Annotated in this window: 110 protein-coding genes and 1 tRNA gene (2 of these 111 cut by a window edge); 48 read left to right on the top strand and 63 right to left on the bottom strand. The window is 68.3% G+C overall.

Annotated features, from left to right (window positions below; all coding sequences use genetic code 11):
* The 3 genes in view from AC57B8_RS35645 to AC57B8_RS35635 are tightly spaced (at most 4 nt apart) and all read right to left on the bottom strand, a layout consistent with a single transcriptional unit that may run on beyond the window.
* On the bottom strand, positions 1–95 hold the 5' portion of the coding sequence (locus AC57B8_RS35645) for an ABC transporter permease subunit (RefSeq protein WP_493194646.1). The gene continues 838 nt to the left of window position 1, outside the view; 95 of the gene's 933 nt are visible here — the first part of the coding sequence; its start codon is at positions 93–95; the stop codon falls past the left edge of the window.
* Complete coding sequence (locus AC57B8_RS35640) at positions 92–970, bottom strand: branched-chain amino acid ABC transporter permease (protein ID WP_496482215.1); 879 nt, start codon at positions 968–970, stop codon at positions 92–94. The genes AC57B8_RS35645 and AC57B8_RS35640 overlap by 4 nt, the downstream gene beginning before the upstream one ends.
* 4 nt (positions 971–974) lie before the next feature.
* Positions 975–2,165 carry an amino acid ABC transporter substrate-binding protein gene (locus AC57B8_RS35635; protein ID WP_496482214.1) on the bottom strand — a complete coding sequence of 397 codons (1,191 nt, stop codon included), beginning with the start codon at positions 2,163–2,165 and terminating at the stop codon, positions 975–977.
* Positions 2,166–2,377: 212 nt separating this feature from the next.
* Between AC57B8_RS35635 and AC57B8_RS35630 the strand changes: the two genes are divergently transcribed.
* The gene (locus AC57B8_RS35630; RefSeq protein WP_139700034.1) at positions 2,378–3,337 is read left to right on the top strand and encodes an AraC-like ligand-binding domain-containing protein; all 960 of its coding nucleotides are present in this window, start codon (positions 2,378–2,380) and stop codon (positions 3,335–3,337) included.
* Here the strand turns inward: AC57B8_RS35630 and AC57B8_RS35625 are convergent.
* The gene (locus AC57B8_RS35625) at positions 3,309–4,238 is read right to left on the bottom strand and encodes a class I SAM-dependent methyltransferase (RefSeq protein ID WP_496482213.1); all 930 of its coding nucleotides are present in this window, start codon (positions 4,236–4,238) and stop codon (positions 3,309–3,311) included. The two genes, AC57B8_RS35630 and AC57B8_RS35625, sit on opposite strands and share 29 nt — an antisense overlap.
* Before the next feature lie 90 nt (positions 4,239–4,328).
* Between AC57B8_RS35625 and AC57B8_RS35620 the strand changes: the two genes are divergently transcribed.
* From AC57B8_RS35620 to AC57B8_RS35600, 5 genes are all read left to right on the top strand, one after another.
* Positions 4,329–5,315, top strand: a complete 987-nt coding sequence (locus tag AC57B8_RS35620; RefSeq protein ID WP_496482212.1) for a LysR family transcriptional regulator — start codon at positions 4,329–4,331, stop codon at positions 5,313–5,315.
* Positions 5,316–5,522: 207 nt separating this feature from the next.
* Positions 5,523–6,248: a hypothetical protein gene (locus AC57B8_RS35615; protein WP_496482211.1), complete on the top strand. Its 726-nt coding sequence runs from the start codon at positions 5,523–5,525 to the stop codon at positions 6,246–6,248.
* A gap of 49 nt (positions 6,249–6,297) precedes the next feature.
* Entirely contained in the window at positions 6,298–6,774 is a 477-nt protein-coding gene (locus AC57B8_RS35610; RefSeq protein ID WP_062478668.1) for a hypothetical protein, read from the top strand.
* Positions 6,775–6,867: 93 nt separating this feature from the next.
* Complete coding sequence (locus AC57B8_RS35605; protein WP_369631617.1) at positions 6,868–7,476, top strand: flavin reductase family protein; 609 nt, start codon at positions 6,868–6,870, stop codon at positions 7,474–7,476.
* A gap of 5 nt (positions 7,477–7,481) precedes the next feature.
* Complete coding sequence (locus tag AC57B8_RS35600; protein WP_496482210.1) at positions 7,482–7,901, top strand: hypothetical protein; 420 nt, start codon at positions 7,482–7,484, stop codon at positions 7,899–7,901.
* On the opposite strand, the gene AC57B8_RS35595 is transcribed toward AC57B8_RS35600, so the two are convergent.
* The 15 genes from AC57B8_RS35595 to AC57B8_RS35525 form a co-directional block, all read right to left on the bottom strand.
* Positions 7,882–8,442: a methyltransferase family protein gene (locus AC57B8_RS35595; protein WP_095949416.1), complete on the bottom strand. Its 561-nt coding sequence runs from the start codon at positions 8,440–8,442 to the stop codon at positions 7,882–7,884. The genes AC57B8_RS35600 and AC57B8_RS35595 overlap by 20 nt on opposite strands.
* A 29-nt stretch (positions 8,443–8,471) precedes the next feature.
* Positions 8,472–9,230: an SDR family NAD(P)-dependent oxidoreductase gene (locus AC57B8_RS35590; protein WP_496482209.1), complete on the bottom strand. Its 759-nt coding sequence runs from the start codon at positions 9,228–9,230 to the stop codon at positions 8,472–8,474.
* Positions 9,231–9,241: 11 nt separating this feature from the next.
* A complete protein-coding gene (gene paaZ / locus AC57B8_RS35585; protein WP_496482208.1) occupies positions 9,242–11,290 on the bottom strand; it encodes a phenylacetic acid degradation bifunctional protein PaaZ in 2,049 nt (682 codons plus the stop codon).
* Between the two features lie 58 nt (positions 11,291–11,348).
* On the bottom strand, positions 11,349–12,080 hold the full coding sequence (locus AC57B8_RS35580) for an ABC transporter ATP-binding protein (RefSeq protein ID WP_062478652.1): 732 nt from the start codon (positions 12,078–12,080) through the stop codon (positions 11,349–11,351).
* Positions 12,077–13,978: a branched-chain amino acid ABC transporter ATP-binding protein/permease gene (locus tag AC57B8_RS35575; RefSeq protein WP_496482207.1), complete on the bottom strand. Its 1,902-nt coding sequence runs from the start codon at positions 13,976–13,978 to the stop codon at positions 12,077–12,079. Before AC57B8_RS35575 ends, AC57B8_RS35580 begins: the two co-directional genes overlap by 4 nt.
* The gene (locus AC57B8_RS35570) at positions 13,975–15,003 is read right to left on the bottom strand and encodes a branched-chain amino acid ABC transporter permease (protein ID WP_062478648.1); all 1,029 of its coding nucleotides are present in this window, start codon (positions 15,001–15,003) and stop codon (positions 13,975–13,977) included. Before AC57B8_RS35570 ends, AC57B8_RS35575 begins: the two co-directional genes overlap by 4 nt.
* A gap of 139 nt (positions 15,004–15,142) precedes the next feature.
* Positions 15,143–16,288, bottom strand: coding sequence for an ABC transporter substrate-binding protein (locus AC57B8_RS35565; protein WP_070063655.1), 1,146 nt, complete (start codon positions 16,286–16,288; stop codon positions 15,143–15,145).
* Between the two features lie 53 nt (positions 16,289–16,341).
* The gene (gene paaE, locus AC57B8_RS35560; RefSeq protein ID WP_062478643.1) at positions 16,342–17,427 is read right to left on the bottom strand and encodes a 1,2-phenylacetyl-CoA epoxidase subunit PaaE; all 1,086 of its coding nucleotides are present in this window, start codon (positions 17,425–17,427) and stop codon (positions 16,342–16,344) included.
* A 12-nt stretch (positions 17,428–17,439) separates the two neighbouring features.
* Complete coding sequence (gene paaD, locus AC57B8_RS35555) at positions 17,440–17,970, bottom strand: 1,2-phenylacetyl-CoA epoxidase subunit PaaD (protein WP_496482206.1); 531 nt, start codon at positions 17,968–17,970, stop codon at positions 17,440–17,442.
* Positions 17,964–18,743, bottom strand: a complete 780-nt coding sequence (gene paaC, locus AC57B8_RS35550; protein ID WP_095949436.1) for a 1,2-phenylacetyl-CoA epoxidase subunit PaaC — start codon at positions 18,741–18,743, stop codon at positions 17,964–17,966. The genes paaD and paaC overlap by 7 nt, the downstream gene beginning before the upstream one ends.
* Positions 18,744–18,760: 17 nt before the next feature.
* Positions 18,761–19,057, bottom strand: coding sequence for a 1,2-phenylacetyl-CoA epoxidase subunit PaaB (paaB, locus tag AC57B8_RS35545; RefSeq protein WP_062478634.1), 297 nt, complete (start codon positions 19,055–19,057; stop codon positions 18,761–18,763).
* Positions 19,054–20,064, bottom strand: coding sequence for a 1,2-phenylacetyl-CoA epoxidase subunit PaaA (paaA, locus tag AC57B8_RS35540; protein ID WP_153280350.1), 1,011 nt, complete (start codon positions 20,062–20,064; stop codon positions 19,054–19,056). Before paaA ends, paaB begins: the two co-directional genes overlap by 4 nt.
* Positions 20,065–20,105: 41 nt before the next feature.
* Positions 20,106–21,416, bottom strand: a complete 1,311-nt coding sequence (gene paaK, locus AC57B8_RS35535) for a phenylacetate--CoA ligase PaaK (protein WP_307696314.1) — start codon at positions 21,414–21,416, stop codon at positions 20,106–20,108.
* A gap of 14 nt (positions 21,417–21,430) precedes the next feature.
* Positions 21,431–21,880 carry a hydroxyphenylacetyl-CoA thioesterase PaaI gene (gene paaI / locus AC57B8_RS35530; protein ID WP_495265681.1) on the bottom strand — a complete coding sequence of 150 codons (450 nt, stop codon included), beginning with the start codon at positions 21,878–21,880 and terminating at the stop codon, positions 21,431–21,433.
* Between the two features lies 1 nt (position 21,881).
* Positions 21,882–22,685, bottom strand: coding sequence for an enoyl-CoA hydratase-related protein (locus AC57B8_RS35525; protein ID WP_496482205.1), 804 nt, complete (start codon positions 22,683–22,685; stop codon positions 21,882–21,884).
* Positions 22,686–22,866: 181 nt separating this feature from the next.
* Between AC57B8_RS35525 and AC57B8_RS35520 the strand changes: the two genes are divergently transcribed.
* On the top strand, positions 22,867–23,469 hold the full coding sequence (locus AC57B8_RS35520) for a phenylacetic acid degradation protein PaaY (RefSeq protein WP_159278218.1): 603 nt from the start codon (positions 22,867–22,869) through the stop codon (positions 23,467–23,469).
* Positions 23,470–23,540: 71 nt separating this feature from the next.
* On the top strand, positions 23,541–24,182 hold the full coding sequence (locus AC57B8_RS35515) for a TetR/AcrR family transcriptional regulator (protein ID WP_095949406.1): 642 nt from the start codon (positions 23,541–23,543) through the stop codon (positions 24,180–24,182).
* On the opposite strand, the gene AC57B8_RS35510 is transcribed toward AC57B8_RS35515, so the two are convergent.
* Genes AC57B8_RS35510 through AC57B8_RS35495 form a run of 4 tightly spaced genes read right to left on the bottom strand, consistent with a single transcriptional unit; the run spans position 24,166 to position 28,220 of the window.
* Complete coding sequence (locus tag AC57B8_RS35510; RefSeq protein ID WP_062478619.1) at positions 24,166–25,203, bottom strand: VWA domain-containing protein; 1,038 nt, start codon at positions 25,201–25,203, stop codon at positions 24,166–24,168. The two genes, AC57B8_RS35515 and AC57B8_RS35510, sit on opposite strands and share 17 nt — an antisense overlap.
* Positions 25,200–26,195 (bottom strand): DUF58 domain-containing protein, encoded by a 996-nt coding sequence (locus AC57B8_RS35505; RefSeq protein ID WP_496482204.1) that lies wholly within the window; start codon positions 26,193–26,195, stop codon positions 25,200–25,202. The genes AC57B8_RS35510 and AC57B8_RS35505 overlap by 4 nt, the downstream gene beginning before the upstream one ends.
* A complete protein-coding gene (locus AC57B8_RS35500) occupies positions 26,176–27,201 on the bottom strand; it encodes an AAA family ATPase (RefSeq protein ID WP_095949404.1) in 1,026 nt (341 codons plus the stop codon). The genes AC57B8_RS35505 and AC57B8_RS35500 overlap by 20 nt, the downstream gene beginning before the upstream one ends.
* A 20-nt stretch (positions 27,202–27,221) precedes the next feature.
* Complete coding sequence (locus tag AC57B8_RS35495) at positions 27,222–28,220, bottom strand: S1C family serine protease (protein ID WP_496482203.1); 999 nt, start codon at positions 28,218–28,220, stop codon at positions 27,222–27,224.
* 89 nt (positions 28,221–28,309) lie between these two features.
* Between AC57B8_RS35495 and AC57B8_RS35490 the strand changes: the two genes are divergently transcribed.
* The 7 genes from AC57B8_RS35490 (at position 28,310) to AC57B8_RS35460 (ending at position 35,183) form a co-directional block, all read left to right on the top strand.
* Positions 28,310–29,170, top strand: coding sequence for a TatD family hydrolase (locus AC57B8_RS35490; RefSeq protein ID WP_496482202.1), 861 nt, complete (start codon positions 28,310–28,312; stop codon positions 29,168–29,170).
* Positions 29,171–29,300: 130 nt separating this feature from the next.
* Positions 29,301–29,786 carry a hypothetical protein gene (locus AC57B8_RS35485; protein WP_062479399.1) on the top strand — a complete coding sequence of 162 codons (486 nt, stop codon included), beginning with the start codon at positions 29,301–29,303 and terminating at the stop codon, positions 29,784–29,786.
* 105 nt (positions 29,787–29,891) lie between these two features.
* Complete coding sequence (locus tag AC57B8_RS35480) at positions 29,892–30,434, top strand: DNA-deoxyinosine glycosylase (RefSeq protein ID WP_496482201.1); 543 nt, start codon at positions 29,892–29,894, stop codon at positions 30,432–30,434.
* Positions 30,434–31,216: a class I SAM-dependent methyltransferase gene (locus AC57B8_RS35475; protein WP_095743886.1), complete on the top strand. Its 783-nt coding sequence runs from the start codon at positions 30,434–30,436 to the stop codon at positions 31,214–31,216. The genes AC57B8_RS35480 and AC57B8_RS35475 overlap by 1 nt, the downstream gene beginning before the upstream one ends.
* A gap of 18 nt (positions 31,217–31,234) precedes the next feature.
* The gene (gene tfpB / locus AC57B8_RS35470; RefSeq protein WP_496482200.1) at positions 31,235–33,025 is read left to right on the top strand and encodes a type IV pilus assembly ATPase TfpB; all 1,791 of its coding nucleotides are present in this window, start codon (positions 31,235–31,237) and stop codon (positions 33,023–33,025) included.
* Positions 33,026–33,160: 135 nt separating this feature from the next.
* A complete protein-coding gene (locus AC57B8_RS35465; protein ID WP_095743888.1) occupies positions 33,161–33,649 on the top strand; it encodes a tripartite tricarboxylate transporter TctB family protein in 489 nt (162 codons plus the stop codon).
* 22 nt (positions 33,650–33,671) lie between these two features.
* Positions 33,672–35,183 carry a tripartite tricarboxylate transporter permease gene (locus AC57B8_RS35460; RefSeq protein ID WP_095743889.1) on the top strand — a complete coding sequence of 504 codons (1,512 nt, stop codon included), beginning with the start codon at positions 33,672–33,674 and terminating at the stop codon, positions 35,181–35,183.
* Positions 35,184–35,255: 72 nt separating this feature from the next.
* On the opposite strand, the gene AC57B8_RS35455 is transcribed toward AC57B8_RS35460, so the two are convergent.
* Entirely contained in the window at positions 35,256–36,602 is a 1,347-nt protein-coding gene (locus AC57B8_RS35455) for an amidohydrolase (RefSeq protein WP_496482199.1), read from the bottom strand.
* Positions 36,603–36,634: 32 nt separating this feature from the next.
* A complete protein-coding gene (locus AC57B8_RS35450) occupies positions 36,635–37,912 on the bottom strand; it encodes a porin (protein ID WP_496482269.1) in 1,278 nt (425 codons plus the stop codon).
* 351 nt (positions 37,913–38,263) lie between these two features.
* Here AC57B8_RS35450 and AC57B8_RS35445 point away from each other — a divergent pair, with 351 nt between their 5' ends.
* The 4 genes from AC57B8_RS35445 to AC57B8_RS35430 are packed head-to-tail and all read left to right on the top strand — an operon-like array spanning position 38,264 to position 42,674.
* Entirely contained in the window at positions 38,264–39,235 is a 972-nt protein-coding gene (locus AC57B8_RS35445) for a tripartite tricarboxylate transporter substrate binding protein (protein WP_070063639.1), read from the top strand.
* Positions 39,236–39,250: 15 nt separating this feature from the next.
* Positions 39,251–40,864 (top strand): gamma-glutamyltransferase family protein, encoded by a 1,614-nt coding sequence (locus tag AC57B8_RS35440; RefSeq protein ID WP_159274989.1) that lies wholly within the window; start codon positions 39,251–39,253, stop codon positions 40,862–40,864.
* A gap of 21 nt (positions 40,865–40,885) precedes the next feature.
* Complete coding sequence (locus AC57B8_RS35435; RefSeq protein ID WP_496482198.1) at positions 40,886–41,839, top strand: DMT family transporter; 954 nt, start codon at positions 40,886–40,888, stop codon at positions 41,837–41,839.
* A gap of 43 nt (positions 41,840–41,882) precedes the next feature.
* The gene (locus AC57B8_RS35430) at positions 41,883–42,674 is read left to right on the top strand and encodes an SDR family oxidoreductase (RefSeq protein WP_062479426.1); all 792 of its coding nucleotides are present in this window, start codon (positions 41,883–41,885) and stop codon (positions 42,672–42,674) included.
* Between the two features lie 19 nt (positions 42,675–42,693).
* On the opposite strand, the gene AC57B8_RS35425 is transcribed toward AC57B8_RS35430, so the two are convergent.
* On the bottom strand, positions 42,694–43,605 hold the full coding sequence (locus tag AC57B8_RS35425; protein ID WP_496482197.1) for a DMT family transporter: 912 nt from the start codon (positions 43,603–43,605) through the stop codon (positions 42,694–42,696).
* Between the two features lie 109 nt (positions 43,606–43,714).
* On the opposite strand from AC57B8_RS35425, the gene AC57B8_RS35420 reads away from it, so the two are divergent.
* A complete protein-coding gene (locus AC57B8_RS35420) occupies positions 43,715–44,701 on the top strand; it encodes a quinone oxidoreductase family protein (protein WP_496482196.1) in 987 nt (328 codons plus the stop codon).
* A gap of 110 nt (positions 44,702–44,811) precedes the next feature.
* Complete coding sequence (locus tag AC57B8_RS35415) at positions 44,812–45,234, top strand: response regulator (RefSeq protein ID WP_496482195.1); 423 nt, start codon at positions 44,812–44,814, stop codon at positions 45,232–45,234.
* On the opposite strand, the gene AC57B8_RS35410 is transcribed toward AC57B8_RS35415, so the two are convergent.
* The gene (locus AC57B8_RS35410) at positions 45,194–46,120 is read right to left on the bottom strand and encodes a LysR substrate-binding domain-containing protein (protein ID WP_495274952.1); all 927 of its coding nucleotides are present in this window, start codon (positions 46,118–46,120) and stop codon (positions 45,194–45,196) included. The two genes, AC57B8_RS35415 and AC57B8_RS35410, sit on opposite strands and share 41 nt — an antisense overlap.
* Positions 46,121–46,190: 70 nt before the next feature.
* Here AC57B8_RS35410 and AC57B8_RS35405 point away from each other — a divergent pair, with 70 nt between their 5' ends.
* The 3 genes from AC57B8_RS35405 (at position 46,191) to AC57B8_RS35395 (ending at position 49,405) form a co-directional block, all read left to right on the top strand.
* Positions 46,191–47,198, top strand: a complete 1,008-nt coding sequence (locus AC57B8_RS35405; protein ID WP_496482194.1) for a bile acid:sodium symporter family protein — start codon at positions 46,191–46,193, stop codon at positions 47,196–47,198.
* Between the two features lie 158 nt (positions 47,199–47,356).
* Entirely contained in the window at positions 47,357–48,517 is a 1,161-nt protein-coding gene (locus tag AC57B8_RS35400) for a porin (protein WP_496482193.1), read from the top strand.
* A gap of 279 nt (positions 48,518–48,796) precedes the next feature.
* The gene (locus tag AC57B8_RS35395; RefSeq protein WP_496482192.1) at positions 48,797–49,405 is read left to right on the top strand and encodes an ATP-binding protein; all 609 of its coding nucleotides are present in this window, start codon (positions 48,797–48,799) and stop codon (positions 49,403–49,405) included.
* On the opposite strand, the gene AC57B8_RS35390 is transcribed toward AC57B8_RS35395, so the two are convergent.
* Entirely contained in the window at positions 49,394–50,350 is a 957-nt protein-coding gene (locus AC57B8_RS35390; RefSeq protein ID WP_307637084.1) for a LysR family transcriptional regulator, read from the bottom strand. The genes AC57B8_RS35395 and AC57B8_RS35390 overlap by 12 nt on opposite strands.
* Positions 50,351–50,499: 149 nt before the next feature.
* Here AC57B8_RS35390 and AC57B8_RS35385 point away from each other — a divergent pair, with 149 nt between their 5' ends.
* Entirely contained in the window at positions 50,500–51,378 is an 879-nt protein-coding gene (locus tag AC57B8_RS35385) for a pirin family protein (RefSeq protein ID WP_496482191.1), read from the top strand.
* Positions 51,379–51,414: 36 nt separating this feature from the next.
* On the opposite strand, the gene ureG is transcribed toward AC57B8_RS35385, so the two are convergent.
* The 3 genes from ureG to ureE all read right to left on the bottom strand — a co-directional run bounded on the left by ureG (position 51,415) and on the right by ureE (position 53,486).
* Positions 51,415–52,065 (bottom strand): urease accessory protein UreG, encoded by a 651-nt coding sequence (ureG, locus tag AC57B8_RS35380; RefSeq protein WP_095949388.1) that lies wholly within the window; start codon positions 52,063–52,065, stop codon positions 51,415–51,417.
* A 21-nt stretch (positions 52,066–52,086) separates the two neighbouring features.
* A complete protein-coding gene (locus tag AC57B8_RS35375) occupies positions 52,087–52,758 on the bottom strand; it encodes an urease accessory protein UreF (protein WP_496482190.1) in 672 nt (223 codons plus the stop codon).
* A gap of 140 nt (positions 52,759–52,898) precedes the next feature.
* A complete protein-coding gene (gene ureE, locus AC57B8_RS35370) occupies positions 52,899–53,486 on the bottom strand; it encodes an urease accessory protein UreE (protein WP_369631650.1) in 588 nt (195 codons plus the stop codon).
* 71 nt (positions 53,487–53,557) lie between these two features.
* On the opposite strand from ureE, the gene AC57B8_RS35365 reads away from it, so the two are divergent.
* The 4 genes from AC57B8_RS35365 (at position 53,558) to AC57B8_RS35350 (ending at position 56,811) form a co-directional block, all read left to right on the top strand.
* Positions 53,558–53,785, top strand: a complete 228-nt coding sequence (locus AC57B8_RS35365) for an AbrB/MazE/SpoVT family DNA-binding domain-containing protein (protein ID WP_095743901.1) — start codon at positions 53,558–53,560, stop codon at positions 53,783–53,785.
* Positions 53,782–54,186, top strand: coding sequence for a type II toxin-antitoxin system death-on-curing family toxin (locus AC57B8_RS35360; protein WP_495268759.1), 405 nt, complete (start codon positions 53,782–53,784; stop codon positions 54,184–54,186). The genes AC57B8_RS35365 and AC57B8_RS35360 overlap by 4 nt, the downstream gene beginning before the upstream one ends.
* A 133-nt stretch (positions 54,187–54,319) precedes the next feature.
* Positions 54,320–55,258: an AraC-like ligand-binding domain-containing protein gene (locus tag AC57B8_RS35355; RefSeq protein WP_493194604.1), complete on the top strand. Its 939-nt coding sequence runs from the start codon at positions 54,320–54,322 to the stop codon at positions 55,256–55,258.
* Between the two features lie 152 nt (positions 55,259–55,410).
* On the top strand, positions 55,411–56,811 hold the full coding sequence (locus AC57B8_RS35350; protein ID WP_492685749.1) for an amidase family protein: 1,401 nt from the start codon (positions 55,411–55,413) through the stop codon (positions 56,809–56,811).
* 30 nt (positions 56,812–56,841) lie between these two features.
* On the opposite strand, the gene ureC is transcribed toward AC57B8_RS35350, so the two are convergent.
* From ureC to AC57B8_RS35330, 4 genes are read right to left on the bottom strand one after another with little or no spacing between them, the layout of a single operon-like run.
* The gene (ureC, locus tag AC57B8_RS35345) at positions 56,842–58,560 is read right to left on the bottom strand and encodes an urease subunit alpha (RefSeq protein WP_062482937.1); all 1,719 of its coding nucleotides are present in this window, start codon (positions 58,558–58,560) and stop codon (positions 56,842–56,844) included.
* A 3-nt stretch (positions 58,561–58,563) separates the two neighbouring features.
* Positions 58,564–58,869 (bottom strand): urease subunit beta, encoded by a 306-nt coding sequence (locus tag AC57B8_RS35340; RefSeq protein ID WP_496482189.1) that lies wholly within the window; start codon positions 58,867–58,869, stop codon positions 58,564–58,566.
* Between the two features lie 7 nt (positions 58,870–58,876).
* Positions 58,877–59,476, bottom strand: coding sequence for a HupE/UreJ family protein (locus AC57B8_RS35335; protein ID WP_496482188.1), 600 nt, complete (start codon positions 59,474–59,476; stop codon positions 58,877–58,879).
* A 29-nt stretch (positions 59,477–59,505) separates the two neighbouring features.
* Entirely contained in the window at positions 59,506–59,808 is a 303-nt protein-coding gene (locus tag AC57B8_RS35330; RefSeq protein ID WP_062474548.1) for an urease subunit gamma, read from the bottom strand.
* Positions 59,809–59,910: 102 nt separating this feature from the next.
* On the opposite strand from AC57B8_RS35330, the gene AC57B8_RS35325 reads away from it, so the two are divergent.
* The 4 genes from AC57B8_RS35325 (at position 59,911) to AC57B8_RS35310 (ending at position 66,684) form a co-directional block, all read left to right on the top strand.
* Positions 59,911–63,537: a hybrid sensor histidine kinase/response regulator gene (locus tag AC57B8_RS35325; protein WP_496482268.1), complete on the top strand. Its 3,627-nt coding sequence runs from the start codon at positions 59,911–59,913 to the stop codon at positions 63,535–63,537.
* Positions 63,538–63,557: 20 nt separating this feature from the next.
* Positions 63,558–64,565, top strand: a complete 1,008-nt coding sequence (locus AC57B8_RS35320; protein ID WP_496482267.1) for a response regulator — start codon at positions 63,558–63,560, stop codon at positions 64,563–64,565.
* An 84-nt stretch (positions 64,566–64,649) separates the two neighbouring features.
* Positions 64,650–65,342, top strand: a complete 693-nt coding sequence (locus AC57B8_RS35315; protein ID WP_496482187.1) for a PA4824 family protein — start codon at positions 64,650–64,652, stop codon at positions 65,340–65,342.
* A gap of 109 nt (positions 65,343–65,451) precedes the next feature.
* The gene (locus AC57B8_RS35310; RefSeq protein ID WP_369644503.1) at positions 65,452–66,684 is read left to right on the top strand and encodes a pyridoxal-phosphate dependent enzyme; all 1,233 of its coding nucleotides are present in this window, start codon (positions 65,452–65,454) and stop codon (positions 66,682–66,684) included.
* 27 nt (positions 66,685–66,711) lie between these two features.
* Here the strand turns inward: AC57B8_RS35310 and AC57B8_RS35305 are convergent, their stop codons facing one another.
* Entirely contained in the window at positions 66,712–67,020 is a 309-nt protein-coding gene (locus AC57B8_RS35305) for a DciA family protein (RefSeq protein WP_062474543.1), read from the bottom strand.
* A 204-nt stretch (positions 67,021–67,224) separates the two neighbouring features.
* On the opposite strand from AC57B8_RS35305, the gene secA reads away from it, so the two are divergent.
* Genes secA through AC57B8_RS35280 form a run of 5 tightly spaced genes read left to right on the top strand, consistent with a single transcriptional unit; the run spans position 67,225 to position 74,600 of the window.
* Positions 67,225–70,011, top strand: coding sequence for a preprotein translocase subunit SecA (gene secA, locus AC57B8_RS35300; protein WP_496482186.1), 2,787 nt, complete (start codon positions 67,225–67,227; stop codon positions 70,009–70,011).
* Between the two features lie 30 nt (positions 70,012–70,041).
* Positions 70,042–71,271, top strand: a complete 1,230-nt coding sequence (gene argJ, locus AC57B8_RS35295) for a bifunctional glutamate N-acetyltransferase/amino-acid acetyltransferase ArgJ (protein WP_062474539.1) — start codon at positions 70,042–70,044, stop codon at positions 71,269–71,271.
* A complete protein-coding gene (locus AC57B8_RS35290) occupies positions 71,268–72,143 on the top strand; it encodes an ATP-binding protein (protein WP_496482185.1) in 876 nt (291 codons plus the stop codon). Before argJ ends, AC57B8_RS35290 begins: the two co-directional genes overlap by 4 nt.
* Complete coding sequence (locus tag AC57B8_RS35285) at positions 72,140–72,598, top strand: NUDIX domain-containing protein (protein ID WP_496482184.1); 459 nt, start codon at positions 72,140–72,142, stop codon at positions 72,596–72,598. Before AC57B8_RS35290 ends, AC57B8_RS35285 begins: the two co-directional genes overlap by 4 nt.
* 37 nt (positions 72,599–72,635) lie before the next feature.
* Positions 72,636–74,600, top strand: a complete 1,965-nt coding sequence (locus tag AC57B8_RS35280; protein ID WP_496482183.1) for an acyltransferase family protein — start codon at positions 72,636–72,638, stop codon at positions 74,598–74,600.
* A gap of 43 nt (positions 74,601–74,643) precedes the next feature.
* Here the strand turns inward: AC57B8_RS35280 and AC57B8_RS35275 are convergent, their stop codons facing one another.
* The 10 genes from AC57B8_RS35275 to AC57B8_RS35230 all read right to left on the bottom strand — a co-directional run bounded on the left by AC57B8_RS35275 (position 74,644) and on the right by AC57B8_RS35230 (position 84,073).
* On the bottom strand, positions 74,644–74,853 hold the full coding sequence (locus tag AC57B8_RS35275) for a DNA gyrase inhibitor YacG (protein ID WP_369631662.1): 210 nt from the start codon (positions 74,851–74,853) through the stop codon (positions 74,644–74,646).
* A gap of 8 nt (positions 74,854–74,861) precedes the next feature.
* The gene (gene zapD, locus AC57B8_RS35270) at positions 74,862–75,617 is read right to left on the bottom strand and encodes a cell division protein ZapD (RefSeq protein WP_496482182.1); all 756 of its coding nucleotides are present in this window, start codon (positions 75,615–75,617) and stop codon (positions 74,862–74,864) included.
* 36 nt (positions 75,618–75,653) lie between these two features.
* Complete coding sequence (locus AC57B8_RS35265) at positions 75,654–76,685, bottom strand: alginate O-acetyltransferase AlgX-related protein (RefSeq protein WP_062474527.1); 1,032 nt, start codon at positions 76,683–76,685, stop codon at positions 75,654–75,656.
* A 6-nt stretch (positions 76,686–76,691) separates the two neighbouring features.
* Positions 76,692–78,185 carry an MBOAT family O-acyltransferase gene (locus AC57B8_RS35260; RefSeq protein ID WP_496482181.1) on the bottom strand — a complete coding sequence of 498 codons (1,494 nt, stop codon included), beginning with the start codon at positions 78,183–78,185 and terminating at the stop codon, positions 76,692–76,694.
* A 76-nt stretch (positions 78,186–78,261) separates the two neighbouring features.
* Positions 78,262–78,870, bottom strand: a complete 609-nt coding sequence (gene coaE, locus AC57B8_RS35255; RefSeq protein ID WP_496482180.1) for a dephospho-CoA kinase — start codon at positions 78,868–78,870, stop codon at positions 78,262–78,264.
* Between the two features lie 13 nt (positions 78,871–78,883).
* Positions 78,884–79,849, bottom strand: a complete 966-nt coding sequence (locus AC57B8_RS35250) for a prepilin peptidase (protein WP_496482179.1) — start codon at positions 79,847–79,849, stop codon at positions 78,884–78,886.
* On the bottom strand, positions 79,849–81,078 hold the full coding sequence (locus tag AC57B8_RS35245) for a type II secretion system F family protein (RefSeq protein WP_496482178.1): 1,230 nt from the start codon (positions 81,076–81,078) through the stop codon (positions 79,849–79,851). The genes AC57B8_RS35250 and AC57B8_RS35245 overlap by 1 nt, the downstream gene beginning before the upstream one ends.
* 24 nt (positions 81,079–81,102) lie before the next feature.
* Positions 81,103–82,836 (bottom strand): type IV-A pilus assembly ATPase PilB, encoded by a 1,734-nt coding sequence (gene pilB, locus AC57B8_RS35240; RefSeq protein ID WP_062474518.1) that lies wholly within the window; start codon positions 82,834–82,836, stop codon positions 81,103–81,105.
* Between the two features lie 115 nt (positions 82,837–82,951).
* Positions 82,952–83,028: transfer RNA gene (locus AC57B8_RS35235), tRNA-Pro, on the bottom strand.
* Between the two features lie 52 nt (positions 83,029–83,080).
* On the bottom strand, positions 83,081–84,073 hold the full coding sequence (locus AC57B8_RS35230; RefSeq protein ID WP_070063612.1) for a polyprenyl synthetase family protein: 993 nt from the start codon (positions 84,071–84,073) through the stop codon (positions 83,081–83,083).
* 182 nt (positions 84,074–84,255) lie between these two features.
* Between AC57B8_RS35230 and rplU the strand changes: the two genes are divergently transcribed.
* The 4 genes from rplU (at position 84,256) to proB (ending at position 87,209) form a co-directional block, all read left to right on the top strand.
* Positions 84,256–84,567: a 50S ribosomal protein L21 gene (gene rplU, locus AC57B8_RS35225; protein WP_062474515.1), complete on the top strand. Its 312-nt coding sequence runs from the start codon at positions 84,256–84,258 to the stop codon at positions 84,565–84,567.
* Positions 84,568–84,579: 12 nt separating this feature from the next.
* Positions 84,580–84,840, top strand: a complete 261-nt coding sequence (gene rpmA, locus AC57B8_RS35220; RefSeq protein WP_013543198.1) for a 50S ribosomal protein L27 — start codon at positions 84,580–84,582, stop codon at positions 84,838–84,840.
* A 72-nt stretch (positions 84,841–84,912) separates the two neighbouring features.
* Positions 84,913–85,989, top strand: a complete 1,077-nt coding sequence (gene cgtA / locus AC57B8_RS35215) for an Obg family GTPase CgtA (RefSeq protein WP_062474512.1) — start codon at positions 84,913–84,915, stop codon at positions 85,987–85,989.
* An 80-nt stretch (positions 85,990–86,069) separates the two neighbouring features.
* A complete protein-coding gene (proB, locus tag AC57B8_RS35210; protein WP_062474510.1) occupies positions 86,070–87,209 on the top strand; it encodes a glutamate 5-kinase in 1,140 nt (379 codons plus the stop codon).
* A gap of 34 nt (positions 87,210–87,243) precedes the next feature.
* On the opposite strand, the gene AC57B8_RS35205 is transcribed toward proB, so the two are convergent.
* Both AC57B8_RS35205 and AC57B8_RS35200 read right to left on the bottom strand, forming a co-directional pair.
* Positions 87,244–87,837, bottom strand: a complete 594-nt coding sequence (locus AC57B8_RS35205; RefSeq protein ID WP_083259381.1) for a CNP1-like family protein — start codon at positions 87,835–87,837, stop codon at positions 87,244–87,246.
* Complete coding sequence (locus AC57B8_RS35200; protein ID WP_062474507.1) at positions 87,785–88,453, bottom strand: RNA pyrophosphohydrolase; 669 nt, start codon at positions 88,451–88,453, stop codon at positions 87,785–87,787. Before AC57B8_RS35200 ends, AC57B8_RS35205 begins: the two co-directional genes overlap by 53 nt.
* Before the next feature lie 135 nt (positions 88,454–88,588).
* Here AC57B8_RS35200 and AC57B8_RS35195 point away from each other — a divergent pair, with 135 nt between their 5' ends.
* Entirely contained in the window at positions 88,589–90,334 is a 1,746-nt protein-coding gene (locus AC57B8_RS35195; protein ID WP_496482177.1) for a proline--tRNA ligase, read from the top strand.
* Complete coding sequence (locus AC57B8_RS35190; RefSeq protein ID WP_095949369.1) at positions 90,331–90,987, top strand: lytic transglycosylase domain-containing protein; 657 nt, start codon at positions 90,331–90,333, stop codon at positions 90,985–90,987. Before AC57B8_RS35195 ends, AC57B8_RS35190 begins: the two co-directional genes overlap by 4 nt.
* 16 nt (positions 90,988–91,003) lie before the next feature.
* On the opposite strand, the gene paeA is transcribed toward AC57B8_RS35190, so the two are convergent.
* The 5 genes from paeA to hemA all read right to left on the bottom strand — a co-directional run bounded on the left by paeA (position 91,004) and on the right by hemA (position 96,095).
* Positions 91,004–92,323: a polyamine export protein PaeA gene (paeA, locus tag AC57B8_RS35185; protein ID WP_062474502.1), complete on the bottom strand. Its 1,320-nt coding sequence runs from the start codon at positions 92,321–92,323 to the stop codon at positions 91,004–91,006.
* Between the two features lie 92 nt (positions 92,324–92,415).
* Positions 92,416–92,745 (bottom strand): Grx4 family monothiol glutaredoxin, encoded by a 330-nt coding sequence (gene grxD, locus AC57B8_RS35180; RefSeq protein WP_062474501.1) that lies wholly within the window; start codon positions 92,743–92,745, stop codon positions 92,416–92,418.
* A 32-nt stretch (positions 92,746–92,777) separates the two neighbouring features.
* The gene (gene prmC / locus AC57B8_RS35175) at positions 92,778–93,626 is read right to left on the bottom strand and encodes a peptide chain release factor N(5)-glutamine methyltransferase (protein ID WP_496482176.1); all 849 of its coding nucleotides are present in this window, start codon (positions 93,624–93,626) and stop codon (positions 92,778–92,780) included.
* The gene (gene prfA, locus AC57B8_RS35170) at positions 93,626–94,714 is read right to left on the bottom strand and encodes a peptide chain release factor 1 (RefSeq protein ID WP_496482175.1); all 1,089 of its coding nucleotides are present in this window, start codon (positions 94,712–94,714) and stop codon (positions 93,626–93,628) included. The genes prmC and prfA overlap by 1 nt, the downstream gene beginning before the upstream one ends.
* A 106-nt stretch (positions 94,715–94,820) precedes the next feature.
* Positions 94,821–96,095, bottom strand: a complete 1,275-nt coding sequence (hemA, locus tag AC57B8_RS35165; RefSeq protein WP_495265178.1) for a glutamyl-tRNA reductase — start codon at positions 96,093–96,095, stop codon at positions 94,821–94,823.
* A 111-nt stretch (positions 96,096–96,206) separates the two neighbouring features.
* On the opposite strand from hemA, the gene AC57B8_RS35160 reads away from it, so the two are divergent.
* Positions 96,207–96,485 (top strand): hypothetical protein, encoded by a 279-nt coding sequence (locus tag AC57B8_RS35160; protein ID WP_496482174.1) that lies wholly within the window; start codon positions 96,207–96,209, stop codon positions 96,483–96,485.
* A 7-nt stretch (positions 96,486–96,492) separates the two neighbouring features.
* On the opposite strand, the gene AC57B8_RS35155 is transcribed toward AC57B8_RS35160, so the two are convergent.
* The 4 genes from AC57B8_RS35155 to AC57B8_RS35140 form a co-directional block, all read right to left on the bottom strand.
* A complete protein-coding gene (locus AC57B8_RS35155) occupies positions 96,493–97,008 on the bottom strand; it encodes a GNAT family N-acetyltransferase (protein WP_496482173.1) in 516 nt (171 codons plus the stop codon).
* The gene (locus AC57B8_RS35150) at positions 97,008–97,802 is read right to left on the bottom strand and encodes an ABC transporter ATP-binding protein (RefSeq protein ID WP_159274960.1); all 795 of its coding nucleotides are present in this window, start codon (positions 97,800–97,802) and stop codon (positions 97,008–97,010) included. The genes AC57B8_RS35155 and AC57B8_RS35150 overlap by 1 nt, the downstream gene beginning before the upstream one ends.
* Entirely contained in the window at positions 97,802–98,698 is an 897-nt protein-coding gene (locus AC57B8_RS35145; RefSeq protein ID WP_062474491.1) for an ABC transporter permease, read from the bottom strand. The genes AC57B8_RS35150 and AC57B8_RS35145 overlap by 1 nt, the downstream gene beginning before the upstream one ends.
* 80 nt (positions 98,699–98,778) lie before the next feature.
* Positions 98,779–99,756, bottom strand: a complete 978-nt coding sequence (locus AC57B8_RS35140; RefSeq protein WP_496482172.1) for an ABC transporter substrate-binding protein — start codon at positions 99,754–99,756, stop codon at positions 98,779–98,781.
* Between the two features lie 225 nt (positions 99,757–99,981).
* Between AC57B8_RS35140 and AC57B8_RS35135 the strand changes: the two genes are divergently transcribed.
* A complete protein-coding gene (locus tag AC57B8_RS35135; protein ID WP_056578260.1) occupies positions 99,982–100,452 on the top strand; it encodes an Lrp/AsnC family transcriptional regulator in 471 nt (156 codons plus the stop codon).
* Positions 100,453–100,465: 13 nt separating this feature from the next.
* Here AC57B8_RS35135 and AC57B8_RS35130 read toward each other — a convergent pair whose 3' ends face one another.
* From AC57B8_RS35130 to ugpB, 6 genes are all read right to left on the bottom strand, one after another.
* Positions 100,466–102,970 (bottom strand): DUF3772 domain-containing protein, encoded by a 2,505-nt coding sequence (locus AC57B8_RS35130; protein ID WP_496482171.1) that lies wholly within the window; start codon positions 102,968–102,970, stop codon positions 100,466–100,468.
* Between the two features lie 51 nt (positions 102,971–103,021).
* Entirely contained in the window at positions 103,022–103,768 is a 747-nt protein-coding gene (ugpQ, locus tag AC57B8_RS35125; RefSeq protein ID WP_159274957.1) for a glycerophosphodiester phosphodiesterase, read from the bottom strand.
* Positions 103,769–103,771: 3 nt separating this feature from the next.
* Complete coding sequence (locus AC57B8_RS35120) at positions 103,772–104,779, bottom strand: sn-glycerol-3-phosphate import ATP-binding protein UgpC (RefSeq protein ID WP_496482170.1); 1,008 nt, start codon at positions 104,777–104,779, stop codon at positions 103,772–103,774.
* Positions 104,780–104,782: 3 nt separating this feature from the next.
* Positions 104,783–105,634 (bottom strand): sn-glycerol-3-phosphate ABC transporter permease UgpE, encoded by an 852-nt coding sequence (gene ugpE / locus AC57B8_RS35115; protein WP_062474482.1) that lies wholly within the window; start codon positions 105,632–105,634, stop codon positions 104,783–104,785.
* 39 nt (positions 105,635–105,673) lie between these two features.
* The gene (gene ugpA, locus AC57B8_RS35110) at positions 105,674–106,555 is read right to left on the bottom strand and encodes a sn-glycerol-3-phosphate ABC transporter permease UgpA (protein WP_062474481.1); all 882 of its coding nucleotides are present in this window, start codon (positions 106,553–106,555) and stop codon (positions 105,674–105,676) included.
* Positions 106,556–106,653: 98 nt separating this feature from the next.
* Entirely contained in the window at positions 106,654–107,964 is a 1,311-nt protein-coding gene (ugpB, locus tag AC57B8_RS35105) for a sn-glycerol-3-phosphate ABC transporter substrate-binding protein UgpB (protein ID WP_369644485.1), read from the bottom strand.
* Between the two features lie 227 nt (positions 107,965–108,191).
* Here ugpB and serA point away from each other — a divergent pair, with 227 nt between their 5' ends.
* Together serA and AC57B8_RS35095 are read left to right on the top strand one after the other, a co-directional pair.
* Positions 108,192–109,424 (top strand): phosphoglycerate dehydrogenase, encoded by a 1,233-nt coding sequence (serA, locus tag AC57B8_RS35100; RefSeq protein WP_070063599.1) that lies wholly within the window; start codon positions 108,192–108,194, stop codon positions 109,422–109,424.
* Between the two features lie 129 nt (positions 109,425–109,553).
* On the top strand, positions 109,554–109,612 hold the start of the coding sequence (locus AC57B8_RS35095; RefSeq protein WP_496482169.1) for a DUF3683 domain-containing protein. 3,820 nt of this gene lie beyond the right edge of the window; only the first 59 of its 3,879 coding nucleotides appear in the window; the start codon lies at positions 109,554–109,556; the stop codon falls past the right edge of the window.

Below are 109,612 nucleotides of genomic sequence, written 5' to 3'. Positions count from 1 at the left end.
GCGATGAACTCGCTCGCGACCCACGGCACGGCGGCCGCCAGCGCGAGGCCGATGCAAAGCACCCACCACGGTTTGTTTTGAAAGAGGGAATTCATCTTCTGGAGAACAGTCCGTTGGGCCGCCAGATCAGCACGCCGATGAACACGGCGTACGACAGCAGCATCTTGAGCGAGGGGCTCGTGTAGTGCATGCCCAGCGCTTCGACCACGCCCAGCAGCAGGCCGCCGACGAGGCTGCCCGCGATGCTGCCGAAGCCGCCGAGGGTGATGACGATCAGCGCCGTCACGGTGTAGGGCTCGCCCATCGAGGGCGAGATCTCGTAGGTCATCGACAGCAGCGCGCCGGCCACGCCCGACAGGCCCAGGCCGATGCCGAACATCAGCGGGTGCAGCCGCCTGGTGTTGATGCCCACGAGCTGCGCGCCGGTGGGCGACTGCATCAGCGCGCGCACCGCCTTGCCCAGCAGCGTGAGCTTGAGCAGCGCGATGAGCACGAGGCTCAGCGCCAGTGCCACGCCGAACAGCACGAGCTTGTTGGCGGTGAAGCGCATCTCGCCCAGCTGCACCGGCTCGGCCAGGTAGTCGTAGCCGCGCAGGTCGCCGCCCCACACGAGCAAGGCGGTGTTCTGCACGAAGAACATCAGGCCGAAGCCGACCATGAGGCTGCGCGCCTCGAACACGTCGACGTTCGGCGCGCGCGCCGCCACCTGGCGAAAGCACAGCCAGTGCACCGCCATGCCCAGCGCCATCAGCAGCACGAAGGCCACCGGCATGAACAGGAGCGGCGAGACGCCCAGCGCCGTGTGTGCCCACCAGGTGAGAAAGGCACCGAGCATCAGGAACTCGCCGTGCGAGATGTTCATGATGCGCATCAGCCCGTACTGCAGGTTCAGCCCGATGGCGACCAGTGCATAGATGCCGCCCGTGATCAATCCGCCGGCCAGGAGCTCGGCCCATCCAGAGAATGACACGCTGTTATTTCCAGGCCGGCTTCGGCATCAGTTGGGCGGTGGCGCGGTCCTTGGGCCACACCACTTCGAAGTCGCCGCCCTGCCATTGCGACACGGTGCCGGGGATCGACGCGTTCTCGCTGCCCTCGAAGCGGATCGGCCCGAGGATGGTCTTGAACTCGTTCTTCGCGATCTGCTCGCGCAGCGCCTTGCGATCGAGGCCCGCTTTCTCCACCGCCTGCTGCAGGATCTGCAGGCCGGCCCACGCGTGGCCGCTGGCCCAGCGGTCGGGCTCCTTGCCGAACTTCTTCGTGTGCGCATCGAAGTAGGCCTTGGCCTCGGGGCTGGTCTTGCCGTTCCACGAACCCATGCCGATCACGCCCTCGGTGTTGGCGGCCATCACGTTCTTGTAGAGCTGGAAGGCCGTGCCCACCGAGGCGTAGAAGTACTTCGGGTTGAAGCCCACCTCGCGCGCCTGCCGGCTCGCGAGGATGGTGTCCGGCGGGTAGGTGATGCCGATGAAGGCATCGGGGTTCAGGTCCTTCATGGTGCGCAGCACGGGCGCGAGGTCTTTCACGCCCAGCGGGTAGCTCTTGCGGTCGAGCACCTGGATCTGCGTCTTCTTCAGCGCGTTGTTCAGCGCCGCGAAATTTTCCAGGCCGAACAGGTCGTCCATGTAGACGATGGTGATGGTCTTCACGTTCTGCGCCACGAGCATGTCGACCAGCGCGCCCATCATCTTGTCGGGCTGCTGCAGCAGCGAGAAGAAGAAGGGCAGGCGCATGTCGATGAGCTTGCGCGACAGCGCAGTGGGCGCCAGCAGCGGATAGCCGAAGCGGTTGGCCAGCGGCGCGACCGCGAAGTTGGCGCCCGACCCCCAGGGCGGCAGCACGAGGTCGACCTTGTCGCTGCCCATGAGCTTTTCAAACGTGCGCACGCAGGTCTCGGTCTCGCTGCGGTCGTCGTAGCCGATGAGCTCGATGGGGCGCTTGGCGCCCTTCACCGACAGGCCGCCCGCGGCGTTGACCTGCTCGGCCCACAGCAGGTAGTTGGGTTCCTGGCTCACCTGCGCGCCCGCGGCCCAGGGGCCGGTGCGGGCGATGGCGTAGCCGATGCGAACGGGCGCGCTTTGCGCGAACAGCTGCGGCGCGACGGCGGCCGCGCCCAGCGCGGTGGCCGTGCCCTGGATCCAGTGGCGGCGGGTGGGGTGAAGCATGGAGGTCTCCTTCCGGGCGTCGGTATGCGCCCGCTGACCGGGATCGTAGAAACGCACGCCCTTTGCCGCTGTGCCTGCCGCGCACAAAGCACTTGACGCAGCGTGCAGGCGCCTAGTGGTTAACCCGCAAAGGCGAGGGCTTTGCGGGCACTCCACAATGCGCGGCATCCCGCTGCCGTGTTGCAATCTTTCGTCTTCACTGCTTTCGCCCCATGACCGCGTCCCTGCTCCTGTCCACCGACGCCATCCCGCCGAAGGAACGCGGGCCGCTGTGGTGCGAGTGGGTGTGGCGCCACTTCGGCGGCCTCGGCTCCGACCTGTACGGTGACAGCGATTTCGACGGCCACCTGGCGTCCTCGCACGCGGGCGACGTGATCCTCACGCGGCTCGAGGCCAACCGGCATCGTGTCTTGCGAACCCCGCAGATGGCGCGCCTGAGCGATGCGCCCTACCTGAAGATCGTCGCGCCCTGGCAGGGCTCGGCCGAGGTCACGCAGCGCGGGCGCGCGGCGGCCGTGCGCGCGGGCGGCTGGACGCTGTACGACACCACGCTCGACTACACCGTGGCCAACCCCGAGCGCAGCGACCACCTCATCGTGATGCTGCCGAAAGACCAGATCGCCTCGCCCGCGCTGCCGCTGGGCGACCTCGTGGCGCGGCGCATCGGCGGCGACAGCGGCATCTCGCGCGTGGCGCTGGAGACCATGCGCAACACCTACCTGGAGCTGCCCCACATGAGCGAGGCCGCCGCGCGCGGCGCGGGCGAGCTGCTGATCCAGCTGGTGCGCCTGTCGCTCATGGAGCTCGCGGGCCGCAGCACCGCCCAGACCCAGCGCGAGGCGCTGAAAGACCGCATCCACCGCCACGTGGCGCAGAACCTGCGCGACCCGGCGCTGTCGATCGACGGCATGGCGCTGGCCCTGCGTTGCAGCAAGCGCCTGCTGCACCAGGCCTTCGCGGGCGACGACGACACGCTCACCGGCTACATCCAGCACCAGCGGCTGGCGGCCAGCATCCGCGACCTGATCGACCCCGCGAACGCCGCGCGCTCCATCACCGACATCGCGCTGGGCGCGGGCTTCGGCAACCTCTCGCACTTCAGCCGCGTGTTCCGCGCGCACACGGGCGGCAGCCCGAGCGAGTTCAGGCGGCAGGCGACGCTGCCGCGCTGACGACGCGCGCGTGCGCGATGTGCGCCGCGCCGGCCGGCTGCAGGCCGTTGCGCCCGGCCGGGTCGTAGCGCGCCAGTGCTGCGTGGCCGTCGATGTCTTCGAGCAGATCGAGCCCGGTGCCGCGCAGCAGCGCCGCCAGCGTCTTCGGATCGAAGCCCGACAGAAACTCTTCGCCGACCGAGGCCACGTCGCTGCGCAGCTTCTGGAAGGCCTCGGTGCCGGAGGGGCCTGCGTGCAACGTGGCCTCGTCGATGTAGGTGAAGACCAGTTTGCTGCCGGGCGCCGCGCAGGTGGCGATGTCGCGCAGCGCGGCAAGGTTGGCCTCGCGCGTCAGGTACACCGTCACGCCGAGCCACGAGAAGAAGGTCGGCTGCGCGGCGTTGAAGGGCGAACGCGCGAGCGCCGCGCCGAGGCGTTCGGCCGACAGGTCCGCTTCGACGAAATGCACCGATGCGGACGGTGCCACGCCGCAGGCCGCGAGGCGCTGGCGCTTCAGCGGCTGCGTGGCCGGGTGATCGACCTCGTAGATGGCCAGGCCCTGCGCCCAGTCGGGGATGCGGCACACGAAGCTGTCGAAGCCGGCGCCGATCAGCACGTACTGGGCGACGCCGCGCGCGACCGCGTCCTTCAACGCGTCTTCCGTGTAGCGCGAACGCAGGATCACGTCGGGGTAGGCGGCGTTGGCGCGCATCGCGTCGTCGAGTGCCGTCTCTGGCGTGCCCGTCGCGGACGCATCCCGCCGTGCGAGCGCGCGTTCCAGGAACGCGGCGCGCACGGTGTCCGGCACGAGGCGCTCGCCCCAGGTGTCGTCCAGCAGCGGCTCAGGTGCGCTGTGTGAATGGATGGACCGCATGAGTGCGGTGGCGAGGGCGGTGCGGCTGGCTTGCGAAGAAGGATTCAAGGGCGGGGCTCCAGTGGTGCGAGGGCGCGAAGTTTCAATCCGCGTGACGTGTCTGTACAGTGCATTGTTTAAAGCAATGACCTGCACGAAATGAATTCCATGGACCTGAACCTGCTGGCCGCACTCGACGCGCTGCTGAGCACCGGCAGCGTGAGCGCGGCGGCCGAGCGCATGCACCTGAGCGCGCCGGCCATGAGCCACACGCTCGCGCGCATCCGCGAGGCGCTGGGCGATCCGATCCTCGTGCGGGCCGGCCGCAAGCTGGTGCCGACGCCGCGCGCGGTGGCGCTGCGCGATCCGGTGCACCGCCTGATCGCCGACGCGCGCCTGCTGATGCAGCCCGACGGCGGCGTGCCGCTGTCGCGTGTGACGCGCGAGTTCACGGTGTGCGCGCCCGAAGGCATGGGCATCGTCTACGGCGCGACCTTGCTGGCCGCGCTGCGGCGCGACATGCCGTTGGCGCGCCTGCGCTTCGTGCCCGAAAGCGACAGCGATGCGATGGCCCTGCGCGAAGGGCGCATCGATCTCGACGTGGGCACGCTGCCCGACAAAGGGCCGGAGACGCAGACCGCGTTGCTGTACGAGCAACGCATCGTCGGCGTGGTTGGGGCGGGGCACGAACTGCTCAAGGCGCGCGTCACGCCCAAGCGCCTGGCGGCCCAGCAGCATGTCGCGGTCACGCGGCGTGCCAGGTCGGTCGAGCCCCTCGACAGCCTGCTCGCGGCACAAGGCTGCGCGCGGCAGATTGCATTGACCGTGCCCAGCGCCTATGGCGCGCTGATGGCCGCCGCGCGCTCGTCGCTGGTGGCCTGCGTGCCCGAGCCGCTGGCACGCACCGTGGCCGCGAGCCTCGGCCTGGCGATGTTCAAGCTGCCGGTGGCCGTGCCGCCTGAGCAGGTGCTGCAGGCCTGGCATCCGCGCGACGAGGTCGACCCGGCGCACCGCTGTCTTCGTGAGGCGGTGTCGGCCGTGTCGAGAGACGCGCGCTTCGGCCCGCTCACCGGCCGCGACGCGCAGGCCCCGATGCGCGGGCGCGCACTGGCCGCACACCGCGCGCTGCTTGCAGAGTTGCCATGAATGCTTAAGCAGCGCTTGTGTCGAAGCGGGTATCAAACTTAAATCTTCTTGGTTAACCGGTTGCTCGACGGGCGTTCTCGGCTCAAAAAAAAGATGCGTTAACGCGTGCGCAGCCTCGAGAGCGACGCTTCCCGCTGGTATGGTCGTGCGCGCAATTCAGCTCCACGCCACCACGCCCGTTGTCGACGCATTGGGTACTTGCTTCACATGCCCCTTCGTCACGACCGCATCTTTCCGCGCTACGCGTTCTACTGTGTGCTGGCCGGCCTGGCAGCGATCTATGTCTTCTGCGCCATGGTGCTGGTGCCGGCAAAGATCTACATCCTTCCGTACCTCATCACGCCGGACTTCGTGCGCTACAAGGGCGCCTTCTTCGTGCTGGTGCTGGCGATCCCGGCCGCGATCTACCTGATCTGCTGGAAGGGCAGCGACTTCTTCGCGTGGCTGCGCACCCCGCAGGTGCTGACGCTGACCGCGCACGGCCTGCAGCTGGGCACGCAGACCATCGCCTTCGCCGACGTGACGCGGCTGCGCCATCGCCACAACCGCAACCACCTGCTGCTCACCACCCGCGACGGCCAGACGCTGCGCCTGCGGCTCGACCTGTGGGACGACCCGTACGCACTGGTCGCTGAGGTGGAAGAAGCCGTGGGCGAGGTGCTGCGGCACGACGTGGAGCGGCGCCTGCATGCGGGCGACACCGTGCCCTTCGGCGCGTTGGCACTGAATGCCGAAGGGCTGGTGCACAAGGGCCAGCTCATCGCGTGGTCGAGCATCGACACCATCCGCACGCAATCGGACGCCGAAGCGATGGACGTCGACGAGCACCTGCTCATCGTCGCCAACGGCAAGACCCGCAAGATCGATCGCTCCAAGATCGACAACGAACCGGTGCTGATGGTGTGTCTCATGCAGCGCCTGCCGTCGGCCTGAGCCTTCTTCTTTTTCTTTCTTCAATCTCCAAAGTACAGCGACTCACAAAATGGAAATCTACAGCTCCGCCAGCCAACAGGAAAAAACCCGCCAGGACCGCCCCGTCTTCTACTCCCGCACACGGCTGATCGCCGGCGCCACGCTCTGGGTGGTGGTCGCGGTCGTGCTGGCCGTGCTGTGCATCCGCGCGCAGGACAAGAACATCGGCATCCTGATTGCGGCGGGCTTCGGCCTGCTGGCCGCGTGGCTGGCCGTCAAGTGCATCCGCACGCTGGCCAACATCGCCACGCCCGCCTTCGTCATCGGCCGCCAGGGCCTGACCTTTGAGAACGGCCTGCTGCTGCCGTGGCACAACATCGTCGAGAACACCTGGGTCAACCAGGACTACATGGGCATTCCCATCGGCAAGCAGATCCAGATCAAGACCGACCTGCCCAAGCCGAAGGCCCGCGTGCTGCGCCGCGCGACGGCGCTGGAGATTTCGGGCGACGAGTACCTCGCCCTGTGCGACGCCTACGCGGCGTGACGGGCAAACAACCGCGCGTTTGAGCCGCCCGGCGCCTGCTGGTAGGCTGGCGGGCCGCCATCCTCCGGGCTCGCTTTCGCGGGCCCCACGCGCATGAACGCCTCTCACCGCCGGCCGGTTCCGCTGAACAAGGCCTACCGTCTCCTGAACCATGGCCCGACCGTCCTCGTGAGCGCCGCGCACGACGGCCGGCGCAACATCATGGCCGCGGCCTGGGCCATGCCGCTGGACTTCGACCCGCCCAAGGTGGCGGTCGTGCTCGACAAGAGCACCTGGACGCGCGTGCTGCTCGAAGGTGCGGGCACCTTCGCGCTGCAGGTGCCCACGCGCGCGCAGCTCGACCTGACCGAGGCGCTGGGCAACAGCTCGGGCCGCGAGATCGCCGAGCGCGACGGCAGCGACAAGTTCGCCGCCTACGGCCTCTCGACCTTCGCGGGCGACGCCACCGGCACGCCGCTGCTCGAAGGCTGCGCGGCCTGGCTCGAATGCCGGCTGCTGCCGGAGCCGCCGATCCAGCAGCGCTACGACCTGTTCCTGGGCGAGGTGATCGCGGCGCAGGCCGATGCGCGCGTGTTCTCCGAAGGCCGCTGGCATTTCGAGGGCCACGACGAGCTGCGCACGCTGCACCATGTGGCGGGCGGGCACTTCATCGTCGACGGCGAGGCGGTCGATGCGAAGACGCTGCCGCGTTTGACACCGTAGCCTGCATGCCGGACCTGAACCAAGTCATCACCGTCGTCGGCTACAGCCTCATGGGCCTGCTGGCGGCCATGATGGGGTCGCTGGGCCTGGCCGCGCTGTGGACGTGGCGCGACTGGCCCGGCGCCGACCGCCTGACCGGCCTGGCCGCGCGGCTCGCGATCCTCACGTGGATGGTGGGTGGCGTGATGCTGATCGTCGGCGGGCTGGCGATGGCCGGGCTGGCGACCTGGGTCATCTTCTGGGCGTCCAAGCCGCTACCGTCGACGGTGCTCGGTATCGCGGGCTACGTGGCCTCGCGGGCCGTGCTCGTGGTCATGGCGATGCTGCTGGTGCGCAAGGGCGGGCTGGTGCTCGCGGCCTGGTGGGGCGCGAGGAAAGAAGAGGGCGCACCCGAAGCGCCCGGCGCTACAGCACGAAAGGAATGAAGCGCCGCGTGCCGCGCATGTACGCGCGGTAGTCGTCGCCGAAATGCGCGAGGCATTCCTTTTCGTCGCGCAGCGCCGTCAGGAACAGGAACAGCGTGGCCATCAGCACCAGCGCCAGCGTGAGCCAGGTGAACTGTTTGAGGAAGGCGCCCCAGGCCAGCAGCATCAACGCCGTGTACATCGGGTGGCGGATGTAGCGGAAGGCGCCGGTGGTCACCAGCGCCGAGGTCTTTTCAAAGCCGTACAGGGCCGGGTCGTCGTTGCGCGCCTCGCTCGGCTTGCCCTGCGCCTTGAGCAACCGCACCGCGTGGATCGGCAGCCAGATCGACAGCGCGAGCAGCACGCATGAGAGCAGCTGCGTGAACGAGAGCGGATCGACATGCCACACCGGCAGGTTCAGCACGATCAGCACCAGCATGCATTCCCACGCGAAGAAGCGGTAGAAGCCGTGCGAGCCGGGCTGGCTCAGCGGCCCGCGCGACACGTACAGCAGCGCGGCCGTGCCGGCGACGAAAAGAAAGAGCTGGAACCAGAGGAGCATGGCGGCCGAATTTACACGGCCCGCAAGACTCAGCCGGAGATCGAAAACCCGCCGTCGACCGGGATGGCGGTGCCGGTCACGTAGTCGGAGGCGGCGCTGGCCAGGAACACGGCGGTGCCTGCGATGTCCGAGGGCTGGCCCCAGCGGCCGGCCGCGGCGCGCGCCTTCACGCGCTCGTACAGGCCCGGGATCTGGTTGCGCGCACCGTCGGTCAGCTCGGTCTCGAACCAGCCCGGAAGGATGGCGTTGACCTGGATCTGGTCGACCGCCCACGAGAGCGCGGTCGACTTGGTGAGCTGCACGATGCCGGCCTTGCTTGCGGCATAGGCCGGGGCGTAGGGTGCGCCGAAGATCGACATCATCGAACCGATGTTGATGATCTTGCCGCCGCCCGCCTTCTTGAGGTGCGGGTGCGCGGCGCGGCTGCACAGGAAGGCGCTGGTGAGGTTGGTGTCCATCACCTGGTGCCACTCGGCCAGCGCGAGCTGGTCGACGGGCTTGCGCACCGTGGTGCCGGCGTTGTTCACGAGGATGTCGAGCCGGCCGCAGCGCGCGGCGACCTCGTCGAAGGCCTTCTGCACCGAGGCTTCGTCGGTCACGTCGAGTGCGAGCGCGAAGCTGTCGCTGCCCAATGCTTTCAGCGATTCGACCGCGGCGGCCGACTTCTGCGCATTGCGCGCCGCGATGATGACGCGGGCGCCGGCTTTGGCGAGGCCCTGCGCCATGCCGAGGCCGATGCCGCCGTTGCCGCCGGTGACGAGCGCGACTTTGCCTGTGAGATCGAACATCAGGGGGAGCTTTAGGTGGTGGGTTTCTTGGAGACGAGCGTCAGGATATCGTAGCTCGCGACCAGTTCGCCGAGCTGGTTGGTCACCTCCACGTCCCAGGCCACCACGCCCTGGCCCTGGCCGCTCGCGTCCTTCTTGTTGCGGTCGATCTTGCGCTTGCAGGTCAGGCGCGCCTGGATGGTGTCGCCGATGCCCACGGGCTTGACGAAGCGCAGCGTGTCCAGGCCGTAGTTGGCCAGCACCGGGCCGGGCGAGGGCGAGACGAACAGGCCCGCGGCCGCCGACAGCACGAAGTAGCCGTGTGCGATGCGCTTGCCGAAGGGCGAGGCCTTGGCCGCCTCTTCGTCGAAGTGCATGTAGAAGTAGTCGCCCGAGATGCCGCCGAAGGCGACGATGTCGGCCTCGCCCACGGTGCGGCGATGCGTGAGCAGCGAGTCGCCGATGCGCAGCTCTTCGAAGTAGCGGCGGAAGGGATGCACCTCGCTCTCGCGCAGCGCGGCGCCGCGCACGTGCTCGCCGGTCACGGCCGCGAGCATGGTGGGCGAGCCCTGCAGCGCGGCGCGCTGCAGGTAGTGCTTCACGGCGCGCAGGCCGCCGAGCTCTTCGCCGCCGCCCGCGCGGCCCGGGCCGCCGTGCTTGAGCACCGGCAGCGGCGAGCCGTGGCCGGTCGATTCGGCGGCGGCCTCGCGGTCGAGCACCAGCAGGCGGCCGTGCCAGGCGGCGGCCACCGGAATGGCCTTGGCCGCGGTGGCCGGGTCGCGCGTGACCAGCGTGCCCACGAGGCTGCCCTTGCCGCGCGCGGCCAGCGCCAGTGCTTCGTCGATGCTGTCGTAGGGCATGAGCGTGCTGACGGGGCCGAAGGCCTCGATGTCGTGCGCCGCATCGTGTTCGAGCGGCTTGCGGCTCAAGAGCAGCGTGGGCGCGAAGAACGCGCCTTCGCCCACGCCGTCGCCCACGGGCGCGAAGCCGTCGCGCGCGCCGTACACCAGCTCCGCGCCCTGCAGCAGCGTGGCGACGCGCTCGGCCACGTCGGCCTGCTGGTCGCGCGAGGCGAGGGCGCCCATGCGCACGTCTTCGCGCGACGGGTCGCCGATGACGGTCTTGGCCAGGCGTGCGCGCAGCTTCTCGGCCACGGCATCGAGGTGCTGGCGCGGCACGATCGCGCGGCGGATGGCGGTGCACTTCTGGCCGGCCTTGATGGTCATCTCGCGCGCCACTTCCTTCACGAAGAGATCGAACTCCTCGTCGTCGGGCGTCACGTCGGGCGCGAGGATCGCGCAGTTGAGCGAGTCGGCTTCGGCGTTGAACGGGATCGACTGGCGCACCAGGTTCGCGTTCACGCGCAGCTTGGCGGCCGTGTCGGCCGAGCCGGTGAAGGTGACCACGTCGGGGCCTTCGAGGCGGTCGAGCAGGTCGCCCGTGCTGCCGATCACGAGCTGCAGGCTGCCCTCGGGCAGGATGCCCGACTGCACGATGAGTTTCATCAGCGCCTCGGTGAGGTAGCTGGTGGCCGTGGCCGGCTTGCCGATGCAGGGCATGCCCGCGAGGAAGCTGGGCGCGAACTTCTCGAGCAGGCCCCACACCGGGAAGTTGAAGGCGTTGATGTGCACTGCCACGCCGCCGCGCGGCACCAGGATGTGCGTGCCCGCGAAGCCGCCCTTCTTGCCGAGCGGGAAGGCCGGGCCTTCGTGCACGAGGTTGCCCGAGGGCAACTCGTTGGTGCCGATGCTGGCGTAGGCGCTCAGCGTGCCGGCGCCGCCCTCGATGTCGATCCAGCCGTCGGCGCGCGTGGCGCCCGTGTGGGCCGACACGGCATACAGCGCTTCCTTGTTCGCGGCCAGGTACTTGGCCAGCGCCTTCAGGCGTTCGGCGCGCTGCTGGAAGTCGAGCTTCATGAGCGCGGGGATGCCGACGCGGCGCGCGTGCGTCAGCGCCTCGGCGAAGTCGATGGCCTCGGCGTGCGTGCTCGCCACGGCCTGGCCGTTGACGGCGCTGCGCAGCGATTGCGCGGCTTCCTGGCCGATCCAGCGGCCGGCGATGTAGCTTTGAAGGGTGGTCATGGCGCGTGTCCTTTGAAGAGGGAAGGCGCAGCGGCGCGGTGCGCGCGCTGCGCGGGGGTCATTTCTTGTTGCCGATGCCCAGGTAGGTATCGATGATTCGCTGGTCGTGCAGCAGATCGCCGGCGTTGCCTTCGAGCGCCACGGCGCCCATTTCGAGCACATAGGCGCGGTCGGCCACCTGCAGCGCGGCGCGGGCGTTCTGTTCCACCAGCAGCACCGAGACGCCGTGCTTGCGCAGTTGCGACACCACGCGCAGCACCTCGCGCACCACCAGCGGGGCCAGGCCCAGCGAGGGCTCGTCGAGCATCAGCAGGCGCGGGCGCGCCATGAGCGCGCGGCCGATGGCCAGCATCTGGCGTTCGCCGCCGGAGAGCGTGGAGGCCATCTGCGGACGGCGCTCCTTCAGGCGCGGAAAGATCTCGAAGATCTCGTCCATGCGCGCGCGCTGGTCGCGCTGGCCCTTGCGCCACTGGTAGAAGCCGCCGAGCAGCAGGTTGTCTTCGACCGACATTTCGCCGAACAGCTCGCGCCGCTCGGGCACCAGCGCCACGCCGCGCGCCACCATGGTCTCGACGCCGGGGCGCGCGATGCGCTCGCCGTCGAGCGACAGCTTGCCGGTCGACTGCAGCAGGCCCATGGCCGCGCACAGCAGCGTGGTCTTGCCGGCGCCGTTGGGGCCGATCACGGTGACGATCTCGCCTTCGTTCACGTGCAGGCGCACGCTGTGCACCGCCTCGACGGTGCGGTAGGCGACGCAGAAGTCTTCCAGTTGAAGAATAGGATGGCTCATCGGGCGTCTTCCAGCAGTTCGTCGTCGGCGCCGCCCAGGTAGGCCTCGAGCACGCGCGGGTTGGCCTGCACTTCGGCCGGTGTGCCGGTGGCGATCACGGTGCCGAACTCCAGCACGGTGATGCGGTCGGCGAGGTTCATCACGAACTCCATGTCGTGCTCCACCACGAGGATGCCCAGGCCTTCGGCGCGCAGCTGGCCCAGCAGCTCCGACAGCGCGCGCTTCTCCAGGTGGCGCAGGCCGGCGGCGGGTTCGTCGAGCAGCAACACCGACGGCTGGCCGGCGAGCGCGCGTGCGATCTCGACCACGCGCTGCTGCCCCAGCGAGAGCGAGGCGGCCGGCGTGTCGGCGTGCGCGCCGAGGCCGCAGCGCTCGATCTGCTTGCGGGCTTCGGCCATCAGCGCGGCTTCTTCGGCGCGGTCCAGCCGCAGCATCGCCGCGAGCCAGCCGCGTTTCGCGCGCAGGTGCGCACCGAGCGCCACGTTCTCGACCACGCTGCGCTGGCCCAGCAGGCGCACGTGCTGGAAGGTGCGGCCGAGGCCGCGTGCCGCGAAGGCGCGCGAGGGGCGGCCCGACATGGCATCGCCTTCGAGTCGCACCTCGCCCGAGCTGGGGTCGTCCACGCCCGAGATCATGTTGAAGAAGGTGCTCTTGCCGGCGCCGTTCGGGCCGATCAGCGCGTGGATCTCGCCGGCCTTCAGCGTCATCGAGATGTCGTTGTTGGCGATGAGGCCGCCGAAGCGCTTGCTGACCGCGTCGGCCTGCAAGAGCAGCGTGCCCGCCGCCGGCAGCACGCGCTGTGCGAGCTGCGCCGCCGGTGCGGCTGCGTTGGCTGCGGGCACCTTGGCCACCGGCCGCACCCAGCGGCTCACGAGCCGCGCCAGCGTGGGCCACAGGCCGTCGGCAAAGCGCTGCAGCACGAACAGCATCAGCAGGCCGAACACCACCACCTCGAAGTTGCCGCTGGTGCCCAGCAGCGCGGGCAGGATGTCCTGCAGCTTCTCCTTCAGCAGCGTGATCAGCGTGGCGCCGAGCACCGCGCCCCACAGGTGGCCCGCGCCGCCGACCACCGCCATGAACAGCATCTCGATGCCGATGTTCAGGTTGAAGGGCGTCGGGTTCACGAAGCGCTGCATGTGCGCGTAGAGCCAGCCCGACACGGCCGCCAGCAGCGCGGCCAGCACGAACAGCTTGATGCGGTGGCGCGCCGTGTCCACGCCCATCGACTCGGCCATGAGCCGGCCGCCCTTGAGCGCGCGGATGGCGCGGCCTTCGCGCGAGTCGAGCAGGTTGTGCAGCGCCCACAGCGCCAGCAACAGCACGGCCCAGATCACCACGCCGAGCGCGCGTGGCGAGGCCAGCGAGATGCCAGCCACCACCAGCGGCGGCACGCCCGTGATGCCGGTCTGGCCGCCCAGGAACTCCATGTTGCCGAGCAGGAAGTACAGGCTCAGGCCCCAGGCGATGGTGCACAGCGGCAGGTAGTGGCCCGACAGCTTGAGCGTGACCGCGCCGAGCGCCCAGGCCAGCGCGAAGGTCAGCACCAGCCCGAGCAGCAGGCCGAGCCACGGCACCAGCGCCGAACCGGCGATGCCACCGAGCCAGCTCGCGGCCGTCGGCGAAGTGCAGATCCACGCCGTGGCATAGGCGCCCATGCCGACGAACGCGGCCTGGCCGAAGGAGGTCATGCCGCCCACGCCGGTCAGCATGACCAGCCCGGCGGCCACCAAGGCATACAGGCCGATGTTGCTGAGCACCGCGACCGTGAAGTCGGGCAGCCAGCCCCAGGCCAGCGCGAGCGCCACGATGCACACCAGCGTGAGGGTGCGCGGCGTGACCAGCGGACGGCCCGCGTGCGCGGCGGTGGCGGGCGAAGATGAAGTCGACGGCGCGCTCATTCCTCGTCCTCCACGTGGTGGCTGCGCAGCGAACGCCACCACAGCACCGGAATGATCAAAGTGAACACCAGCACTTCCTTGTAGGCGCTGGCCCAGAACGAAGAGAAGGCCTCCAGCAGGCCGACCAGCAACGCGCCCGCGAGCGCCAGCGGGTAGCTCGCGAGCCCGCCGACGATGGCGGCCACGAAGCCCTTCAGGCCGATGAGAAAACCGGTGTCGTAGTAGACCGTGGTGATCGGTGCGATCAGCAGGCCCGACACCGCGCCGATGAGCGCCGCGAGCGCAAAGCTCAAGTCGCCCGACAGCTCGGTGGGAATGCCCGAGAGCCGCGCGCCCACGCGGTTGATGGCCGTGGCGCGCAGCGCCTTGCCGACCATGGAGCGGCCGAAGAACCAGAACATGGCGATCACCAGCAGCAGCGTGACGCCCACCACCACGAGCGACTGGCCGCTCACGGGGATGCCGCCGATGTCGAAGCGCACGTCCGAGAACGGCGTGGTGCGCGAACCTTCGGCACCGAAGAAGAACAGGCCCAGGCCGACCAGCACGCCATGCAGCGCGACCGAGACGATCAGCAGCATCAGCACCGTGGCGTCGGCCAGCGGGCGATAGGCCAGGCGATAGAGCAGTGGGCCCAGCGGCGCGATCAGCACCAGCGTGGTCACCGCCTGCATGGTCATCGACGTGGGCTTGAGGCCCAGCACCAGCACCGCGGCGATCGCCGGGAAGGCGACGCACCAGGTGAAGGCCGAGCGCCAGTCGATGGTCGCGCCGCGCTTCCAGCGCCACACCTCCACGGCCAGCGCCATGACGCCCAGCGCCACCAGCAGCCACAGCGTGGCCGGCGTGCGCCCGCCCTGCAGCGCAGCCATCGAGAGCGCGCCGAAGGCGACGAACTCGCCCTGCGGAATGAAGATCACGCGCGTGACCGAAAACACCAGCACCAGCGCGAGCGCCATCAGTCCGTAGACCGCGCCGTTCACGATGCCGTCCTGCCCCAGCAACAGGGCAATCTGCAAGTCCATAAAACAACCTTCGGGCGTCGCCCGTGATTCAGATCAGGAACACCGAGGAACCGGCTTTGCCGGGCCTCAGGTGTTGCCCCCGGTAGGGGGTTGGAGAAGCGACACGAAGTGCGCGAAGCCTGGGGGCGAGTTCAGTGCTTCAGGGCTGGAATTTCCAGGCGCCGTTTTCGATCTTCACCATCACGCGTGCACGCTGGTCCAGGCCCAGGTGGTCGGCCGCGGTCATGTTGAACACGCCGTGCGCGCCCGACACGTCCTTGGTCTGCTCGAGCGCATCGCGCAGGGCGGCGCGGAACTCGGGCGTGCCCGGCTGGGCCTTCTTCAGCGCGACCGGCACGGCCGAGCTCATCAGGAGGCCCGCGTCCCAGGCGTGCGCGCCGAAGGTCGAGACCGTGCCCTTGCCGTAGGCGGCTTCATAGGCGGCGACGTAGGCGAGCGCAGACTTCTTCACCGGGTTGCTGGCGGGCAGCTGGTCGGCCACGAGCACCGGGCCGGCCGGCAGGAAGGTGCCGTCGACGTCCTTGCCGCCCACGCGCAGGAAGTCGGCGTTGGCCACGCCGTGCGTCTGGTACATCTTGCCGGTGTAGCCGCGCTCCTTGAGCGTCTTCTGCGGCAGCGCGGCCGGCGTGCCGGAGCCGGCGACCAGCACCGCGTCGGGCTTGGCCGACATGAGCTTCAGCGCCTGGCCGGTGACCGAGGTGTCGGAGCGCGCATAGCGTTCGTTGGCCACGATCTTGATCTTCTTCAGGTCGGCGGCTTTGGCGAACTCCTGCGACCAGCCTTCGCCGTACGCGTCGGAGAAACCGATGAAGCCGACCGTCTTCACGCCGTTGGCGGCCATGTGCTCGGCGATGGCCAGCGACATCATGATGTCGTTCTGCGGCGTCTTGAAGACCCACTTCTTCTTGGCGTCCATCGGCTCGATGATGCGGGCCGAGGCGGCCACCGAGATCATCGGCGTCTGCGCCTCGCTGGCCACGTCGATCATCGCGAGCGAGGCCGGCGTGGTGGTCGAGCCCAGGATCACGTCGACCTTGTTCTCGGCGATCAGCTTGCGCGTGTTGTTCACGGCGGCCGTGGTGTCGGAGGCATCGTCCAGCACGATGTAGTTGATCTTCTGCCCGCCGATCGTCTTGGGCATCAGCGCGATGGTGTTCTTCTCGGGAATGCCGAGCGACGCCGCCGGCCCGGTGGCCGAGATGGTCACGCCGACGTTGACGTCGGCCCAGGCCGAGAGGGCCGTGGCGCACAGGGCGGCGATCAGCAGGGGCTTGAAGAATTTCATGGTTGGTTTGTCTCCGGGTTGAAAGGGGAAAGGCCGAGGGAAAAGCCGTGCGTTCAACGCTCGTCGAAGGACAGCGTGACGCGTTCGGTCAGGGGGTGGGCCTGGCAGGTCAGCACGAATCCCGCGGCCACCTCATTCTTGTCGAGGGCGAAGTTTCTTTCCATGCGGACTTCCCCGTCCACGCACTTCGCGCGGCAGGTGCCGCACACGCCCGAGGTGCACGAGAACGGCACCTCGAGTCCGGCCGCCGACGCCGCATCGAGGATGCTGGGCTGGCCCTCGGTGTAGGTGATCTCGCGCTGCAGGCCGTCGCGCACGATGGTCACGCGCGCCTGCTTGGCGTCGCCCGGCTGCGCCTCGTGCACCACCGCGCCGACCTGGCTGGCCGAGGGCAGCGCGACGCCGAAGCGCTCGATGTGGATGCGGTCCTCGGGCACGCCCGCGGCGAGCAGCGCGGCCTCGGCCTCGTCGTTCATCTGGAACGGGCCGCACACGTACACGTGGTCGATCTGCGCGGCGGGCACCACCGAGGCCAGGAACTCGCCGATCTTCTCGCGGTTCATCACGCCGAAGCCCAGCGGCGAATCGGTGTGCTCGTCGGAGAACACGTGCTGCAGCACGAGGCGCGTCATGTAGCGGTTCTTCAGGTCCTCGATCTCTTCCTTGAACATCGTGGACTGCAGCTGGCGGTTGCCGTAGATCAGCGTGAAACGGCTCTTGGGCTCGCGTGCCAGCACGGTCTTCATGATCGACAGGATCGGCGTGATGCCGCTGCCGCCCGCAATGCCGACGTGGTGGCGCGCGGCCTCGGGCTCGATGGGCACGAAGAAGCGGCCTTGCGGCGCCATCACCTGCAGGCTGTCGCCGGGTTGCAGGTGGGCGTTGATCCAGTTGGAGAACACGCCGCCGCGCACCTTGCGCACGCCGACGCGCAGCTCGCCGTCGTCGAGGCCGGCGCAGATCGAATAGGAACGGCGCAGGTCCTGGCCGTCGATGTCATGGCGCAGCGTGAGGTACTGGCCCTGCGTGAAGCCGAAGACTTCGCGCAGCGCCGGCGGCACCTCGAACGAGACGATGACGGCCTCGTGCGTGTCGGGCTCGATGGCCTTCACGCGCAGGGGGTGGAAGAGGGTGCTCATCGTGGGCGTGCCTCAGATAGGCTTGAAATGTTCGAAGGGTTCGCGGCAGGCCATGCAGCGATAGAGCGCCTTGCAGGCGGTGGAGCCGAAGGCCGACAGGCGCTCGGTGCGCTCGCTGGCGCAGCGCGGGCAGGCGATGCGCTCGCCGGCCATGCGGCCGAACAGCTTGATCGGCATGGCGGTGTTGGAGGCCTGCTCGGGCGTGAGGTGCGCGGGCGGCGCGATGCCGTAGGCCTTGAGCTTGTCGCGGCCTTCGTCGCTGATCCAGTCGCTGGTCCAAGCGGGCGCGCGGCGCAGCGTGGCGCGCGCGCGGCCGAGGCCTGCGTGCTCGATGGCGGCCAGCACGTCGTGCTCGATGGCTTCGGTGGCGGGGCAGCCGGAGTACGTTGGCGTGAGCACGATCTCCAGGCCGTCGTCGTGTTCGATCACCTCGCGCACGATGCCCAGGTCGCAGACCGACACGGCCGGCACCTCGGGGTCGGGCACGGTGTGCAGCACGGCCCACGCCGCATCAATGCGCGACGCCAGTGCGTTCGTCACCACACGCCTCCGGGGAAGCTGCGCTGCAGGTGCTGCATCTCGGCCAGGATGTAGCCCATGTGCTCGCTGTGCACGCCGTGCTTGCCGGTGCTGCGGAAGGCGGCTTCCTTCGGCATGGCGAGGCCGGCGGCGTCGAGCACCTGTTGCATCTCGGCCAGCCACGGCTCGCGCAGTTCGCTCCAGGCCGGGCCGAGGCCGCTGGCGCTGGCCTGCGCGTCGACGTCGTCGCTGTCGAACAGCTCGGGCACGTAGAGCCACAGCTGCTTGAGCGCCTTCTCGGTGCGGCGGCGCGATTCGTCGGTGCCGTCGCCCAGGCGCACGACCCAGTCGGCCGAATGCTGCTGGTGGTAGCGTGCTTCCTTCAGCGCCTTGCCGGCGATGGCGGCCACCTCGGCGTCGCTCGACGCGGCCAGGCGTTGCCACAGCAGCTTGAGCAGCGTGGCGACCATGGTGTTGCGCAGCACGGCAAAGGCGAAGTCGCCGCGCGGCAGCTCGACCAGCGTGAGGTTGAAGTAGTCGCGCTCGTCGCGCAGGTAGGCGAGCTGGTCTTCGTCGTGCGCGCGGCCGGCCCCTTCGAGCTGGCCGGCGTGCGTGAGCACCGCGCGGGCCTGGCCGACGAGGTCGAGTGCGATGTTGGCCATCGCGATGTCTTCTTCGAGCACCGGTGCGTGGCCGCACCATTCGCCCAGGCGCTGCGCGAGCACCAGGCAGGTGTCGCCGATGCGCAGCAGGTAGTGCACGGCGGGCGTGCGGTTCAGTTCGATCGAGGCTTGCATGGCGTGCCGTTCCTGGCTCACATGTGGTCCACGGACTTGGGCAGCGCGTAGAAGGTGGGGTGGCGGTACACCTTGTCTTCGGCCGGGTCGAAGAACATGTCCTTGTCGCCCGGGTCGCTGGCCACGATCTGGTCGGAGCGCACCACCCAGATGCTGCTGCCTTCCTGGCGGCGCGTGTAGACGTCGCGCGCCATCTGGATCGCCATCTTCGGGTCGGCCGCGTGCAGGCTGCCGCAGTGCTTGTGGTCCAGGCCGGCCTTGCTGCGCACGAACACTTCCCACAGGGGCCACTCTTGCTTCACTTCGGTGCTCATGCTGCTTCCTTCATCGGTTGTTTGTTGGCGTGGGCCAGGGCGGCTTCGCGCACCCAGGCGCCGTCGTCCCAGGCGTCCACGCGGGCCTGCAGGCGTTCGCGGTTGCAGGGGCCGTCGCCGGCGATCACGCGCCAGAATTCGCTCCAGTCGATGACGCCGAAGTCGTGCGACTGGCGTTCTTCGTTCCACTTGAGATCGGGGTCGGGCAGCGTCACGCCGAGGATCGCGGCCTGCTCGACGGTGGCGTCGATGAACTTCTGGCGCAGCTCGTCGTTGCTGAAGCGCTTGATGCCCCAGCGCATCGACTGCGCCGAGTTGGGCGACTGGTCGTCGGGCGGGCCGAACATCATGATCGAGGGCCACCACCAGCGGTTGACCGCGTCCTGCACCATCGCCTTCTGCGCGTCGGTGCCCTGCTTCATCATCGTCAGCAGTGCTTCGTAGCCCTGGCGCTGGTGAAAGCTTTCCTCGCGGCAGATGCGGATCATGGCGCGCGCATACGGTGCGTACGAGCAGCGGCAGATCGGCACCTGGTTCATGATGGCCGCGCCGTCGACCAGCCAGCCGATGGTGCCCATGTCGGCCCAGCTGAGCGTGGGGTAGTTGAAGATCGAGCTGTACTTGGCCTTGCCCGTGTGCAGCGCGTCGAACATCTGGTCGCGCGAGGTGCCCAGCGTTTCGGCGGCGGCGTACAGGTACAGGCCGTGGCCGCCTTCGTCCTGCACCTTGGCCAGCAGGATGGCCTTGCGCTTGAGCGTGGGCGCGCGGCTGATCCAGTTGCCCTCGGGCAGCATGCCGACGATTTCGGAGTGCGCGTGCTGGCTGATCTGGCGCACCAGCGTCTTGCGGTAGTGCTCTGGCATCCAGTCTTTCGCCTCGATGAAGTCGCCCGCGTCGATGCGCGCGTCGAAGCGTTCCTCGAGACGCAGCTCGTCGGCGGAGCGCACGGCCTTCTGCTTGCCGTCGCCTGCGTCCTTGCCCATCGTGTCCATGGCCTGGGTGTACATGTGCGTGTCCTTTCGGTGCGGTGTGTGGGGCGCGCGGGCGCTCAGCGCGGGCGCGTGTCGACGACGCGCCGGGCCTTGCCGGTCTGCGTGCGTTCCATTTCGTCGGGGCCGTGCACGACCACGCGGGTGGAGATGCCGATGAGCGTCTTCACGCGGTGCTGCACCCACTCGGAAATCGCGTTGCGGTCGGCCGCGGCGGCTTCGTGCGGCGTGAGTTCGCAGTGCACCTCGACCTGGTCGAGCAGGCCTTCGCGGCTCACGCGCACCTGGTACAGGCCGGTGAGGGCGCTGTGCGCGAGCACGATCTCTTCCACCTGCGTGGGGAAGACGTTGACGCCGCGGATGATCATCATGTCGTCGCTGCGCCCGACGATCTTGCCCATGCGGCGGAACGACCGCGAGGTGGGCGGCAACAGGCGCGTGAGGTCGCGCGTGCGGTAGCGCACGATGGGCATGGCCTCCTTGCTCAGCGAGGTGAAGACCAGTTCGCCTTCTTCGCCGTCGGCCTTCAGCTCGCCGGTCTCGGGGTCGATGATCTCGGGGTAGAAGTGGTCTTCCCAGATCACCGGGCCGTCCTTGCTCTCGACGCATTCGCTGGCCACGCCCGGGCCCATCACTTCGGAGAGGCCGTAGATGTCGACCGCGTCGATGCCGGCGCGGGTCTCGATGTCGCGGCGCATGGCCTCGGTCCACGGCTCGGCGCCGAAGATGCCGACCTTGAGCGAGCTGTCTTTGGCATCGAGACCCTGGCGCTCGAACTGCTCGATGATCACCTGCATGTAGCTGGGCGTGACCATGATGATGTCGGGCTTGAAGTCCTGGATGAGCTGCACCTGCTTCTCGGTCTGGCCGCCCGACATCGGGATGACGGTGCAGCCCGCGCGCTCGGCGCCGTAGTGCGCGCCGAGGCCGCCGGTGAAGAGGCCGTAGCCGTAGGCGACGTGGATCATGTCGCCGGGCCGTCCGCCCGCTGCGCGGATGGAGCGCGCGACGAGGTCGGCCCAGGTGTCGATGTCGTTCTTCGTGTAGCCCACCACGGTCGGCTTGCCGGTGGTGCCCGACGACGCGTGGATGCGTGCCACCTGCGTGCGCGGCACGGCGAACATGCCGAAGGGGTAGTTGTCGCGCAGGTCGGTCTTCACCGTGAACGGGAATTTCGACAGGTCGGCCAGCGACTTCAGGTCGTCGGGGTGCACGCCCTTGGCATCGAAGGCCTGGCGGTAGTGCGGCACGTTGTCATAGGCGTTGCGCAGCGTGGCGCGCAGGCGCGTGAGCTGCAGGGCGGCGATCTCGTCGCGGCTGGCGGTTTCGATCGGCTCGAGGTCGCCGGGGGCGGGGCGTTTCACGGTCATGGTGGGGTGTCTCCTCAAGCGGCCGGGACGGCCGGCCGGCCCTTGGCGGTGTACGAGCGACCGCGGAACATCGCGATGCGCTCGCCGCGCTGGTTGGTGATTTCGGTGTCGTACACGCCGGTGCGGCCGGCCTTGGAGACTTCGAAGCAGCGCGCGGTGAGCACGTCGCCCTCGCGCGCCGGCGCGAGGAAGTCGATGGCGAAGCCCGAGGCCACGGTCAGCTCGTTGTACGAGTTGCAGGCGAAGGCGAAGGTGGAATCGGCCAGCGTGGCCATGAAGCCGCCGTGGCAGATGGCGTGGCCGTTGAGCATGTCGGGGCGCACGCGCATCTCGAGCGTGGCCTGGCCGGGGCCGACCTCCACGATGCGCATGCCCAGGCCCTTGCTGGCGTTGTCGTTCGCGAACATGCCGTCGCGCACGTACTCGGCGGTCTGTTGCGGGGTGCGGGAGGAAGCGTCGGTCATCTCAGCGGTCCTTGAACACCGGGGCGCGCTTGGCGCGGAAAGCCTCGACACCTTCGCGGTAGTCGTCGGCGTTGCCCATCTCGCGTTGGATGCGCGCTTCCTCGGCAAGTGCCGCGCCCAGGTCGAGGTTTTGCGCGGCGGCCATCGCTTCGCGGGTGGCGACCAGGGCGCGCGTGGGCATGCCGGCCAGGCGCGCCGCCAGCGCGGCGGCGGTGTCGGCCAGGGCCGCGTCGTCCACGCACTGCCAGATGAGGCCGATGCGTGCGGCTTCTTCGGCCGGGAGCTTGTCGCCCAGCATCGCGATGCCCAGCGCGCGCGCCGGGCCCACGAGGCGCGGCAGCAGCCAGGTGCCGCCGGTGTCGGGCACGAGGCCGATCTTGGTGAAGGCCTGGATGAAGCTGGCCGAGCGGCCGGCCACGACGAGGTCGCAGCACAGCGCGAGGTTGGCGCCCGCGCCGGCCGCCACGCCGTTGACGGCGGCAACCACGGGCACCGGCATCGAGCGCAGGCGCCCGACCAGCGGGCCGTAGTAGGTGGAGATGACGTGGCCCAGGTCCTTGGGCGCGGCACCCGGCGTGGGGTCGGGCGCGACCGACGGGTCGGCCAGGTCCTGCCCCGCGCAGAAGGCGCGGCCGGCACCGGTGAGCACCACGCAGCGCACGCTGCTGTCGGCGGCCGCGGCTTCGAGCGCGGCCAGCAGCTCGGCGTGCAGCCCGGTCGTGAAGCTGTTGAGCGCTGCGGGGCGGTTCAGGCTCAGCGTGCGGACGGCGCCGCTGTTGCTGATGAGTACCAAAGGCTCAGTCATGCGTGTCTCTTTCATCCTTTGTGGGGACGGCTCGGTGCGTAAACACTATTGACCGACCGTTCGGTTGATTTTAGGATCGACCTCGATTCCGGCACAAGCGGGGTGCATTCAGGGCAAACCCTAGGAAGGTGTGAATGAATCCGGCGTGACCGAGCAGCCCGCGAAAGAACAAGGAGACCGAATGCCCAGCTATTCCATCGACGGCGTGATTCCTGTCGTCGACCCGAGCGCCTACGTGCATCCCACGGCCGTGCTGATCGGCGACGTGATCGTCGGCCCGCACTGCTACGTCGGCCCTTGCGCCAGCCTGCGCGGCGACTTCGGCCGCATCGTGCTGCAGGAAGGCTCCAACGTGCAGGACCACTGCTGCATCCACGGCTTTCCCGACAACGACACGGTGGTGGAGGTCAACGGCCACATCGGCCACGGTGCGATCCTGCACAGCTGCATCGTGCGGCGCGATGCGCTGGTGGGCATGAACGCGGTGGTGATGGACGAGGCCGAGGTGGGCGAGAAAGCCATCGTCGCGGCCTGCGCCTTCGTGCCCGCCGGCATGAAGGTGCCCGCGCGTTCGCTCGCGGCGGGCATCCCGGCCAAGGTGCGACGCGAACTCAGCGACGAAGAGATCGCCTGGAAGCTCGAAGGCACGCAGACCTACCAGGCACTGACGGTGCGCAGCCTGGCCAGCCTGCACGAGGTGGCGCCGCTCGCCGAGGTGGAAAAAGACCGCCCGCGCCTGCCCGCCACCGACGTGAAATCCCTGATCGCCACCCGCCGCGGATAGCCCTGCGGCTTCATGCAAGATCGCGACTGCTGCAACCCAGCAACCGACAGACAACCCAGGAAGAAGACCCGATGCCGCGTGGAAGATCCGCCACCTACGACGACCAGCGCGAACTGATCCTCGCGCAGGCCGCCCAGCTGTTCGCCCGCCGCGGCTACCCCGCGACCTCGATGAACCAGGTCGCCGAGGCCTGCAACCTCTCGAAGGCCACGCTCTACCACTACTACAAGGACAAGAGCAGCCTGCTCATCAGCATCGCCGAGACGCACGTCTCGAAGCTGGCGGCGCTGGTGGCCGAGGAAGAGGCCCAGCCGTCCACCGACGAGGAGCGCCTGCGCCGCTTCATCTACCGCATCGTCGAGGAGTACGCCGGCGCGCAGGACGCGCACCGCGTGCTGACCGACGACGTGCGCTTTCTCGAGGACGAAGACCGCGAGCGCGTGCTCGACCAGGAGCGCGCCGTGGTCGCCGGCTTTGCGCGCGCCGTGTCGGCGCTGCGCCCCGGCGCGCCGAGCGACGAGCTCGCCAAGCCGCTGACCATGCTGCTGTTCGGCATGATCAACTGGATGTTCACCTGGATGAAGCCCGGCGGCCGGCTCGACCACGCGGCCATCGCGCCGATCGTGGCCGACCTGTTCCTGGGCGGGGTGGGGGCGGTGAAGATGCCGCCCGCCGTGGCACAGGAAGAAAACAGCGCTAAAGAATCCGGTTGAACCAGAGCAGCGACAGCCCCGCCGACAGCAGCGTGAGCACCGCGGCGCCCAGCGCGAACAGCGCCGAGATCTCGGTTTCCTTCTTCTCGACGGTGAGCTTGGAGCTCAGCGTTTCGTAGACCTTCTTCAGGTCGCTCGCGGTGCCGGCGTAAAAGTACTCGGCGCTGGTCTTGTTGGCGATGGCCTTGAGCGTTTCTTCGTCCAGCCGCACGCGCATCGACCAGCCTTCGAAACCGATGGTCTCGCCATCGACCGTGCCCACGCCCACCGTGTAGATGCGCACGCCGCGGTCGGCCGCGGCCTTGGCGGCGTCCAGCGGGTCGACGCCGGTGGTGCGCTGGCCGTCGGTCAGCATGATGATCGCGGCCGAGGTGAACGAGCCGGGCGCCACGGGCGTGAACTCCTTGAGCTGTTTCTCGTTCTGGTCGATCGGGATGCCGCGCTGGCGGCTGGGGGCGCTGAACTGCGAGATGTCGATGCCCGCGTCGGGAAACAGCGTGGCCAGCGACACCACGATGGCATTGCCCGTGGCCGTGGCGCGCTGCAGCTGGAAGCTGTCGATGGCCGTCACGAGGTCGTCGTGGTTGGTGGTGGGCAGCTGCGCCACCTGTGCGCTGCCCGCGAAGGCGACGATGCCCACCTTCACGTGGCGCGGCAGGTCCTTGATGAAGCTCTTGGCCGCCTCCTGCGCCGCCACCAGCCGGTTGGGCTGCACGTCGGCCGCACGCATGCTGCCCGACACGTCCATCGCCAGGATGATGGTCTGCTGGTTCGACGGCAGCACCACCACGGCCATCGGCCGCGCCGCCGCCACGAGCATCGCGGTGATGGCCACCAGGAACAGCAGCGGCGGAATGTGGCGCCGCAGGCTCTGGCCCGGGCCCATCGCCTCGCGCACGATCGACAGGCTGGCGTAGCGCACCGCCATCTTCTTCTTGCGGCGGATCAGCCAGACATACAGGAGCACCAGCAGCGGCAAGGCCGCCAGCAGCCAGAGGAATTGAGGCCAGAGGAATGTCATGCCGCCACCACCGCCTTCCCGCCACCCGCTGCGACGCCGCGGACCCGGCGCTTGCGCAGGTCCGCGAATCGCACGATGGCTTCGACCAGATCGTCGTTGGTCGAGAGTTCGAGGGCGTCGACGCCGGCCCGGGCCAGCGACTCGCGCAGGGTGGTCTCGCGTTCGGCGGCCAGCCGCGCGAAGCGTTTGCGGAACCCCGCGTCATGGGTGTCGACCCACAGCTGCTCGCCGGTCTCGGCGTCGCGCAGCGGCACCAGGCCGAGGTCGGGCAGATCGAGCTCGAGCGGATCGAACAGGCGCACGGCAATCACTTCGTGCCGCTGCACCAGCTGGCCCAGCGGGCGTTCCCAGCCGGGCTCGCTGAGAAAGTCGGACACCACGAACACGGTGGAGCGGCGCGGCATGAGCGCGGCGGCGGAGGTCAGCAGGTCGGCCAGGCGCGTCATGCCCTTCTGCGCGGGCGCGGCCTCGGCCTGGTTCGCGCGCTTTTCCATCGCGTGCAGCAGGTGCAGCACATGGCGGCGGCCGGTGCGCGGCGGAATCACGGCCTCGAGGTCGCGGCCGTAGACCAGCGCGCCGACCCGGTTGCCGTGCCGCGTGAGCAGCCGCGCGAGCACGCCGACGAAGCCGGCCGAGATCTCGCGCTTGGCCTTCAGGCCGGAGCCGAAATCGACCGAGCGGCTCAGGTCGAGCACGAACCACGCGGCCATCTCGCGGTCTTCGGTGAACACGCGCACGTGCGGCGTCTGCAGCCGCGCGGTGACGTTCCAGTCGATGTGGCGCACGTCGTCGTGGTGCTGGTACTCGCGCAGGTCGGCCAGGTCCAGGCCGGTGCCGCGCATCAGCGTGCGGTAGTCGCCCTGCAGCAGGCCGTCGAGGCGGCGGATCACGGTCCATTCGAGCCGGCGCAGCGCGCGTTCGGCCCCGCCGGCTTCGATCGCGAGCCGGTCATCGTTCGCGGCCTCGGGGGCCTTACGCCACCAGCTTTTCATGTTCGAGGGGCTTGGGAGGAGCGGGGACGGCCTTCATGATCTTCTCGATCAGCCCGTCGGGCGTGAGCCCTTCGGACAGGCCTTCGTAGGAGAGCGTCACGCGGTGGCGCAGCACGTCGGGCACCAGCGCGCTCATGTCTTCGGGCAGCGCGTAGCTGCGACCGCGCAGCAGCGCCAGGGCGCGCGCGCCTTCGGTCAGGCTGATGCTGGCGCGCGGGCTGGCGCCGAAGGTGATGAAGCGGCGCAAGTCCTTCAGGCCGTGCTTCTCGGGCGTGCGCGTGGCCGACACGAGCTTCACGGCGTACTGGATCAGCGAGGGGTCGACGTACACGCGCCGCGCCTCGGCCTGCAGCTCGGCCAGCTGTTCGGTGGTGGCGACCGGCGTGGCCGTGACCACCGGGCCGATCACGCGCTGCACGATCACGAACTCTTCCTCGTCGCTCGGGTAGTCGACCATCACCTTCATCATGAAGCGGTCGACCTGCGCCTCGGGCAGCGGGTAGGTGCCCTCGGTCTCGATCGGGTTCTGCGTCGCCATCACGAGAAAGGGGCGCGGCACCTTGTGCGTCTCGCCGGCGATGGTGACCTGGCGCTCCTGCATCACTTCGAGCAGCGCGCTCTGCACCTTGGCCGGCGCGCGGTTGATTTCGTCGGCCAAAAGCAGGTTGGCGAACACCGGCCCCAGCGAGGTGCTGAACTCGCCCGTCTTCTGGTTGTAGATGCGCGTGCCCACGAGGTCGGCCGGCACCAGGTCGGGCGTGAACTGGATGCGCTTGAACTGGCCGCGCACGGTGTCGGCCAGCGTCTTGATGGTGAGCGTCTTGGCCAGCCCCGGCACGCCTTCGACCAGCAGGTGGCCGCCTGCGAGCATCGCGACCATCACGCGCTCGAGAAAGCGGTCCTGCCCCACGACCACGCGCTTCACCTCGTAGAGGATCTGCTCCATCAGCTCGGCGGTGGCAGGGGCTGTTGCAAAGGTCGACGAGGTCGGGTTTTCTGTGCTCATGCGAAGGGCTTTCGAAGAAATCAGAAGGGCGGCGAGCCGGCCGCCGAAGCGGCGTTCTCGATCGGCACCGCGAAGCCGATGCCGATGAAGGTGCGCTGCTGCGTCGGGTTGAGGATGGCGGTGACGATGCCCAGCACCTCGCCGTCCATGTTGATGAGCGGCCCGCCCGAGTTGCCGGGGTTGGCGGCGGCGTCGAACTGGATCAGGTTACCCAGCTCCTGCTTGCCCTCGGGCGAACGGAAGGAGCGCTTCAGGCCCGACACCACGCCGGCCGACACCGAGGGCCCGATGCCGAACGGAAAGCCCACGGCCGCCACCTGGTCGCCGGAGCGCAGGTCGGCGGTGGAGCGCATCACGGCGGGGATCAGGTCGTCCGGGATCTTCTGCGCCTGCAGCACGGCCAGGTCGTTCTCGGGCTGCACGCCGGTGATGACGGCGATGGCCTCCAGGCCGTCGGCGAAGGTGACCTTGATCTTCTCGGCGCCGGCGACCACGTGCAGGTTGGTGAGGATGACGCCCTTGTCGACGATCACCACGCCCGTGCCCACGCCGCGTTCGACCTCGCCCGGCGTGCCGCCGTCGGCAGGCGCTTCGGGCGGCTTGCCCTTGGCCATGTTGCGGCCGCGCTTCTGGGTCTTGGCTTCGGGCGTGGCCTTCTCGGGGCCGTAGCCGACCACGCGCACCACCGAGGGCCGCACGATGTCGGCGGCCTTGGCCGCGGGCGAGGGCAGGGTGGTGGTCTGCAGCGTGCGCAGCACGGCGGCGTCGATGTCTTTCTGCGTGAGCGCCTTGGCGCCCTGGCGCGGCGCCCAGAAGGCGCCGCCGGCGGCGATGGCGATGCAGCTGACGGTGAGCAGCGCGAAGGCGCGGCGCCCCGGCTGCCAGCGTGCGCGAGGCGGGGGGGCTTGCACGGCGTCGGCCTCGGCCACAGCCGCGGCATCCGCCGGCGACCCGGCCGCCGGTGCTGCGGCCGGCGGCAGCGTGCGGGGCGAGCGGCTGTAGAAAGCGGGCCTGCGCATCGGAGCACCTCCGGCAAAAAAGGACGCGTGAAGGAGTTCACAGTAGCACGCTTTCCGCGCCTGTGCATCCCTTCGGGCATCATCGCGCGATGGCTGCGTTTGTCGATACCCACTGTCACCTCGATGCGCCCGAATTCGGTGCCGAGATGCCCGTCATCCGCGCCCGCGCGGCGGCGCAGGGCGTGGTGCTGTGCGTCATTCCGGCGGTGGCGGCCTTCAACTTCGCCACCGTGCGCGAGCTGGCCCACGCGCAGGGCGACGCCTACGCGCTGGGCATCCACCCGCTGTGCACGGGGCAGGCGAGCGATGCCGACCTGCAGACGCTCGACGACGAGCTGCACGCGCGGCGCGACGATCCGCGTCTGGTGGCGGTCGGCGAGATCGGGCTCGACTACTTCGTGGAAGGCCTGGACGCCGATAGACAGGAACGCTTCTTTCACACTCAGTTGCAACTGGCGCGCAAGCACGGGCTGCCCGTGCTCATCCATGTGCGGCGCTCGGTCGACAAGGTGCTCAAGCACCTGCGCCGGACCGCGGGCGGGCGGCCCTGGCACGGCATCGCCCACGCGTTCAACGGCAGCGAGCAGCAGGCGCAGGCCTGCATCGAGATCGGCCTGAAGCTGGGCTTCGGCGGCGCCGTGACCTTCGAGCGCGCGCTGCAGCTGCGCCGCCTCGCGGCCACCTTGCCGATGGACGCGCTGGTGATGGAAACCGACGCGCCCGATATCCAGCCGCACTGGCTGTACCGCACGCAGGCGCAGCGCGACGCGGGCCAGGCGCAGGGCCGCAACGAGCCCGGCGAGCTGCCGCGCATCGCCGAAGTGGTCGCGCAGCTGCGGGGCATCGACATCGCGTCGCTGGCCGAAAACACCACGCGCAATGCGGTGGCCGCCCTGCCGAAGCTCCAAAGTCTGCTGAACGTGTCGGAGGGGCGTCCGCCCGCCGCGTAGGCCAAGTTCCCGAGTTGCGCCAGCGCAGGCCATCGGGCCGTTTTTGCTGTCATCCTTGAAGTTCGAAGTGGCGTTGGTTGTCCAGTGGCACTGTCGTCACTCCGCACTTCACTCAAAAAAGGAGTCTTTCATGACCACATCTTTTGTTCGTACCCTGCCCGTCGCGCTCGCACTGGCGCTGGCCTCCATCGGTGTGTCGGCCATCGCGCAGACCACCGCGGCCGAGCCCACGACCACCGAGAAGGTGAAGGAAGCCGGCAAGGACGCCGTCGATGCGACCGCACGCGGCACCGAAAAGGCCTGGGACGCCACCAAGAGCACGACCAAGAAGGCCGTGAACGCGACCGAGAGCGGCGCCGAAAAGGCCTGGGATGCCACCAAGAGCGGCACCAAGAAGGCAGCCAACGCCACCGAGCGCGGCACCAAGAAGGCCTGGAACGCGACCAAGAACACCACCAAGAAGGCCACCACCGCCACCAAGAAGGCGGCCGTGAAGACCGGCGACGCCGTGGAAACGGCCGGCCACAAGACGGCCGACGGCATGCGCAGCGCCGGCAAGGCGATCGGCGAGAAGGTGCCGGGCACGGCCGAGAACGAAGCGGCCAAGAAGCCGTAACTTCCATGCGCCGGGCTTCGGTCCGTGCTTGACGAAAGAACCCGCTTCGGCGGGTTTTTTCATGGGCGTTCAGGCACGCCGTGCGGCAATGCCAAGATACCGCCCATGAAATCGACCGCCGTCCCGTCCCCGACCGTTGCCGACAGCGTCGGCATGGTGCTGACCGGCCTTGCGCCCATCGTCTCGCCGAACACCCGTGTGCTCATCCTCGGCAGCTTCCCGGGCGTCAAGTCGCTCGAGCGGCAGCAGTACTATGCGCATCCCCAAAATCAGTTCTGGAAGATCTTGCAAGCCCTCTGGCCCGACCCCCTGCTTCCGACGGGCGCAGACAGCTACCGCGCGCGCTGCGACTGGCTGCTCGATCGCGGCCTCGGCGTGTGGGACGTGTACGGCGCCTGCGAGCGCGAGGGCAGCCTTGACGCGGCGATCCGCTCGCCGGTCGTGAACGACATCGCCGGCCTGCAACTGCCGAAGCTCGCCGCCATCGCCCACAACGGCGGCGAGAGCTTCAAGCACGCACGCCACACGCGCACCCTCGGGGTGCCGGTGTATTCGCTGCCCTCCACCAGCCCCGCCAACGCGTCGTGGTCCTTCGAGCGCAAGCTCGCGGCCTGGCGCGAGGTCTTCGTTGCCCACCACCTTCTCTGATGGCTTCTTCCGCTTCTTCCAAGAAAACCCTCGTCCTGCCCGAAGTCAATTTTTCCGACTGGGGCGACATCCGCTACCTGCACCTGGGCACCGAATGGGTCCAGGGCTCGATGAAGCTCGACGCCCCCTTCGAGATCGAGCTCGAGTACGTGCAGCGCATGATGGCTTGGCTGCTGTTCGTCGACAGCAAGGGCGTGGGCAACCGCCACGCGATGCAGCTGGGCCTGGGCGCGGCCACGCTCACCAAGTTCAGCCGCAAGACGCTGCGCATGCGCACCACCGCGGTCGAGCTGAACCCGCAGGTGGTGTCGGCCTGCCGCGGCTGGTTCAAGCTGCCGGCCGACGACCTGAAGCTGCGCGTGGTGATCGCCGACGCGGCCGAGGAAATCCGCAAGCCCGAATGGCAGGGCACGGTCGACGCGCTGCAGGTCGACCTGTACGACCACGAGGCCGCCGCGCCGGTGCTCGACAGCGAAGACTTCTATGCCGACTGCCGCGCGCTGCTCACCGAAGACGGCTGCATGACGGTCAACCTGTTCGGCCGCTCGTCGAGCTACGAGCGCAGCCTCGAGAAAATCGCCGCCGCTTTCGGCGCCGACGCGGTCTGGGCCTTCAAGCCGACGCGCGAAGGCAACACGGTGGTGCTGGCCCAGCGCACGGCGTCGCGCCCGAAGCGCGAGGTGCTTGCCGAGCGCGCCCAAACCATCCAGACTCGCTGGGGCCTGCCCGCGCCGAAATGGCTGCGGGTGTTCAAGCCGATGACGCTTTCCCTCACCACCTGATCACCTGACCTCCGGTTCATGAGCGCTGTACCCGCCGCCGCTTCCGCCTCTGCTGCCCGCCACGAAGGTCCGCTCGACCTGCGTCGCCTGATCGAATGGCTCGCCACCGACGGCGTGATCTCGCCGATGGAGGCCAAGCGCACCATCGCGCGCTGCGCCCAGGCCGAGAGCCGACAGGCGCCGCTGGTGCGCCTGGCCAACGTGGCCATGACGCGCGAGGCCGACGGCAAGCCGCTCGACCTCGAAGCCCTCACGCAATGGCTGGCCGGCCGCGCCGGCCTGGCCTACCTGCGCATCGATCCGCTCAAGGTCGACGTGGGCAAGGTGGCCGACACCATGAGCGCCGGGTATGCCGAGCGCCACAAGGTGCTGCCCGTGCAGGTGCTGCCGAACGAGGTGGTGGTGGCCACGGCCGAACCGTTCCTCATCGACTGGATCGCCGAGGTCGAGCGCCAGTCCAAGCGCACCGTGCGCCGCGTGGTGGCCAACCCGTCGGACATCCAGCGCTACACGGCCGAGTTCTTCGCGCTCGCCAAGTCGGTGCGTGCCGCGCAGAAGGCCGGCGGCAACACCGGCGGCGCGAGCTTCGAGCAGCTGGTCGAACTCGGCAAGAGCAACAAGCAGCTCGACGCCAATGACCAGAGCGTGGTGCAGGTGGTCGACTGGCTGTGGCAGTACGCCTTCGACCAGCGCGCCAGCGACATCCACCTGGAGCCGCGCCGCGAGCAGGGCGTGATCCGCTTTCGCATCGACGGCATCCTGCACCCGGCCTACCAGATGCCCATGGGCGTGATGAACGCGATGGTCGCGCGCATCAAGCTGCTGGGCCGCATGGACGTGGTCGAGAAGCGCCGCCCGCTCGACGGCCGCATCAAGACCCGCAACATGCGCGGCGACGAAATCGAAATGCGTCTGTCTACCTTGCCGACCGCCTTCGGCGAAAAGATGGTGATGCGCATCTTCGACCCCGACACCGCGGTGAAGGACCTCGACGCGCTGGGCTTCGCGCAGCACGACGCGCAGCGCTGGGAACAGCTGGTCACGCGGCCCAACGGCATCATCCTGGTGACCGGGCCCACGGGTTCGGGCAAGACCACCACGCTGTACTCCACGCTCAAGCGCGTGGCGACCGAAGAGGTCAACGTGAGCACGGTCGAAGACCCGATCGAAATGATCGAGCCCTCGTTCAACCAGACGCAGGTGCAGCCGCAGCTCGACTTCGGCTTCACCGAGGGCCTGCGCGCGCTGATGCGGCAGGACCCGGACATCATCATGGTCGGCGAAATCCGCGACCTCGCCACCGCCGAGATGGCGGTGCAGGCCGCGCTCACCGGCCACCTCGTGTTCAGCACGCTGCACACCAACGACGCGCCCAGCGCCATCACGCGGATGATGGAACTGGGCGTGCCCTCGTACCTCATCACCGCCGTGATGCTGGGCGTGCTCGCGCAGCGCCTCGTGCGCACGCTGTGCCCGCATTGCAAGCAGCCCGACGATGCGGTCACGCGCGAGAGCCTCGAGGCCATCGTCAAGCCGTGGCAGATCACCGGCCCCGTGCGCGCCTACAAGCCGGTGGGCTGCGTCGATTGCCGCATGACCGGCTACATGGGCCGCATGGGCCTGTACGAACTGCTGAGCGTGACCGAGCCGTTCAAGGACCAGGTCACCAAGGAACCCAACCTCACGGGCCTGCGGCGCCAGGCCGTGATCGACGGCATGCGGCCGCTGCGCCTGGCCGGCGCGCTGCGCGTGGCCGAGGGCGTGACGACCATCGAAGAAGTGCTCAGCGCAACGCCTCCTCTCGAGTAGGAACAGGTGCCTCGGGTCCGACGAGGCATGAGTCATTTCGGGTTATCCCTAGTCCTTCGGTTAGTGGAATCCACATCGGCCTGACCGGAGGCTGACTCGACAATCCCGCATCGAAATTGTTCGAGGAGACTGTTCGTGAAAATCAAAAGTCAGAAAGACTTTTTCTCGGGACTGATGTTCACCGTCGTGGGCGTGGCGTTCGCATGGGGCGCCACCACCTACAGCGTGGGCAGCGGCGCCCGCATGGGTCCGGGTTACTTCCCGCTCATGCTGGGCATCCTGATGGCGCTGATCGGCCTGGGCATCATGTTCAGCGGGCTCACCGTTGAAACGACCGATGGCGAAAAGATCGGCAAGTGGGCCTGGAAGCAGGTCGTGTACATCCTGGGCGCCAACCTGGCCTTCGGCATCCTGCTGGGTGGCCTGCCGAGCTTCGGCATCCCGGCCATGGGCATGATCATCGCGATCTACGCGCTCGTGATCATCGCGAGCCTTGCCGGCCACGAGTTCAAGCTGCCGACCGTGCTGATCCTGGCCACCATCTTGGCCGTTGGCAGCTATGTGGCCTTCATCTGGGCGCTCAAGCTGCAGATCCAGGTCTGGCCGACCTTCATCACCGGTTGAGACGAAGAAAGCTGCTCACACCATGGAACTGTTTGAACACCTCTCGCTGGGTTTTGGCGTTGCCTTCACCTTCACGAACCTGCTGTACTGCCTCGTCGGCTGTATCCTGGGCACGCTGATCGGCGTGCTGCCGGGCATCGGCCCGGTCGCGACCATCGCGATGCTGCTGCCCGCCACGTACGCGCTGCCGCCCGTGTCGGCGCTGATCATGCTGGCCGGTATTTATTACGGCGCACAGTACGGTGGCTCGACCACCGCGATTCTGGTGAACCTGCCGGGCGAATCGTCGTCGGTGGTGACCGTGATCGACGGCTACCAGATGGCACGCAAGGGCCGCGCAGGTCCGGCGCTCGCTGCGGCCGGCCTGGGCTCGTTCTTCGCAGGTTGCGTCGGCACGCTCATTCTTGCCGCCTTCGCTCCGCCGCTGACCGAGCTGGCCTTCAAGTTCGGCCCTGCCGAATACTTCTCGCTGATGATCCTGGGCCTGATCGGCGCCGTGGTGCTGGCGTCGGGTTCGCTGCTCAAGGCGATCGCGATGATCGTGCTGGGCCTGCTGCTGGGTCTGGTCGGTACCGATGTGAACTCGGGTGTCGCGCGCTTCAGCTTCGACGTGCCTGAACTCACCGACGGCATCGGCTTCGTGGCCATCGCCATGGGCGTGTTCGGTTACGGCGAAATCATCGCCAACCTGTCGCGTCCGGACGAAGAGCGCGAAGTGTTCACCGCTAAGGTCTCGGGCCTGTTCCCGACCAAGGAAGACTTCAAGCGCATGCTGCCCGCCGTGCTGCGCGGCACCGCGCTGGGTTCGTCGCTGGGCATCCTGCCGGGTGGCGGTGCGCTGCTGTCGGCTTTCGCGGCCTACACCATCGAGAAGAAGACCAAGCTGCATCCGGGCGAAGTGCCCTTCGGCAAGGGCAACATCCGCGGCGTGGCCGCGCCTGAAGCCGCCAACAACGCCGGCGCGCAGACCTCCTTCATTCCGCTCCTGACGCTGGGCATTCCGCCCAACGCCGTGATGGCGCTGATGGTCGGTGCGATGACGATCCACAACATCCAGCCGGGTCCGCAGGTCATGACCAGCAACCCCGAGCTGTTCTGGGGCCTGATCGCCTCGATGTGGCTCGGCAATGCGATGCTGGTGATCCTGAACCTGCCGCTGATCGGCATGTGGATCAAGCTGCTGTCGGTGCCCTACAAGTTCCTGTTCCCGGCGATCGTGCTGTTCTGCGCGATCGGCGTGTACTCGACCAACAACAACACCTGGGACATCTGGATGGTGGGCGTGTTCGGCTTCATCGGCTACGCCTTCTTCAAGCTCGGTTGCGAACCCGCACCCTTGCTGCTGGGCTTCATCCTGGGCCCGATGATGGAAGAGAACCTGCGCCGTTCGCTGCTGCTGTCGCGCGGCGACTGGAGCGTGTTCGTCACGCGCCCGATCTCGGCCGGCCTGCTGATCGCCGCGGCGCTGCTGCTGATCATCGTGCTGCTGCCCGCGGTGAAATCGAAGCGCGAAGAGGCCTTCGTCGAAGACTGATCGACGGGCTTTCTCTGAACGCACAAACGGCGCCCTCGGGCGCCGTTTTTCTTTGGGGGGATGCCGTCGTCCCTATCTGCCCAGCGCGCTGAGCACCGCCACGGTCATCGCGTGCACGCCGGTCTTGATCGACGGCTCGGGCACCGGCGCGAAGAAGGGCGAATGGTTGCGGGCCAGCGGCTTGCCGCCGGGTTGGGCGGAGGCCGCGATGTCCCGCGCATCGAGCACGCCGACAGTGAAGTACATCGACGGCACGCCGGCGTTGATGAAGGCCGAGAAGTCTTCGCTGCCCGTCGATGGCACCGTGGATTGAACGACCTGCGCCGCGCCCAGCGCCTGCTTGAGCGCGGCGGCCGCGCGGGTCACGACCGCTTCGTCGTTGACCAGCGCTTCTCCGCCCGGCACCAGCTTGACCACGGGTTCGGGCGCGCCGCTCGTCGCAGCGGCGGCCATGGCCATGCGGCGCACGCCGGCCAGCAGCTGCTCGCGCACCTGCGGCTTGTACGAGCGGATGGTGCCGCGCAGCGTGACCGTGTCGGGAATGATGTTGCCGGCAGTGCCGCCCTGGATGGCACCGATGGTCACGACGCCGAATTCGGCCGGGTCTTTCTCGCGGCTCACCACGGCCTGCACGTCGGTCACGAAGCGCGCGGCGATCACGATCGGGTCGATGGTGGTGTGCGGCCGCGAGCCGTGGCCACCGCGTCCCTTGAACACGATTTCCAGTGCGTCGGAGTTGGAACTGCTGATGCCGATGCCATAGCCGATGGCGCCATGCGGCGTGGGCGCCGTGTGCAGCGCGAACGCGGCGTCGGGCTTGGGAAAGCGCGTGAACAGGCCGTCCGCGAGCATCGCCTTGGCGCCCGAGACGGTTTCTTCGGCGGGCTGGCCGATGAACATCAGCGTGCCTTTCCATTGGTCCTTGAGCGCGACCAGCGTGTGTGCGGTGCCGAGCCAGCTGGCCATGTGGATGTCGTGGCCGCAGCTGTGGGCCACGAAGCTGTCGCGCCCGCCCCAGTCGGTGCGGGCCTGGCTGGCGTAGGGCAGGCCGGTCTTCTCTTCCATCGGCAGGCCGTCCATGTCGGTGCGCACCATCACGACCGGCCCGGGGCCGTTGCGGTACAGCGCCACGACGCCGGTGCCGCCGACCTTCTCGGTCACCTCGAAGCCGATGGCGCGCATCTCGGCGGCGAGCAGGGCGGCGGTGCGCGTTTCCTTGAAAGCAAGCTCGGGGTGGGCGTGCAGGTCCTTGTAGAGGGCGTCGAGCCGGGGGTACATCGCATCGACGAGCGGCGGGATCGCCGACGCCTGCGGCGATGCGGCGGGCTGGGTCTGTGCGCCTGCGCCTGCGCCGAGGCTGAAGGCGAGGAGGGCGGCGGCCAGTGAACGAAGGGCGAAGGTGTGTGCGTGGGTCGGCATGGAATGAATGCAGGGGCGCATGAAGATGAAGATCAGAAGATGTGGCGGATGCCGAAGTCGTAGCCCGTGGCGCTGCGCGGGCGCCAGCCGCTGGCGGTCATGTAGCCCGGATAGGGCGCGTCGCTGGCGCTCGTCACGGCGCCGATCGCCTTGTCGTTCTGGCCGTCCCGGATGCGAACGCGAGCGAACGTGGCGTACAGCGCCGTGCGGCGGGACAGGTGGTGCACGTAGCCCAGCGCCCATTGGCTGGCGCTGGCGCCTTGCGCGGTGTCTCCCGGCAGGCCGGTGGCGCCGGGCTTGTAGCTGACGCGACCGAACGACGCGCGGACGAGTCCGGGGCCCACGGGCACCGTGGCGCCCACCAAATAGCCGTTGTATTTGTCGGTGCGATCCTGCATCCAGGGCTGTGCCTGCGCGCGCCGGTGCCGCAGCTGCGACAGTTCGCCCAGCAGCTTGACGGGGCCGAAGTCGTAGGTGGCGCTCAGGCTTACGGTCTTCAGCCGGTCCTCGCCGCCGGCGTCGACGGGCGGCTTGGCCGCCGAACCCGAGGGCAGGCGGTCCTTGTTGTCTTCACCGAACGCCAGCGCCACGTTGAGCGGTCCCTTGGCGTAGCCGAAGCGCCCGCCCAGGTAGCGCCCACGCGCGTTCGTCGGCGTCACGTCCGGGCTGTAGCGGACGTTCTCGGGCAAGGCGTACTGGAGCTGCCCGTGGAAGCCGCCGAGGTCTGGCGGCAGGAAGTAGCCGATGCTGTTGCTGGCGCGCGCGTAGTTGTCGCCGGCCGCCACGCCGGCCGGTGCGCCGCCCAGGAGCGTGGACGAGGCGCTGTTGACGCGCGCGATCACCGACAGGCCCGCGCCCTGCACGGCGAAGGGGTCGGCCAGCGAGTCGTTGCGAAAGATCGGCGTGTAGTCGCGGCCCAGCCGCAGCTCGCCGAAGCCACCCGACAGGCTCAGCGTCGAACGCTTGGCGAACGAGGCCAGGCCCGTCTTGCCGTCGTCGTTGCTGATGTTCGACTCCAGCCAGAAGCTCGCCGCCAGGCCGCCGCCCAGGTCTTCCGTGCCCCGAAAACCCAGGCTGCTGCCGCGGTAGCCGCCGCGCGACAGCGTGGTCTGGCGCTGCGTCACCCGCGGCACGGCCGCGGCGAGCAGGGTGGCGGCAGGGCGCCGCGGATCGAACGCCGGGCGGTACTCGCTGACGGTCTCGAAATGGCTGACGCCCGCGTCCATGACGCCGAACAGCGTCACCGAGGACTGCGCCGAGGCCGCGCCGGCCAGCGCCAGCAGGGCCAGGCCGAGCGGGCGCCGCTTCATGCGAAGAACGCGCGAGCTGAAGCAGAGGGCGCCGGCATCGGTGCCCTCGAAGGAAGGAAAGTTCAAGGGGAGGTCTCCTGTGCGCCACTTCTGTGTCGAGTGGACTGGCGCGACTATCGGACGGCAGGGCGCCCGGGAGGAAATACCGTTTGCTGATGCGACCCCATCGCTATTTCTGATGGTCGGGCGCAAGGCCGCATGCCGCGTGATGGCCGTGGCCACATTGATGCGCCGGATTCATATATCTATCCGATAAATCCATTTCCCTTTTCAATGCCCAGCGTGTCCAATCCTGCGGCCACGTCGGACAAGGCGCGCTCCCGACACACCACCTCGGACACAATGAATTCCATGAAACGAACCACCCGCGCCGCGCTTGCCGCGGCTGCGCTGGTGCTGGCCGCGGTGCCCGCACTGGCCCAGAACTACCCGAACCGGCCCATCCGCCTGATCGTGCCGTTCCCGGCGGCCGGCGCCACCGACCTCTTTGCCCGCACGCTGGGCCAGAAGATGGGCGAGAAGCTCGGCGCCACGCTGGTGGTCGACAACAAGCCCGGCGCGGGCGGTGCGATCGGTTCCGACCTCGCTGCCAAGGCGCCGCCCGACGGCTACACGCTGCTGCTCGCGACCACGAGCACGCACGCCATCGGCCCGGCCATCACGCCCAAGCTGCCCTACGACACGGTGCGCGACTTCACGCCCATCGCCCACGTCGGCGATGCGCCGAGCATCATGCTGGTGCCGGTCAATACGCCCGCCAAGACGGTGCGCGAATGGATCGACAACGCGAAGAAGAACCCCGGCAAGCTCAACTACGCATCGAGCGGCAACGGCACCATCGTGCAGCTCACGGCGGAGCTGTTCAAGGCGCAGGCCGGCGTGTTCGTCACGCACATTCCCTACCGCGGCACGGCGCTGGCGGTGCCCGACCTCATCAGCGGCAAGGTCGACGTGCTGTTCGACTCGCTGCCCACCGGCATGCCGCACGTGCGCGACGGCCGCCTGCGCGCGCTGGGCGTGACCTCGCTCAAGCGCAGCCCGCTCGCGCCCGAGCTGCCGCCCATCGCCGACACGCTGCCCGGCTTCGAGTCGACCACCTGGTTCGGCTTCTACGGCCCGAAGGGCCTGCCGGCCGACATCGTGGCGCGCGTGAACAAGGCCGCCAACGAGGCGCTGGCCGATCCGGAGCTGAAGGACAAGCTCGCCCGCCTGGGCATCGAGCCGGCGAACGCGGGCACGCCCGAGCAGTTCGCAAAGATGGTGGCGACCGACGCCGCCAAATGGAAAAAGATCGTCGTCGATCGCAAGATCACGAATGACTAACGAGAGCACGCCGACATGAACTTCGACTTCAACAACCCCTACCTCTCGACCCGCCTGCCGGTGTTTGCGCGCAACGTGGTCGCCACGTCGCACCCGCTGGCCGCGCAGGCCGGCCTGCGCATCCTGCAGCAGGGCGGCAACGCGGTCGATGCGGCCATTGCCACGGCCGCCGTGATGACGCTGGTCGAGCCCGTGAGCAACGGCCTGGGCAGCGACGCCTTCTGCATCCTGTGGGACGGCAAGGAACTGCACGGCCTGAACGCCTCGGGCCCCGCGCCGAAGGCCTGGACGCCCGAGTACTTCAAGGCCAAGTACGGCGCTGACGCCGCCACGCCGCCGATGCGCGGCATCGACTCGGTCACGGTGCCGGGCGCGGTGCGCGGCTGGGTCGCGATGAGCGAGCGTTTCGGCAAGCTGCCGTTCGCCGACCTGATGGCGCCGGCCATCGACATCGCCGAGCGCGGCTACCTCGTGCCGCCGGTGGTGCAGGGCAAGTGGGCGGCGGCCACGCCGATCCTGCAGTCGCAGCCCGGCTTCGCGCAGGCCTTCCTGCCCTGGGGCCGCGCGCCCGAGGTCGGCGAGCTGTTCCGCTTCACCGCGGCGGCCCGCGCGCTCAAGGCCATCGCCCGCACCAAGGGCGAGGCCTACTACAACGGCGAGATCGCCGAGGCCATCGCCAAGTTCTCGCAAGAACAGGGCGGCGCGCTCACCGTGGCCGACATGGCGGCCTACCAGCCTGAATGGGTCAAGCCGATTTCGCGCGACTACCGCGGCCACACGCTGCACGAGATCCCGCCGAACGGCCAGGGCATCGCGGCGCTGATCGCGCTGGGCATCCTCGAGAAGTTCGACATCGCCTCGCTGCCGGTCGACTCCGTGCAGTCGCAGCACCTGCAGATCGAGGCCATGAAGCTGGCCTTCGCCGACGTGTACCGCTACGTGTCGGAGCCATCGTCGATGACGGTGACCCCCGCGCAAATGCTCGATGACGCCTACTTGGCTTCGCGTGCGAGACTCATCGACGTGAACAAGGCGCAGGACTTCAAGGCCGGCAACCCCGTCAAGGGCGGCACCATCTACCTCACGGCCGCGGACGAGAGCGGCATGATGGTGAGCTTCATCCAGAGCAACTACATGGGCTTCGGCTCGGGCTGCGTGGAGCCCGAGTTCGGCATCAGCCTGCAGAACCGCGGCCACGGCTTCAGCCTCAAGGCCGAGAGCCCGAACGTGGTGGCGCCGGGCAAGCGCCCGTTCCACACCATCATCCCGGCCTTCCTCACCAAGGACGGCCAGCCGGTGATGAGCTTCGGCGTGATGGGCGGCAACATGCAGCCGCAAGGCCACATGCAGACGCTGGTGCGCATGCTCGACTACGGCCAGAACCCGCAGGCCGCGTGCGATGCGCCGCGCTGGCGCTTCAACGCGGGGCTCGAGATCAACGTCGAGGCCGCGATGAATGCCAACACCTTGCAAGGGCTGCGCGACCTGGGCCACCACCTCGAGGTGATCAACGACTCCTACCAGGACTTCGGTGCCGGCCAGTTCATCTGGCGCGCGGGCGAGCCTTCGGTCGAAGGCTACGTCGCCGCGAGCGACCCGCGCCGCGACGGCCTCGCAGCAGGCTACTGAGGATCAAGGGATGATCGGGGGATGAACAAAGCAGCCGCATCGGCCGGCATTCCCCCGCACGGACACGAGGCCGCCCGCAAGGGCTACGCCACCGGCCTCGTCCTTGCCACGCTGGGCGCCATCGCGTTCAGCGGCAAGGCCATCATCGTCAAGCTGGCGTACCGCTACGGCGTCGACGCCATCACGCTCATCATGCTGCGCATGCTCTTCGCGCTGCCGCTGTTCGCGCTGATGGCGTGGTGGGCCGGGCGCGGCAAGCCCGCGCTCACGACGCGCGACTGGCTCGGCATCCTCGGGCTCGGTTTCTCGGGCTACTACCTCGCGAGCTTTCTCGACTTTGCCGGGCTGGCCTACATCTCGGCCAGCTTCGAGCGGCTGATTCTTTACCTCAACCCCACGCTGGTGCTGTTCTTCGGCTGGCTGCTGTACCGGCGCCGCCCGACGCGCCCGCAGGTGTTCGGCATGGTCGTGAGCTACGCCGGCGTGCTGCTGGTGTTCGGCCACGAGCTGTGGACCGGCGGCGACGGCAAGGGCGGCGGCGCGGCGGCATGGGGCGCGTTCCTCGTGTTCCTGAGCGCGGTGAGCTATGCGGGCTACCTCGTGTACAGCGGCGAGTTCGTCAAGCGGCTGGGCTCGCTGCGGCTCGTGGGGCTGGCGACCACCGTGGCCTGCGTGCTGTGCATCCTGCAGTTCGTGCTCACGCGGCCGATGAGCGCGGCGATGGCGGTGGCGCCCGAGGTGATCTGGCTGTCGGTGCTCAACGCCACGCTGTGCACGGCGGTGCCTGTCCTCATGGTGATGATGGCCATCGAGCGCATCGGGCCCGCCATTGCGGCACAAACCGGCATGATCGGGCCCCTGTCGACCATCCTCATGGGGGTGGTCATACTGGGTGAGCCGTTCACCGCGTGGATCGCGGCCGGCACGGTGCTCGTCATCGCGGGCATCTTCGTTTTCACACGCAAGGGGCGGTAGCCGTCCTTGCAGCATCGATCGATCGATCGACTGGAGCAAACACATGGATCTGGGCATTGCAGGCAGGACCGCACTGGTGTGCGGCGCGAGCAAGGGGTTGGGCTACGGCTGCGCCGAGGCGCTGGTGCGCGAGGGCGTCAACGTGGTGATCGTGGCGCGCGGCGCCGAGGCGCTTGACGCCGCTGCGAAGCAGCTGGTGGCGGTGGCCGGCCCGTCGGGTCCGTTCGTCAAGCACGTGGCGGCCGACATCACCACCGAAGCCGGCCGCGCGGCCGTGTTCGCGCTGGGCCACGACTTCGACATCGTCGTCACCAACGCCGGCGGCCCGCCGCCCGGCGACTTCCGCAACTGGGACCGCGAGGCGTGGATCAAGGCGGTCGACGCCAACATGCTCACGCCCATCGAGCTCATCAAGGCCACGGTGGACGGCATGGCGAAACGCGGCTTCGGTCGCATCGTCAACATCACGTCGAGCTCGGTGAAGTCGCCGATCGACATCCTGGGCCTGTCGAACGGCGCGCGCAGTGGCCTCACGGGCTTCGTGGCCGGCGTGGCGCGCACGTCGGTGGCGGCGCAGGGCGTGACCATCAACAACCTGCTGCCGGGCTCCTTCGAGACCGACCGCCTCAAGGGCACGATGGCCGGCGCGGCGCAGAAGTCGGGCCAGGATTTCGACACCGTGTGGGAAGCGCGCAAGAAGAACATTCCGGCCAAGCGCTTCGGCAACCCGGCCGAGTTCGGTGCGATCTGCGCGTTCCTGTGCAGCATGCAGGCGGGCTACATGACCGGGCAGAACGTGCTGGCAGACGGCGGCGCCTACCCGGGCACTTACTGACCGACGCCGCGGCGCGCGTTCAGCGCCGCGACGACACCACGATCCCGCCGACGATCAGCACGAAGGCGGCGCCGTGGTACCAGTACGGCGCCTCGCCGAGGAAGGCCGCCGACAGCACGGCCGCGAACAGCGGCGTGAGGTTCATGAAGATGCTCGCCGCCTGCGGGCCCGCGCGTTGCACGCCGGTGCCCCAGCAGCGGTAGGCCAGCACGGCGGGGCCGATGCCGATGAACAGCATCGCGCTCACGAGCGGCCAGCCCAGGTCGATGTGGGCGTCGGTCAGCGTCCATTCGCCGGCGGCCAGCACGCCCGACCACGCGACACCGAACACCAGCTGCGCCATCAGGAAGGCGGCCCAGTCGCTGCGCACATTGACGGGCTCGTGCGTGCGCGCCAGCAGCCAGCTGTAGAAGGCCCAGGCGATGGTGCCTGCGATCATGTACAGGTCGCCCGGCACCAGCCGCAGCGCCAGCAGCTGCTGCCACTCGCCGCGGCTCAGCACCAGCAGCACGCCCAGCATCGACAGCAGCGCGCCGCCCAGCGCGCGCCGGCTGACGCGCGCGCCGAAGCACAGCGTGCCCACGGCCAGCATCCACAGCGGCAGGCTGGAGCCCACCAGCGTGACGTTGATCGGCGTGGAGGTCTGCAGCGCCAGGTACTGGAAGGCGTTGTACAGGCCGATGCCCAGCAAGCCCAGCAGCGCATGACGCCGCCAGTGCGCCCACAGCGGGCTGTCGCGGCGCAGCACCCAGGCCGCCAGCGGCAGCAGCAGCGCGAACGCGATCACCCAGCGCACGAAGTTCAGCGTCAGCGGCGACACCAGCGCGCGCACCAGCCGGCCGACCACCGCATTGCCGGCCCACAGCAGCGGCGGCACGGTGAGTAGAAGGGCGGTGAGGGGCGTGAGGCGGTGGTGCGATGCGGACGACATGACCGCCGACTCTACCGGGCCCGCACGGAGACCGTGCCGCGTCGAGAAATGGTCAAACGTGGCACGATGCCCGTCCCATTCTTTTTTCCCCTGCGTGGAGACAGCAACGATGTTGAGCAAAGCCGTCCGTATCGACCGCCACGGCGGTCCCGAGGAACTGAAGGTCGTCGAGGTCGAGGTGGGCGAGCCCGGCCCCGGCGAGATCCGCATCCGCCACAAGGCCGTGGGCCTGAACTTCATCGACACCTACCAGCGCACCGGCCTGTACCCGTTCCAGATGCCGCTGCAACTGGGCATGGAAGCCTCGGGCATCGTCGAGGCAGTGGGCGAGGGCGTGACGCACCTGAAGGTGGGCGACCGCGCCGCCTACGCGAGCCAGCCGCCCGGCGCGTATTGCGAACTGCGCGTGATGCCCGCCAAGTGCGTGTGCAAACTGCCCGACGACATCTCCTTCGAGACCGGCGCGGCCATGATGCTCAAGGGCCTCACGGCCCAGTACCTGCTGAAGAAGACGCTGCCGGCCGAAGGGCTGCAGCCCGGCGACTTCGTGCTGTTCCATGCGGCGGCCGGCGGTGTCGGCCTCATCGCCTGCCAGTGGGCCAAGGCGCTCGGCCTGCAGCTCATCGGCACGACCGGCAGCGATGCCAAGTGCCAGCTCGCGCTGGCGCACGGCGCGGCGCACGCCATCAACTACAGCACCGAGAACTTCGCGGCGCGCGTGAAGGAGATCACCGGCGGCCAGGGCGTGAAGGTGGTGTACGACTCGGTGGGCAAGGACACCTTCGAAGGCTCCGTCGACAGCCTGCGCCCCTTCGGCCTGCTGGCGATCTTCGGCAACGGCTCGGGCCCGGTGCCGCCGGTCAACCTCGGCCTGCTGGCCTCGAAGGGCTCGCTCTACGTGACGCGCCCGACGCTGTTCACGCACATCGCCACGCGCGAGCGCACGCAGGCCATGGCCGACGACCTGTTCGCGGTGGTGCAAAGCGGCGCGGTGAAGATCCCGATCGACCAGCGCTACGCCCTGGCCGACGTGCAGCAGGCGCACCGCGACCTCGAGGCGCGCAAGACCACGGGCTGCACCATCCTCACGCTCTGAGTCCGGGCGGGTGGCCGGCGGGTGATGTCCTACGCGCGGTGGGGTGTCACACCTTCGACTTGTGGCGGGCGCAATTTGTAGCCTGCACTTGTCCCTTTGCAGAGCCCGCCATGACCACCGTCCGCGCCTTCATCGTCGAAGACAACCCCGCCCAGCGCGCCAGCTTGGCGGGCACGCTGCGCGAGATGGCGCGCATCGATCCGGTCGGCCAGGCCGAATCGGAGGCCGAGGGCACGCGCTGGCTCACGCGCAACCCGGCGCTGTGGGACCTGGCCATCGTCGACCTGTTCCTGGGCGACGGCACCGGCTACAGCGTGCTCGAGGCCTGCCGCAACCGCGACCCGAGGCAGAAGATGGTGGTGCTGAGCAACCACGCCACGCCCGAGACGCGCCGCAAGTGCGCGCAGCTCGGCGCCGACGCGGTGTTCGACAAGGCCACCGAGGTCGAGGAGCTGATCGACTTCTGTGTGCGCCAGCGGCAGGAGCGCTTCTTCAGCGCGCCTTCGTCGGCGGGGCCGCTGTCGCCTCACTGAGCGCCGCCGTCTCGCGCACCATGCGCCAGACCCGCTGCGCCAGCGGCGACAGCTCGCGGTTGCGGCGCCGGATCAGCATGATCGCGCGCTGCACGTTGGGCACCAGCGGGCGCACCACCAGCCGCGCCAGCCCCTCGGGCGGCAACGACAGGCCCGGCATCACGCTGATGCCGATGCCGGCCTCGACCATGCGGAACACGGTGGTCGCATGGCCCAGCTGCTGCTTCACGTCGCAGCGCGCGCCGTGCCGCTCCAGCGCCTGGTCGATGAGGCGCCGGCTGCCCGAGGCGTGGTCGAGCAGCACCAGCGGCTGACCGTCGAGCGCCGACCAGTTCACCGAAGCCTTCTTTTCCGTCAGCCGGTGGCCGGGCAGCGTGACCACCATGAAGGGGTCGTTGAGGATCGACTCGCAGTGCAGGTCGTCGGCCTCGGAGGGCTCGATCACCACGCCGAAGTCGACCTCGCCGCTGCGCACGCTGTCCAGCACGTCCTGCTGGATGCGGTCGAGCAGCAAAAACTGGATGCCCGGGGCCTGCACCGCGCAGGCCGCGATGCAGTCGGGCATGAGGTTGGCCGAGAGCGTGGGGCTGCTGGCCACGCGCACCTTGCCGCCGCGCGCGCTGGCCAGGCCGGCCACGTCCTGCAGGGTCTGGTCGAGTTCGTCGAGCACGCGGTCGAGCCGGGCCGCGAACGAGTGGCCGGCTTCGGTCAGCACCACCTCGCGCGTGGTGCGGTCCAGCAGCTTGAGGCCGAGCTGGGCTTCGAGCTCCGAGATCGAGCGGCTCACCGCCGGCTGGCTCAGGCCCACCTGGTCGCCGGCGCGGCTGAAGTTGCGACCCTCGGCCACCGAGCGGAAGACGCGGAGTTGGCGCAGCGTGACGTTCATGCGCTCAAATCATATATCTATCCGATAAATCCATTTCTCTTTTGAATGGCCGGAAGGTCCAATGCGGGGCATGGCACGTTCACGCTTTCTTCCTGACAACTTCACGCTCACGCTCGTCGTGGTCGTCACCCTGGCCAGCCTGCTGCCCGCCAGCGGCCGCGTGGCCCATTTCTTCGAGGGCCTGACCACGGTCGCGATCGGGCTGCTGTTCTTCCTGCACGGCGCCAAGCTGTCGCGCGAGGCGATCCTTGCGGGCATCACGCATTGGCGGCTGCACCTGCTGGTGTTCGCCTGCACCTTCATCCTGTTCCCGGTGCTGGGGCTCGCGCTGCGGCCTGTGCTGGGGCCGCTGGTGACGCCGCAGCTGTACACGGGCGTGCTGTTCCTGTGCGTGCTGCCGGCCACGGTGCAGTCGGCCATCGCCTTCACGGCTATGGCGCGCGGCAACATGCCGGCCGCCATCTGCAGCGCTTCGGCTTCGACCTTGCTGGGCGTGTTCATCACGCCGGTGCTGGTGAGCCTGGTGGTGCTGCCTGAAGGCGGCGCGGTGGCGTCGTCGTCGTCGCTCGACGCGATCGGGCGCATCCTGCTGCAGTTGCTGGTGCCGTTCGTCATCGGCCACCTGTCGCGCCCGTTGATCGGCAAGTGGATCCAGAAGCGCGCGGCGGTGCTGAAGTTCGTGGACCAGGGCTCGATCCTGCTGGTGGTCTACACGGCCTTCAGCGCGGCCGTGATCGAAGGGCTCTGGAAGCAGATTCCCGTGAGCGCACTGCTGGGCCTGCTGCTGGTGTGCGGCGTGCTGCTGGCGCTGGCGCTGGGGCTCACGACCTTCATGGCGCGGCGCTTCGGCTTCAGCGTCGAGGACGAGATCACCATCGTCTTCTGCGGCTCCAAGAAGAGCCTGGCGAGCGGGATTCCGATGGCCAAGGTGCTGTTCGCCTCGCACGCCGTCGGCGCGATCGTGCTGCCGCTGATGCTGTTCCACCAGATGCAGCTGATGGTGTGCGCGGTGCTGGCGCAGCGCTACGCGCGCCGCGCGGCGCCAGCCCCGGCGCCTGCGCTTCGCACGGCCGAGTAGCCTGCCCGGCGCCGAGCGTTCACGCACCGGCCGGCGCGTGAACGCAAAACAACACCCGCGAGGGGAGGGCTGGCGTCCACCAGATTCCTCCAATTTTGAACAGGACCATCCGGTCAGCGGCTCGATGAAGAGCAGCTGAAAACCCCGGAGAAACCTGAATGAAGAAATCCCTCACGGCACTCGCCGCGCTGGCCGTCACCGGCCTGGCCTCTGCCCAATCGTCGGTCACCCTGTTCGGCGTCATCGATGCCGGCGTGAGCTACCAGAGCGCCACGTCGCGCAACCCCGTCACGGGCACCACCAGCAAGCAGAGCCAATGGAGCCTGGCCAACTCGGGCTACAACTCCAGCCGCATCGGCTTTCGCGGCACGGAAGACCTGGGCGGCGGGCTCGCCGCCAGCTTCTGGCTCGAGGCGCCGATCAGCAACGACGACGGCGCCACCGGCATCGCCAACTTCAACCGCCGTTCCACCGTCAGCCTGTCGGGCGGCTTCGGCGAAGTGCGGCTGGGCCGCGACTACACGGCCACGTTCTGGAACGACACGGTGTTCGACCCGTTCGGCACCAACGGCTCGGGCTCGAGCGTGATCAACACGGTCAGCGGCAGCACCGCGCTGGGCAACACGAACTACGTGCGCGCCAGCAACATGGTCGGCTACTTCCTGCCGCCCAACCTCGGCGGCTTCTACGGCCAGCTGCAGTACAGCCTGAACGAGAACACGAAGACCAGCGCCACCGACACCACGGCCGCCACCAGCAGCAGCGCCGGGCGCTATGTCGGCGGGCGTTTCGGCTATGCGAACGGGCCGCTGGACATCGCGCTGGCGGTGGGCCAGAACGTGGCGGTCGACACCACCACGCTCACGCGCAAGGTGCAGACCATCAACCTCGGCGCGTCGTACGACTTCGGCCCGGTCAAGCTGTTCGGCGAGCTGTCGAACGTGAAGAACAAGTTCGACCTCGCGGCACTCGGCAACAGCCATGACAGCTACAACGGCTACCTGATCGGCGCGAGCATGCCGGTGGGCGCGGGCCTGATCCGCGCGTCGTACTCGACGGTGCGCTACAACGAAGGCGCGGTCGGCGTCACGGGCGACGACCCGCGTGCGAACAAGCTCGCGATCGGCTACGTGCACAACCTGTCCAAGCGCACCGCGCTGTACGCCACCGTGGCGCGCGTGAGCAACCGCAACGACGCGAACTACACGGGTGCCCTCACGGCCGCGAGCACCACGGGCTACGGCAGCACGGGCGTGGGCTACACGGGCCTGCCGCGTTCGTCGACGGGCTACGACTTCGGCATTCGCCACGCGTTCTGATCGGCCTGTCTTCGCATGCGTCGGCGCTGCCGGCGCATGCGAACGGTCCCCTGCCGTCGAACACGCAACGCATCGATCCACATGATCCGAATTCACCACCTCGCAGGCGTGCTGGCAGCGCTCGGCCTGTCGGGCTGCATCGTGCTGCCGCCACCTCTTTTTCCGCCAGGGCCACCGCCGGGGTTTCGCGGCGAAGGGCCACCGCCTCCGTCACGCTGCGAGGCCCCGAGCGGCTGCGCGCGGCCGGCCTTTCCCGAAATGCGCTGAGGACTGTCGACCATGTACGGCAGTCAGCTCGGCCTGATCATTGCCACGCTCATCGGCCTTGGGCTGGCTGGCGTGCTCGCGCTGATGGGCGCGCTGTTTGTCGCCAACGCCCGCGCGGCCGTGCACGCCCGTGGCCTCGCGCAGCAGGCCCGCACGCAGCAGCGCCAGCAACTGGCCGACAGCCGCGTGCAGGACCTGCGGCCGTTGCTCGGCGCCGAGCCCGGCGACGCAACGGCGCTGCGCCTCGCGGTGGACCTGCCCGCGGAAGCGGTGCCGGTCTTCGGCATTCCGTCGGAGTTGCGCGAGCTGCTGGCCAAGGTGGCCGCGCATGCCGCGCTTGTGATGGCGGCGGGCGCGACGCTGCAGGTGCGCGCGCGCATCGAAGGCACGCAGGCCGTCATTCACTGGCGCGACCTCGACGCCGACAGCGAGCGGCCGCCGCTGGCGCGCTTCTTCGACGCGCTCGACGCCGCCTCGCTGGCCAGTGCGCGCATCTGCGAGCGCATCGCGGGGCGTCACGGCGGGCGCATCTATTCCGCGCCGGACGATGGCGGCGTGCTCGGGCTGACGCTGCGCCTGCCGCTGCACGCGCCGGCGGTGGCCGCTGGATCAGTCGACTGAGGTGCGCGTCGGCCCCGACGCGGCCGGTACGCCCGACAGCTCAAGCGCTTCGAGCGCCTCGTACTCCACCGCCAGGAAGTCCACCAGCTTGCGCACCGACGGCAGCAGGCCGCGGCGCGAGGGGAACACCGCGTGCACGATGCCGCTGCGCGGCGCCCATTGCGGCAGCGCGTCGACCAGGCGGCCGGCCTGCAGGTCGTCGCGCACCATCATCGTCGGCATCTTGGCCACGCCCACGCCCTGCAGTGCGGCATGCCGCAGCGCGGCCATGTCGTCGGTCACCAGGCGGGGCTGGTGGCGCACCTCGGCGCTCGCGCCGTCGGGGCCTTCGAGCGACCAGGTGTGGTGCGGCTGGGCCGGGCCGAGGTCCAGGCTGGGCAGCAGGCCGATGTCGGCGGGGCTGGCCGGCGCCGTCAGGCCTTCGAGCAGGCGCGGATGGGCCACCAGCCGCTGCGTGCTGTGGCCCAGCACCTTCATCACCAGGTCGGTGTCTTCGAGGGGCGGAAAGCGCACGCGCAGCGCGAGGTCGAAGCCCTCGCGGATCACGTCGACGCGGCGGTTGGTGCTCTCAAGCTGCACGGTCACGCGCGGGCACTCGGTCATGAAGCGGGCGAGCATCTCGGCCACCTGGTAGTACACCAGCGCCGGCGGGCACGACAGCCGCACCAGCCCCTGCGGCTGGGCCTGCAGGCGGTCGATGGCCTCCTGGGCGGCATCGGCCTCGACCAGCATGGCCACGCAGTGCTCGTAGTACTGGCGGCCGATGTCGGTGACGCTGAAGCGGCGCGTGGAACGCTGGATCAGGCGCACGCCCAGCCGCTCCTCGAGCAGCGCGATGCGCCGGCTCAGGCTCGACTTGGGCACGCTGAGCGCGCGGCCGGCCGGGGCAAAACCGCCGTGGTCCACCACCTGGGCGTAGTAGTAGAGATCGTTCAGGTCGCGCATGGCTGGGGGCCCTCCGTGCCGTTGATCGTTCGCCAGATGGAACGATGAGGGCGAATTCTGGCATCTACTCAAAGCATCGTTGCGGCCCCATCCTTGATCCATGGCTTTCCCGTTCCGGGCGAGCCGCCAGATGGAAAGGAACACAGACCATGAAGAAGATCCTCGGCACCTACAGCGCACCGCGCCCGCACTGGGTGGGCGACGGTTTTCCCGTGCGCTCGCTGTTCAGCTACGACACGCTGGGCCGCCACGCCAGCCCCTTCCTGCTGCTGGACTACGCCGGCCCGGCCCCCTTCACCCCGACCGCGCAGCCGCGCGGCGTGGGCCAGCACCCGCACCGCGGCTTCGAGACCGTGACCATCGTCTACAAGGGCGAGGTGTCGCACCGCGACTCGACGGGTCAGGGCGGCACCATCGGCCCCGGCGACGTGCAGTGGATGACCGCCGGCGCGGGCATCCTGCACGAGGAGTTCCATTCCGAAGCGTTCACGCGCGACGGCGGCGAGCTCGAGATGGTGCAGCTGTGGGTCAACCTGCCCGCCAAGGACAAGATGGCCGCGCCCGGCTACCAGGCCATCGTCGATGCGCAGATTCCGTCGGTGCCGCTGCCCGAAGGCGCGGGCAGCGTGCGCGTGATCGCGGGCGACTACCTCGGCCACAAGGGACCGGCCCACACCTTCACGCCGATCGACGTGTGGGATCTGCGCCTGAACCAGGGCGCGCAGGTGACGCTGCCGGTGCCCGAAGGCCACACGGCCGCGGTGGTGGTGCTGCGCGGCACGGTGCTGGTGAACGGCGAGACGGTCGTGCGCGACGCGCAGATGGTGCTGCTCGACCGCGCGGGCGACGCGCTCACGATCGATGCCAACAACGACGCGGTGGTGCTGCTGCTCAGCGGCGAGCCGATCGACGAACCCATCGTCGGCCACGGCCCGTTCGTGATGAACACGCGCGACGAGATCGTGCAGGCGATGAAGGACTTCGGCAGCGGGAAGTTCGGGCAGATGCCGGAGGCCGTGGCGCATTGAGCGGGCGCCGCGTTCGCCGCCGCCCTGGTTGAAGAATCAGGCGGCGGTGAGCATGCCGCGCGTTTCGATGAAGGCGACCACCTCGGCGACGCCGGTCAGCGTCTTGAGGTTGGTCATCACGTAGGGGCGTTGGCGGCGCATGCGCTGGGTGTCCTGTTCCATCACGTCGAGGTTCGCGCCCACGTAGGGCGCGAGGTCGGTCTTGTTGATGACGAACAGGTCGCTCTTGGTGATGCCGGGGCCGCCCTTGCGCGGGATCTTCTCGCCGGCCGCCACGTCGATCACGTAGATGGTGAGGTCCGACAGCTCGGGGCTGAAGGTGGCGGCCAGGTTGTCGCCGCCCGATTCGACGAACACGATGTCGGCGTCCGGGAAGTCTTCGAGCATGCGGTCGATGGCCTCGAGGTTGATCGAGGCGTCCTCGCGGATCGCGGTGTGCGGGCAGCCGCCGGTTTCCACGCCCATGATGCGCTCGGCCGGCAGCGCGCCGGCCACGGTGAGCAGGCGCTGGTCTTCCTTGGTGTAGATGTCGTTGGTGATGGCGACGAGGTCGTACTTGTCGCGCATCGCCTTGCAGAGCATTTCGAGCAGGGTGGTCTTGCCCGAGCCGACGGGGCCGCCGATGCCCACGCGCAGCGGCGGGAGCTTCTTGGTGCGGTTCGGAATGTGGTGCAGGGCGGAGGTCATGGGCGAAAAGGTCCGGTTCGGTCAGCTTCGGAAGAGGCGGGAATATTGTGTTTCATGGCGGGCCGACAACACCGCCAGCAGGGGCGCGAAGGCCTGGCGCTCGTCGTCGCCCAGGGCCATCGCGCGCTCGACGGCCGCAGGGATCTCGTTCGCCAGCCGCGCCAGGATGCGCTGGCCCGCGCTCTGGCCCAGCGGCACGGCCTTGACGGCGGCGGCCACCATGTTCTCGGCCCAGCCGAAGGCGAAGGCCAGGCAGCCGTCCTGCACGGTGGCTTCGGTGCGGCTGGCCGCGAACGCGAAGGCCACGGGGTAGGTTGCGGGCAGGCCGGCGAAGACCTCGGCCGTGTCGGCATGGTGCAGCTTGAGCCACTCGACGAAGGAGCGGCCCATCTGCTCGGTCTGCAGGAAGAACTCGGCGGATTCGCGGGTGTGCAGCACCCAGTCGTTGAGGGTGCGGATGCGTTGTGCGTCGTTCGCGCGCCAGGCCGCGATCGCCTGGGCGGCCAGGGCGAGGTCGCCGCGCGCGAAGCTCAGGTGCAGCTGGTCGGAGAGCCACTCGGTGGCGCTGGCTTCGGAGTTGATGCCGGCCCATTCGACTGCGGCCTCGACGCCTTCGGAATACGAGAAGCCGCCGACCGGCAGGGCGGGCGAGGCTAGCCAGATGAGCTGGAGGAGGCTGTGCGGGGTTGGCATTTTTCAGCGCTGTGGTTCAGGGCGCGTGCGCAGGCCACCGGGTACTTCCCTCCGCGAATGTCCCCCGGCCTGCGGCCTCCTCCTTGCTTTCGCTGCGGGAAGCACCCAGTGTCCTGCGCACGGGAAGGCCGTCGTTCATTTCAGTGCGAGTGGCCGTGATCGTCGTCGAGCAGTTCGGGGGCGAGCACGAGGGGCTTCGGGCCGCTGCTGTGCGAGTGCCCGTGGTCGTGACTGTGGTCATGGTCATGGCTGTGGCCGCCATGCGAATGCCCTTGCGCGCCGTACGCGCCGCCTTCGGGCTCGAAGGCTTCCTCGACGGCGACGACGATCAGGTGCATCGAACGCAGCATGTCGGCCAGCACGTGGTCGGGTTCGATCTTCAGGTGGTCGGGCTTGAGCTCGATCGGCACATGCCGGTTGCCCAGGTGGTAGGCCGCGCGCGTCAGGTCGAAGGGCGTGCCGTGGGCGGTGCAGTGCGTGATGCGCAGCACGGGCTGCGGCGCTGCGATCACGCGCACCAGCGAGCCGTCTTCTGCGACCAGCACGTCGCCACCGCGCACCGCGGTGCCGCGCGGCAGGAAGATGCCGATCTGCCGGCCCTGCGAGTCGGTGGCGTCGAAACGGCTTTTCTGGCGCACGTCCCAGTCGAGTTCGATGGTGGCGGCACGCTTGAGCAGCACGGGCGCGAGACCGCGGCCCTGGGGCATGAGTTTGTTGGCGGTGAGCATGGCGGGTTGCGACTCCAGATGAGGCGGAATAATATAACGCTTGTTATAACTTTTGCTCGTGGGAGTCCGCCATGTCCGCACTCAAACTGACCCAGATCGGCAACTCGGTCGGCGTCATCCTGCCCAAGGAGGTGCTGGCCAGCATGAAGGTCGGCAAGGGCGACACGGTCTACCTCACGCAGGCCGCGGGTGGCGGCTTCACGCTCACGCCATACGACGACGCCTTCGAACGCCAGATGGAGGCGGCGCGGCGCGTCATGAAGAAGCGGCGCAACGTGCTGCGCGAACTGGCGAAATGAGCGCGGCCAACCAGGCCTGGGTCTGGCTCAGCCTGCAGTTGATCCATGCGGTGCATGAAGAGCAGCTGGCCGAGCATGGCGGGCCGGCGGGCGTGCGCGACGAGGGCCTTCTGGCCTCGGCCTTGGGCCGACCGCAGAACCGCGCGTTGTACGAATCGCCCGATGCCGCCACGCTGGCTGCCGCCTACGCCTTCGGCATTGCGCGCAACCACCCCTTCACGGACGGCAACAAGCGAACCGCTTTCGTCGCGATGGAAGTGTTCCTCGACCTCAATGGCTTCGAGTTGGTGGCGTCCGACCATGACTGCGTGCTCATCACGCTGAAGCTCGCCGAAGGCGGGCTGGACGAAGACGCGCTCGCCCAGTGGATTCGTGAGCACCTGGCGCCACGCAACGACTGAAGTGGCGCGCGCGGCGCGGGTGAGTGAAAACGCAGGCATGGGCACGGTGCAACAAGGGTTCTTCCTCCCGTAGCAAGTACCGGGCCCCGCGCGGGGCTTGCTTGCGCGCCCCATCCGCCCCAGCATCCGCGTCATGAACAGCCTGGCCTACCTGACGACCGACGTGGCGACCCCGCTGCGTTTCGACTACTGGCACGACGTCGTGTGCCGCCACTGCATTCCCGCGGCCAGCCGCGCGATGACGGCCGAGCCGTTCGAAGGGCGGCTCGACGTGCGCGAGGTGGGCGCGGTCAGCGTCAACCGCATGTCGGCGCCGATGCATCACTGGTCGCGCGACGCGCCCCACCTGCGCCGGCACCCGCTGGACGACCTGTGGCTGGCGTTCGTGCAGGAGGGCGAGGGCACCTTGGTGCAAGGCGGGCGGCAGGGGCGGCTGCGCAGCGGCGACATGCTGCTCTACGACGCCGGCCGGCCGTTCGAATGCACGCTGGACGCGCGTTCGGTCTACCTGGCGCGCATGCCGCGCCGGCTGCTGCTGCGACGCTTCGCGAAGGCCGAAGAGTTCACCGCCCGCACCATCGCCGCGGACCGTCCCGGCGCGGCGCCGCTGCACGCGATGCTGCGGGAGACGGCGAACCCGGCCTTTGCGCAGCCGCATTCCGCCGCCGCCGAACGCTTCGGCGGCGCGCTCATCGACCTGCTGGCCGTGACGCTCGAACTGCAGCAGGACATGGCTGGCGACGCCGGTGCCGAGCGCGGCCTGCATGCGCGCATGACGGCCTACATCGAGCGTCACCTGGACGATCCGGCGCTGTCGCTCGAGGCGCTGGCGCAGGCGCACCACGTCTCGGCGCGCACCGTGGCGCGGGCGTTCGCGCGCCAGGGCGCCACGGCGATGGGCGCGGTCTGGCAGGCGCGTCTCGCAGCCAGCCGCGAGGCGCTGGTGGGCGGGCGCGCGCACAGCGTGACCGACGTCGCGTTCCAGCACGGGTTTTCCGACCTGTCGCATTTCAGCCGGGTCTTCCGCAAGGCCTACGGCTGCGCGCCGCACACGCTGCTGAAGCCGCGCTGAGCGCCGCGCGCGGGGTGTCCGCCCCAGCACAAGTGCATGTCCGGAAGAGACCAGCGCGGGCCGCCGCGCGCCGATAAGGTTCGCCCGGGGTGGCAGCTTCGCCACTTGGATTCGGACCTTCTTTCTCAACCCTACACACGCGGGAGTCAGTCATGGCGGACAAGGAATTGCATCATCTCGAACTGCTGGAGGTCGGCCGGCAGATCCAGTCGCGCGAGCGCTCGTCGGAAGAAGTCACGCGCGCCATGCTCGCGCGCATCGAGGCCGTCGACGGCCGGCTGCGCAGCTACGCGACGCGCATGGACGCGCAGGCGCTCGACGAGGCGCGCCGCGCCGACACCGAAATCGCCGCCGGCCGCGCGCGCGGGCCGCTGCACGGCGTGCCGCTGGCCGTGAAGGACCTGCTGTGGACCGAGGGCGTGCCGAGCGCGCACGGCATGACGATCCACAAAGCGTTCCGCCCTACCGAGGACGCGACGGTGGTGCACCGCCTGCGCGAGGCCGGCGCGGTGATCCTGGGCAAGCTGCAGCAGACCGAAGGCGCCTTTGCCGACCACCATCCGCAGATCGCGTCGCCGGTCAACCCGTGGGACGCCACGCTGTGGCCCGGCGTGTCGTCCAGCGGCTCGGGCGTGGCCACGGCGGCGGGGCTGTGCTTCGGCGCACTGGGCACCGACACGGGCGGATCGATCCGCTTTCCGTCGGCGGCCAACGGCATCACGGGCCTGAAGCCGACATGGGGGCGGGTGAGCCGCCACGGCGCCTTCGAACTCGCCGCCTCGCTCGACCACATCGGCCCGATGACGCGCAGCGCGGCCGACGCGGGCGCGATGCTGGCGGCCATCGCCGGCGCCGACCCGCGCGACCCGACGGCCAGCACGCTGCCGGTGCCCGACTACCTGGCGACGATGACGCGCGGCCTGGCCGGCCTGCGCGTGGGCATCGACCCCGCCTGGACGCTGGACCGTGTGGACGCACCGACGCGCGCCACGCTCGCCGCCGCGATCCGCACGGTCGAATCGCTGGGCGCCTCGGTGCGCGAGGTGGTGTTTCCCGACACGACGCAGGCGGTGCTCGACTGGTCGCCGCTGTGCGCGGTCGAGACCGCCGTGGCGCACGAGGCCACGTACCCGTCGCGGCGTGACGAGTACGGCCCGGGCCTCTCGGGGCTGATCGACCTGGGCCTGTCGCAAAGCGCCACCGACTACCAGAAGCTGCTGCTGCGCCGCGCCGATTTCACCGGCCGCGTGCGCACGTTCTTCGAGCAGGTCGACCTGCTGCTGATCCCGGCCATTCCCTTCGCGGCGCCGACGCTCGAGCGCGCCGGTCAGCTCGGCGTGGACCCGGAGCTGCTGGCGGGCATGCTGCGCTACACCTGCCCGTTCGACCTCACGGGCAGCCCCACGCTCACCTTGCCGGGCGGCGCCACCGAGGCGGGCGTGCCGGTGGCCTTCCAGTTCGTGGCGCCGCACTTCGGCGAAGACCTGCTGGTGCGCGCGGGCTGGGCGTTCCAGCGGGCGACGGACTGGCACCGCCGGCATCCGGCCGTGTAAGTCACCGCAGAAGCCGCAGCGCGGCTTCGTTCAGAACAGGAAGTAGCGCTGCGCCATCGGCAGCACCTTGGCCGGCTCGCAGGTCAGCAGCTGGCCGTCGGCGCGCACGGCGTAGGTCTGCGCGTCGATCTCCATCTTCGGCGTGTAGCCGTTGTGGATCAGGTCCTGCTTGCGCACGTTGCGGATGTTCTTCACCGCGCTCAGGTGCTTGCTCAGGCCGTAGCGCTCCTTGATGCCCGCGGCCAGCCCGGCCTGCGAGACGAAGGTCAGCGAGCTCTTGGCGAGCGAGCCGCCGTAGGCGCCGAACATCGGCCGGAAGTGCACCGGCTGCGGCGTGGGGATCGATGCGCTGGGGTCACCCATCGCGGCCATCGCGATGGTGCCGCCCTTGATGATGGTGAAGGGCTTCACGCCGAAGAAGGCCGGCTTCCAGACCACGAGGTCGGCCCACTTGCCGACTTCGATCGAGCCCACCTCGTGCGCGATGCCGTGCGCGAGGGCCGGGTTGATCGTGTACTTGGCCACGTAGCGCCGCGCGCGGAAGTTGTCGTTGCGCTCGCTGTCCTCGGGCAGCGTGCCGCGCTGCTGCTTCATCTTGTGCGCGGTCTGCCAGGTGCGGATCACCACCTCGCCGACGCGGCCCATGGCCTGGCTGTCGGAGCTGAACATGCTGATCGCGCCCAGGTCGTGCAGCACGTCCTCGGCGGCGATGGTTTCCTTGCGGATGCGCGACTCGGCAAAGGCCAGGTCTTCGGCGATGCCGGCGTCCAGGTGGTGGCACACCATGAGCATGTCGACGTGCTCGTCGAGCGTGTTCACGGTGTAGGGCATTGTCGGGTTGGTCGAGGAAGGCAGGAAGTTCGCTTCGCCCACCACGCGCAGGATGTCGGGCGCATGGCCGCCGCCCGCACCCTCGGTGTGGAAGGCGCAGATGGCGCGCCCGCCCACGGCGGCGATGGTGTTCTCGACGAAGCCCGATTCGTTCAGCGTGTCGCTGTGGATCGCCACCTGCGTGTCGGTGGCGTCGGCCACGTCCAGGCAGTTGCTGATGGCCGAAGGCGTGGTGCCCCAGTCTTCGTGCAGCTTCAGGCCCATGACGCCGGCCTCGATCTGCTCGTGCAGCGCGTCGGGCAGGCTGGCGTTGCCCTTGCCGAGAAAGCCCAGGTTCATCGGGAAGGCGTCGGCCGCCTGCAGCATGCGTTCGATGTGCCAGGGGCCGGGCGTCGCGGTGGTCGCGAAGGTGCCGGTGGCCGGGCCGGTGCCGCCGCCGAGCATGGTCGTCACGCCCGAGGCCAACGCCTCCTCGATCTGCTGCGGGCAGATGAAGTGGATGTGGCTGTCGATGCCGCCCGCGGTGACGATGGTGCCTTCGCAGCTGATGATCTCGGTGCCCGGGCCGATGACGATGTCCACGCCCGGTTGCACGTCGGGGTTGCCGGCCTTGCCGATGGCGGCGATGCGGCCGTCCTTCAGGCCGATGTCGGCTTTCACGATGCCCCAGTGGTCGAGGATGAGGGCGTTGGTCATCACCGTGTCGACGGCGCCCTGTGCGCGCGTGCGCTGCGACTGCGCCATGCCGTCGCGGATCGTCTTGCCGCCGCCGAACTTCACCTCTTCGCCGTAGCCGCCGGCGCGCAGCGTGTAGTCGGCTTCGACTTCGATCAGCAGGTCGGTGTCCGCAAGACGAACCCGGTCGCCCACGGTGGGGCCGAAGATTTCTGCGTAGGCGCGTCGCCCGATGGTGGCCATGTTTTAGAGCTTTCCTTGAACCAGGCCGCGAAAGCCGTAGACGATGCGATCGCCCGAGAAGTCGACCAGCTCGACGGTGCGTTGCTGGCCCGGCTCGAAGCGCACCGCGGCGCCCGAGGCGATGTTCAGCCGCATGCCGCGCGCGGCGGCGCGGTCGAAGTCGAGGGCGCCGTTGGTCTCGGCGAAGTGGTAGTGCGAGCCGACCTGGATCGGCCGGTCGGCCGTGTTGCGCACCACCAGCGCGAGGGCGCGGCGGCCGGGGTTGAGCGTGTGCTCGCCGTCGTCGGTGAAAAGTTCGCCGGGCGTCATGGCCGCCTCAGACCGCCTGGGCCAGCAGCGTGGCGCCCAGGGCAACGACGGCGGCGCCGGCCACGCGCGGCAGCCAGGCGTTGGCATGGCGCAGCGCCCAGCCCAGCGCGATGCCGGCCGCGTGCAGCAGCAGCGTGGCGCTGACCATGCCGGCCAGCGTGAGGGCGGCGCCGTGCTCGCCCGCCAGTTCGTGGCCGTGCGCCACGCCGTGGAAGACGGCGAACAGGCCCACCACGGCCATGGCGACGCCGGCCGGCAGGTGCACGCGCGTGGCGACCAGCAGGCCCAGCACCAGCAGCGAGGCGGCGATCATCGGTTCCACCGCCGGCAGTTGCACGCCGGCCAGCCCGACCAGCGCGCCCGCGAGCAGCATGCCCGCGAAGGCCAGCGGCGCCCACAGCAGGTCGGGCCAGGCGCGGCGCGCGACCAGCGCGCTCCACAGGCCGACTGCGACCATCGCCGCGAGGTGGTCCGCACCGGTCAGCGGGTGCATGAAGCCGGTGACGAAGCCGTGGTGCACGCCGCCGTCGACGCCGGTGTGGGCGCCGGCGGCCAGCGGCAGCAGGAGAAGGGTCGCGAGCAGGGCGGAAGTCTTTGCGAAGCGCATGAAAAGGTCTTTCTTCTTGTGGCGGAGGTTCAGACGATCGGCTGGTGGACGGTCACGAGCTTGGTGCCGTCGGGAAAACTGGCCTCGACCTGGATGTCGGGAATCATCTCGGCGATGCCGTCCATCACGTCGGCGCGGGTGAGCACGCTGCGGCCCTCGCTCATCAGCTCAGCGACGCTCTTGCCGTCGCGGGCGCCTTCCATCACGGCGGCGGTGATGAGCGCGACGGCTTCGGGGTAGTTGAGCTTGAGCCCCCGCGCCTTGCGGCGCTCGGCCAGCAGCGCCGCCGTGAAGATCAGCAGCTTGTCTTTTTCGCGCGGGGTCAGTTCCATGGCGGGGGTGGGGTCGGGTGGCGGTCGGTGATTATGGGCAAGGCTGTCTCTTTGCAACAGTCGTGCCCTGTTCGCCAAATGCCGTACTTGGTGGCACGGAAGCTGCACCGAAACGGTGTGAACGCAGTCGACCCACCTCTCCTGACCGACGACGCCCCCCAGCGCATCGTCAAGGTGCGGCGCGACTACAACAGCTGGGTCGCGAGCGAAACGCTGGAGGACTACGCGCTGCGCTACACGCCGCAGCGCTTTCGCAAATGGTCCGAATGGCGGGTGGCCAACACGGCCTTCGGGGCGGCCTCGTTCCTGGTGCTGGAGGCGGTCGGCGCCACGCTGCTGGTGCAGTACGGATTCGCCAACGCCTTCTGGGCGATCCTCGTCACGGGGCTCATCATCTTCCTGGCGGGGCTGCCGATCAGCGTGTACGCGGCGCGCTACGGCGTCGACATGGACCTGCTCACGCGCGGCGCGGGCTTCGGCTACATCGGCTCCACGCTCACCTCGCTGATCTACGCGAGCTTCACCTTCATCTTCTTCGCGCTCGAGGCGGCCGTGATGGCCTATGCGCTCGAGCTGGCGCTGGGCATTCCGCCGGTGTGGGGCTACCTGGTGTGCGCGCTGGTGGTGATTCCGCTGGTCACGCACGGGGTGTCGGTGATCAGCCGGCTGCAGCTGTGGACACAGCCGCTGTGGCTGCTGATGCTGGTGGTGCCTTTTGTCTTCGTGCTCGTGCGCGATCCTGGTGCGTTCGCGGGCATCACGCACTACGGCGGGGCGAAGCCGGGCGCACAAGGATTCAACCTGCACCTGTTCGGTGCCGCACTGACGGTCGGCATCGCGCTCATCACGCAGATGGGCGAGCAGGCCGACTACCTGCGCTTCATGCCCGCGCGCACCACAGGCACGGCGCGCCGCTGGTGGGCCGGGGTGCTGGCGGGCGGGCCGGGCTGGGTGGTGCTGGGCGTGGTCAAGATGCTGGGCGGCGCCGCGCTGGCCTACCTGGCGATCACGCACATGGTGCCGGTCGAGCGCGCGGTCGACCCGAACCAGATGTACCTGGCGGCCTACGAGTACGTGTTCCCGAACTACGGCTGGGCGGTGGCGGCGACGGCGCTGTTCGTGGTGGTCTCGCAGCTGAAGATCAACGTGACGAACGCCTATGCGGGTTCGCTGGCCTGGAGCAATTTCTTCTCGCGCGTGGCGCACAGCCACCCGGGGCGCGTGGTGTGGGTGGTGTTCAACGCGCTCATCGCCTTCATGCTGATGGAGATGAACGTGTTCGAGGCGCTGGGCGACGTGCTCGGCCTCTTCGCCAACATCGCCATCGCCTGGATGATGGCCGTGGTGGCCGACCTGGTCGTCAACAAGCCGCTGGGGCTGTCGCCGCCGGGCATCGAGTTCAAGCGCGCGCACCTGTGGGACATCAACCCGGTGGGCGTGGGCGCGATGGCGCTGGCGTCGGTGCTGTCGATCACGGCGCACCTGGGCGTGTTCGGGCCGCTGGCGCAGGCGTTCTCGGCGCTGATCGCGCTGGGCACGGCGCTGGTCGCGTCGCCGCTGCTGGCGTGGGCCACGGGCGGCAAGTACTACCTGGCGCGCACCTCTGATGCCGGCGGCTCCGTGCTGTTCGCGCCGGCCGCGGGTGGGCGCAAGGTGCGCTGGGCGCGGGTCGAACCCTCGTCGGACGAGGGCGGCAGCTACCAGCGCCTGAAGGTGCAGCACTGCGTGATCTGCGAGCGCGAGTACGAAGGGCCCGACATGGCGCACTGCCCGGCCTACCAGGGCGCGATCTGCTCGCTGTGCTGCACGCTCGATGCGCGCTGCGGCGACCTGTGCAAGCCGCACGCGAGCCTGTCGGCGCAGTGGTCCGCCGTGCTGCGCTGGCTGCTGCCGCGCCGCAGCTGGCGCTACCTGGACACGGGGCTCGGGCACTTCCTGCTGCTGATGCTGGTCATCGTGCCGCTGCTGGCGGTGGTGTTCGGCGTGCTCTACCAGCAGGAGCTGCGGGCCCTGAGCGAAGGCGCGCTCGCGCTGGCGGCGCAGGCCGACGTGGGCGGGGCGCTGGTCGCGGTGCAGCAGGCCTCGCTGCGCTCGGGTTTTCTCAAGGCCTACATGGCGCTCTTGGTCATCGCGGGCATCGTCGCGTGGTGGCTGGTGCTGGCGCACCAGAGCCGCAAGGTGGCACAGGAAGAATCGAACCGGCAGACCCACCTGCTGGTGCGTGAGATTGCCCTGCACCGCGAGACCGACCGCGCCCTGCAGGACGCCAAGCAGAGCGCCGAAGAGGCCCGCGAGATCGCCGAGCACGCCAAGCTCGCGGCCGACCAGGCGCGGCGCGCGGCGGACCTCGCGAACCAGGCCAAGAGCCGCTACATCAGCGCCATCAGCCACGAGCTGCGCACGCCGCTCAACAGCATCCTGGGCTACGCGCAGCTCATGGGCGAAGACCACTCGGTGCCGCCGCACCGCCAGCAGGCGGTGGCCGTGATCAAGCGCGGCGGCGAGCACCTGCTGTCGCTCATCGAGGGCACGCTGGCCATCGCCCACATCGAGGCCGGCAAGCTCACGCTCGATGCGCGGCCGATGCGCTTTGCCGACGCGATGCGCGAGCTGGCCGACATGTTCGAGTTGCAGGCGGCCGAGAAGGACCTGCGCTTTCGCTTCGAGGCGGCTGGTGCGCTGCCCGACGTGGTGCGCGCCGACGAAAAACGCGTGAGCCAGATTCTCATCAACCTGCTGGGCAACGCGATCAAGTTCACGGCGGCGGGGCAGGTGACCTTGCGCATTTCGTACGCACGCGAGTTCGCCGCCATCGAGATCGAGGACACCGGGCCGGGCATGACGGACGCCGACATCGAGCGCATCTTCGAGCCCTTCGCGCGCGGCCACGCGGCGGTGTCGTCGGCGCCCGGCGCAGGCCTGGGTCTGACCATCGCGAAGATGCTGACCGACCTGATGGGCGGCGAGATGAAGGTGCGCAGCACGCCGGGCGAGGGCTCGCTGTTCTGCGTGCGGCTGTTCCTGCCGCGCGTGCACGAGGCGGTGGCGGGCAGTGCGCGCATTGCACCGGCGCCGCGCGCGCGGCGCGGCTACGAGGGCGCGCGCCGGCGCCTGCTGGTGGTCGACAACGAAGAGGCCGACCGCGAGCTGCTGGGCCATGTGCTCGCGCCGCTGGGCTTCGAGCTGCGCAGCGCGGCCAGCGGGCACGACGCGCTGGACCTCATCGCCGCGGGCTACCGGCCCGACGCCATGTTCGTCGACCTCGCGATGCCCGGCATCGACGGCTGGGAGACCATCCGCCGCGCGCGCAAGCTGGGGCTGGCCGACGCGTCGGTGGCCATCGTATCGGCCAACGCCTTTGACAAGGGCCTGGACAACGACGTGGGCATCGCGCCCGAAGACTTCTTCGTCAAGCCTGTGCGCCACACCGAACTGCTCGACTGGCTGGAGCGCCGGCTCGCGCTGCAGTGGACCGACATCGCCGCGCGGCCCGCGCCCGCCGTGGCCGCGCCGCGCGCGATGCAGCCGCCGTCGCTGGCACGCCTGCGCGCGCTCGACGAGGCCGTGGGCCTGGGCTACTTCCGGGGCATCATGAACCAGCTCGACGACATCGACGCCGCGCAGCCCGAGTGCGCCGCGTGGACCGAGGCCCAGCGCGCGCTGGCCCGCCAGTTCCAGTTCGAAGCCATGGGCCGCGCGCTGGCCGAGGCCGCCGAGGGCGCCGCATGACTCTCTTGTCTCCACCGACCATGCCCGCTTCACCGCTTGCCCGCACGCTGCGTGAGCAGCAGGGCGCCCACGGCGACCTGGTGCTGATCGTCGACGACGTGCCCGACAACCTCGCCGTGCTGCACGACGCGCTCGACGAATCGGGCTACACCGTGCTCATCGCCACGAACGGCGAACAGGCGCTGCAGCGCGCCGCGCAGGCGCGCCCCGACATCGTGCTGCTCGACGCGATGATGCCGGGCATCGACGGCTTCGAGGTGGCGCGCCGGCTCAAGGCCGATGCGGCCACCGCGCACATCCCCATTGTGTTCATGACGGGTCTGACCGAGACCGAGCACCTCGTGGCGGCGCTCGAGGCGGGCGGCGTCGACTACGTCACCAAGCCCATCAAGCCCAAGGAAGTGCTGGCGCGCATGAACGTGCACCTGCAGGGCGCCCGCCGCGCGCGGCAGGAGGCGCACCAGGCCGGGCAGGCGCGCAATGCGCTCGACGCCTTCGGCTACGCGAGCATCACGGTGAGGCTGCCCGAGGGGCGGCTGATCTGGCAGACGGCGCTGGCGCGCGAGCTGCTCGCGCGCTACTGCGAGACCCAGGCGCCCGAGACGCCGCCGGCCGTGCTCGGCTGGCTGCGCCAGCACGCGCCCGAGGCCCGCGCGCGCGGCATCGAGCCGCCGGCCCTGGTCATCGCGCAGGGCGCGCGCAGCCTGAGCCTGCGGCTGCACCGCCAGACCGGCGAGGACGACACCGGCGACGAATGGATGATCGTCATGCGCGAGGTCTCCGACACCGCCGTGATCGAGGCCATGAGCCTGAGCCTGAAGCTCACGGCGCGCGAGGCCGAGGTGCTGTACTGGGTGGTCAAGGGCAAGACCAACAAGGACATCGGCGAGATCCTCGGCAGCAGCCCGGCCACCGCCAAGAAGCACCTGGAGCGCGTGTACGTGAAGCTGGGCGTGGAGACGCGCACGGCAGCGGCCGGCGTGGCGATCAAGCGCATCCGCGAGCTGCAGCCGCAGTTCGAACTCTGAAGGGTGGGGGATGGCGTTGCCGCGTCATGGCGCGGACTTTCCGGCTTCCTAGAATGAGGCAGGGCTCTCTGAGGGAAGCACGAGATGAAGAACAACAACAACCGCACCGCACGCCTGCTTCTTGCCGCAGTCGCGGCGTTGCCGGGCCTCGGCGCGCAGGCCGCCGGCCACTTCGATGTCGACGACGCCGGCACGCTCGATCCCGGCCAGTGCCAGTACGAAACCTGGTGGGGCCGCAGCGGTGCCGAGCCGGTCACGACGGGTTTCCATGTCGGGCCTGCCTGCCGGGTCGGGCCGGTCGAGCTGGGGCTGAATTTCGACCGGCTGTCGGCGCAGGGCGTCCATTCGGTCACGGGCGGCCCGCAGCTCAAGTGGACCTTTGCCGGCGCGGCCGCCGACGCGCCTTTCAGCGCCGCCGTGTCGATGGGCGCGGTGGCCGACCTGCGGCGCGGCGGTCGCTGGGGCGGCCAGTTGGTGGTGCCGCTGACCTGGCGGCCCACGGCCAGCCTGCAGATTCATGCCAACTTGGGCGCCGATTGGGCGCTGGGCACCGGCGCGCGCACGCCGCGCGGCGGCCTGGCCGTGGAGTGGGCGCTGAACGACGCCGTGTCGCTGATCGCCGAGCGCCACCGGGCCGGGGGCCTGTGGACCTCGCGCGTGGGCGGCCGTTTCAGCCTGACGCCGATGATCAGTGTCGACATCAGCACCTCGCGCACCGGGCCGCAGGGCGTGCGCGGCGTGGTGATCGGGCTGAACCACGAATTCACCTGGAAATGAAATAAGTGAAGGAAAACTGAAATCCGCTGCAATGGGATGAACTCCCGTATCGTGGATTTCGTTGATTTTGAATAAGATTCCGTCACATTTATTAACGAGTCAACGATCCGTGACCCCATCGCCCGTTCTGGACTTCAAGTTCACCGCGCCGCCGGAGAGCCCCGCGCAGACCTTCCTGCCGGGGCGGCCGGCCGGGGTGCTCGGCCGCTCGTTCACGCCGCAGCGCAACCCGCGCCTGCAGGGGCTGCAGTGCCTGCGCTGCGACGCGCTGTACCCGGTCACGCTCGCCAACGACGGCTGCCCGGCCTGCCGGCAGGCCGGCTTTCACGTCGGGCTGCGCGCCAGCTACCGGCCCGGCGGCCCGGACGTGGTGCCGATGCCGTACGTGCAGGGCTTTTCGCTCGGCGAGGGCAACACGCCGCTGCACGACATGCCCGAGCTCGCGCGGCAGTTCGACATCGCGCGCCTGAGCATCAAGGACGAATCGCGCAACCCGACCGGCTCACCCAAGGACCGGCTGACCGCGATGGGCGTGGCGCAGGCGCTGGACGCCGGCGCCCACACGCTGGTGCTCGCCTCGTCGGGCAACACGGCGGTATCGGCGGCGCACTACGCCTGGGCCGCGGGGCTCGGTTGCGAGGTGGCCTCCTACGAGGCGATGCCCGCCACCTACGCCCGCCAGCTCGACGCGCTGGGCGCGCGGCGCTATGTGTTCGCCGACAACACCGGCCGCTGGGGCTTCGTGCGCGAGCGCTCGCAGTACCCGGGGTATTTCGCGCTCTCCAACTACCGCCTGCCCGCGCTGGGCAGCGCGCCCTTGGGCGTGGAGGGCTACAAGGCCATTGCCGAAGAGTGCCTGAAGGACGGCGGCCTGCCTGATCACGTCGTGGTGCCGACCGGGCGCGGCGACATGGCGTGGGGCATCTACGCCGGTTTTCGCGAGCTGCTGGCGGCGGGGCGCATCGCGCGGCTGCCGCGGATGTGGCTGGTCGAGCCCTTCCCGCGGCTGTCGCGCGTGCTCGGCGGCGGGGCGCTCAACGGCAGCTACCCCGGTCGCACGGCGCAGCTGTCGAGCGCGGGCGCGACGGTCACTTACCTGCAATGGCAGGCCGCCACGGCCAGCGGCGGCGGTGCCGTGGTGGTGGGCGACGACGAGGCCCGCGCGGCGCGGCGGCTGCTCACCGCGGCCGGCGTGAGCGCCGAACTGGCGGCAGCGGCAGGCCTGGGGGCTGTGCGACAACTGCGCGAGGCCGAGACCATCGCGGCCGATGCGCATGTCGTGATGGTGCTGACCTCCGACGCGTCGAGCGACCCGAGCTGGCCTGACCGCGCCGTGGCCTGAGCCGCGCGTGCCGTGCAACCCCGGGGCTCAGCGCCCCGTGTGCACCTTGATGCGGATCGTCGCGACGTCCCAGCCTCGGTTCTTCAGCCGCGTGACCAGCATCGGCGACAGCTGGCGCAGCTTGGCGGCCGCGGCGCTGCCCTTGACCAGCAGGCACCACACGTCGCCCTCGGCCGGCCCGGGCTGGATGGCCGCGCGCATGGCGGGCGGAATCAGCCCTTCGATGGCCTTCAGCCGCTCGGCCGTGTCCCGCGCGCGCGCCATCAGGCTCCCCAGGGTGGGGGCGCCTGCCGCAGCATCGTGCAGTGAAATGGCGGGGGGCAGTCGGCGATACATGGGTAATCCAGGGGTTAGAAACAAGACAGCTAAAATGCCCGGTTTGCCGACGCGTGCGTCGGCGTTTGTTCCGGAACGGGGCCATCCGACTTCGAGACTTGCGAAGCTTGCATTCGAAGAAGGTGCGCCCAACTGCTTTCACCATATCTTAGGGAATCCGGTCGCAGTGCCTGTCGTGTCAGGTGCCCGCCCCTCTCCACGCCCATGGCAACCAACTTCCTGACCCAGATCTTCGGCAGTCGCAACGACCGGCTCCTCAAGCAGTATCGCAAGACGGTGACGCGCATCAATGCGCTCGAACCCGAATTCGAAAAGCTCAGCGACGACGCGCTGCGCGCCAAGACGCAGGAATTCAAGGACCGCATCGCCAAGGGCGAGTCGCTCGACGACCTGCTGCCCGAAGCCTTCGCCACCGTGCGCGAAGGCTCCAAGCGCGTCATGAAGATGCGCCACTTCGACGTCCAGCTGCTCGGCGGCATGGCGCTGCACAACGGCAAGATCTCCGAAATGCGCACCGGCGAAGGCAAGACGCTGACCGCCACGCTGCCCGTGTACCTGAACGCGCTGTCCGGCAAGGGCGTGCACGTGGTCACGGTGAACGACTACCTGGCCAACCGCGACGCGACCTGGATGGGCCGCCTGTACAACTTCCTGGGCCTGTCGGTCGGCATCAACCTGCCGCAGATGCCGCGCGAAGAGAAGCAGGCCGCCTACGGCAGCGACATCACGTACGGCACGAACAACGAGTACGGCTTCGACTACCTGCGCGACAACATGGTCTACGAGCCCGGCGACCGGGTGCAGCGCGGCCTGAATTTCGCGATCGTCGACGAGGTGGACTCCATCCTGATCGACGAGGCCCGCACGCCGCTGATCATCAGCGGCCAGGCCGAAGACCACACCGACCTGTACCTGGCGATCAACAAGGTGGTGCCGCTGCTCAAGAAGCAGGAAGGCGAAGCCGATCCGCGCACGGGCGAGGGCGTCACGGTGCCCGGCGACTTCACGGTCGACGAAAAAACCCACCAGGTGTTCCTGACCGAAGACGGCCACGAGAACGCCGAGCGCATCCTGGGCGAGCTCAAGCTGATTCCCGAAGGCGCGTCGCTGTACGACCCGGCCAACATCACGCTGATGCATCACCTGAATGCCGCGCTGCGTGCCCGCCACCTGTACCACCGCGACCAGCACTACGTGGTGCAGCAGGGCGAAGTGGTCATCGTCGACGAATTCACCGGCCGTCTCATGAGCGGCCGCCGCTGGAGCGACGGCCTGCATCAGGCCGTGGAAGCCAAGGAAGGCGTCGAGATCCAGGCCGAGAACCAGACCCTGGCCTCGATCACCTTCCAGAACTACTTCCGCCTGTACGGCAAGCTGGCCGGCATGACCGGCACGGCCGACACCGAAGCCTACGAGTTCCAGGAAATCTACGGTCTCGAGACCACGATCATTCCGCCCAACCGCATCAGCAAGCGCGACGACCAGCTCGACCGCGTCTACAAGACCACGCGCGAGAAGTACGAGGCGGCGATCCAGGACATCCGCGAGTGCTACGAGCGTGGCCAGCCGGTGCTGGTGGGCACCTCGTCGATCGAGAACTCGGAAATCATCGACGCCCTGCTCGAGAAGGCGGGCCTGCCGCACCAGGTGCTCAACGCCAAGCAGCACGCCCGCGAAGCCGACATCGTCGCGCAGGCCGGCCGCACGAAGATGATCACCATCGCGACCAACATGGCCGGCCGCGGTACCGACATCGTGCTGGGCGGCAACATCGAGAAGATGATCGAGGCGATCGAGGCCGACGAAGGCCGCGACGAAGCCACCAAGCAGGCCGACATCGCCCACGTGCGCGCCGAGTGGACCAAGGACCACGAGTTCGTGAAGTCGCTGGGCGGCCTGCGCATCATCGCCACCGAACGCCATGAGTCGCGCCGCATCGACAACCAGCTGCGCGGCCGTTCGGGCCGCCAGGGCGACCCGGGTTCCTCGCGCTTCTACCTGAGCCTGGACGATCCGCTGATGCGCATCTTCGCGGGCGACCGCGTGAAGGCGATCATGGACCGCCTGAAGATGCCCGACGGCGAAGCCATCGAGGCCGGCATCGTCACGCGCAGCATCGAGAGCGCGCAGCGCAAGGTCGAGGCGCGCAACTTCGACATCCGCAAGCAGCTGCTCGAGTACGACGACGTGTCGAACGACCAGCGCAAGGTGATCTACCAGCAGCGCAACGACATCCTCGACGCGGCCGACCTCACGGCGCAGATCGCCGCGCTGCGCGAAGGCTGCTTCACCGACCTCGCGCGCCAGTACGTGCCGCGCGAATCGGTCGAGGAACAGTGGGACCTCGACACCCTCGAGAAGAGCCTGTTCACCGAGTGGGGCATCGACATGCCGCTCAAGCAGCAGGTCGAGGCCGCCGACGCCATCTCCGACGAGGAAGTGGTCGAGAAGATCGTGGCCTACGCCAACGAGAGCTTCGACGCCAAGGTCGCGCTCATCGGCCAGGAGAACTTCACCCAGTTCGAACGCATGGTGCTGCTGCAGAGCATCGACACCCACTGGCGCGAACACCTGGCCTCGCTCGACTACCTGCGCCAGGGCATCCACCTGCGCGGCTATGCGCAGAAGCAGCCCAAGCAGGAATACAAGCGCGAGGCCTTCGAGCTCTTCGGCCAGCTGCTCGATTCGGTCAAGAACGAAGTCACGCGCCAGCTCATGACGGTGCGCGTGCAGTCGGGCGAACAGCTCGAGCAGGCGGCCGAGGAAATGGAAAGCCGCGGCGAGAACGTCTCGAACATCACCTACACCGCGCCCACCGAGACCGGCGAGGTCGAGGTGCGCGTCGACGAAGAGAACCAGCGCCGCCTGGCGGCTGTCGGCACCGGCGCCCTGAGCGCCGAAGCCGCCGCCTTTGCGCGCGTCGGCCGCAACGACCCCTGCCCCTGCGGCAGCGGCAAGAAGTACAAGGCGTGCCACGGCAAGCTGAGCTGAAGTCCCGCCCCTTTCATTGAGAGAAATCCCATGCCCGTGAACCTGTCCGCTCCCGATCCCGCCGCGCTGTTCGCGGTGCCCGGCGTCCGCATCGGCGTGGCCGAAGCCGGCGTGCGCAAGGCCAACCGCAAGGACCTGACTGTCGTGCTGATCGACGAAGGCTCGGCGGTCGGCGGCGTGTTCACGCAGAACCGCTTCTGCGCCGCCCCGGTGCAGGTCTGCCGCGACCACCTGAAGGCCAACTACGGCATTCGCGCGATGGTGATCAACACCGGCAACGCCAACGCCGGCACCGGCGAAGACGGCCTGATGCGCACGCGCTCCACCTGCATCGCGCTGGCGCGCCACCTGGAGCTGGCGCCCGAGCAGATCCTGCCGTTCTCGACCGGCGTGATCATGGAGCCGCTGCCCGTGGACCGCATCGAGGCCGGCCTGCCGGCCGCGCTGGCCGACGCGTCGGAAAACAACTGGGCCCGTGCCGCCGAAGGCATCATGACCACCGACACGATCCCCAAGGCGTTCAGCCGCCGGGTGCAGATCGGCGGCGCCACGGTCACGATCACCGGCATCAGCAAGGGCGCCGGCATGATCCGCCCGAACATGGCGACCATGCTCGGTTTCATGGCGACCGACGCGAAGATCGACCCGGCGCTGATCCAGCCGCTGGCCACGCAGCTGGCCGACGCCTCGTTCAACCGCGTGACCATCGACGGCGACACCTCGACCAACGACTCCTTCGTGGTCATCGCCACGCAGAAGGCCGCGCACGCCACCATCACCTCGCTCGACTCGACCGACGGCCAGGCGCTCGTGGCCGCGATGCGCGACGTGGCCCGCCTGCTGGCGCAAGCCATCGTGCGCGACGGCGAAGGCGCGACCAAGTTCATCACCATCCAGGTCGACGGCGGCAAGGACGGGGCCGAGTGCCGCCAGGTGGCTTATGCCGTGGCGCATTCGCCGCTGGTCAAGACCGCTTTCTTCGCCAGCGACCCGAACCTGGGCCGCATCCTGGCGGCCGTCGGTTACGCCGGCATTGCCGACCTCGACCAGACCGGCATCGACCTGTTCCTCGATGACGTGCACGTGGCGGTGAAGGGCGGACGCAATCCGTCGTACCGCGAGGAAGACGGCCAGCGCGTGATGAAGCAAAGCGAGATCACTGTGCGCATCGGCCTGGGCCGCGGCACCGCCAGCGACACCGTGTGGACCTGCGACTTCAGCCACGAATACGTGACCATCAACGCCGATTACCGGTCATGAACGAGCAGTTCCAGAAGCTCATCGAGCGCGCCGAACAGCTCATCGGCCGCATCGAATCGATCCTGCCGCAGCCGCTGGCCGCGCCGACCGACTGGAGCGCTTCCATCGCGTGGCGCTACCGCCGCCGCAGCTCCGGCCATGGCGTGCTGGAGCCCGTGAAGCACGTGGCCACGATGGCGCTCGATTCGCTGAGGGAAATCGACGTCCAGAAGGAAAAGATCGAGCGCAACACGCGCCAGTTCGTCGAAGGCAAGCCGGCCAACAACGTGCTGCTGACCGGCGCACGCGGCACCGGCAAGTCGTCGCTGATCCGCGCCTGCCTGCAGGCCTATGCGCCGCAGGGCCTGCGCCTCATCGAAGTCGACAAGGCCGAGTTGGTCGACCTGCCGGACATCGTCGAGGTGGTGTCGCAGCGTCCCGAGAAGTTCATCGTCTTCAGCGACGACCTGAGCTTCGACGAGGGCGAGCCGGGCTACAAGGCGCTCAAGTCGATTCTCGACGGATCGATTGCCGCCTCGACGCCCAACGTGCTGATCTACGCGACCAGCAACCGGCGCCACCTGCTGCCCGAGTACATGAAGGACAACCTCACGTACAAGCACACGGACGACGGCGAGGTGCATCCGGGCGAGGTGATCGAAGAGAAGATTTCGCTGTCGGAGCGCTTCGGCCTCTGGGTGAGCTTCTACCCCTTCAGCCAGAACGAATACCTGACGATCGTGGGCCAGTGGCTCTCGTCGTTCGGTGTCGACGACGCGGCCATTGCGGCGGCACGGCCCGAGGCGCTCGTGTGGGCGCTGGAGCGCGGCTCGCGCAGCGGCCGCGTGGCCTACCAGTTCGCGCGCGACTACGCGGGGCGGGCCGGCGCGTGAGCGAGGCTGTGGAATCGGCGCGCAAGCACACCGAAGTGGCCGTCGGCGTGCTGATCCGCCTGGCCGACGAGGCGCTGCTGCTCACCACGCGCCCCGAAGGCAAGGCCTATGCGGGCTACTGGGAGTTCCCGGGCGGCAAGATCGAAGCCGGCGAGACGGTCGAGGAAGCCTTGCGCCGCGAGCTGCAGGAAGAACTGGGCATCACCATCGGCGGCGCCGAGGTCTGGAAGGTCACCGAGCACGACTACCCGCACGCGCTGGTGCGCCTGCACTGGTGCAAGGTGACGGACTGGACCGGCGAATTCGAAATGCGCGAGAGCCAGGCCATGGCCTGGCAGCAACTGCCGCTCGACGTGGCGCCGGTGTTGCCGGGCGCGCTGCCGGTGCTGGCGTGGCTGGTCGAGGAACGCGGCCTGCCCGCGTCGGCCGCCGAGGCGGTGTCGACCGTCGCCTGACGACGCACGGCACGACCGTGGTCGAGAAGTAAGAGATATGCATCCCAAGTACCGTGCCGACATCGACGGCCTGCGCGCCGTGGCCGTGGCCTCGGTGGTCATCTTCCACGCGTTTCCGAAGCTGCTGCCTGGCGGCTTCATCGGCGTCGACATCTTCTTCGTGATCTCGGGCTTCCTGATCACGACGATCATCATGCAGAGCCACGCGGCCGGCGATTTCAGCTACCGCGATTTCTATGCGCGCCGTATCCGCCGCATCTTCCCGGCGCTGATGCTGGTGCTGACGGGCGTGCTTGCCTTCGGCTGGTACGTGCTGCTGAACAAGGAATTTCTCGAGCTGGGCAAGCAGGCGCTGGGCGGCGTGGGCTTCGTGGCCAACTTCGTCTTCTGGAGCGAGGCCGGCTACTTCGACACGGCCGCCGAGACCAAGCCGCTGTTGCACCTGTGGTCGCTGGGCATCGAAGAACAGTTCTACATTTTCTGGCCGCTCCTGCTCGGGCTGGCCTGGCGCCGGCGTTGGCCGATCGTGCGGGTGTTGTGGGTGCTGGCGGTGGTGTCGTTCCTCATCAACGTGACGACGATCCACCCGTTCCGTACGGCAGCCTTCTATTCGCCGGCCTCGCGCTTCTGGGAGCTGATGGTGGGTGGCATCCTGGCCTGCATGCGGCTGAAGCCGTCGGTGCCGAACGTCTGGCGTAGCCATGTGCAGTCGGTGCTGGGCGTGGGCCTGATCGTGCTCGGCCTCGTGATGATCCGCAGCGACAAGGCCTTCCCCGGCTGGTGGGCGCTGTTGCCGACCCTGGGCGCGGTGAGCTGCATTGCGGCCGGCCCGACGGGCGTGCTGAACAAGTACTTCCTCTCGAACCGCGCGATGGTGTGGATCGGCCTCATCAGCTATCCGCTGTACCTGTGGCACTGGCCGCTGCTGGTGTACGCGCGGATCGTCAAGGGCGCGGAGCCGTCGGTGGGCACGCGCGTGACGATGGTGGTGTCGAGCGTGCTGCTGGCCTGGCTGACCTACCGCTTCATCGAGCGGTTCACGCGGGCCCGCGTCGGCGTCGGCATGCTGCGCACGCTCGTGGGAACGGGCGCCTTCGTGGCCGTGGCCGGCGTGGCCGTGATGAATGGCCTGCCAGCGCGCCACAACAGCGAGCTGCTGCAGAAGGTGACCGACGCGACGGTGGACGGCGACTACTACAGCGGCTTTTCTTCGGAAAACTTCGGCCCCTACGCGGTGAACCGCATCGGCAACGGCGCCCGCAAGGTGCTGCTGATCGGCGACAGCCACGTCATCGAATACGGCCCGCGTGCCGCCGAGCTGGCACGCATCGCGCCCGAGCGCATGGCGACCACCTATTTCTTCACCTACGGCGCGTGCCCGGCCATTCCGAACGTCTTCGCCGAACAGAACCCCGGCTGCGGCCCGGCCCGCGACCAGTGGATGGCGATGGCGCGCGACCCGCAGATCGACACCGTGCTGATCGGGAGCTGCTGGAACTGTTACTTCACGGGCGAGTTCCCGCTGGACTACGTGCTGCGCGAGAACGGCGCCTCGCTCTCCCTGACCCGTGGCGACCGCGCCGGCATCGAGCCCTCGCTGGTGGCGCTGCAGGCGTGGGTGACCGAACTGGTCAAGCAGAAGAAAAAGGTCTATCTGCTGCTGGACAACGCGCTGGGCGACGGTTTCGAACCCCGCCGCATGATCGAGGGCAGCCGCCTGCGCACGCTGTCGGTCGTGGGAAATTCGCCGACTGCGCCCGTGCTCGCCGACCAGGTGAAGCTCAACCAGCGGCTCCTGCAGATTGCGGCTGCCAGCGGTGCGGAAGCGATCGATGTGCTGGGCGCCCTGTGCAAGGACGGCCAGTGCCCGCGGACGATGCCCGACGGCGCGCCGGCCTACAAGGACCACGGCCATCTGCGGCCCGCGTTCACGCGGCAGTTCGCGACCTACCTGGACAAGGTGTTCCTGGAAGAGGGCGTGCAGCCCGCGACGGCCAACTGACGGCCCCGCAGCTCTGGCTGGGCTGCGGCGGCGTGCATGCAATCTATTGCTGCAGCTTGGGATCGCCGAAGGGCTCTTCGTCGGGCGGTGTCTCCGCCGGCATCCTGAATTCCTCGGTCGCCCAGGCGCCGAAGTCGATGCCCTTGCAGCGTGCGCTGCAGAACGGCCGGAACGGGTTGCGCTCGGCGTAGACGCTGTCGCCGCCGCAGGTCGGGCAGCGGACGATGCGTTCGTCTTCTTTCTTCTTGCTCACACCGGGCCTCACGCGCAGAGGGTCAGTTCGAAGGGGGTGTCTTCCGTGCTCGGGTGCAGGCGGTCGTCGGCCTCGTGCCGCATGAGCCGCACCGAGACCATGAGGCGGTTGCCGCTGATTTCCGGGACCAGGCCCAGCTTGGGATCGATGCGCAGCCGCAGCAGCTGGAAGCTGCGTCCCTGCGGCAGGTTCTGCTGGAACTGCCCGTGGGTGGCGATCACCTTGTAGGGCACGTCGGCGTCGCGCAGCAGCTTGAGCAGCAGGTAGATCGACGAGGCCAGCGGCGACAGCGTGTTCGACCAGCGCTCCAGGTCGGCACGGCGGCTAGGCGGCGCGCGGTGCTGCCACGCGTAATAGGCAGGCAGGTCGAACTCGCAGGTGCCGCCCGGAATGCCGGCGCGGCTGCGGATGCTCATGAGCCACTCGTTCTCGGTGAGTGACTGTCCCGCCTTGCCGGCCACGCCGTTGAGCGCGCTGAAGTTGCGTTCGAGCTGGTCGACGACCTGGTTCAGCACCGTCTCGGCGATGGCCGGATTGCCCCGGTAGCTGTTGAAGACGTTCTTGTGCTTGTCGAGGTCGCGCAGCACGTCGGCCTTGAGGTCGGCGCGCGCCGCCACGTCCATGATCTCGAAGATCGTGACCAGGGCGTAGTGGTGCGAAAGCGGCGATTCCGAGGGCACCAGTTCCCCGAGGCGACGGAACAGATGCTCCAGCCTCAGGTACGTGCGGATGCGCTCGTTGAAGGGGTACTCGTAGAGGATCACGCGTATTTGTCGGTTTCCTGTCGCGGAATCATAACTTCAGGGCGATTTGGAAGGGGGTGTGGGCATCACTTCGCGCACCGCGGCCAGCATGCGCTCGCCGAGTGCGAGCTGTCCGTGCATGGACATGTGCGTGTCGTTCGAGAAGTAGAAGTCGCGGATCTGCGTGTGCTTTTCGCGGGTGAAGGCGTACAGGTCGGGGCCCAGCTTCGCGTCGCGGAAGCCGCTTTCGAAGTCCTTCGAGAAATCGGGCTTGAGGTAGACCGTGGTCTTGTTGGGCACCACCATCCACAGGAGCGGGATGGTGCTGTGCGCAGCGGTGAAGTTCTTCATTCGCGCCAGCGTGTCGGAGGTCAACGGGCCATTGTCCTCGTCTTCCTGGAAGAAGGGCATCCGGTCGCACTGGCGATGCGAGAAGAATTTGCAACCGTCGGGGACTTTCCTTACCCAGGTGTCACGATCGAAATAGGTGTCTACCGGCGAGTTCTTGGCCTTCCACGTGTGGTAGTAGGTCACGACGCCGGTCATGTACTGGACTTCCCAGTTGGGCGCGAAGGCCGGCACGGTCTCGTCGGGCTCGATGAGGGGCTCGGCCTTGGCGCTGTAGGGGAAGATGGTCTTGCCGTCCTTGCAGCGCTCGCTGTAGCGCATGCGCATGTCCAGCAGGCGCTCCACGCTTTCGATGATGACCAGCTTGCCCTTGAAGCCGGAGTCGTGGACCCACTGGCTGAAGTCGCCGCACAGCGACTCGCCGTACTGGCCCCAGTACGAGGTCGAGACCCGGTAGCCGGCCTTGGCAAGCACGGACTGCCAGCGGTGCGTCATGGAGAAGCTGTCGCCGACGACCATCACGTCCGCCTGTTCGATGGGTGTGCTGGCGAGGTAGACCGGGTCGACCTTGGGCGGCGGGTCGCGCCAGCCGAACTCGCGTTCGGACAGGCGCCCGATGCGCGTGAGGTCGCCGTAGGGCACCGGGCTGGTGAGCGAAATGATCCACAGGGCCATCAGGACGAAATAGCCGAAGAGGAAGAACCGCAGCCAGACTTTCGCGGGCGTCGTGGTCGTCGTCATGTCGAATCAGAATTGGAAATAGAGGAAGGGGCTGTAGCCGCCCAGCTTCGAAACGCACCACGCGAACAGTGCGAAGGTACCGATGGCGAGCACCACGGTCGACAGTCGGGCCATCACCGGGCGGCCGGCCATCGACTTGGGATGGGGAATCCAGCGCTCCAGGGTGATGGTCGGCGGCAGCGTCAGGCAGATGACGATCGCCACCAGCATGAGCTGGAAGAACTCCGGCTTGCGGAACGGGACCTTGCCGAACTCGCTGAACGCCGAGACCGGCGCGCCGTGCATCCCCAGCATGCCCTTGTAGATGGACATGGCCGTGTTCATGCCGTCCGCGCGGAAGACGATCCAGGCCACCACCACGCACAGGAAGGTCAGCAGCCAGCCCAGCACGCGCGCGATGCGCCCCGGGGTGGCGTTGCGGCGGACCTTGGCGTTCCAGAGGTGGTTGACCATCAGGAACGCGCCGTGCATCGCGCCCCAGACCACGAAGGTCCAGGCCGCGCCGTGCCACAGGCCGCCCAGCAGCATCGTGAGGAACAGGTTCAGGTAGCGCCGCGCCGGGCCCTTGCGGTTGCCGCCCAGCGGCACGTAGAGGTAGTCGCGCAGGAAGGTCGACAGCGAGATGTGCCAGCGGCGCCAGAACTCGATGATGTTGGTCGACTTGTAGGGCGAGCGGAAGTTGAGCGGCAGTTGCACGCCCAGGCACATCGAGAGGCCGACGGCCATGTCCGAGTAGCCCGAGAAGTCGAAATAGATCTGCAGCGTATAGGCCAGCGCACCGAACCACGCGGTGTACAGCGTGGGCTCGATGCCCTTGTGAACGCCGTTGAACATCAGGTCGGCGTACTGCCCCATGGGGTCGGCGATCAGCAGTTTCTTGGCGAGGCCGAAGACGAAGATCGTCAGGCCGATGGCGACCTTGTTCGGGTCCATCCGGTAGGTCGCGGGGTTCCCGAACTGCGGCATCATCTGCGCGTGGTGCAGCACCGGGCCCGCGATCAGGTGCGGGAAGTAGGTGACGAACAGCACGTAGTGGATGAAGCTGCGCTCGTGCACCTTGCCCTGCCAGCAGTCGACCAGGAAGGCGATCTGCGTGAAGGTGTAGAACGAGATGCCGATCGGCAGCACGATGTGCACCAGATCGATCGGCGTGAGACCTGCGGCGACCAGCCCCGCATCGACGTTTTCCAGGAAGAAGTTGGCGTACTTGAAGACGGCCAGCACGCCCAGGTTGATCACCAGCGAGGCGATCAGCAGCGTCTTGCGCTTGCGGTCGTTGCGCCCCGGCGCGGGCGTCAGCTGCAGGCCGAACCAGTAGTTGACGCAGATGGAACCCAGCAGCAGCGGCAGGGCCTGCACGCTCCACCAGCCGTAGAAGAACAGCGAGGCCAGTCCGAGGAAGCCGGCGGCGGCGCGGGCGTTGCGCTTGCCGATCAGGAAGAACCCGATCAGGACCAGCGGGAAATAGACAAAAATGAAGGGATACGAGTTGAAAAGCATCTCGGGGAGGGCACTGCAGTGGCGAGCGCCTTTTTGTCGTAATCGTTATAGAGCCGCCGGGGCGGCTGGTCTCGGATTATCGCGTGGTGGCCGCAGCCCACAGCTTCCAGAGACCCCGCACCTCGGTGCCCAGTTCCGCGAGCGTCAACGACTCGTTGAAAATCACGGCGTCGGCGGCGGCCCGGCGCGCCTTGCGCGGCGCCTGCTGGGCGATCACGGCGCGCACGGCCTCGGGCTCCCATCCCGAGCGGGCGACCACGCGCTGCAGTTGCGTGTCTTCGTGGGCATCGACCACCAGCACGCGGTCCACGAGGGCCCGCCAGCGGCCGGATTCGACCAGCAGCGGGACGTCGAACACGACGACGGCGTCGCCGGCGGCGGTGGCCTGGCGTTGCGTCTCGGTGCCGATCAGCGGATGCAGGATCGCTTCGAGGCGGGCCTTGGCGCCCGCGTCGGCGAACACCAGCTGGCGCATGGCGGCCCGGTCGAGGCTGCCGTCGGGCGCGATGACGGAAGGGCCGAATGCGGCCTCGATGGCGGGCATCGCGATGCCGCCGGACTGCGCGATGCGGCGTGCGATGGCGTCGGTATCGACCAGCACTGCCCCTTCAGCCACCAGCAACGACGCGACCGTGCTCTTGCCGCTGCCGATGCCGCCGGTCAGGCCGATGCGCTTCACCGCCATGCCGCTGTCGTTCTCAAAGGGCCAGGGCCCCGAAAGGGAAGGCGAAGGGAATCCACTGCTTGACGACGGCGGGACCGGCCACGAGGCAGATCAGGCCGGCGCCGGCCAGGAAGGGGCCGAAGGCGATGGGAATGTCCTTGTGGGCCAGCTTGCCGGCGAAGCGCAGCGTGAGGCCGATCACCGCGCCCACCACCGATGAGACGAGGATGATCGCAATGAGGTAGTCGGCGCCAAGCCAGGCGCCCAGAGCGGCGAGCAGTTTGAAGTCCCCATGTCCCATGCCTTCCTTGCCTGTGGCCAAGCGGTAGGCATGGTACACAAGCCACAGGCTCAGGTAGCCGAACACGGCGCCCCAGACCGCAGTGTTCAGGCTGACGCCGGTCCAGCCCATGGCGGCACCGACCAGGCCGAGCCAGAGCAGAGGGTAGTTCAGGGCGTCGGGCAGGAACTGGGTGTCGAAGTCGATGAGGAACTGGCAGATCAGCACGGCGCCAAAGGCCGCCCAGAGCGCGCCCGTAGGGGTGATGCCGAAGCGGTGCGCGCACAGGGCGAACAGCGCGCCCGTGATCAGTTCGACGAGCGGGTAGCGGGGGCTGATCGAGGTCTTGCAGCTGGCGCACCGGCCACGCAGCACGAGATAGCTGAGCACGGGGATGTTCTGGTACCAGCGGATCTTGTGGCCGCACGCGCCGCAGCGCGAGGCGGGGCGCGTGAGATCGAAGGGCGGGAGCTTCTCGAGCGCTTCGGCGGCCTTGTCTGCGGCCGCCTCGAGCCCTGCGGGCGGCACGGCCTTCGGGCCGAAGACCAGCGACCAGAGCGAAGGCATGTCCTTCGACGACATGAGATTGGCGACCGCATCGCTCAGCCAGCCCCGGTACATCATGACCGGGGTGCGGTAGATCACCACGTTGAGGAAACTGCCGATCAATAGCCCCAGCACACCGGCCAACGCGGTGTCGAACCCTTGCGACACCAGCATCAGACGACCTGGCCAAGCTTGAAGATGGGCAGGTACATCGACACCACGATGCCACCGATGATGACGCCCAGGAACACGATGATGATGGGCTCCATCAGGCTGGACAGGCCGGCGACCATGTCGTCGACTTCGGATTCGTAGAAGTCGGCGGCCTTGCCGAGCATGTGGTCGATCGAGCCGGATTCTTCACCGATGGCGGTCATCTGGATCACCATCGAGGGAAACAGGTTGACGTTGGTCATGGCCGTCGTCAGGCTGGTGCCGGTCGAGACCTCCTGCTGGATCTTGGTGGTCGCGTCGCCGTAGACCGAGTTGCCCGATGCGCCGCCCACCGAGTCGAGGGCCTCGACCAACGGCACGCCGGCTGCGAACATGGTGGCGAGCGTGCGGGTCCAGCGGGCCACGCAGGATTTTTCGATCAGCGTGCCGAAGATGGGGAGGCGCAGCAGCAGGCGGTCCATGACTTTCTGGACGCGCTCATTGCGTTTCCACGCTTGTAGAAAGAAGTAGATGCCACCGCCGAGCACGCTGAAGATCAGCCACCAATAGGAAACGAAAAACTCGCTGATGGCCATCACGAACAGCGTTGGCGCGGGTAGGTCGGCACCGAAAGAGGTGAACACCTCCTTGAACGAAGGGATCACGAAGATCATGATGATCGCCACCACCACGAAAGCCACGACAACCACTGAGGTTGGGTACATCAGCGCAGACTTGATCTTCGACTTGATCGCCTCGGTCTTCTCCATGTAAGTCGCCAGGCGATCCAGCAACTCTTCCAGAATACCGGCCGCCTCACCGGCTTCCACCAGGTTGCAATACAGGTTGTCGAAGTACTTCGGAAACTTGCGAAAAGCAGCCGACAGCGAGGTGCCGGTCTCGACGTCGCTGCGGATGTCGTTCAGCAGCTTGGCGACGCTCGGGTTCGCGTTGCCGCGCCCGACGATGTCGAAGGACTGCAGCAACGGCACGCCGGCCTTCATCATGGTCGCGAGCTGGCGCGTGAAGATCGCGATGTCCTTGGGCTTGATCGCCTTGCCCGAGCGCATGCGGCGCTTCTTGATCTTGGAGGCCATCACGCCCTGGCGACGCAAGGCCGCCTGCACTTGGTTCTCCCCGGCGGCGCGAAGTTCGCCACGCACCAGCTTGCCGTTGCGGTCCTTGCCTTCCCATTCGAAGACGAATTCCTTGTGCGTGACCTGGGAGCGGGAGGATGCCACTGTTGCCATTCGATCTCCGGTTCAGTGTGTTCGTTATAGGTTGGTGCAGGCGACGACTTCTTCGAGCGAAGTGAGGCCCTGCATGACTTTGCGAAGGCCGGACTGGCGCAGCGAGCGCACGCCTTCGGCTTCGGATTGGTTCGCGATGTCCAGCGCACTGCCGTCGCGCAGGATGATTTCCTGGATGGCTTCCGAAATCGGCATCACCTGGTAGATGCCGACCCGGCCCTTGTAGCCGCCGCTGCAGGCGGCGCAGCCGACCGGGCGGTAGGGCTTCCAGGTGCCGTTGATGTCTTCCTCTTTGAAGCCGGCATCGAGCAGGGCTTCACGCGGGATGTCGATCGGCGCACGGCACAGCATGCACAGCCGGCGCGCGAGGCGTTGCGCGGTGATCAGGATCACGCTCGACGCGATGTTGAACGGCGCGATGCCCATGTTGCGCATGCGCGTGAGCGTGGTCGGGGCGTCGTTGGTGTGCAGCGTCGACAGCACCAGGTGACCCGTTTGCGCGGCCTTGATCGAGATGTCGGCGGTTTCGAGGTCGCGGATTTCGCCGACCATGATGATGTCGGGATCCTGCCGCAGGAAGGCACGCAGCGCGGCCGCGAAGGTGAGGCCGGCCTTCTCGTTGACGTTGACCTGGTTGACGCCGGGCAGGTTGATTTCCGACGGGTCTTCCGCCGTCGCGATGTTGACGCCGGGCTGGTTGAGCAGGTTCAGGCAGGTGTAGAGCGACACGGTCTTGCCCGAACCCGTGGGGCCGGTCACCAGCACCATGCCATAGGGGCGGCCGATGGCGTGGAGGAGTCGTTCTTTCTCGTCGGCGTCGTAGCCCAGGGCGTCGATGCCCATGCGCGCGCTGCTCGGGTCCAGGATACGCACGACGATCTTCTCGCCGAACAGCGTGGGCAGCGTGCTCACGCGGAAGTCGATCACGCGGTCGGGGCCGATCTTGAGCTTCATGCGGCCGTCTTGCGGCACGCGTTTTTCCGAGATATCGAGCCGCGAAATGACCTTGATGCGCGAGGCCAGCTTGTCCTTGATGACCGTGGGTGGGCTGGCGATTTCTCGCAGCTCGCCGTCGACTCGAAAGCGCACCCGGTAGTGGTGTTCGTAGGGCTCGAAGTGGATGTCCGAGGCTCGCATGCTCACGGCGTCGAGCAGCATCTTGTGCAGGAAGCGCACCACAGGTGCGTCTTCGACTTCGGCGATGGCCTGCTCGTTGGCATCGCCCGAGGTGTCGGCCGTGACGTCGTCGAACTCGAACTCGGTGCCGACGATGCTGTTGATCGTTTCCGCAGCACTGGCTGCGGCGGCTTCGATCATGCGCGAAAGCTTGTCGTACTCCGCGATGACCCAGTCCACGCCCATCTGCGACGCGAACTTGATTTTCTCCGCGGCTTGCTGGTCCGACGGGTCGGCCGTCGCGACGATCAGGCGGTTGTTGCGCTTGCTGAGAACGACGATGCGGTACGCATGGCAGAGCTTCGGATCGAGCAGGTCCTTGGGCAGGCGCTGGTGATCGATGGCATCGAGGTCGAGCAGCGGGGCGCCGAAGGCGCTCGACAGGGTGTGGGCGAGGTCCGCAGCCGAGACGGCGCCGGTGCCGGTCAGTTCAGCGATGAAGCTGGTGCGGCCACTCAGCGACTTCTGATAAATGTCTTCCGCTGTCTTTGCCGCGAGCTTGCCGGCCGACACGAGGGCGCGCGCGAGGCCGGGAAGGGCGATCTGCGTAGTTTCTTTAACGGGAATTTCGGCAGCGGCCATTCAGCGAATGCAAAAGATGTGAAAAAGTGCTTCACGATCATCGCTGAACACGCCTGTGCTGTAAATCGTTACACAGCAACAGGGGCTGACATTAACTGGACCAGTCGAGAAAAACTGGTCGGGGTGAGAGGATTCGAACCTCCGGCCTCTACGTCCCGAACGTAGCGCTCTACCAGGCTAAGCTACACCCCGATTGGTTGCAAGAAAAAGAACTCGTCCTAGATGCCAACTCTGTGGAGGTGTTTCAGGCACGTCGCTCAAGCAACTGAGCCGCCAATTGTAGCAAACCTGAAGCGTGCAAATTCGACGGAAGGTCGCGCAATGCATGAATTGCGCGTTCGGCCTCTGCTGCGGCCGCTGCACGCGAGGCTTCCAGTGCGCCCGTTTCGCGAACGATCTCGACGATTTTTCCGAGCTGGGCAGTGTCGCCGGCCTCGATGGCGGCGCGCACCAGCGCGCTCTGTTCGGGGGTGCCGCGCTGCATGGCGAAGATCAGCGGCAAGGTCGTCTTGCCTTCGCGCAGGTCGTCGCCGACGTTCTTCCCGGTTTCCTGGGCATCGCCTGCGTAGTCGAGCACGTCGTCGATTACCTGGAAGGCGGTGCCCAGCGCTTGTCCATAGGTGGCGCAGGCTTCTTCGACTTCGGGTGTCGTGCCGGCCAGCACGGCCGCCAGCCGGGTGCTCGCCTCGAAGAGCTTGGCGGTCTTGGAACGGATCACGCGCAAGTACGCCGCTTCGTCCAGCGAGGCGTCGTGCATGTTCATCAGTTGCAGCACTTCGCCTTCCGCGATCACGTTGGTCGCCTCGGCCAGGATCTGCATGATGCGCATGTTGTTTGCATCCAACATCATCTGGAAAGCGCGCGAATACAGGAAGTCGCCCACCAGCACGCTGGCGGGGTTGCCAAAGGATTCGTTGGCGGTGGCGCGGCCGCGGCGCAGGGTCGATTCGTCGACCACGTCGTCGTGCAGCAGGGTCGCGGTGTGGATGAACTCCACCACGGCCGCCAGGTTGAAGCGCTGTTCGCCCGTGTAGCCGAGCGCGCCTGCCATGAGCAGCAGCAGCGCCGGCCGCAGCCGCTTGCCGCCGGCCGAGATGATGTATTGCGAAACCTGGCTGACCAGCGGAACGCCGGTGTTCAGGCGTTGGGCGATCACACGGTCGACTTCGACCATGTCGCCGGCAATCAGGTCCAGCACAGTGGCGGTGGGGGAGGTGTCGGCGGCGGGAACTGGCAAAGCGAAGGCGCGGGGCGCTGCGAGGATGAGGGCGGCCCTGGAGGCCGGAACGCGCGAATTATAGGGAGCCGTGCACGATTCCCTGGAGCGTCTCAACGTCAGGGTGGTGAGTGTCCGCAAACCGCGCTATAATCTTGGGCTCTGCGGAATTCGCTGCGGAGACTCATTTCTAAGAGGTTTACATGTACGCGGTCATAAAAACCGGCGGCAAGCAGTATCGCGTTGCTTCCGGCGAGAAAATTAAAGTAGAACAGATTGCTGCGGACGTAGGCCAGGAAATCGTGATCGACCAGGTTCTGGCTGTCGGAAACGGCGCTGAAATCAAGGTTGGCACGCCCCTGGTGTCCGGCGCAACGGTGACAGTCACGGTGCTGTCGCACGGCCTGCACGACAAGGTTCGCATCTTCAAGATGCGCCGTCGCAAGCACTATCAAAAACGTCAAGGCCATCGCCAGCAGTTCACCGAATTGCAAATCGGCGCGATCGCCGGCTAAGGAGCACATTCCATGGCACAGAAAAAAGGCGGCGGCTCCACGCGAAACGGGCGCGATTCCAAGCCCAAGATGCTCGGCGTGAAGGCCTTCGGCGGCGAACTGATCAGCGCAGGCTCGATCATCGTGCGCCAGCGCGGCACCCAGTTCCACCCCGGCGTGAACGTCGGCGTGGGCAAGGACCACACGCTCTTCGCCCTGGTCGACGGCCACGTGTCGTTCGGTCACAAGGGTGCGCTGAACAAGCACATGGTCAACGTGACGCCCGCGGCCTAAGCCCCGCAGTCACTTCGATCTTTCCGAGGCCCCGCATTGCCGGGGCTTCTTCATTTGTAAACTGGACATCCCATGAAGTTCGTCGACGAAGCCTTCATCGACATCGCCGCGGGCGATGGCGGCAACGGCTGCGTGTCGTTCCGTCATGAGAAGTACAAAGAGTTCGGCGGCCCCAACGGCGGCGACGGCGGCCGTGGCGGCCACGTGTTCGCGGTGGCCGACTCGAACCTCAACACCCTGGTCGATTTCCGCTACTCGCGCCGGCATGAAGCCAAGCGCGGCGAGCACGGCATGGGCTCCGACATGTTCGGTGCCGCCGGCGACGACATCGTCCTCAAGATGCCCGTCGGCACGATCATCACCGACGCTGAAACGGGTGAGGTGTTGTACGAGTTGCTCAAGGACGGCGAGGTCATCACCATCGCCAAGGGCGGCGACGGCGGCTTCGGCAACATGCGCTTCAAGAGCGCGATCAACCGCGCGCCGCGCCAGAAGACGCCCGGCTGGCCCGGCGAGAAGAAGAGCCTGAAGCTCGAGCTCAAGGTGCTGGCCGACGTGGGCCTGCTGGGCATGCCGAATGCCGGCAAATCGACGCTGATCAGCGCCGTTTCGAACGCCCGTCCGCGCATTGCCGACTACCCCTTCACCACGCTGCACCCGAACCTCGGTGTCGTACGCGTCGGCCCCGAGCAGAGCTTCGTGGTGGCCGACCTGCCCGGTCTGATCGAAGGCGCCTCGGAAGGCGCCGGCCTTGGTCACCTGTTCCTGCGCCACCTGCAGCGCACCCGCCTGCTGCTGCACGTGGTCGACATGGCACCGTTCGACGACAGCGTCGACCCGGTCGCTCAGGCCAAGGCCCTCGTGGCCGAGCTCAAGAAGTACGACGCGGCGCTGCACGAGAAGCCGCGCTGGCTGGTGCTGAACAAGCTGGACATGGTGCCGGACGACGAGCGCGCCGCGCGCGTCAAGGACTTCGTCAAGCGCCTGCGCTTCAAGGGCCCGGTCTTCGAGATCTCGGCGCTCACGCGCGAAGGCTGCGAGCACCTGATCAAGGCCGTGTACCAGCAGGTCAAGGCGCAGCAGGTGGCCGAGCACGAAACCGTCGTGGTCGATCCGCGCTTCGTTCCGCTGCCGCCCGAAGGAAACTGAGGGCGTCGCGGCACCTTCGGTGCTGCAAAATGGATAGCAAGCAGCGCAGGCTGCATTCCTGAAACACGCCTTCTTTCTTCATGACCTCGAATTCCGGTTCCACTGCCTTGCGGGATGCCCGCCGTATCGTCGTCAAGGTGGGCTCCAGCCTCGTGACCAACGAGGGGCGCGGCCTCGACGAAGGCGCCATCGGCGAGTGGTGCCGGCAACTGGCCGAGCTGGTGCGCGACGGGCGCGAAGTGGTCATGGTGTCGAGCGGCGCGATCGCCGAAGGCATGAAGCGCCTGGGCTGGAAGACCCGTCCGCACGAAGTGCACGAGCTTCAGGCGGCGGCGGCCGTCGGGCAGATGGGCCTGGCCCAGATGTACGAGACCAAGCTGCGCGAGAACCAGATCGGCAGCGCGCAAGTGCTGCTGACGCATGCCGACCTCGCGGACCGCGAGCGCTACCTCAATGCCCGCTCGACCCTGGTCACGCTGCTGCGCCTGGGCGTGGTGCCGGTGATCAACGAGAACGATACGGTGGTCAACGACGAGATCAAGTTCGGCGACAACGACACGCTCGGCGCGTTGGTTGCCAACCTGGTCGAGGCCGATGCCCTGATCATCCTGACCGACCAGAAGGGCCTGTACACGGCCGACCCGCGCAAGGACCCCGACGCCAAGTTCGTCCACGAGGCCGCCGCGGGCGATCCGGCGCTCGAAGCCATGGCAGGCGGCGCCGGCTCAAGCATCGGGCGGGGCGGCATGATCACCAAGATCCTCGCGGCCAAGCGCGCGGCGGGCTCCGGTGCTTCCACGGTCATCGCCTGGGGCCGCGAAGCCGACGCGCTGCTGCGGCTCACGCGCGGCGAATCCATCGGCACGCTGCTGGTGGCGCAGACCGCCAAGCACCAGGCACGCAAGCGCTGGATGGCCGATCACCTGCAACTGCGTGGCGCCGTCATCGTCGATGCCGGTGCGGCTGCGAAGGTGCGCGGCGAAGGCAAGAGCCTGTTGCCGATCGGCATGACGGGCGTGTCGGGGGAGTTCTCGCGCGGCGACGTGATCGCGGTGCGCGACGTCGACGGCGTCGAGCTGGCCCGTGGGCTGGCCAACTATTCGAGCGTGGAGGCCCGGTTGCTGTGCCGCAAGCCTTCCGCCGAGTTCGAGCGGCTGCTGGGTTACGCGGCCGAGCCGGAGATGGTGCACCGCGACAACATGGTGCTGATGCCCGGTTGATCGCCAAGGCGGGGCGCCATGCCCCGCCGCCGGTTCACGGCAGTTCGCGCAGCGGATTGCGGATGTTCTGCACCATCTCGTTGACCGAGCTGCGCGGCGCATTGCCCCGGCACAGGCCCTGCGACGCCAGCGCCGGCACGTAGCTGGAGTTCATGTCCCTTACGCGCTTCCACTCGGGCGACTTCGTTTCCTGCCAGGCGCCGTTGTTGTAACGGGCATAGCTCTTCATCTCCGCCGTCGAGCAGCGCACGCCTTCGTAGAACGCATTGACGGCGCCACCGGCCCGGTTCTGTGCCACCACCACGTAGCGCACGATGCCGTCCTTCGTGATGGCGATGGTGTTCGGGTCGACGCCGAACTTCAGCGTCATGTAGGGCGGCATCGCGATCGGCAGCAGTCGGCTTTCGCTGAAGGCGGGCGGCGGCGGCACCGCAGTTTCTTCCCACTCCTTGTCCTGCTCGGTGCTCTTGGGCGCTGGCGGCATGCCGGCCTGGGCCCAGTCGGGGTTGTCGGTGTCGTAGCCGCGGGAGGCGCAGGCGGCCAGCAGGCCGACGCAGGCGATGACGAGCGCACGCTCAGCGTGGCGTCGGGAAAGAAGAAGGCGCGCTGTTCTTGGGAGGAGGTTCATCGCTCGCAGAAGGAATGTCGGGATGCGGGTCGAAGCTGCCGCCGGGCGGCAGATCGAGGCCCGCGGGCGCTCCATGGTCCAGCGTGTGGCGCTCGAATTCTCGGGCGCGCACATTGCTGCGCAGGAAGCGGTTGCGGAAATCCTGCCGGGGCAGGTAGCGAGCAAGCTCGGTAAGCGCCATCTCGTAGACGCCGCGCTTGAACTCGACGACCACGTCGAGCGGGACCCAGTAGTCATGCCAGCGCCAGGCGTCGAATTCGGGATGGTCGGTGGCACGCAGGTTGAGATCCCAGTCGTGGCCGACAAGTTGCAGCAGATACCAGATCTGCTTCTGGCCTTTGTAGTGGCCCCGTGCGTCACGGCGGATGAACCGATCCGGCACCTCGTAGCGCAACCAGTCGCGGGTACGGGCCACGATGCGCACATGCTCCGGGTGGAGCCCGACTTCCTCGTGCAGTTCCCGGAACATGGCTTGCTCGGGACTTTCGCCACGGTCGATGCCGCCTTGCGGAAACTGCCAGGAATGCGTGCGTATGCGCTTGCCCCAGAAAACCTGGTTTCTCTGGTTGAGCAGGATGATGCCGACGTTGGGCCTGAAGCCGTCCCGGTCGAGCATAATCAAACCCCAATTTTTGAACTGAGTCGATTATGCATGCCGGGTTGCACTCGGCAAGCGACCGGTTCCGGGCTCTCAGGGTCTCTCCGGGGTGCCTGTCTCCCTCCTCACTTCGAACCCACCTGCGCGATCCCGATGAAAGCTTCCCGATTCTTTGTCTCCACCCTGAAGGAAGCGCCCGCTGACGCCGAGGTCGCGAGCCACCGCCTCATGATGCGGGCCGGCATGATCAAGAAGCTCGGCACGGGCATCTACACGTACATGCCCATGGGCCTGCGCGTGATCCGCAAGGTCGAAGCGATCGTGCGCGAGGAAATGAACCGCGCCGGCGCCGTCGAGCTCACGATGCCCGTGGTCCAGCCGGCCGAGTTCTGGCAGGAGACCGGCCGTTTCGACAAGATGGGCCCCGAGCTCTTGCGCATCAAGGACCGCCACGACCGCGACTTCGTGATCCAGCCCACCAGCGAAGAGGTGGTGACCGACATCGCGCGCCAGGAAATCCGCAGCTACAAGCAGCTGCCGAAGAATTTCTACCAGATCCAGACCAAGTTCCGCGACGAGCGCCGTCCGCGCTTCGGCCTGATGCGCGGGCGCGAGTTCATCATGAAGGACGCCTACAGCTTCGACCGCGACCTCGACGCGGCCAAGGCCAGCTACCAGGTGATGGCCCAGGCCTACCGCAACATCTTCGACCGCTTCGGCCTGCGCTACCGCGCCGTGGCGGCCGACAGCGGCGCCATCGGCGGCGACCTGAGCGAAGAGTTCCAGGTGATCGCCGCCACCGGCGAAGACGCCATCGTCTATTGCCCCGACAGCACCTACGCCGCCAACATGGAAAAGGCCGAGGCGCTGGCCCCGGCCGGCCCGCGCCCGGCCGCCGCCAACGCGCTCGAGAAGACGCCCACGCCCGGCAAGAGCACCTGCGCCGACGTGGCCGAGCTGCTCGGCGTGCCGCTGGCCACCACGGTCAAGTCGCTGGTGCTGGCTACCGATGTCCTCGACGCGGCCGGCAACATCCAGGGCGCGCAGATCTGGCTGCTGCTGCTGCGCGGCGACCATGACATGAACGAGATCAAGGTCAGCAAGCTGCCCGGCCTGGACAAGGGCTTCCGCTTTGCCACCACCGCCGAGATCGATGAGCACTTCGGCTGCAAGCCGGGCTACCTCGGCCCGCTGAACCTCAAGAAGCCCGTCAAGCTCGTGGCCGACCGCGAGGCCGCCGTGCTGGCCGACTGGATCACCGGCGCCAACGAAATCGACTTCCACATGACCGGCGTCAACTGGGGCCGCGACCTGCCTGAGCCCGACCTGGTGGCCGACCTGCGCAACGTGGTCGCCGGCGACGCCTCGCCCGACGGCAAGGGCGTGCTGGCCATCGAGCGCGGCATCGAAGTGGGCCACGTCTTCGTGCTGGGCACCAAGTACAGCAAGGACATGAACGCCACCTACCTCGACGAAGGTGGCAAGCCGCAGTTCCTCGAGATGGGCTGCTACGGCATCGGCATCACCCGCCTGCCGGCCGCCGCCATCGAACAGAACCACGACGAGCGCGGCATCATCTGGCCCGACGCGCTGGCGCCGTTCACGGTCGTGGTCTGCCCGATCGGCATGGACCGCAGCCCCGAGGTCAAGGTCGCGGCCGAAGCGCTCTATGAAGAGCTGCTGGCCAAGGGCGTCGACGTGCTGCTCGACGACCGCGGCGAGCGCCCGGGCGCGATGTTCGCCGACTGGGAACTGATCGGCGTGCCGCACCGCGTGGTCATCTCGGACCGCGGCCTTAAGGAAGGCCAGCTCGAGTACCAGGGCCGGCGCGACACCGCCGCCACCAAGGTGCCCGTGGCCGGCATCGCCGACTTCATCGCCGGCAAGCTCGCGGCATGAGCGTGGCGGGGGGCCTTTCGCGACGCAGCTGCCTGTTGGGCAGCGCTGCGGCAGGCGCCCTGACGGTTCTGTCGCTGCCGCAAATGGCCTGGGCCGGTGCGCAGATCGAAGAGCCGCTGATCGACTCGGTGCGCACCGCGCTGAGTTCGGCCATCCACAACAAGGCGCCGCCGGTGCCGCAGTTCGCCGACACCGAGGCCCGCCTCGCGTACCTGCGCTGGCTCGGCGAGATGAGCGAGCGCCTGCGCAAGAAGGTCGCCGACCCGGCCACGCGCATCGAGTTCCTGCAGACCGTCTGGTACGAGGCCAAGCGCTCGGGGCTCGACGTGAGCCTGGTGCTGGGCCTGATCCAGGTCGAGAGCAACTTCCGCAAGTTCGCGGTCTCCAGTGCGGGCGCGCGCGGCTACATGCAGGTGATGCCGTTCTGGACCCGCGTGATCGGCGACAGCGATTCGGCCAAGCTGTTCCACATGCAGACCAACCTGCGTTTCGGCTGCGTGATCCTGCGCCACTACCTCGACCGCGAGAAGGGCGACCTGTTCATGACGCTGGGCCGCTACAACGGCAGCCGGGGTCGCGCGCCGTACCCGAACGCGGTGTTCGCGAACCAGCGGCTGTGGGCGTACGTCGACCGGGACCGCTCGGCGGCCTGAAGGCAGCCGCGGTTGCTCAGTCGGCGACCACGGCCTTGGCGGTCGCCGAGCCCTTGGTGACCATCACCTGGTCGATGCGGTAGCTGTCGACGTCCATCACCTCGAAGGTGTAGCCGCCCCAGGTCACGCTGTCCGTGCGCTTGGGCACGCGGCGCAGCATCACCATCAGGAAGCCCGCCAGCGTCTCGTATTCCTCGGCGTGCGGCAACTCGTCGATGTGCAGCGCGCGCTGCACGTCCTGGATGGGCGTGATGCCATCGATCAGCCAGGAGTTTTCGTCGCGCTTCACGATCTGCTCTTCCTCGGGCGTCGAGGTCGACACCAGGTCGCCCATCACCGTGCTCATCACGTCGTTGAGCGTGATCACGCCCACCACCAGGCTGTACTCGTTGACGATGATCGCGAAGTCTTCGTGCGCCTGCTGGAACTGCTCGAGCACCTCGGTGAGCGAGAGCCGGTCGGGAATCACCAGCGCCTTGTGCAGCGTCAGGCCCTGGTCGAAGGCCAGCGGCTGGCCGCTGAGCACGCGCTGGAACATGTCCTTGGCATCCACGTAGCCCAGCACGTGGTCGATGTCGCCGTCGCACACCGGGTAGGCGGAATAGGGCTCGGCCACGATGCGCGCGCGCAGCACCGACTCGGGGTCGTCGTGCAGGAACCAGGCGATGCTCTCGCGCGCCGTCATCACGCTGCTGACGAGGCGTGTGTCGAGCTCGAACACGTTGGCGATCACCTGCTGCTCTCGCGCCGCCAGCACGCCGGCCTGCGCGCCGGCCTCGGTCATGGCCAGGATGTCGGCCGAGGTGATCTTGTCGTCGCGCGCCATCGGCATGCCGAGCACCTTGAACAAGAGGTCGGTTGCGCGCGTGAAGAACCACACCAGCGGCTTGAAGGCGGTGATCAGCAGCAGCATCGGGCCGACGATGCGCACGGCAAGCCGCTCGGGCGCGCTCATGCCCAGGCGCTTGGGGAACAGGTCGGCGAACACCAGGAACACCGCGATCACGATCACGAACGAGCACAGGAAGGCGATGTTGGCCGCCACCTCCACGCTGAGCCAGTTCTCGAAGAAGCGGGCGAAATACGGGCTCAGCGAGCCTTCGCCCACCACGCCGCCGAGGATCGCCACCGCGTTCAGGCCGATCTGCACCACGGTGAAGTAGTGGCCCGGCTGCTCCTGCACGCGCAGCACCTTTTCCGCGCGCGGGTCGCCCTCGTCGGCCATCTGGCGCAGACGCAGGCGGCGCGAGGCGGCCAGGCAGATTTCAGCGAGGGAGAAGAAGGCGCTCATCGCGATCAGCAGCGCGATGATGAGCAGGCTTTGGGTGAGGGTCATGGCGGCACGTCGTAGACCGCCATGGTGCCATGACTGGCACCGGGTTCGGGCGCGCGCGGGGCGCGGCGCCCGTCAAACGGGGAGCGGAAGGCTCAGGCGGACGCGCCGCCGCCGATCACCTGCTGCAGCTCGCCCGACTCGTACATCTCCATCATGATGTCCGAGCCGCCCACGAATTCGCCCTTCACGTAGAGCTGGGGGATGGTGGGCCAGTTGCTGTATTCCTTGATGCCCTGGCGGATGCCGTCGTCTTCGAGCACGTTGACGGTCTTGAGCGTCTTGGTGTCGACGCCCACGGCCTTGAGGATCTGGATGGCGCGGCCCGAGAAACCGCACATCGGGAAGCTGGCGTTGCCCTTCATGAAGAGCACGAGTTCGTTGGACTTGACGAGGTCGTCGATGCGTTGTTGAGCGTCGGACATGGGGACTCCTGAAGAAAAGTGGGCTGGGGGGATTATTTCACCGCGCGCCAGATGCCGCCGGAGCAGCGCGCGATGCCGGCGAGGTCGTCACGGCTTTGCACCTCGGCAAAGCCGCGTTCGGCCAGCAGTTGGCGCACCGCCTCGGCCTGGTCGTGGCCGTGCTCCAGCAGCAGCCAGCCGCCGTCGACTAGGTGGGCGGGCGCGTCGCGCACGATCTGGCGGATGTCGTCCAGGCCGTCGGCGCCGGCGACCAGCGCGCGGGCGGGCTCGTGGCGCAGCGCGGGCAGGTGCGGATCGCCGGCGGCGATGTACGGCGGGTTGCTGGCGATGACCGCGTAGCCGTCGGCGGCGCCGTCGAGCCAGCTCGATTCGGTGAAGCGCACCGGCAGGCCCAGGCGCTGCGCGTTGGCCCGGGCCACTGCGAGCGCATCGGCGCTGGCGTCGACCGCGTCGACCTGCGCGTCGGGCCGTGCATGCTGCAGCGCCAGCGCGATCGCGCCGCTGCCCGTGCCGAGGTCGAGCACGCGCGGGGCGGGGCGGCCGTCGAGGCAGGCGAGGGCCCACTCGACCAGCGTTTCGGTGTCGGGGCGCGGCACCAGCACGCGGGCGTCGACCTGCAGCTGCAGGCCGTGGAATTCCTTCTCGCCCAGCAGGTAGGCGACCGGCTCGCCCGCCGTGCGGCGCGACAGCCGGGCCGCGAACGCGGGCCAGGCCTCGCCGGGAAAGGGATCGGTGTCGTGCGCGAGCAGCCAGGCGCGGTCGTTCACGGGGCGGCCCAGCGCGTGCAGCAGCAGCAGCTGGGCGTCCAGGCGATCGATGCCCAGGGCCATGGCCGCGGCCAGCGCCTGCGCCACGGTGGACGGTGCGGTGGCTTCGGTCATCACGCGGGCAGGCTCGATTCGAGTTCGGCCAGCTGCTCGGCCTCGCGCGCGGCACGCAGCGCCTCGAGCACATCGCCCAGGTCGCCTTCCATGATGGCGAGCAGCTTGTAGAGCGTGAGGTTGATGCGGTGGTCGGTGAGCCGGCCCTGTGGGAAGTTGTAGGTGCGGATGCGGTCCGAGCGGTCGCCGCTGCCGATCAGGCCCTTGCGCATGGCGGCGTCCTTGGCGGCGCGCTCGCTGCGCTCTTTTTCCTGGATGCGCGCCGACAGCACCTGCAGCGCCTTGGCCTTGTTGCGGTGCTGGCTGCGGTCGTCTTGGCACTCGGCCACGATGCCGGTCGGGATGTGCGTGATGCGCACGGCCGAGTCGGTCTTGTTGATGTGCTGGCCGCCCGCGCCGCTGGCGCGGTAGGTGTCGATGCGCAGGTCGGCCGGGTTGATCTGCACCGCCACGGTCTCGTCGGGCTCGGCCAGCACGGCGACCGTGCAGGCGCTGGTGTGGATGCGGCCCTGCGTCTCGGTGGCCGGCACGCGCTGCACGCGGTGCCCGCCCGACTCGAAGCGCAGGTGGCCGAACACGTCGTCGCCCACGATGCGGATCACCACTTCCTTGTAGCCGCCGAGCTCGCTCTCGCTTTCGCTCACCACTTCGCAGCGCCAGCCGGCGCGCTCGCAGTAGCGCGTGTACATGCGCAGCAGGTCGCCCGCGAAGAGGGCCGATTCGTCGCCGCCCGTGCCGGCGCGGATTTCCATGAAGGCGTTGCGCGCGTCGTCCGGGTCCTTGGGCAGCAGCAGGCGCTGGAGTTCGTCTTCGAGCTGCACCAGCTCGGTCTCGGCACCGGCGATTTCTTCCCTGGCCATCTCGGCCATGTCGGGGTCGTCGAGCATCTCCTTCGCGCCCGCGATGTCGGCTTCGCGCTGCTTGAAGCGCTCGTAGCGGCCGGCAATCTGCGTGACCTCGGCGTGCTCGCGCGAGATGGTGCGGTACTGCGCCATGTCGCTCATGATGTCTTCGCGCGAGAGCAGGAAGTCGAGCTCGCCCAGGCGTTGGACGTAGCGTTCGAGTTGGTGGCGCAGAAAGGATTTCACGACGGAAGGGGCTCGAAAAATGGGGAGGGGAACGCCGCAGTGCAGCGGCAGGGCGCATGGAGACCGCGGCCCGCGCGGCGAGCGGGGCCATCGACGCGCGTCGTCGCTAACGCTCTTTGCGCAGGAACAGGCGCGACAGCGTCTGCGCCGTCTGTTCGCGCGAGGCGGCATCGCCCGCGTGCAGCTCGGCCATGGCGCCGTGCATCATCTTCTGCGTGAGGCCGCGCGACATGGCCTCGAGCACCGCATCGATCGATTCGCCCTTGGCGAGCAGCTTGCGCGCACGGGCCATCTCGGCGGCGCGCCATTCGTCGGCCTGCGCGTTGAGCTGCTGGATCAGCGGCACGGTGCCGCGCTGGCCCAGCCAGTGCATGAAGCTCTGCACGCCGGCGTCGATGATGACTTCGGCCTGCGCCACGGCGGCCTGGCGGTTGGCCTGGCCCTGCTGCACGACCTGGGCGAGGTCGTCCACGGTGTACAGGTAGATGTCTTCGAGGGCCTTCACCTCGGGTTCGATGTCGCGTGGCACGGCCAGGTCGACCATGAACATCGGGCGGTGCTTGCGTGCCTTGAGCGCGCGCTCCACGGCGCCCAGGCCGATGATCGGCAGCGTGCTCGCGGTGCAGCTGATGACGATGTCGAACTCGGCCAGCCGCGCCGGCAGGTCGGCCAGCCGCATGGCTTCGCCGCCGAAGCGCGAGGCGAGCTTTTCGCCGCGCTCCAGCGTGCGGTTGGCGATGGCGATGGCCTTGGGTTCCTTGGCCGCGAAGTGCGTGGCCGCGAGGTCGATCATTTCGCCCGCGCCGACGAACAGCACGCGGGTCTTGCGCAGGTCTTCGAACAGCTGGCCGGCCAGGCGCACGGCGGCGGCGGCCATGCTGATCGAATGGGCGCCGATCTCGGTGGCGGTGCGCACTTCCTTGGCGACCGCGAACGAGCGCTGGAACAGCTGGTTGAGCGTGCTGCCGAGCGCGCCGGCGGTTTCGGCCGCGCGCACGGCGTCTTTCATCTGGCCGAGGATCTGGGCCTCGCCGAGCACCATGGAGTCGAGCCCGCTGGCCACGCGGAAGGCATGGCGCGCGGCTTCGTCGTCGTGCAGGGTGTAGGCGTGCGAGCGCAGCAGGGCGGGGGCCACGCCGCCGCTCTGGGCCAGCCAGCCGAAGGTGTGGTCGAGCGCGATGTGCTCGGAGGCGCAGTAGATCTCGGTGCGGTTGCAGGTCGAGATGATCGCGGCCTCGACCTGCGGGTGGCTGCTGTTGCCGGCGAAAGAGCTGCGCAAGCTGTGCAGCGTCGGGGCGATCTGGTCGAGCGCGAACGCGAAACGACCGCGCAGATCGAGCGGCGCGGTCGTGTGGTTCAAGCCGAGAGCCCAGACTGACATGTCCATGATTATAAAATCAGCAGCCGGGCGAGGTTTGCCGAGGGGCAAATGGCTTTCCCTATGACAGCCATATGCGCCGCCACATGGCCTTGCGCTCACTCACAGCCCCTCATGGACCTGCTGGACCTCTTCAACCACCTGCTTAATTTTGCGGCACCTGCGGCCTTCATCGCCTTGGTGCTGGTGGCGGTCGGGCGCTTTCTCGGCGGCCCGCGCACCGGCATTGCGCGCTGGTGGAAGCAATGGGCGATCACCTTCGGGGCCGGCCTGCTGACCTCGCTGGCCGGGCTGATCCTCACGGGCCGCGACGGCTCGATGGCCACCTATGCCGCGCTGGCGGTGGTCTGCGGCACCGTGCAGTGGATCGTGATGCGCGGCTGGGGCCGCTGAGCCGGCCTCAGTCCAGCCGGCGGGCCATGTAGACCGAGTGCCCGGGGTAGGTCGCCAGCCGGGCCTGCTGCAGGTCATCGACCGGCACCGTGGTCGCATAGCCCTGGCGTTCCCAGAACCCGACCGAAGCCTGCACCGACACCAGCGTCGAATGCTGCCAGCCCGCGCGCAGCGCGTGGGCCCAGGCATGGCGCACGAGGCGCGGCCCCAGCCCCAGCCCCGAGGCCTCGGGGTGCACCGCGAGGTCGTGCAGGTAGAGCGCGTCGGCGTCGGGCGCCACCTCGAAGTCGCCGTGCAGCGGCGTGAGCTTGCCGCGCTGCGAGGGGTAGGCCGCCAGGTAGGCCCGCACGGCGCCGCCGTGCTCGGCCACCCAGCCGGTGTGCGGCGAGGCCGCCAGCCGCCGCGCGATGAGCACGCCGTCCTCCACGAACCCCGCGCCGTAGCAGGCGAGCTGGATCGCCAGCACCGCCGCGAGATCGTCCGGGCGCATGTCGCGCACGAGAAGAGAAGGCGCTGCGTCCATCAGGCCAGCAGCAGCTTGTCGTCGTCCAGCTTCTCGCCGCGCGTCTGCTCGAACATGCGCAGCAGGTCGGGCACGTCCAGGCCTGCGCGCTGGTCGCCGGCCACGTCGAGGATGACCTGGCCCTCGTGCAGCATCACGGTGCGCGTGCCGTAGTCCAGCGCCTGGCGCATGCTGTGCGTGACCATCATCGCGGTGAGCTGGCTGCCTTCGACGATCTTGGCGGTGAGCTCCAGCACGAAGGCGGCGGTCTTCGGGTCGAGCGCGGCCGTGTGCTCGTCGAGCAGCAGGATGCGCGAGGGCCGCAGCGACGCCATCAGCAGGCTCACGGCCTGGCGCTGGCCGCCCGAGAGCAGGCCGATGCGGTCGGCCAGGCGGTTTTCCAGGCCCAGCTTCAGGATCGACAGCTTCTCGCGGAACAGCTCGCGCAGGTTGCGGTTGAGCGAGAAGCCGAAGCCGCGCCGCTCGCCGCGCTTCCACGCCAGCGCCATGTTCTCCTCGATGGTCAGCGCCTCGCAGGTGCCGGCCATCGGGTCCTGGAACACGCGCGCCACCATGCCCGAGCGCTGCCAGGCGTTCAGGCGGGTCACGTCCTTGCCGTCGATCTCCAGGCGGCCCTTGTCGACCATCAGGTCGCCGCTGATCGCATTGAGGAAAGTCGACTTGCCCGCGCCGTTGGAGCCGATCACGGTGACGAACTGGCCGGTCGGAATGTCCAGGCTCAGGCCGCGCAGCACGCGGTTCTCGATCGGCGTGCCCGGGTTGAAGGTGATTTCGAGTTGTTGGGCGCGCAGCATCAGTTCTTCCCCTTGAAGAGTCCGCCCAGCTTGCGCTTGTAGGCGGGCACCAGCAGCGCGAACGCCACCAGCACGGCAGTGACCAGGTTCAGGTCCTGCGCCTGCAGGCCCATGAAGTCGGTGTTCAGCGCCATCGCGATGAAGAAGCGGTACAGCAGCGCACCCAGCACGCAGGCCAGCGTGGTGATGACCATGCTGCGCGCGGGCAGCAGGGTCTCGCCGATGATCACGGCGGCCAGGCCGATCACGATCGTGCCCACGCCCATCGAGATGTCGGCCGTGCCCTGGCTCTGCGCGAACAGCGCACCGGCCAGCGCCACCAGCGCGTTGGAGAGCGCCAGGCCCGCCATGGTCTGGAAGTCGGTCGAGATGCCCTGGGCCCGCGCCATGCGCGCGTTGCCGCCAGTGGCGCGCATCGCCAGGCCGGCTTCGGAGGCAAAGAACAGGTCGACGACGATCTTGGCGGCGATCACGATGATCAGCAGCAGCAGCGGCTTGGCCCACTGCTCGGGCATGCCGCCGAAGCTGACCATGCTGAACACGGTGGGTTCGGTGATGAGCGCCACGTTGGGCTTGCCCATCACGCGCAGGTTGATGGAGTACAGCGCGATCATCACCAGGATGCTCGCGAGCAGCTGCATGATCTTCAGCTTGACGTTGAGCCAGGCCGTGAGCCAGCCCGAGGCGGCACCGGCCACGCAGGCCACGGCCGTGGCGGCGGCGGGGTTCCAGCCCGCGACGATCAGCGTCGCGGCCACGGCGGCGCCCAGCGGAAAGCTGCCGTCCACCGTGAGGTCGGGAAAGTTGATGATGCGAAACGACATGAAGACGCCCAGCGCGACCAGTCCGAAAATCAGACCGATCTCGATGGCGCCCAGCGAAGCAATGAGGGACATGGGGGCTTCCGGCGGGAGCGCAGTCGGCGGGCCCCGGCGCCCGGCCTGCGCCGGGAGCGGAAGGCCCGCCGGGGCGGCGTTTACTTGGTGCTGACGACCTTTGCCGACTTCAGCAGCGTGTCCGACAGGGTCACGCCCTGCAGCTTGGCCGCGCCGGGGTTCACCACCAGCTCGAAGTTGGTGCTGGTCTGCGAGGCGATGGTGCCGGGCTTCTCGCCCTTGAGGATGCGCACCACGATCTTGCCGGTCTGGCGGCCGATGTCGGTGTAGTTCAGGCCCAGCGCGGCCACGGCGCCGCGCTCGACGGTGGCGGTGTCGGCGGCCACCACGGGCAGCTTGGCCTGCTGGGCCACCTTCACGATGCCCTCGAAGGCCGAGACCACGTTGTTGTCGGTGGGCGTGTAGATCACGTCGGCCTTGCCGACCAGGCTCTGGGCGGCGGTGGGCACGTCGACCGTGCGCGCGGCGGCGGCTTCGACCACCGTCATGCCGGCGGCCGAGGCGGCCTTCTTGAGCGACTCGACGATGGCCACCGAGTTGGCTTCGCCGGGGCTGTAGATCACGCCGACGCGCTTGGCCGTGGGCACGACCTTCTTGATCAGGTCGATGTGCTTTTCGAGCGGCGACAGGTCGGACACGCCGGTCACGTTGGTGCCCGAGGGCTCCCAGTTCTTCACCAGCTTGGCGGCCACCGGGTCGGTGATGGCCGAGTACACGACGGGAATCGTCTTGGTGGCGGCCACGGTCGCCTGCGCCGACGGCGTGGCGATGGCGACGATCACGTCGGGCGCATCGCCCACGTACTTGCGGGCGATCTGGGCGGCGGTGCCCACGTTGCCCTGGGCGCTCTGGTAGGTGAACTTGAGGTTCTTGCCCGCTTCGTAGCCGGCGGCCTTCAGCTCTTCCTTCACGCCGTCGCGCACGGCGTCCAGCGCCGGGTGCTCGACGATGGCCGTCACGGCGACCGACTTGTCGGCGGCCAGGGCCGGTGCGGCGGCGAGCACGCCGAGGGCCAGGGCCACGGCGCTGAAGGGGGTGCGAAGCAAAGCGTTTTTCACGTAAGGGTCTCCGGGTGGGGAAAGGGGGGTGGGTGCGTTCGAAGCCGCCGGCAAGGCACCGGCAAAGCAGCAGGGCGCGCAATTCAGCGGCCCGGCGTGGCGCAACGCCGTCCGGGCGCGTCGAAGTCTAGATCGTACTTTGCACAATTAAGGTGCATGAATGCCTCGGGCTTTCCCCGCTTTAGGAAATATAATTGCATCATTGATGCGTATGGAGAGACGAAATTGCAGATCATCGAACTCGACCGGACCGATCGGCGGATTCTGGACCACCTCCAGGCGCACGGTCGCGCGTCCAACCTGGACCTGGCCGAGGTGGCCCAGTTGTCGCCCGCGCAGTGCCTGCGGCGCCACCGGCGGCTCGAGGAACTGGGGCTGATCAGCGGCTACGCTGCGCGGCTCAACGCGCGGCACATCGGGCTGGGCGTGATCGCCTTCATCCACGTCACGATGGCGCGCGGCCATGTCGACGAGCTGCCCAAGTTCCAGGACCTGATCGCCGACATGCGCCAGATCCTGGAGTGCTACTCGGTGACCGGCGACTTCGACTACGTGCTCAAGGTGGTCGCGCGCGACCTGGAGGCGCTGTCGCAGTTCCTGATGCACACGCTGATGCACATGCCGGGCGTGTCGGCCGTGCGCTCCAGCGTGTGCCTGAACGAGATCAAGTGCACGGGGGCGCTGCCGCTCGAATAGGGCAGCGGGCGCTTCAGGTGCTGGTGGTGCCCGGCAGCGGGGACGCCGGCGTGGCGGGCGCTGGCGAGGGCTCGGCGGGCAGCACCGGCGCGGGCGCCGCCATCACCAGCGTCGTGGGCGTGGCCAGCGGCAGGTCGGCCTGCTTGAGCGCGTCGAGGATCGTGAACAGCAGGTCGCTGCGCACGCCGCCCGCCAGCCGGGGGCTCGGCACGTAGGCGATGGCCTGGAAGATCAGCAGCCCGTTCTCGATGCCTTCGAGCGTGAGCGAAGGCGTCGGCGTTTCCAGCACGCCCTCGTGCGCGCGGCAGGCTTCGAGGATCAGCTCGCGCACGCGCTGCGCGTCGGTGGTCAGCGGCATGGGCAGGCGGATCAGCACGCGGCCCTCGGCGTTGGCCAGCGTCATGTTGCGCACGGTCTTGGTGATGAACTCCGAGTTCGGCACGATCAGCGTCGAGCGGTCGCCCAGCTGGATCTCGGTGGCGCGCACGTTGATGCGCCGCACATCGCCCTCGGTGGTGCCCAGCACCACCCAGTCGCCCACCTTCACCGGCTGCTCGGCCAGCAGGATCAGCCCCGAGATGAAGTTCTGCACGATGGCCTGCAGGCCGAAGCCGATGCCCACCGACAGCGCGCTCGCCACCCACGCGATGCGCTCGATGCCGATGCCCAGCGCCGACAGCGAGAACGCCACCACCAGGATGCCGCCCACGTAGCCCAGCAGCGTGGTGATCGAGCTTTGCATGCCGGGCTCGAACTGCGTGCTCGGCAGGTAGCTGCGCGAGAGCCAGCGCTTGAACACCCGCAGCACGATGAAGCCGATCACGGCCACCGCCACGGCGCTGAGGATCGCGCCGGGCACCAGCTGGAATTCGCCCACCTTCACGCCGGTGCCGAGCTTGCCGCCGCGCTGGAACACCTCGCCCGGGCCCGTGCCCAGCGGCGCGGCCAGCGCCACCAGCATGTAGAAGAACAGCGCCACGCGGCTCAGGCCCGAGAGCACCGTGGCCGCCTGGTCGAGCGTCTGCGGCGCCAGGCCGAAGCTCTTCTGCAGCCGCTGGCCGGAGGCGCTGCGCGAGGACACCACGGCCATGAACAGGTCGTCGGCGAACTTGAACAGCACGTAGAAGGCCGCCGCGACGATGCCGCTCCAGGTGAGCTGCGAGGCCAGGAAGCTCGCCAGCGCCACGTAGCCGAAGGCCACCAGCACCCAGATGGTGATGACCAGCACCACGATCAGCGCCACCAGCACCCCGACCCACATCGGCCGTTCCGGCAGGCCGGCGTCGGGTGCATCGGCGCGCAGCGCCTTCAGGCGGTACACGACGGTGCCGACCAGCGCGGTGAGCAGCAGCGCCGTCGCCACGTGCGTGGTCACCACGGCGGCAAAGCTGGCGTCGATGAGCGCGTTGATCTCGGCCGGCGTCCACGCCAGCGCGGCCACCAGCGCCACCAGCCACGGCAGCGCCGACAGGCGCTGCGCCGTGAGGTCGGGAATGGCCGGCAGGCGCCACGACGGCCGCCCCGTGGCCAGCAGCCCGCGTCCCAGGCCGATGATGAAGGCCATGAAGGTCAGCGTCTGCGCCGCCGATTGCAGCGCCTTGCGCGCCTGCGCGTCCCACATCGCGTGGGCCTTGAGCACTTCGACGACGCCGTGCGCGGCCACGGCGACCAGCAGCACGTGCGTGGCGACGATGGCGATCACCAGCAGCGAGCGGCGCAGCCGCCCGGCCGGCAGCACGCGCGTGGCCAGGCGCGCCAGCCCGCGCTCGGCGGCCCAGACGCCGAGCCAGGCGAGCAGCAGCGCGCCGATGAACGAGGCGATCACCGGCGTGCGGCTTTCGGGCTGCAGCGCCTGGTCGAAGCCGTCGCCGAGCGCCGCCCCGATCGCCTGCAGCCGTTCGAAGTCGTCGGGCCAGGCCTCGCGCAGGTCGTCCCAGAATTCGCCGCTGAGCGGCGAGGCGGCGCGGCTGGTGAGTTCGGCCTCGAACTGCTGGCGCCGCTGCGACACCACGTCGGTGCCGCGCTGGCGCACGTCGATCGCCAGCAGCTTGGCCAGGCGGATGTCCGCATCGAGCGCGTTGCGTTCCTTGGTCAGCTGCGCGCGCTGGCGCGTGATGTTGGGGTCTTCGGTGGCGCCGGCGGCGGGCGGGTTGCCGAGTTCGCCGAGACGCGCGTTCAGGTCGGCCAGCTCGCCGGCGCGGGCGGCGACGAACTTGTCGGCCTGCACGCCGATCTCGTTGATCTGCGCGAGCTGCTTGCGTGCGTCGTCTTCGGCGCCCGGAACGACACTGGCGTTGCCCTTGCCCGAAGGCGCGATGCGGGCGAACTGCGCGCGCAGTTCGGCGATGGTGGGGGGCGGGGCGGCCGCCGCCGCGGTGTTGGCGCTGTTGTTGGGGTTGCCGTTGCCTGCGTTCATGCTGGCGTCCGGCTGCGCGAAGGCGCCGCCGCACGTCAGCAGGGCCCACAGAGCCAGGAGGGCGGGAAGGCACAGGCCCGCCAGGCGAGAGGTCCGATTCATGGCCGCATCATAGAAGCCGCCATGACGTAAGAACGGGTAAGAAATGCAGCGTCAGCCCGCGGGGCTGAACAGGTCCACCCGGTCGGTGATGATGCCGTCGGTGCCCAGGTCGATGAGCCGCTGCGCGGCCCAGTCGTCGTTCACCGTGTAGCTCAGCGAGCGCAGGCCCGCGCCATGCACCTGCGCCACGGTGGTGGCGTCCCACAGCGCGTGGTTGCAGACGATGGCCTGGCAACCCAGGCTCAGCGCGGTGTCGAGCCAGCCGTTCCAGAGCGTGTCGAGCAGCAGGCCGCGCGGCAGTTCGGGCGCCACGGCCTGCGCGCCTTTCAGCGCGTCGACCTGGAACGAGGTGAGCAGCGGCGGCACGGCCGCACCCTGCCACAGGCGCGCGGCTTCGCGCGCCACCACCTCGCCGGTCTCGCGTTCGGTGCTGGGCGTGGGCTTGATCTCGATGTTCAGCAGCAGCTCGTTGGCGCGGCAGAAGCGCGCCAGGTTCTCCAGCGTGGGCAGCGGCTCGCCCGCGAAGGCGCGCGAATGCCAGCCGCCGGCGTCGAGCTGCGACAGCGCGCTCCACGCCTGCTGGCCGCCGATGCCGTGGCCGTTGGTGGTGCGATCGAGCGTGGCGTCGTGCATCAGGAACACCACGCCATCGGCGCTGAGCTTGGCGTCGCACTCGAACATGCGGTAGCCGTGCGAGGCGCCGAAGCGGAAGGCCGCGAGCGTGTTCTCGGGCGCCAGCTTGCCGGCGCCGCGGTGCGCGACCCAGCGAGGGTAGGGCCAGGGGCTGCGTTCGGCCATCGCTCAGTCGGCGCGCTTGCCGGAGCCGGCGTCGAACCAATGGAGCTTGTCCTCGCGCGCGGCGATCTTCACCGTGTCGCCAGCCACCGGCGGGTGGTCGCCTTCGTCGGTGCGCATGATGATCTGCTCGTCGCCGATGCGGCCATACACCAGGCGCTCGGCGCCCAGCAGTTCGACCTGCTCGACCTGCACGGTCCAGCCGCTTTCGTCGAGCTTCATGTGCTCGGGGCGGATGCCCAGGATCTGGCCAGGGCGCACGCCCGGTGCGTGCTTGAGCAGGTTCATCGGCGGCGAGCCGATGAAGCTCGCCACGAAGGTGGTGGCGGGCCTGGAGTACACCTCTTCGGGCGTCGCGAACTGGTCCATCACGCCGCCGTTCATCACGATGATGCGCTGCGCCAGCGTCATGGCCTCGACCTGGTCGTGCGTGACGAACAGCGAGGTGATGCCGAGCTCGCGGTGCAGCTTCTGGATCTCGAGGCGGGTCTGGGCGCGCAGCTTGGCGTCCAGGTTCGACAGGGGTTCGTCGAACAGGAACACCTGCGGCTGGCGCACGATGGCGCGGCCCATGGCCACGCGCTGGCGCTGGCCGCCCGAGAGCTCGCGCGGCTTGCGCTCGAGCAGGTGGCCCAGCTCGAGGATCTTGGCGGCCTTGTCGACGCGCACCTTGATCTCGGCCGTCGGCACCTTGGCGATCTTCAGGCCGTAGGCCATGTTCGAGAACACGCTCATGTGCGGGTACAGCGCGTAGTTCTGGAACACCATGGCGATGTCGCGCTCGGAGGGTTCGAGCTGGTTCACGACCTTGCCGCCGATGCAGATTTCGCCGGCCGAGATTTCCTCCAGGCCCGCGACCATGCGCAGCAGCGTCGACTTGCCGCAGCCCGAAGGGCCGACGATGACGATGAATTCGTGGTCGGCGATCTCGGCGCTCACGCCGTGGATGACCTGGTTGGCTTTCGGCCCGTGGCCGTAGCGCTTGATGACGTTGCGTAGGGAAAGAGCTGCCATTTTTTATTTCTCGGTATCTACAAGGCCCTTGACGAACCATTTCTGCATCAGGATCACCACCAGCGCGGGCGGCAGCATCGCCAGGATGGCGGTGGCCATCACGACGTTCCATTCGTTCTGTCCGTCGCCGCCGGCAATCATCCGCTTGATGCCGACCACCACGGGGTACATGTCTTCGCTCGTGGTCGCCAGCAGCGGCCACAGGTACTGGTTCCAGCCGTAGATGAACTGGATCACGAACAGTGCCGCGATCGAGGTCTTGGACAGCGGGAGCAGCACGTCGAAGAAAAAGCGCATGGGGCTCGCACCATCCATGCGCGACGCTTCGGTGAGCTCGTCGGGCACCGTGAGGAAGAACTGGCGGAACAGGAAGGTGGCCGTGGCCGACGCGATCAGCGGCACCGTCAGGCCCGCGTAGGTGTTCAGCATGTTCAGGTCGGACAGCACCTTGTAGGTGGGCAGGATGCGCACCTCCACCGGCAGCATCAGCGTCACGAAGATGGCCCAGAAGCAGATCTTCTTGAACGGGAAGCGGAAGTACACGATGGCGAAGGCCGACAGCAGCGAGATGGTGATCTTGCCGATGGCGATGACCATGGCCGTCACGAAGCTCACCCACATCATGTGCGCCACCGGGGCGTTGGAGCCCGCGCTGCTCTCGCGCCCGAACAGCGCGCCCTTGTAGCTGTCGACGATGTTCGAGCCGGGGGTCAGGGGCATCGGCGCCTGCACGATCTCCTGGGCCGTGTGCGTGGAGGCCACGAACGCCAGGTAGAGCGGGAAGGCGACGATGAACACGCCCAGGATCATGATGACGTGGGCCAGGATGCCCTGCGTGCCGCGTTTCTCAACCATGCTGCGCTCCGCCGAATTCGATTTGTTCTTGTTGCTTCATCAGTACTGCACTTTCTTCTCGACGTAGCGGAACTGGATGACCGTCAGCGCCACCACGATCACCATCAGCACCACCGACTGCGCGGCCGAACCGCCCAGGTCCAGGCCCTTGAAGCCGTCGTGGTAGACCTTGTAGACCAGGATGGTCGTGTCCTTGCCCGGGCCGCCCTGCGTGGCCGCATCGACGATCGCGAAGGTGTCGAAGAAGGCGTAGACCACGTTGATCACCAGCAGGAAGAAGGTGGTGGGCGACAGCAGCGGGAACTGCACGGTCCAGAAGCGGCGCCACGGGCGCGCGCCGTCGATGGCCGCGGCCTCGATCAGCGACTTCGGGATCGACTGCAGCCCGGCCAGGAAGAACAGGAAGTTGTAGGAGATCTGCTTCCACACCGAGGCCATCACGATCAGCGTCATGGCGTGGCCCGAGTCGAGCAGGTGGTTCCAGTTGATGCCGATCTTGCCCAGGGCATAGGCCACCACGCCCAGCGAGGGCGAGAACATGAAGACCCACAGCACGGCCGCCACGGCGGGCGCCACGGCGTACGGCAGGATCAGCATGGTCTTGTAGAACATGCCGCCGCGCACGATGCGGTCGGCGAACACGGCCAGCATCAGCGACAGGCTGATGCCGATGCCGGCCACCAGCACCGAGAACAGCGCGGTGGTCTTGAACGACTCGGCATAGGCCGGGTCGTCGAACAGGTGGCGGAAGTTGTCGAACCCGACGAACTCGACCGACGTGCCGAACGCGTCCTGCTGCTGCAGCGACTGCAACAGCGCCTGGCCGGCCGGCCAGAAGAAAAACACGAGGATCACCGCCATCTGCGGTGTCAGCAGCAGCCAGGGCAACCAGCCCGAGCGAAAGAAAACGCGTTTTTCCATGAAGCCCCTACATAAAAAATCCCGCCCGGCGCACCCTGGAAGAAGGGCGTGCGGGGGCGGGCGATATTAGCCGGACACGGAGCCCGGATCTTCAATCGTTAGCTTTTGTTCGCCTTTTGGAAGCGTTCGAGCTGTTCGTTGCCGCGGGTCACGATCGAATCGAGGGCTTCCTTGGCGGTCTTCTTGCCACCCCAGACCTGTTCGAGCTCTTCGTCCTCGATGGCGCGGATCTGCACGTAGTTGCCCAGGCGGATGCCGCGGCTCTTGTCGGTGACCTTGCGGATCATCTGCGTCACGGCCACGTCGGTGCCGGGGTTCTGCTTGTAGAAGCCCGATTCCTCGGTGAGCTTGTACGAGGCGGTGGTCACCGGCAGGTAGCCGGTGCGCTTGTGGCTGGCGGACTGCACTTCAGGCGTCGAGATGAAGCTGAAGAACTTGGCCACGCCCTTGTACTCGGCCGGCTTCTTGCCCGACATGACCCACAGGCTGGCGCCACCGATCACGGTGTTCTGCGGCGCGCCCGGCACGTCCGGGTAGTAGGGCAGGGGTGCCAGGCCGTAGGCGAACTTGGCGTTCTTGGCCACGTTGCCGTAGAAGCCCGACGACGTGTTGATCATGGCGCACTCGCCCGACACGAACGAGGCTTCAGGCACGTTGCCGCGGCCCTTGTAGATGAACAGGCCCTGCTTGGACATGCTGGCCAGGTTCTCGATGTGGCGCTGGTGCAGCGGCGAATTCACCTTCAGGCGCGCGTCCAGGCCCTGCAGGCCGTTGGCCTTGCTCGCGAACTCGACGTTGTGCCAGGCCGAGAAGCTCTCGACCTGCGTCCAGTTCTGCCAGGCCGTGGTGAACGGGCACTTGTGGCCGCTGGCCTTGAGCTTGGCGGCGGCGGCCACCACTTCGGGCCAGGTGGCGGGCGCCTTGTCGGTGGGCAGGCCGGCGGCCTTGAAGGCGTCCTTGTTGAAATAGAAGATGGTGGTCGAGCTGTTGAACGGGAAGCTCAGCATCTGGCCGTTGGGGGCGGTGTAGTAACCGGCCACGGCGGGGATGTAGGCGGCCGGGTCGAACTTCTCGCCCGCGTCCTTCATGACCTGGCCGACCGGAATGACGGCGCCCTTGCTGGCCATCATGGTGGCGGTGCCCACTTCGAACACCTGCAGGATGTGCGGCGCGTTGCCCGAGCGGAAGGCCGCGATGGAGGCCGTCATCGATTCGTCGTACGTGCCCTTGAAGGTCGGGACGATCTTGTATTCCTTCTGGCTCTCATTGAACTGCTTGGCCAGGTCGTTGACCCACTCGTTGTTGACGGCGGTCATGGAATGCCACCACTGGATCTCGGTCTGGGCCTGGGCTGCATTGAACAGCGTGGCGGCCAGCGCCGATGCCAACGCGAGCGTCTTGAATCGCATGAAGACTCCTGAAGGGAAAAAATGGAAAGCGCGAATGCTAGGGCATGTGCGTGACACAGCCGCGTCACATTGGGGCACGGACCGAAGGGTTCCTCCAATCGGGGAAACCCCTTTGGCGTCAAGCCCGGCGCGGGTTGCGGGCCTCATGCTGCGCTGCACCATGCTAGCATCGCCCTCCCTTTTTTGGCCTAGCTTGTCGCCATGGCCGGGGCTTCCTTGAGTACGTCATGAGCAGCAAAACCTCCCTCGACAAAAGCAGGATCAAGTTCCTTTTGCTCGAAGGCATCCACCCCTCGGCCGTGGAGGTGCTGCGCGCCGCCGGCTACACCAACATCGAGTCGCTGCCGGGTGCGCTGCCCGACGCCGAACTCAAGGCCAAGATCGCCGACGTGCACTTCGTGGGCATCCGCTCGCGCACCCAGCTGACGGCCGAGGTGTTCGCCGCCGCGCACAAGCTGGTGGCCGCCGGGTGCTTCTGCATCGGCACCAACCAGGTCGACCTCGAAGCCGCCCGCGAGCACGGCGTGGCCGTGTTCAACGCCCCGTATTCCAACACCCGCTCGGTGGCCGAGCTGGTGCTGGCCGAAGCCATCCTGCTGCTGCGCGGCGTGCCCGAGAAAAGCGCCGTGGCGCACCGCGGCGGCTGGCTCAAGTCGGCCGAGAACGCCTTCGAAATCCGCGGCAAGACGCTGGGCATCGTGGGCTACGGCTCCATCGGCGCGCAGCTGTCGGTGCTGGCCGAGGCGCTGGGCATGCACGTGGCCTTCTACGACGTGGTCACCAAGCTGCCGCTGGGCAACGCCCGCCAGGTGCGCGAGCTGCACCAGCTGCTGGGCCAGAGCGACATCGTGACCCTGCACGTGCCCGAGACCCAGGCCACGCAATGGATGATCGGCGCGGCCGAGATCGCCGCCATGAAGCCGGGCGCCATCCTGCTGAACGCCTCGCGCGGCACCGTGGTCGAGATCGAGCCGCTGGCCGAGGCCCTCAAGAGCAAGAAGCTGCTGGGCGCCGCCATCGACGTGTTCCCGGTCGAGCCGCGCACCAACAAGGACGAGTTCCAGTCGCCGCTGCGCGGGCTGGACAACGTGATCCTCACGCCGCACATCGGCGGCTCGACTATGGAGGCGCAGGCCAACATCGGGCTCGAAGTGGCCGAGAAGCTGGTCAAGTACAGCGACAACGGCACCTCGACCTCGTCGGTCAACTTCCCCGAGGTGGCGCTGCCGGCACACCCGGGCAAGCACCGCCTGCTGCACATCCACCGCAACGTGCCGGGCGTGCTGTCCGAGATCAACAAGATCTTCTCGGACAACAACATCAACATCTCGTCCCAGTTCCTGCAGACCAACGAGAAGATCGGCTACGTCGTGATGGACATCGACGCCGCCTCGTCCGACCTGGCGCTGGAAAAGCTGGCGAAGGTGGGCGGAACGATCCGCAGCCGCGTGCTGTTCTGAGCCCGCCGGGGCCCGTGCGGGCCCCGCGATAGGGAATAGCGGCCGGGCACGGCAAAGCCCCCGGGGCCTGCCCTAAAATCGACCCCCCGGCTACATGGGCGCGCAGCGCCTGGCCAAGGGCCCCACCCGATGAATGCTCCGACCGCGTTGAATACGCTGTTGTCACAGGCCGCAGAGCCTGTACGACT

It is taken from the genome of Variovorax sp. BGA-UO-ETr-C22, assembly GCF_059567965.1.
Note: the sequence above shows the minus strand (reverse complement) of the source record. Positions and strands in the feature narration are given on the sequence as shown.

What these genes read in the sequence shown, in the direction of transcription:
- AC57B8_RS35635 (WP_496482214.1), bottom strand. Translation starts at nt 2,165, where the DNA reads ATGCTTCACCCCACCCGCCGCCACTGGATCCAGGGCACGGCCACCGCG.
- AC57B8_RS35630 (WP_139700034.1), top strand. Translation starts at nt 2,378, where the DNA reads ATGACCGCGTCCCTGCTCCTGTCCACCGACGCCATCCCGCCGAAGGAA.
- AC57B8_RS35620 (WP_496482212.1), top strand. Translation starts at nt 4,329, where the DNA reads ATGAATTCCATGGACCTGAACCTGCTGGCCGCACTCGACGCGCTGCTG.
- AC57B8_RS35615 (WP_496482211.1), top strand. Translation starts at nt 5,523, where the DNA reads ATGCCCCTTCGTCACGACCGCATCTTTCCGCGCTACGCGTTCTACTGT.
- AC57B8_RS35610 (WP_062478668.1), top strand. Translation starts at nt 6,298, where the DNA reads ATGGAAATCTACAGCTCCGCCAGCCAACAGGAAAAAACCCGCCAGGAC.
- AC57B8_RS35605 (WP_369631617.1), top strand. Translation starts at nt 6,868, where the DNA reads ATGAACGCCTCTCACCGCCGGCCGGTTCCGCTGAACAAGGCCTACCGT.
- AC57B8_RS35600 (WP_496482210.1), top strand. Translation starts at nt 7,482, where the DNA reads ATGCCGGACCTGAACCAAGTCATCACCGTCGTCGGCTACAGCCTCATG.
- AC57B8_RS35595 (WP_095949416.1), bottom strand. Translation starts at nt 8,442, where the DNA reads ATGCTCCTCTGGTTCCAGCTCTTTCTTTTCGTCGCCGGCACGGCCGCG.
- AC57B8_RS35590 (WP_496482209.1), bottom strand. Translation starts at nt 9,230, where the DNA reads ATGTTCGATCTCACAGGCAAAGTCGCGCTCGTCACCGGCGGCAACGGC.
- paaZ (WP_496482208.1), bottom strand. Translation starts at nt 11,290, where the DNA reads ATGACCACCCTTCAAAGCTACATCGCCGGCCGCTGGATCGGCCAGGAA.
- AC57B8_RS35580 (WP_062478652.1), bottom strand. Translation starts at nt 12,080, where the DNA reads ATGAGCCATCCTATTCTTCAACTGGAAGACTTCTGCGTCGCCTACCGC.
- AC57B8_RS35575 (WP_496482207.1), bottom strand. Translation starts at nt 13,978, where the DNA reads ATGAGCGCGCCGTCGACTTCATCTTCGCCCGCCACCGCCGCGCACGCG.
- AC57B8_RS35570 (WP_062478648.1), bottom strand. Translation starts at nt 15,003, where the DNA reads ATGGACTTGCAGATTGCCCTGTTGCTGGGGCAGGACGGCATCGTGAAC.
- AC57B8_RS35565 (WP_070063655.1), bottom strand. Translation starts at nt 16,288, where the DNA reads ATGAAATTCTTCAAGCCCCTGCTGATCGCCGCCCTGTGCGCCACGGCC.
- paaE (WP_062478643.1), bottom strand. Translation starts at nt 17,427, where the DNA reads ATGAGCACCCTCTTCCACCCCCTGCGCGTGAAGGCCATCGAGCCCGAC.
- paaC (WP_095949436.1), bottom strand. Translation starts at nt 18,743, where the DNA reads ATGCAAGCCTCGATCGAACTGAACCGCACGCCCGCCGTGCACTACCTG.
- paaB (WP_062478634.1), bottom strand. Translation starts at nt 19,057, where the DNA reads ATGAGCACCGAAGTGAAGCAAGAGTGGCCCCTGTGGGAAGTGTTCGTG.
- paaA (WP_153280350.1), bottom strand. Translation starts at nt 20,064, where the DNA reads ATGTACACCCAGGCCATGGACACGATGGGCAAGGACGCAGGCGACGGC.
- paaK (WP_307696314.1), bottom strand. Translation starts at nt 21,416, where the DNA reads ATGACCGTGAAACGCCCCGCCCCCGGCGACCTCGAGCCGATCGAAACC.
- paaI (WP_495265681.1), bottom strand. Translation starts at nt 21,880, where the DNA reads ATGACCGACGCTTCCTCCCGCACCCCGCAACAGACCGCCGAGTACGTG.
- AC57B8_RS35525 (WP_496482205.1), bottom strand. Translation starts at nt 22,685, where the DNA reads ATGACTGAGCCTTTGGTACTCATCAGCAACAGCGGCGCCGTCCGCACG.
- AC57B8_RS35520 (WP_159278218.1), top strand. Translation starts at nt 22,867, where the DNA reads ATGCCCAGCTATTCCATCGACGGCGTGATTCCTGTCGTCGACCCGAGC.
- AC57B8_RS35515 (WP_095949406.1), top strand. Translation starts at nt 23,541, where the DNA reads ATGCCGCGTGGAAGATCCGCCACCTACGACGACCAGCGCGAACTGATC.
- AC57B8_RS35510 (WP_062478619.1), bottom strand. Translation starts at nt 25,203, where the DNA reads ATGACATTCCTCTGGCCTCAATTCCTCTGGCTGCTGGCGGCCTTGCCG.
- AC57B8_RS35505 (WP_496482204.1), bottom strand. Translation starts at nt 26,195, where the DNA reads ATGAAAAGCTGGTGGCGTAAGGCCCCCGAGGCCGCGAACGATGACCGG.
- AC57B8_RS35500 (WP_095949404.1), bottom strand. Translation starts at nt 27,201, where the DNA reads ATGAGCACAGAAAACCCGACCTCGTCGACCTTTGCAACAGCCCCTGCC.
- AC57B8_RS35495 (WP_496482203.1), bottom strand. Translation starts at nt 28,220, where the DNA reads ATGCGCAGGCCCGCTTTCTACAGCCGCTCGCCCCGCACGCTGCCGCCG.
- AC57B8_RS35490 (WP_496482202.1), top strand. Translation starts at nt 28,310, where the DNA reads ATGGCTGCGTTTGTCGATACCCACTGTCACCTCGATGCGCCCGAATTC.
- AC57B8_RS35485 (WP_062479399.1), top strand. Translation starts at nt 29,301, where the DNA reads ATGACCACATCTTTTGTTCGTACCCTGCCCGTCGCGCTCGCACTGGCG.
- AC57B8_RS35480 (WP_496482201.1), top strand. Translation starts at nt 29,892, where the DNA reads ATGAAATCGACCGCCGTCCCGTCCCCGACCGTTGCCGACAGCGTCGGC.
- AC57B8_RS35475 (WP_095743886.1), top strand. Translation starts at nt 30,434, where the DNA reads ATGGCTTCTTCCGCTTCTTCCAAGAAAACCCTCGTCCTGCCCGAAGTC.
- tfpB (WP_496482200.1), top strand. Translation starts at nt 31,235, where the DNA reads ATGAGCGCTGTACCCGCCGCCGCTTCCGCCTCTGCTGCCCGCCACGAA.
- AC57B8_RS35460 (WP_095743889.1), top strand. Translation starts at nt 33,672, where the DNA reads ATGGAACTGTTTGAACACCTCTCGCTGGGTTTTGGCGTTGCCTTCACC.
- AC57B8_RS35455 (WP_496482199.1), bottom strand. Translation starts at nt 36,602, where the DNA reads ATGCCGACCCACGCACACACCTTCGCCCTTCGTTCACTGGCCGCCGCC.
- AC57B8_RS35450 (WP_496482269.1), bottom strand. Translation starts at nt 37,912, where the DNA reads ATGAAGCGGCGCCCGCTCGGCCTGGCCCTGCTGGCGCTGGCCGGCGCG.
- AC57B8_RS35445 (WP_070063639.1), top strand. Translation starts at nt 38,264, where the DNA reads ATGAAACGAACCACCCGCGCCGCGCTTGCCGCGGCTGCGCTGGTGCTG.
- AC57B8_RS35440 (WP_159274989.1), top strand. Translation starts at nt 39,251, where the DNA reads ATGAACTTCGACTTCAACAACCCCTACCTCTCGACCCGCCTGCCGGTG.
- AC57B8_RS35435 (WP_496482198.1), top strand. Translation starts at nt 40,886, where the DNA reads ATGAACAAAGCAGCCGCATCGGCCGGCATTCCCCCGCACGGACACGAG.
- AC57B8_RS35430 (WP_062479426.1), top strand. Translation starts at nt 41,883, where the DNA reads ATGGATCTGGGCATTGCAGGCAGGACCGCACTGGTGTGCGGCGCGAGC.
- AC57B8_RS35425 (WP_496482197.1), bottom strand. Translation starts at nt 43,605, where the DNA reads ATGTCGTCCGCATCGCACCACCGCCTCACGCCCCTCACCGCCCTTCTA.
- AC57B8_RS35420 (WP_496482196.1), top strand. Translation starts at nt 43,715, where the DNA reads ATGTTGAGCAAAGCCGTCCGTATCGACCGCCACGGCGGTCCCGAGGAA.
- AC57B8_RS35415 (WP_496482195.1), top strand. Translation starts at nt 44,812, where the DNA reads ATGACCACCGTCCGCGCCTTCATCGTCGAAGACAACCCCGCCCAGCGC.
- AC57B8_RS35410 (WP_495274952.1), bottom strand. Translation starts at nt 46,120, where the DNA reads ATGAACGTCACGCTGCGCCAACTCCGCGTCTTCCGCTCGGTGGCCGAG.
- AC57B8_RS35405 (WP_496482194.1), top strand. Translation starts at nt 46,191, where the DNA reads ATGGCACGTTCACGCTTTCTTCCTGACAACTTCACGCTCACGCTCGTC.
- AC57B8_RS35400 (WP_496482193.1), top strand. Translation starts at nt 47,357, where the DNA reads ATGAAGAAATCCCTCACGGCACTCGCCGCGCTGGCCGTCACCGGCCTG.
- AC57B8_RS35395 (WP_496482192.1), top strand. Translation starts at nt 48,797, where the DNA reads ATGTACGGCAGTCAGCTCGGCCTGATCATTGCCACGCTCATCGGCCTT.
- AC57B8_RS35390 (WP_307637084.1), bottom strand. Translation starts at nt 50,350, where the DNA reads ATGCGCGACCTGAACGATCTCTACTACTACGCCCAGGTGGTGGACCAC.
- AC57B8_RS35385 (WP_496482191.1), top strand. Translation starts at nt 50,500, where the DNA reads ATGAAGAAGATCCTCGGCACCTACAGCGCACCGCGCCCGCACTGGGTG.
- ureG (WP_095949388.1), bottom strand. Translation starts at nt 52,065, where the DNA reads ATGACCTCCGCCCTGCACCACATTCCGAACCGCACCAAGAAGCTCCCG.
- AC57B8_RS35375 (WP_496482190.1), bottom strand. Translation starts at nt 52,758, where the DNA reads ATGCCAACCCCGCACAGCCTCCTCCAGCTCATCTGGCTAGCCTCGCCC.
- ureE (WP_369631650.1), bottom strand. Translation starts at nt 53,486, where the DNA reads ATGCTCACCGCCAACAAACTCATGCCCCAGGGCCGCGGTCTCGCGCCC.
- AC57B8_RS35365 (WP_095743901.1), top strand. Translation starts at nt 53,558, where the DNA reads ATGTCCGCACTCAAACTGACCCAGATCGGCAACTCGGTCGGCGTCATC.
- AC57B8_RS35360 (WP_495268759.1), top strand. Translation starts at nt 53,782, where the DNA reads ATGAGCGCGGCCAACCAGGCCTGGGTCTGGCTCAGCCTGCAGTTGATC.
- AC57B8_RS35355 (WP_493194604.1), top strand. Translation starts at nt 54,320, where the DNA reads ATGAACAGCCTGGCCTACCTGACGACCGACGTGGCGACCCCGCTGCGT.
- AC57B8_RS35350 (WP_492685749.1), top strand. Translation starts at nt 55,411, where the DNA reads ATGGCGGACAAGGAATTGCATCATCTCGAACTGCTGGAGGTCGGCCGG.
- ureC (WP_062482937.1), bottom strand. Translation starts at nt 58,560, where the DNA reads ATGGCCACCATCGGGCGACGCGCCTACGCAGAAATCTTCGGCCCCACC.
- AC57B8_RS35340 (WP_496482189.1), bottom strand. Translation starts at nt 58,869, where the DNA reads ATGACGCCCGGCGAACTTTTCACCGACGACGGCGAGCACACGCTCAAC.
- AC57B8_RS35335 (WP_496482188.1), bottom strand. Translation starts at nt 59,476, where the DNA reads ATGCGCTTCGCAAAGACTTCCGCCCTGCTCGCGACCCTTCTCCTGCTG.
- AC57B8_RS35330 (WP_062474548.1), bottom strand. Translation starts at nt 59,808, where the DNA reads ATGGAACTGACCCCGCGCGAAAAAGACAAGCTGCTGATCTTCACGGCG.
- AC57B8_RS35320 (WP_496482267.1), top strand. Translation starts at nt 63,558, where the DNA reads ATGCCCGCTTCACCGCTTGCCCGCACGCTGCGTGAGCAGCAGGGCGCC.
- AC57B8_RS35315 (WP_496482187.1), top strand. Translation starts at nt 64,650, where the DNA reads ATGAAGAACAACAACAACCGCACCGCACGCCTGCTTCTTGCCGCAGTC.
- AC57B8_RS35305 (WP_062474543.1), bottom strand. Translation starts at nt 67,020, where the DNA reads ATGTATCGCCGACTGCCCCCCGCCATTTCACTGCACGATGCTGCGGCA.
- secA (WP_496482186.1), top strand. Translation starts at nt 67,225, where the DNA reads ATGGCAACCAACTTCCTGACCCAGATCTTCGGCAGTCGCAACGACCGG.
- argJ (WP_062474539.1), top strand. Translation starts at nt 70,042, where the DNA reads ATGCCCGTGAACCTGTCCGCTCCCGATCCCGCCGCGCTGTTCGCGGTG.
- AC57B8_RS35290 (WP_496482185.1), top strand. Translation starts at nt 71,268, where the DNA reads ATGAACGAGCAGTTCCAGAAGCTCATCGAGCGCGCCGAACAGCTCATC.
- AC57B8_RS35280 (WP_496482183.1), top strand. Translation starts at nt 72,636, where the DNA reads ATGCATCCCAAGTACCGTGCCGACATCGACGGCCTGCGCGCCGTGGCC.
- AC57B8_RS35265 (WP_062474527.1), bottom strand. Translation starts at nt 76,685, where the DNA reads ATGACGACGACCACGACGCCCGCGAAAGTCTGGCTGCGGTTCTTCCTC.
- AC57B8_RS35260 (WP_496482181.1), bottom strand. Translation starts at nt 78,185, where the DNA reads ATGCTTTTCAACTCGTATCCCTTCATTTTTGTCTATTTCCCGCTGGTC.
- coaE (WP_496482180.1), bottom strand. Translation starts at nt 78,870, where the DNA reads ATGGCGGTGAAGCGCATCGGCCTGACCGGCGGCATCGGCAGCGGCAAG.
- AC57B8_RS35250 (WP_496482179.1), bottom strand. Translation starts at nt 79,849, where the DNA reads ATGCTGGTGTCGCAAGGGTTCGACACCGCGTTGGCCGGTGTGCTGGGG.
- AC57B8_RS35245 (WP_496482178.1), bottom strand. Translation starts at nt 81,078, where the DNA reads ATGGCAACAGTGGCATCCTCCCGCTCCCAGGTCACGCACAAGGAATTC.
- pilB (WP_062474518.1), bottom strand. Translation starts at nt 82,836, where the DNA reads ATGGCCGCTGCCGAAATTCCCGTTAAAGAAACTACGCAGATCGCCCTT.
- rplU (WP_062474515.1), top strand. Translation starts at nt 84,256, where the DNA reads ATGTACGCGGTCATAAAAACCGGCGGCAAGCAGTATCGCGTTGCTTCC.
- rpmA (WP_013543198.1), top strand. Translation starts at nt 84,580, where the DNA reads ATGGCACAGAAAAAAGGCGGCGGCTCCACGCGAAACGGGCGCGATTCC.
- cgtA (WP_062474512.1), top strand. Translation starts at nt 84,913, where the DNA reads ATGAAGTTCGTCGACGAAGCCTTCATCGACATCGCCGCGGGCGATGGC.
- proB (WP_062474510.1), top strand. Translation starts at nt 86,070, where the DNA reads ATGACCTCGAATTCCGGTTCCACTGCCTTGCGGGATGCCCGCCGTATC.
- AC57B8_RS35205 (WP_083259381.1), bottom strand. Translation starts at nt 87,837, where the DNA reads ATGAACCTCCTCCCAAGAACAGCGCGCCTTCTTCTTTCCCGACGCCAC.
- AC57B8_RS35200 (WP_062474507.1), bottom strand. Translation starts at nt 88,453, where the DNA reads ATGCTCGACCGGGACGGCTTCAGGCCCAACGTCGGCATCATCCTGCTC.
- AC57B8_RS35195 (WP_496482177.1), top strand. Translation starts at nt 88,589, where the DNA reads ATGAAAGCTTCCCGATTCTTTGTCTCCACCCTGAAGGAAGCGCCCGCT.
- AC57B8_RS35190 (WP_095949369.1), top strand. Translation starts at nt 90,331, where the DNA reads ATGAGCGTGGCGGGGGGCCTTTCGCGACGCAGCTGCCTGTTGGGCAGC.
- paeA (WP_062474502.1), bottom strand. Translation starts at nt 92,323, where the DNA reads ATGACCCTCACCCAAAGCCTGCTCATCATCGCGCTGCTGATCGCGATG.
- grxD (WP_062474501.1), bottom strand. Translation starts at nt 92,745, where the DNA reads ATGTCCGACGCTCAACAACGCATCGACGACCTCGTCAAGTCCAACGAA.
- prmC (WP_496482176.1), bottom strand. Translation starts at nt 93,626, where the DNA reads ATGACCGAAGCCACCGCACCGTCCACCGTGGCGCAGGCGCTGGCCGCG.
- hemA (WP_495265178.1), bottom strand. Translation starts at nt 96,095, where the DNA reads ATGTCAGTCTGGGCTCTCGGCTTGAACCACACGACCGCGCCGCTCGAT.
- AC57B8_RS35160 (WP_496482174.1), top strand. Translation starts at nt 96,207, where the DNA reads ATGGACCTGCTGGACCTCTTCAACCACCTGCTTAATTTTGCGGCACCT.
- AC57B8_RS35155 (WP_496482173.1), bottom strand. Translation starts at nt 97,008, where the DNA reads ATGGACGCAGCGCCTTCTCTTCTCGTGCGCGACATGCGCCCGGACGAT.
- AC57B8_RS35150 (WP_159274960.1), bottom strand. Translation starts at nt 97,802, where the DNA reads ATGCTGCGCGCCCAACAACTCGAAATCACCTTCAACCCGGGCACGCCG.
- AC57B8_RS35145 (WP_062474491.1), bottom strand. Translation starts at nt 98,698, where the DNA reads ATGTCCCTCATTGCTTCGCTGGGCGCCATCGAGATCGGTCTGATTTTC.
- AC57B8_RS35130 (WP_496482171.1), bottom strand. Translation starts at nt 102,970, where the DNA reads ATGAATCGGACCTCTCGCCTGGCGGGCCTGTGCCTTCCCGCCCTCCTG.
- ugpQ (WP_159274957.1), bottom strand. Translation starts at nt 103,768, where the DNA reads ATGGCCGAACGCAGCCCCTGGCCCTACCCTCGCTGGGTCGCGCACCGC.
- AC57B8_RS35120 (WP_496482170.1), bottom strand. Translation starts at nt 104,779, where the DNA reads ATGGCAGCTCTTTCCCTACGCAACGTCATCAAGCGCTACGGCCACGGG.
- ugpE (WP_062474482.1), bottom strand. Translation starts at nt 105,634, where the DNA reads ATGGTTGAGAAACGCGGCACGCAGGGCATCCTGGCCCACGTCATCATG.
- ugpA (WP_062474481.1), bottom strand. Translation starts at nt 106,555, where the DNA reads ATGGAAAAACGCGTTTTCTTTCGCTCGGGCTGGTTGCCCTGGCTGCTG.
- ugpB (WP_369644485.1), bottom strand. Translation starts at nt 107,964, where the DNA reads ATGCGATTCAAGACGCTCGCGTTGGCATCGGCGCTGGCCGCCACGCTG.
- serA (WP_070063599.1), top strand. Translation starts at nt 108,192, where the DNA reads ATGAGCAGCAAAACCTCCCTCGACAAAAGCAGGATCAAGTTCCTTTTG.